The sequence below is a fragment of the Cyanobium sp. Copco_Reservoir_LC18 genome (assembly GCF_009834675.1).
GTDB lineage: Bacteria > Cyanobacteriota > Cyanobacteriia > PCC-6307 > Cyanobiaceae > Cyanobium > Cyanobium minutissimum.
The window spans coordinates 54,611-163,857 of sequence record NZ_ASAC01000022.1 but is presented as its reverse complement, the minus strand read 5'-3'; the positions used below and the strand labels follow the sequence as shown (position 1 = coordinate 163,857).

113 protein-coding genes, 1 tRNA gene and 1 riboswitch (2 of these 115 running past the window's edge) are annotated in these 109,247 nt (G+C 69.7%); of the genes, 51 read left to right on the top strand and 63 right to left on the bottom strand.

All coding sequences use genetic code 11. The features are described 5' to 3' along the window. From L107_RS12050 to L107_RS12025, 6 genes are all read right to left on the bottom strand, one after another. Positions 1 to 909: the 5' portion of an ABC transporter substrate-binding protein gene (locus tag L107_RS12050; RefSeq protein WP_159819128.1), read on the bottom strand. It extends 102 nt beyond the left edge of the window; the window shows 909 of its 1,011 coding nt (coding positions 1-909); its start codon is at positions 907 to 909; its stop codon lies off the left edge, out of view. 149 nt (positions 910 to 1,058) lie between these two features. Continuing rightward, positions 1,059 to 2,423 carry a type III glutamate--ammonia ligase gene (gene glnT, locus L107_RS12045; protein ID WP_159819126.1) on the bottom strand — a complete coding sequence of 455 codons (1,365 nt, stop codon included), beginning with the start codon at positions 2,421 to 2,423 and terminating at the stop codon, positions 1,059 to 1,061. Beyond that, entirely contained in the window at positions 2,423 to 3,124 is a 702-nt protein-coding gene (hypB, locus tag L107_RS12040) for a hydrogenase nickel incorporation protein HypB (RefSeq protein WP_159819124.1), read from the bottom strand. Before hypB ends, glnT begins: the two co-directional genes overlap by 1 nt. Positions 3,125 to 3,130: 6 nt before the next feature. Then, on the bottom strand, positions 3,131 to 3,541 hold the full coding sequence (locus tag L107_RS12035; protein ID WP_159819122.1) for a hydrogenase maturation nickel metallochaperone HypA: 411 nt from the start codon (positions 3,539 to 3,541) through the stop codon (positions 3,131 to 3,133). A 4-nt stretch (positions 3,542 to 3,545) separates the two neighbouring features. Next, the gene (gene speB / locus L107_RS12030; RefSeq protein WP_159819120.1) at positions 3,546 to 4,760 is read right to left on the bottom strand and encodes an agmatinase; all 1,215 of its coding nucleotides are present in this window, start codon (positions 4,758 to 4,760) and stop codon (positions 3,546 to 3,548) included. A gap of 31 nt (positions 4,761 to 4,791) precedes the next feature. Next, positions 4,792 to 4,951: riboswitch (guanidine-I (ykkC/yxkD leader) on the bottom strand. A gap of 68 nt (positions 4,952 to 5,019) precedes the next feature. Next, entirely contained in the window at positions 5,020 to 5,298 is a 279-nt protein-coding gene (locus L107_RS12025) for a DUF3136 domain-containing protein (RefSeq protein ID WP_106222890.1), read from the bottom strand. Positions 5,299 to 5,525: 227 nt separating this feature from the next. On the opposite strand from L107_RS12025, the gene L107_RS12020 reads away from it, so the two are divergent. From L107_RS12020 to ppk2, 3 genes are all read left to right on the top strand, one after another. Then, positions 5,526 to 5,663: a hypothetical protein gene (locus L107_RS12020; RefSeq protein ID WP_201295893.1), complete on the top strand. Its 138-nt coding sequence runs from the start codon at positions 5,526 to 5,528 to the stop codon at positions 5,661 to 5,663. 36 nt (positions 5,664 to 5,699) lie between these two features. Next, positions 5,700 to 5,903: a hypothetical protein gene (locus L107_RS12015; protein ID WP_159819116.1), complete on the top strand. Its 204-nt coding sequence runs from the start codon at positions 5,700 to 5,702 to the stop codon at positions 5,901 to 5,903. Between the two features lie 105 nt (positions 5,904 to 6,008). Continuing rightward, complete coding sequence (ppk2, locus tag L107_RS12010) at positions 6,009 to 6,986, top strand: polyphosphate kinase 2 (protein ID WP_159819114.1); 978 nt, start codon at positions 6,009 to 6,011, stop codon at positions 6,984 to 6,986. Here the strand turns inward: ppk2 and L107_RS12005 are convergent. The 3 genes from L107_RS12005 to L107_RS11995 are packed head-to-tail and all read right to left on the bottom strand — an operon-like array spanning position 6,977 to position 10,938. After that, the gene (locus L107_RS12005) at positions 6,977 to 9,361 is read right to left on the bottom strand and encodes a type II CAAX prenyl endopeptidase Rce1 family protein (RefSeq protein ID WP_159819112.1); all 2,385 of its coding nucleotides are present in this window, start codon (positions 9,359 to 9,361) and stop codon (positions 6,977 to 6,979) included. The genes ppk2 and L107_RS12005 overlap by 10 nt on opposite strands. A gap of 5 nt (positions 9,362 to 9,366) precedes the next feature. Then, positions 9,367 to 9,948 (bottom strand): rhomboid family intramembrane serine protease, encoded by a 582-nt coding sequence (locus L107_RS12000; protein ID WP_159819110.1) that lies wholly within the window; start codon positions 9,946 to 9,948, stop codon positions 9,367 to 9,369. 36 nt (positions 9,949 to 9,984) lie between these two features. Next, a complete protein-coding gene (locus L107_RS11995) occupies positions 9,985 to 10,938 on the bottom strand; it encodes an AEC family transporter (RefSeq protein WP_236550660.1) in 954 nt (317 codons plus the stop codon). 77 nt (positions 10,939 to 11,015) lie between these two features. Here L107_RS11995 and L107_RS11990 point away from each other — a divergent pair, with 77 nt between their 5' ends. Beyond that, complete coding sequence (locus L107_RS11990) at positions 11,016 to 11,822, top strand: prohibitin family protein (protein WP_201295888.1); 807 nt, start codon at positions 11,016 to 11,018, stop codon at positions 11,820 to 11,822. 12 nt (positions 11,823 to 11,834) lie between these two features. After that, complete coding sequence (locus tag L107_RS11985) at positions 11,835 to 12,791, top strand: isopenicillin N synthase family oxygenase (RefSeq protein WP_159819108.1); 957 nt, start codon at positions 11,835 to 11,837, stop codon at positions 12,789 to 12,791. Here L107_RS11985 and L107_RS11980 read toward each other — a convergent pair. Then, positions 12,772 to 13,071, bottom strand: a complete 300-nt coding sequence (locus L107_RS11980; protein WP_159819106.1) for a hypothetical protein — start codon at positions 13,069 to 13,071, stop codon at positions 12,772 to 12,774. The genes L107_RS11985 and L107_RS11980 overlap by 20 nt on opposite strands. A 98-nt stretch (positions 13,072 to 13,169) precedes the next feature. Between L107_RS11980 and L107_RS11975 the strand changes: the two genes are divergently transcribed. The 7 genes from L107_RS11975 (at position 13,170) to L107_RS11945 (ending at position 21,143) form a co-directional block, all read left to right on the top strand. Beyond that, positions 13,170 to 13,421 carry a chlorophyll a/b-binding protein gene (locus tag L107_RS11975; RefSeq protein ID WP_236550659.1) on the top strand — a complete coding sequence of 84 codons (252 nt, stop codon included), beginning with the start codon at positions 13,170 to 13,172 and terminating at the stop codon, positions 13,419 to 13,421. A 125-nt stretch (positions 13,422 to 13,546) separates the two neighbouring features. After that, complete coding sequence (locus tag L107_RS11970) at positions 13,547 to 15,706, top strand: HAD family hydrolase (RefSeq protein WP_236550658.1); 2,160 nt, start codon at positions 13,547 to 13,549, stop codon at positions 15,704 to 15,706. Positions 15,707 to 15,731: 25 nt separating this feature from the next. Then, entirely contained in the window at positions 15,732 to 16,568 is an 837-nt protein-coding gene (locus L107_RS11965) for an HAD-IIB family hydrolase (RefSeq protein ID WP_159819103.1), read from the top strand. A gap of 4 nt (positions 16,569 to 16,572) precedes the next feature. After that, positions 16,573 to 17,478, top strand: a complete 906-nt coding sequence (locus tag L107_RS11960) for a PfkB family carbohydrate kinase (RefSeq protein WP_236550657.1) — start codon at positions 16,573 to 16,575, stop codon at positions 17,476 to 17,478. Positions 17,479 to 17,482: 4 nt separating this feature from the next. After that, positions 17,483 to 19,435 carry an alpha-amylase family glycosyl hydrolase gene (locus tag L107_RS11955; RefSeq protein WP_159819099.1) on the top strand — a complete coding sequence of 651 codons (1,953 nt, stop codon included), beginning with the start codon at positions 17,483 to 17,485 and terminating at the stop codon, positions 19,433 to 19,435. Between the two features lie 38 nt (positions 19,436 to 19,473). After that, positions 19,474 to 20,466 (top strand): lytic transglycosylase domain-containing protein, encoded by a 993-nt coding sequence (locus L107_RS11950; protein WP_159819097.1) that lies wholly within the window; start codon positions 19,474 to 19,476, stop codon positions 20,464 to 20,466. 50 nt (positions 20,467 to 20,516) lie between these two features. Beyond that, on the top strand, positions 20,517 to 21,143 hold the full coding sequence (locus L107_RS11945; RefSeq protein ID WP_236550656.1) for an isoprenylcysteine carboxylmethyltransferase family protein: 627 nt from the start codon (positions 20,517 to 20,519) through the stop codon (positions 21,141 to 21,143). A gap of 53 nt (positions 21,144 to 21,196) precedes the next feature. Here the strand turns inward: L107_RS11945 and L107_RS11940 are convergent, their stop codons facing one another. Next, positions 21,197 to 21,601: a molecular chaperone DnaJ gene (locus L107_RS11940; protein ID WP_159819093.1), complete on the bottom strand. Its 405-nt coding sequence runs from the start codon at positions 21,599 to 21,601 to the stop codon at positions 21,197 to 21,199. Between the two features lie 48 nt (positions 21,602 to 21,649). Next, on the bottom strand, positions 21,650 to 21,865 hold the full coding sequence (locus L107_RS11935) for a hypothetical protein (protein ID WP_159819091.1): 216 nt from the start codon (positions 21,863 to 21,865) through the stop codon (positions 21,650 to 21,652). A 73-nt stretch (positions 21,866 to 21,938) separates the two neighbouring features. Here L107_RS11935 and L107_RS11930 point away from each other — a divergent pair, with 73 nt between their 5' ends. From L107_RS11930 to L107_RS11920, 3 genes are all read left to right on the top strand, one after another. Continuing rightward, positions 21,939 to 22,403, top strand: a complete 465-nt coding sequence (locus L107_RS11930; RefSeq protein ID WP_159819089.1) for an RDD family protein — start codon at positions 21,939 to 21,941, stop codon at positions 22,401 to 22,403. An 18-nt stretch (positions 22,404 to 22,421) separates the two neighbouring features. Next, positions 22,422 to 23,129 (top strand): hypothetical protein, encoded by a 708-nt coding sequence (locus L107_RS11925; protein ID WP_159819087.1) that lies wholly within the window; start codon positions 22,422 to 22,424, stop codon positions 23,127 to 23,129. Positions 23,130 to 23,229: 100 nt separating this feature from the next. After that, positions 23,230 to 23,913, top strand: a complete 684-nt coding sequence (locus L107_RS11920) for a M23 family metallopeptidase (protein ID WP_159819085.1) — start codon at positions 23,230 to 23,232, stop codon at positions 23,911 to 23,913. A gap of 23 nt (positions 23,914 to 23,936) precedes the next feature. On the opposite strand, the gene L107_RS11915 is transcribed toward L107_RS11920, so the two are convergent. After that, positions 23,937 to 24,377: a DCC1-like thiol-disulfide oxidoreductase family protein gene (locus L107_RS11915; protein WP_159819083.1), complete on the bottom strand. Its 441-nt coding sequence runs from the start codon at positions 24,375 to 24,377 to the stop codon at positions 23,937 to 23,939. Positions 24,378 to 24,593: 216 nt separating this feature from the next. Between L107_RS11915 and L107_RS11910 the strand changes: the two genes are divergently transcribed. From L107_RS11910 to L107_RS11900, 3 genes are all read left to right on the top strand, one after another. Continuing rightward, on the top strand, positions 24,594 to 24,896 hold the full coding sequence (locus L107_RS11910; protein WP_159819081.1) for a hypothetical protein: 303 nt from the start codon (positions 24,594 to 24,596) through the stop codon (positions 24,894 to 24,896). Between the two features lie 117 nt (positions 24,897 to 25,013). Further along, complete coding sequence (locus L107_RS11905; protein ID WP_159819079.1) at positions 25,014 to 25,331, top strand: DUF1830 domain-containing protein; 318 nt, start codon at positions 25,014 to 25,016, stop codon at positions 25,329 to 25,331. Next, on the top strand, positions 25,256 to 26,293 hold the full coding sequence (locus L107_RS11900; protein WP_236550655.1) for a histone deacetylase: 1,038 nt from the start codon (positions 25,256 to 25,258) through the stop codon (positions 26,291 to 26,293). Before L107_RS11905 ends, L107_RS11900 begins: the two co-directional genes overlap by 76 nt. On the opposite strand, the gene L107_RS11895 is transcribed toward L107_RS11900, so the two are convergent. Further along, positions 26,218 to 26,721: a hypothetical protein gene (locus tag L107_RS11895; RefSeq protein ID WP_159819077.1), complete on the bottom strand. Its 504-nt coding sequence runs from the start codon at positions 26,719 to 26,721 to the stop codon at positions 26,218 to 26,220. The genes L107_RS11900 and L107_RS11895 overlap by 76 nt on opposite strands. A gap of 144 nt (positions 26,722 to 26,865) precedes the next feature. Between L107_RS11895 and L107_RS11890 the strand changes: the two genes are divergently transcribed. Further along, entirely contained in the window at positions 26,866 to 27,447 is a 582-nt protein-coding gene (locus L107_RS11890) for a ferritin (RefSeq protein ID WP_159819075.1), read from the top strand. Between the two features lie 32 nt (positions 27,448 to 27,479). Here the strand turns inward: L107_RS11890 and L107_RS11885 are convergent, their stop codons facing one another. Together L107_RS11885 and L107_RS11880 are read right to left on the bottom strand one after the other, a co-directional pair. After that, on the bottom strand, positions 27,480 to 27,752 hold the full coding sequence (locus tag L107_RS11885) for a hypothetical protein (RefSeq protein ID WP_159819073.1): 273 nt from the start codon (positions 27,750 to 27,752) through the stop codon (positions 27,480 to 27,482). A 6-nt stretch (positions 27,753 to 27,758) separates the two neighbouring features. Further along, a complete protein-coding gene (locus L107_RS11880) occupies positions 27,759 to 28,352 on the bottom strand; it encodes a Crp/Fnr family transcriptional regulator (RefSeq protein ID WP_159819071.1) in 594 nt (197 codons plus the stop codon). 174 nt (positions 28,353 to 28,526) lie between these two features. On the opposite strand from L107_RS11880, the gene L107_RS11875 reads away from it, so the two are divergent. Beyond that, complete coding sequence (locus L107_RS11875; protein WP_159819069.1) at positions 28,527 to 29,045, top strand: hypothetical protein; 519 nt, start codon at positions 28,527 to 28,529, stop codon at positions 29,043 to 29,045. 110 nt (positions 29,046 to 29,155) lie between these two features. On the opposite strand, the gene L107_RS11870 is transcribed toward L107_RS11875, so the two are convergent. The 9 genes from L107_RS11870 to L107_RS11830 form a co-directional block, all read right to left on the bottom strand. Further along, a complete protein-coding gene (locus L107_RS11870) occupies positions 29,156 to 29,761 on the bottom strand; it encodes an alpha/beta hydrolase (protein ID WP_159819067.1) in 606 nt (201 codons plus the stop codon). Positions 29,762 to 29,825: 64 nt separating this feature from the next. Continuing rightward, a complete protein-coding gene (locus L107_RS11865) occupies positions 29,826 to 31,361 on the bottom strand; it encodes a dienelactone hydrolase (protein ID WP_236550654.1) in 1,536 nt (511 codons plus the stop codon). A 70-nt stretch (positions 31,362 to 31,431) separates the two neighbouring features. Next, positions 31,432 to 32,238 (bottom strand): nitrate ABC transporter ATP-binding protein, encoded by an 807-nt coding sequence (locus L107_RS11860; protein WP_159819065.1) that lies wholly within the window; start codon positions 32,236 to 32,238, stop codon positions 31,432 to 31,434. A 31-nt stretch (positions 32,239 to 32,269) separates the two neighbouring features. Continuing rightward, positions 32,270 to 34,267, bottom strand: a complete 1,998-nt coding sequence (locus tag L107_RS11855; RefSeq protein ID WP_159819063.1) for a nitrate ABC transporter ATP-binding protein — start codon at positions 34,265 to 34,267, stop codon at positions 32,270 to 32,272. Positions 34,268 to 34,273: 6 nt separating this feature from the next. Further along, positions 34,274 to 34,420 (bottom strand): hypothetical protein, encoded by a 147-nt coding sequence (locus L107_RS11850; RefSeq protein WP_159819061.1) that lies wholly within the window; start codon positions 34,418 to 34,420, stop codon positions 34,274 to 34,276. Between the two features lie 16 nt (positions 34,421 to 34,436). Next, the gene (gene ntrB / locus L107_RS11845) at positions 34,437 to 35,213 is read right to left on the bottom strand and encodes a nitrate ABC transporter permease (RefSeq protein WP_201295887.1); all 777 of its coding nucleotides are present in this window, start codon (positions 35,211 to 35,213) and stop codon (positions 34,437 to 34,439) included. 190 nt (positions 35,214 to 35,403) lie between these two features. Next, positions 35,404 to 36,744 (bottom strand): CmpA/NrtA family ABC transporter substrate-binding protein, encoded by a 1,341-nt coding sequence (locus tag L107_RS11840; RefSeq protein ID WP_159819057.1) that lies wholly within the window; start codon positions 36,742 to 36,744, stop codon positions 35,404 to 35,406. Between the two features lie 463 nt (positions 36,745 to 37,207). Further along, positions 37,208 to 37,858 (bottom strand): phosphate-starvation-inducible PsiE family protein, encoded by a 651-nt coding sequence (locus L107_RS11835; RefSeq protein WP_159819055.1) that lies wholly within the window; start codon positions 37,856 to 37,858, stop codon positions 37,208 to 37,210. Next, entirely contained in the window at positions 37,824 to 38,732 is a 909-nt protein-coding gene (locus tag L107_RS11830) for a Crp/Fnr family transcriptional regulator (RefSeq protein ID WP_159819053.1), read from the bottom strand. The genes L107_RS11835 and L107_RS11830 overlap by 35 nt, the downstream gene beginning before the upstream one ends. Here L107_RS11830 and L107_RS11825 point away from each other — a divergent pair. The 3 genes from L107_RS11825 (at position 38,703) to L107_RS11815 (ending at position 43,423) form a co-directional block, all read left to right on the top strand. Further along, complete coding sequence (locus L107_RS11825; RefSeq protein WP_159819051.1) at positions 38,703 to 39,596, top strand: DUF6671 family protein; 894 nt, start codon at positions 38,703 to 38,705, stop codon at positions 39,594 to 39,596. The genes L107_RS11830 and L107_RS11825 overlap by 30 nt on opposite strands. Before the next feature lie 121 nt (positions 39,597 to 39,717). Further along, a complete protein-coding gene (locus tag L107_RS11820) occupies positions 39,718 to 41,535 on the top strand; it encodes a diflavin flavoprotein (RefSeq protein ID WP_159819049.1) in 1,818 nt (605 codons plus the stop codon). A gap of 13 nt (positions 41,536 to 41,548) precedes the next feature. Beyond that, entirely contained in the window at positions 41,549 to 43,423 is a 1,875-nt protein-coding gene (locus L107_RS11815; RefSeq protein WP_159819047.1) for a diflavin flavoprotein, read from the top strand. 204 nt (positions 43,424 to 43,627) lie between these two features. On the opposite strand, the gene L107_RS11810 is transcribed toward L107_RS11815, so the two are convergent. Beyond that, positions 43,628 to 44,053, bottom strand: coding sequence for a thiol-disulfide oxidoreductase DCC family protein (locus tag L107_RS11810; RefSeq protein WP_159819045.1), 426 nt, complete (start codon positions 44,051 to 44,053; stop codon positions 43,628 to 43,630). 123 nt (positions 44,054 to 44,176) lie between these two features. Between L107_RS11810 and L107_RS11805 the strand changes: the two genes are divergently transcribed. Beyond that, entirely contained in the window at positions 44,177 to 45,010 is an 834-nt protein-coding gene (locus tag L107_RS11805) for a lysophospholipid acyltransferase family protein (RefSeq protein ID WP_159819043.1), read from the top strand. Here L107_RS11805 and L107_RS11800 read toward each other — a convergent pair. Continuing rightward, positions 45,001 to 45,618, bottom strand: coding sequence for a hypothetical protein (locus L107_RS11800; protein ID WP_159819041.1), 618 nt, complete (start codon positions 45,616 to 45,618; stop codon positions 45,001 to 45,003). The two genes, L107_RS11805 and L107_RS11800, sit on opposite strands and share 10 nt — an antisense overlap. Positions 45,619 to 45,778: 160 nt before the next feature. Here L107_RS11800 and L107_RS11795 point away from each other — a divergent pair, with 160 nt between their 5' ends. Beyond that, entirely contained in the window at positions 45,779 to 46,372 is a 594-nt protein-coding gene (locus L107_RS11795) for a MarC family protein (RefSeq protein WP_159819039.1), read from the top strand. Positions 46,373 to 46,395: 23 nt separating this feature from the next. Here L107_RS11795 and L107_RS11790 read toward each other — a convergent pair whose 3' ends face one another. Beyond that, positions 46,396 to 46,911, bottom strand: a complete 516-nt coding sequence (locus L107_RS11790) for a hypothetical protein (RefSeq protein WP_159819037.1) — start codon at positions 46,909 to 46,911, stop codon at positions 46,396 to 46,398. A gap of 276 nt (positions 46,912 to 47,187) precedes the next feature. Here L107_RS11790 and L107_RS11785 point away from each other — a divergent pair, with 276 nt between their 5' ends. The 5 genes from L107_RS11785 to L107_RS11765 all read left to right on the top strand — a co-directional run bounded on the left by L107_RS11785 (position 47,188) and on the right by L107_RS11765 (position 50,156). Continuing rightward, on the top strand, positions 47,188 to 47,379 hold the full coding sequence (locus L107_RS11785; protein ID WP_159819035.1) for a hypothetical protein: 192 nt from the start codon (positions 47,188 to 47,190) through the stop codon (positions 47,377 to 47,379). A gap of 256 nt (positions 47,380 to 47,635) precedes the next feature. Beyond that, entirely contained in the window at positions 47,636 to 48,244 is a 609-nt protein-coding gene (locus L107_RS11780) for a triacylglycerol lipase (protein ID WP_159819033.1), read from the top strand. A 49-nt stretch (positions 48,245 to 48,293) separates the two neighbouring features. Next, on the top strand, positions 48,294 to 48,836 hold the full coding sequence (locus tag L107_RS11775; protein ID WP_159819031.1) for an isoprenylcysteine carboxylmethyltransferase family protein: 543 nt from the start codon (positions 48,294 to 48,296) through the stop codon (positions 48,834 to 48,836). Positions 48,837 to 48,895: 59 nt separating this feature from the next. Then, on the top strand, positions 48,896 to 49,645 hold the full coding sequence (locus L107_RS11770) for a superoxide dismutase (RefSeq protein WP_304523560.1): 750 nt from the start codon (positions 48,896 to 48,898) through the stop codon (positions 49,643 to 49,645). A gap of 121 nt (positions 49,646 to 49,766) precedes the next feature. Continuing rightward, positions 49,767 to 50,156, top strand: coding sequence for a cupin domain-containing protein (locus tag L107_RS11765; RefSeq protein ID WP_236550653.1), 390 nt, complete (start codon positions 49,767 to 49,769; stop codon positions 50,154 to 50,156). A 22-nt stretch (positions 50,157 to 50,178) separates the two neighbouring features. Here the strand turns inward: L107_RS11765 and L107_RS11760 are convergent, their stop codons facing one another. The 6 genes from L107_RS11760 to L107_RS11740 form a co-directional block, all read right to left on the bottom strand. After that, positions 50,179 to 50,394, bottom strand: coding sequence for a Nif11-like leader peptide family natural product precursor (locus L107_RS11760; RefSeq protein WP_159819366.1), 216 nt, complete (start codon positions 50,392 to 50,394; stop codon positions 50,179 to 50,181). Next, on the bottom strand, positions 50,391 to 53,192 hold the full coding sequence (locus tag L107_RS11755; RefSeq protein ID WP_159819027.1) for a cation-transporting P-type ATPase: 2,802 nt from the start codon (positions 53,190 to 53,192) through the stop codon (positions 50,391 to 50,393). Before L107_RS11755 ends, L107_RS11760 begins: the two co-directional genes overlap by 4 nt. A 27-nt stretch (positions 53,193 to 53,219) precedes the next feature. Further along, complete coding sequence (locus L107_RS11750; RefSeq protein ID WP_159819025.1) at positions 53,220 to 53,867, bottom strand: thermonuclease family protein; 648 nt, start codon at positions 53,865 to 53,867, stop codon at positions 53,220 to 53,222. 29 nt (positions 53,868 to 53,896) lie between these two features. Further along, complete coding sequence (locus tag L107_RS16675) at positions 53,897 to 54,658, bottom strand: hypothetical protein (RefSeq protein ID WP_236550652.1); 762 nt, start codon at positions 54,656 to 54,658, stop codon at positions 53,897 to 53,899. Then, positions 54,625 to 55,275 (bottom strand): nicotinamide phosphoribosyltransferase domain-containing protein, encoded by a 651-nt coding sequence (locus L107_RS16670; protein WP_236550651.1) that lies wholly within the window; start codon positions 55,273 to 55,275, stop codon positions 54,625 to 54,627. The genes L107_RS16675 and L107_RS16670 overlap by 34 nt, the downstream gene beginning before the upstream one ends. A gap of 88 nt (positions 55,276 to 55,363) precedes the next feature. Beyond that, positions 55,364 to 56,380, bottom strand: coding sequence for a bifunctional nicotinamide-nucleotide adenylyltransferase/Nudix hydroxylase (locus L107_RS11740; protein WP_201295877.1), 1,017 nt, complete (start codon positions 56,378 to 56,380; stop codon positions 55,364 to 55,366). A gap of 250 nt (positions 56,381 to 56,630) precedes the next feature. Here L107_RS11740 and L107_RS11735 point away from each other — a divergent pair, with 250 nt between their 5' ends. From L107_RS11735 to L107_RS11720, 4 genes are all read left to right on the top strand, one after another. Next, a complete protein-coding gene (locus L107_RS11735) occupies positions 56,631 to 57,479 on the top strand; it encodes a hypothetical protein (RefSeq protein WP_159819021.1) in 849 nt (282 codons plus the stop codon). A gap of 124 nt (positions 57,480 to 57,603) precedes the next feature. Further along, entirely contained in the window at positions 57,604 to 58,287 is a 684-nt protein-coding gene (locus L107_RS11730; RefSeq protein WP_159819019.1) for a phosphoribosyltransferase family protein, read from the top strand. Positions 58,288 to 58,294: 7 nt separating this feature from the next. Further along, a complete protein-coding gene (locus L107_RS11725; RefSeq protein ID WP_159819017.1) occupies positions 58,295 to 59,434 on the top strand; it encodes a phosphotransferase enzyme family protein in 1,140 nt (379 codons plus the stop codon). Beyond that, positions 59,434 to 59,982, top strand: coding sequence for a DOMON-like domain-containing protein (locus tag L107_RS11720; protein ID WP_159819015.1), 549 nt, complete (start codon positions 59,434 to 59,436; stop codon positions 59,980 to 59,982). The genes L107_RS11725 and L107_RS11720 overlap by 1 nt, the downstream gene beginning before the upstream one ends. Positions 59,983 to 59,998: 16 nt before the next feature. On the opposite strand, the gene lipA is transcribed toward L107_RS11720, so the two are convergent. Together lipA and recR are read right to left on the bottom strand one after the other, a co-directional pair. After that, on the bottom strand, positions 59,999 to 60,922 hold the full coding sequence (gene lipA / locus L107_RS11715) for a lipoyl synthase (protein ID WP_159819013.1): 924 nt from the start codon (positions 60,920 to 60,922) through the stop codon (positions 59,999 to 60,001). Positions 60,923 to 60,938: 16 nt separating this feature from the next. Further along, positions 60,939 to 61,508: a recombination mediator RecR gene (gene recR, locus L107_RS11710; RefSeq protein WP_236550680.1), complete on the bottom strand. Its 570-nt coding sequence runs from the start codon at positions 61,506 to 61,508 to the stop codon at positions 60,939 to 60,941. Between the two features lie 139 nt (positions 61,509 to 61,647). On the opposite strand from recR, the gene psbP reads away from it, so the two are divergent. From psbP to L107_RS11680, 6 genes are all read left to right on the top strand, one after another. Next, positions 61,648 to 62,259: a photosystem II reaction center PsbP gene (gene psbP / locus L107_RS11705; RefSeq protein ID WP_255451614.1), complete on the top strand. Its 612-nt coding sequence runs from the start codon at positions 61,648 to 61,650 to the stop codon at positions 62,257 to 62,259. 2 nt (positions 62,260 to 62,261) lie between these two features. Further along, entirely contained in the window at positions 62,262 to 63,326 is a 1,065-nt protein-coding gene (locus L107_RS11700; protein WP_159819011.1) for an FAD-binding oxidoreductase, read from the top strand. Positions 63,327 to 63,406: 80 nt separating this feature from the next. Further along, complete coding sequence (locus L107_RS11695; RefSeq protein WP_159819009.1) at positions 63,407 to 64,699, top strand: NHLP bacteriocin system secretion protein; 1,293 nt, start codon at positions 63,407 to 63,409, stop codon at positions 64,697 to 64,699. Positions 64,700 to 64,711: 12 nt separating this feature from the next. Next, the gene (locus L107_RS11690) at positions 64,712 to 64,903 is read left to right on the top strand and encodes a hypothetical protein (protein WP_015108561.1); all 192 of its coding nucleotides are present in this window, start codon (positions 64,712 to 64,714) and stop codon (positions 64,901 to 64,903) included. Between the two features lie 82 nt (positions 64,904 to 64,985). Continuing rightward, positions 64,986 to 66,005: an ABC transporter substrate-binding protein gene (locus L107_RS11685; protein WP_159819007.1), complete on the top strand. Its 1,020-nt coding sequence runs from the start codon at positions 64,986 to 64,988 to the stop codon at positions 66,003 to 66,005. A 66-nt stretch (positions 66,006 to 66,071) separates the two neighbouring features. Next, positions 66,072 to 68,612: an ATP-binding protein gene (locus tag L107_RS11680; protein ID WP_159819005.1), complete on the top strand. Its 2,541-nt coding sequence runs from the start codon at positions 66,072 to 66,074 to the stop codon at positions 68,610 to 68,612. A 50-nt stretch (positions 68,613 to 68,662) separates the two neighbouring features. Here L107_RS11680 and L107_RS11675 read toward each other — a convergent pair whose 3' ends face one another. The 6 genes from L107_RS11675 to L107_RS11650 all read right to left on the bottom strand — a co-directional run bounded on the left by L107_RS11675 (position 68,663) and on the right by L107_RS11650 (position 76,600). Then, positions 68,663 to 69,715, bottom strand: coding sequence for a diguanylate cyclase (locus tag L107_RS11675; protein ID WP_159819003.1), 1,053 nt, complete (start codon positions 69,713 to 69,715; stop codon positions 68,663 to 68,665). A gap of 202 nt (positions 69,716 to 69,917) precedes the next feature. Continuing rightward, a complete protein-coding gene (locus L107_RS11670) occupies positions 69,918 to 71,324 on the bottom strand; it encodes a chloride channel protein (protein ID WP_236550649.1) in 1,407 nt (468 codons plus the stop codon). Continuing rightward, the gene (locus tag L107_RS11665) at positions 71,321 to 73,108 is read right to left on the bottom strand and encodes a TolC family protein (protein WP_159819001.1); all 1,788 of its coding nucleotides are present in this window, start codon (positions 73,106 to 73,108) and stop codon (positions 71,321 to 71,323) included. The genes L107_RS11670 and L107_RS11665 overlap by 4 nt, the downstream gene beginning before the upstream one ends. A gap of 15 nt (positions 73,109 to 73,123) precedes the next feature. Further along, a complete protein-coding gene (locus L107_RS11660) occupies positions 73,124 to 74,512 on the bottom strand; it encodes a carbohydrate porin (RefSeq protein WP_159819000.1) in 1,389 nt (462 codons plus the stop codon). Between the two features lie 4 nt (positions 74,513 to 74,516). Beyond that, positions 74,517 to 75,599, bottom strand: coding sequence for an FUSC family protein (locus L107_RS11655; RefSeq protein ID WP_159818998.1), 1,083 nt, complete (start codon positions 75,597 to 75,599; stop codon positions 74,517 to 74,519). After that, on the bottom strand, positions 75,593 to 76,600 hold the full coding sequence (locus L107_RS11650; protein WP_159818996.1) for an aromatic acid exporter family protein: 1,008 nt from the start codon (positions 76,598 to 76,600) through the stop codon (positions 75,593 to 75,595). The genes L107_RS11655 and L107_RS11650 overlap by 7 nt, the downstream gene beginning before the upstream one ends. 104 nt (positions 76,601 to 76,704) lie before the next feature. Here L107_RS11650 and L107_RS11645 point away from each other — a divergent pair, with 104 nt between their 5' ends. Continuing rightward, on the top strand, positions 76,705 to 77,205 hold the full coding sequence (locus tag L107_RS11645; RefSeq protein WP_159818994.1) for an MgtC/SapB family protein: 501 nt from the start codon (positions 76,705 to 76,707) through the stop codon (positions 77,203 to 77,205). On the opposite strand, the gene L107_RS11640 is transcribed toward L107_RS11645, so the two are convergent. From L107_RS11640 to L107_RS11630, 3 genes are all read right to left on the bottom strand, one after another. Continuing rightward, entirely contained in the window at positions 77,174 to 78,061 is an 888-nt protein-coding gene (locus L107_RS11640) for an LCP family protein (protein WP_236550648.1), read from the bottom strand. The genes L107_RS11645 and L107_RS11640 overlap by 32 nt on opposite strands. A 103-nt stretch (positions 78,062 to 78,164) precedes the next feature. Then, positions 78,165 to 79,922 carry an ABC transporter ATP-binding protein gene (locus L107_RS11635; protein WP_201295875.1) on the bottom strand — a complete coding sequence of 586 codons (1,758 nt, stop codon included), beginning with the start codon at positions 79,920 to 79,922 and terminating at the stop codon, positions 78,165 to 78,167. A 68-nt stretch (positions 79,923 to 79,990) separates the two neighbouring features. Continuing rightward, positions 79,991 to 80,398, bottom strand: a complete 408-nt coding sequence (locus L107_RS11630) for an RNA-binding protein (protein ID WP_159818990.1) — start codon at positions 80,396 to 80,398, stop codon at positions 79,991 to 79,993. Positions 80,399 to 80,683: 285 nt separating this feature from the next. Here L107_RS11630 and L107_RS11625 point away from each other — a divergent pair, with 285 nt between their 5' ends. Then, the gene (locus L107_RS11625; RefSeq protein WP_159818988.1) at positions 80,684 to 80,887 is read left to right on the top strand and encodes a hypothetical protein; all 204 of its coding nucleotides are present in this window, start codon (positions 80,684 to 80,686) and stop codon (positions 80,885 to 80,887) included. A gap of 27 nt (positions 80,888 to 80,914) precedes the next feature. Here L107_RS11625 and L107_RS11620 read toward each other — a convergent pair whose 3' ends face one another. The 7 genes from L107_RS11620 to L107_RS11590 all read right to left on the bottom strand — a co-directional run bounded on the left by L107_RS11620 (position 80,915) and on the right by L107_RS11590 (position 93,438). Next, entirely contained in the window at positions 80,915 to 81,244 is a 330-nt protein-coding gene (locus tag L107_RS11620; RefSeq protein WP_159818986.1) for a hypothetical protein, read from the bottom strand. Between the two features lie 34 nt (positions 81,245 to 81,278). Further along, a complete protein-coding gene (locus L107_RS11615; protein WP_159818984.1) occupies positions 81,279 to 83,159 on the bottom strand; it encodes a DEAD/DEAH box helicase in 1,881 nt (626 codons plus the stop codon). A gap of 92 nt (positions 83,160 to 83,251) precedes the next feature. Next, positions 83,252 to 83,614 (bottom strand): phosphomannose isomerase type II C-terminal cupin domain, encoded by a 363-nt coding sequence (locus tag L107_RS11610; protein WP_159819356.1) that lies wholly within the window; start codon positions 83,612 to 83,614, stop codon positions 83,252 to 83,254. 372 nt (positions 83,615 to 83,986) lie between these two features. Next, complete coding sequence (locus L107_RS11605; RefSeq protein WP_159818982.1) at positions 83,987 to 85,675, bottom strand: ATP-dependent RecD-like DNA helicase; 1,689 nt, start codon at positions 85,673 to 85,675, stop codon at positions 83,987 to 83,989. Next, positions 85,672 to 89,478: a UvrD-helicase domain-containing protein gene (locus L107_RS11600; protein ID WP_159818980.1), complete on the bottom strand. Its 3,807-nt coding sequence runs from the start codon at positions 89,476 to 89,478 to the stop codon at positions 85,672 to 85,674. The genes L107_RS11605 and L107_RS11600 overlap by 4 nt, the downstream gene beginning before the upstream one ends. Further along, positions 89,475 to 92,759, bottom strand: a complete 3,285-nt coding sequence (locus L107_RS11595) for an exodeoxyribonuclease V subunit gamma (RefSeq protein ID WP_159818978.1) — start codon at positions 92,757 to 92,759, stop codon at positions 89,475 to 89,477. Before L107_RS11595 ends, L107_RS11600 begins: the two co-directional genes overlap by 4 nt. A gap of 10 nt (positions 92,760 to 92,769) precedes the next feature. Beyond that, positions 92,770 to 93,438, bottom strand: coding sequence for a metallophosphoesterase (locus L107_RS11590; RefSeq protein WP_159818976.1), 669 nt, complete (start codon positions 93,436 to 93,438; stop codon positions 92,770 to 92,772). Positions 93,439 to 93,559: 121 nt separating this feature from the next. Between L107_RS11590 and L107_RS11585 the strand changes: the two genes are divergently transcribed. Beyond that, complete coding sequence (locus L107_RS11585; RefSeq protein ID WP_159818974.1) at positions 93,560 to 93,913, top strand: hypothetical protein; 354 nt, start codon at positions 93,560 to 93,562, stop codon at positions 93,911 to 93,913. A 45-nt stretch (positions 93,914 to 93,958) separates the two neighbouring features. Here the strand turns inward: L107_RS11585 and L107_RS11580 are convergent, their stop codons facing one another. Next, positions 93,959 to 94,279 carry an MgPME-cyclase complex family protein gene (locus L107_RS11580; protein ID WP_159818972.1) on the bottom strand — a complete coding sequence of 107 codons (321 nt, stop codon included), beginning with the start codon at positions 94,277 to 94,279 and terminating at the stop codon, positions 93,959 to 93,961. Positions 94,280 to 94,292: 13 nt separating this feature from the next. Further along, the gene (locus tag L107_RS11575) at positions 94,293 to 95,042 is read right to left on the bottom strand and encodes a pyridoxine 5'-phosphate synthase (protein WP_159818970.1); all 750 of its coding nucleotides are present in this window, start codon (positions 95,040 to 95,042) and stop codon (positions 94,293 to 94,295) included. A gap of 142 nt (positions 95,043 to 95,184) precedes the next feature. Here L107_RS11575 and L107_RS11570 point away from each other — a divergent pair, with 142 nt between their 5' ends. The 4 genes from L107_RS11570 to grxD are packed head-to-tail and all read left to right on the top strand — an operon-like array spanning position 95,185 to position 97,146. Continuing rightward, positions 95,185 to 95,913 carry a 1-acyl-sn-glycerol-3-phosphate acyltransferase gene (locus tag L107_RS11570; RefSeq protein ID WP_219904444.1) on the top strand — a complete coding sequence of 243 codons (729 nt, stop codon included), beginning with the start codon at positions 95,185 to 95,187 and terminating at the stop codon, positions 95,911 to 95,913. A gap of 29 nt (positions 95,914 to 95,942) precedes the next feature. Next, positions 95,943 to 96,518 carry a hypothetical protein gene (locus L107_RS11565; protein WP_159818968.1) on the top strand — a complete coding sequence of 192 codons (576 nt, stop codon included), beginning with the start codon at positions 95,943 to 95,945 and terminating at the stop codon, positions 96,516 to 96,518. 47 nt (positions 96,519 to 96,565) lie between these two features. Further along, a complete protein-coding gene (locus L107_RS11560; RefSeq protein ID WP_015108536.1) occupies positions 96,566 to 96,799 on the top strand; it encodes a BolA family protein in 234 nt (77 codons plus the stop codon). 23 nt (positions 96,800 to 96,822) lie between these two features. After that, positions 96,823 to 97,146 carry a Grx4 family monothiol glutaredoxin gene (gene grxD, locus L107_RS11555; RefSeq protein ID WP_106222641.1) on the top strand — a complete coding sequence of 108 codons (324 nt, stop codon included), beginning with the start codon at positions 96,823 to 96,825 and terminating at the stop codon, positions 97,144 to 97,146. Here the strand turns inward: grxD and L107_RS11550 are convergent. Beyond that, positions 97,143 to 97,406: a DUF6761 family protein gene (locus L107_RS11550; protein WP_015108534.1), complete on the bottom strand. Its 264-nt coding sequence runs from the start codon at positions 97,404 to 97,406 to the stop codon at positions 97,143 to 97,145. The genes grxD and L107_RS11550 overlap by 4 nt on opposite strands. A 203-nt stretch (positions 97,407 to 97,609) precedes the next feature. Here L107_RS11550 and L107_RS11545 point away from each other — a divergent pair, with 203 nt between their 5' ends. Continuing rightward, complete coding sequence (locus L107_RS11545; protein ID WP_159818966.1) at positions 97,610 to 98,401, top strand: response regulator transcription factor; 792 nt, start codon at positions 97,610 to 97,612, stop codon at positions 98,399 to 98,401. A gap of 30 nt (positions 98,402 to 98,431) precedes the next feature. Here the strand turns inward: L107_RS11545 and L107_RS11540 are convergent, their stop codons facing one another. The 7 genes from L107_RS11540 to L107_RS11510 all read right to left on the bottom strand — a co-directional run bounded on the left by L107_RS11540 (position 98,432) and on the right by L107_RS11510 (position 103,983). Further along, positions 98,432 to 98,980 carry a hypothetical protein gene (locus L107_RS11540; RefSeq protein WP_159818964.1) on the bottom strand — a complete coding sequence of 183 codons (549 nt, stop codon included), beginning with the start codon at positions 98,978 to 98,980 and terminating at the stop codon, positions 98,432 to 98,434. After that, entirely contained in the window at positions 98,977 to 99,258 is a 282-nt protein-coding gene (locus L107_RS11535) for a hypothetical protein (RefSeq protein ID WP_159818962.1), read from the bottom strand. Before L107_RS11535 ends, L107_RS11540 begins: the two co-directional genes overlap by 4 nt. A gap of 90 nt (positions 99,259 to 99,348) precedes the next feature. Beyond that, positions 99,349 to 100,290 (bottom strand): carbon-nitrogen hydrolase family protein, encoded by a 942-nt coding sequence (locus L107_RS11530; RefSeq protein ID WP_236550647.1) that lies wholly within the window; start codon positions 100,288 to 100,290, stop codon positions 99,349 to 99,351. Between the two features lie 8 nt (positions 100,291 to 100,298). Further along, positions 100,299 to 101,876, bottom strand: coding sequence for a carotenoid isomerase (gene crtH / locus L107_RS11525; RefSeq protein ID WP_159818960.1), 1,578 nt, complete (start codon positions 101,874 to 101,876; stop codon positions 100,299 to 100,301). A 41-nt stretch (positions 101,877 to 101,917) separates the two neighbouring features. After that, positions 101,918 to 103,315 carry an FADH(2)-oxidizing methylenetetrahydrofolate--tRNA-(uracil(54)-C(5))-methyltransferase TrmFO gene (gene trmFO, locus L107_RS11520; protein ID WP_159818958.1) on the bottom strand — a complete coding sequence of 466 codons (1,398 nt, stop codon included), beginning with the start codon at positions 103,313 to 103,315 and terminating at the stop codon, positions 101,918 to 101,920. After that, positions 103,315 to 103,437: a photosystem II protein Y gene (locus tag L107_RS11515; protein ID WP_015108528.1), complete on the bottom strand. Its 123-nt coding sequence runs from the start codon at positions 103,435 to 103,437 to the stop codon at positions 103,315 to 103,317. The genes trmFO and L107_RS11515 overlap by 1 nt, the downstream gene beginning before the upstream one ends. Before the next feature lie 30 nt (positions 103,438 to 103,467). After that, entirely contained in the window at positions 103,468 to 103,983 is a 516-nt protein-coding gene (locus L107_RS11510; protein WP_159818956.1) for a gamma carbonic anhydrase family protein, read from the bottom strand. A gap of 51 nt (positions 103,984 to 104,034) precedes the next feature. Between L107_RS11510 and L107_RS11505 the strand changes: the two genes are divergently transcribed. From L107_RS11505 to L107_RS11495, 3 genes are all read left to right on the top strand, one after another. After that, positions 104,035 to 104,106: transfer RNA gene (locus L107_RS11505), tRNA-Lys, on the top strand. A 268-nt stretch (positions 104,107 to 104,374) separates the two neighbouring features. After that, positions 104,375 to 105,469, top strand: coding sequence for an efflux RND transporter periplasmic adaptor subunit (locus L107_RS11500; protein ID WP_159818954.1), 1,095 nt, complete (start codon positions 104,375 to 104,377; stop codon positions 105,467 to 105,469). After that, a complete protein-coding gene (locus tag L107_RS11495; protein ID WP_159818952.1) occupies positions 105,466 to 106,056 on the top strand; it encodes a GUN4 domain-containing protein in 591 nt (196 codons plus the stop codon). Before L107_RS11500 ends, L107_RS11495 begins: the two co-directional genes overlap by 4 nt. A 225-nt stretch (positions 106,057 to 106,281) precedes the next feature. On the opposite strand, the gene L107_RS11490 is transcribed toward L107_RS11495, so the two are convergent. Continuing rightward, on the bottom strand, positions 106,282 to 109,247 hold the 3' portion of the coding sequence (locus L107_RS11490) for an efflux RND transporter permease subunit (RefSeq protein ID WP_159818950.1). It continues 304 nt past the right edge of the window; the window shows 2,966 of its 3,270 coding nt (coding positions 305-3,270); its start codon lies off the right edge, out of view; the stop codon is at positions 106,282 to 106,284.

Sequence of the window (109,247 nt, the reverse complement as noted above, 5' to 3'; positions counted from 1 at the left end):
GGCATAGGGCAGCGACAGCATCGTGGTGCCCGGCTTGAAGTTGGTCCGGTTCTCTTCCAGGGTCATGATGGTGGTGCCGGCGTTGTACTCCTTGAACTCGGCCTCGCTGACACCGGAGCGCTCCACCAGGATCGGCAGGGTGCCGGCGGGGTCGTCCTTGATCGTGGCGAGCGTGGCGAACCAGGCGTTGACGATCTTCTGGACCTTCTCGGGATTCTTGGCGACGAATTCCGTGCGGCAGACCAGCAGATCGCTGATCGCCCCGGGGTGATCCTTGGAGGTGGCCAGGGCCCGGCTGCCCGGCCGCTTCAGGGCCTGGGTGGTGAACGGCGCATACACGCCCGCCGCATCCACCTTGCCCGCCGCGAAGGCGGCGGCGGCGGCGCCGGTTTCGAGGGGAACGAAGGTGATGTCCTTGGCGGAGAGACCCGCCTCCTTGAGCACCTTCAGCAGCAGGAAGTGGTCGACGGTGCCTTCCTCGGCGGCGACCTTCTTGCCCTTCAGATCAGGGATCGACTTGATCTCGGCCGCGGCGATGATCTGGTCATTGCCCGTGGAGAAATCGTTCTGGAGCACCACCTGGAGATCGGCTCCCCCCGCCACCGAACTGATCGTGTCGTTGAGGGTCTGGCTGTTGCAGTCGAGCTGGCCGGCGTTGAGGGCGTTGATCGAATCCAGATAGCCGTCGAACCACTGCATCGAGGCCGCCACCCCCTGCTTGTCGAACAGCCCCTTGACCTCGGTGACCTTCCAGGGGAACCAGCCCGGCCAGGCGCTGTAGCCGATCTTGACGGGCGTCTCCTGGCTGGCCGGCTGCTGGCAACCGGCCAGCAATCCTCCCCCGAGGGCGGCCATCAGGGCGAGGGCGATGGCCCGGCGTTGACGACGGAAAAGGGTGGCTTTCAACATCAGGAAATCGGGGGAGGGGCGGTGGCTGCTCGGAGAGGAAGTCGCGCGTTTCCGGCGAGTTTCCGAGTCGATGGTGAACTGGATCGTGGGCTGGGTTCGGGACCTGGTTGCGTGGGTGGATGGGTGAAGGGAGCTACCCGTGAAGAGGCTCAGAAGAACTCCAGGTATCGATGCTGTTCCCATTCGGAAACAGCCGAGTGGTAGGACTCCCACTCTTCACGTTTGTAGGAGACAAACGCCTGGAACATGGCATCACCGAATACGCTTTCGGCAAGTGGATCGGCCGCGAAGGCCTCCACCGCCTCACCGAGCGTTCGGGGCAGCATGTTCAGGCCCCGTTCGGCCCGTTCCGTGGCGCTGAGTGTGTAGGCATTCACCAGGTTGGGGGCGCCGGGATCCAGTTCTTCCCGGATCCCTTCCAACCCGGCCGCCAGCATCAGGGCGGCGCCGAGATAGGGGTTGCAGGAGATGTCGGCAGCCCGGCATTCCACCCGGCCACCGGGTGAGGGAATCCGCAACATGTTGGTGCGGTTGTTGTTGCCGTAGCAGACGAACACCGGTGCCCAGGTGAACCCCGACATGCTTCCCTGGGCCACCAGGCGCTTGTAGCTGTTGACCGTCGGGGCGATCACCGCGCAGATGGCGGGGGCGTGGCGCAGCACACCGGCGATGAAGTGTTCCGCCAGCCGGGTGACCTTGCCGGGGGTCGCCTCGGGCGTGGCGAACAGGTTCGCCCCGGTCTGAACGTCCGCCAGGGACATGTTGTAGTGGGCGCCGCTGCCGGTGCGGTCGCCGAAGGGCTTGGGCATGAAGGTGGCCAGCAGACCGTGCCGATGGGCGATCTCCTTGGCCATCAGCTTGAAGAAGGTGAGCCGGTCGGCCATGGTGAGCACGTCGGCGTAGTCGAAATCAGTCTCGAACTGGCCGGGGCCGTCCTCGTGGTCGAAGGAGTAGACCCCCCAGCCCAGGCCGTTCATCGCCTGCACCAGCTCGTCCAGCCAGGGCAGGTTGTCGAGCAGGCCGCGCACGTCGTAGGCGGGCTTGTCGAGGGTGTCGCGGTCGCTGAAGGGGACCCAGCCCCCCGCCGCCCCCTTCTTCAGGACGAAGAACTCGGTCTCGATGCCGAGGTTGAAGCGGAAGCCCATGGCGGCGGCTTCCTGGCGCACCCGGCCGAGGATGTGGCGGCTGCAGGCCTCGAAGGGACGGCCGTGCAGATGCAGATCACTGGCGAACCAGGCCACCTCCGGCTGCCAGGGGAGCACGGTGACGCTGCTGGGATCGGGGACCGCGGCCACCTCGTCATCGCTCACCTCCTGGGGGACGCCGTCGAGGGCCGCCCCGGTGAACAGTTCGGAGCCGGCCATCATCTGGCCGAGGTGCTCGAGGGGCACGGCCTTGGCCTTGCTCACCCCGTGCAGATCCACGAAGCTCGCCAGGGCATAGCGGACCCCCTTGGAACGCAGGTCGGCCTGCAGGGCCGTGGTGGGGTCGGAGGCGGGATGCTGGTGACTCATCAGGCGTGCATCAGGGCGGGGGAGGTCTGGACGGCCTGGCGCTGGGCGTCGAGCCAGTCGTGCCAGGCCTCGAAGCCCTCTCCGGTGGTCGCGGAGAGGCGGAACACGGCGGTGCGGGGGTTCACCTGGCGGATGTGGGCCTCGATCCGCTCCACATCCACCGGCAGGTGGGGCAGCAGGTCCACCTTGGTGATCAGCACGCAGTCGGCTTCCCGGAACATGACCGGGTACTTGAGCGGCTTGTCGTCCCCCTCGGTGACGCTCAGGAGCGCCACCTTGCGGTGCTCACCGATGGCGAACTCAGCCGGGCAGACCAGGTTGCCCACGTTCTCCACCCAGAGGATGTCGAGGGTGGCGGGGTCGAGCCGCTGGCGCAGCAGCTTCAGGCCGCCGCTGACCATGGCGGCATCCAGGTGGCAGGCGCGACCGGTGGTGATCGGCACCACCGGAATCCCCACGGCCTCCAGCCGCTCGGCATCGAGCAGGGTGGTCATGTCGCCTTCGAGCACGGCCATGGCCCAACGGCCGGCGAGGGCGGCCAGGCTGCGCTCCAGCAGGGAGGTCTTGCCGGCGCCGGGGCTGCTCATCACGTTGAGGCAGAGCAGGTTCCAGGCGTCGAAGTGCTCGCGGTTGTGGTCGGCCCGGTGCTGGTTGGCCGCCAGCAGATTGAGACCGAGGCTGTCTTCGAGGGGCATGTGCATGGCGGATCAGCGGGCGGCGGTGGTGGGCGAAGCGGTGGGCGGTGCGGAGGTGGGCGGGGCGGTTTCGAAGCCGTAGGCGACGGAGCGGATCCGCAGCTCGCGGCCGCTGACGATCTCCTCCATCGGGTGCTGGCAGCAGGGGGAGCGGAAGCCCTCGGCGGGATCGGGGCTGTAGGTGGCCTGGCAGCGGATGCAGCGCCCCACCAGGGGCACCGACTCGATCACCAGCTCGGCGCCGTCGAGCCAGCTCCCCTTGACGGCATCGGCCCAGGTGACCACCAGCTGGTCGGGTTCGACGCAGGTGAAGGTGCCCACCTCGAGGTGGACCCGATCCACCGCCGGCACCCGGGGGGCGTGCTGCTGCTTCCACGCGTTCATGGAGAGCAGCAGGCAGCGGGTCATGTCGACTTCGTGCACGCCCCTACCTCCAGGCGCGGTCGACCTGCATGTTGCAGTCCCTGGAGAGCCAGGCGGGGGCTGACTTGCGGGGCAGCTGGCCGCTCACCACCAGGTGGGCCATGGTGTCGCAGATGACCCGGGTGGCCATCAGGGAGGTCATGTCGCTGACGTCGTAGGGGGGGGAGACCTCCACCACCTCCAGGCCGCAGACCGGCACGTTGCGCACGATCAGCTCCAGCAGCTTGAGGGCCTCGCGCGGCAGCAGGCCGCCGGGCTCGGGCCAGCCGGTGCCCGGCACGAAGCCGGCATCGATGCAGTCGATGTCGAAGGAGATGTAGACGCAGTCGGTGCCGTCGGTGGCGCGCTCGATGGCGTACTTGGCCGCCGCCTCCAGGCCCATGTCGCAGATGTCGGTGACGGTGAGCACGTTGGTGCCCCGCTCGCGGCAGACCTTCACCCCCTCCCGGGGCACCTGCCAGCCGCCGATGCCCAGCTGCACCAGGTTCTCGGCCGGGGCGTTGGCCATGTTGGTGGCATGGAACCACGGGGTGGTGTGCATGCGCTCGTCCAGGTCGCTCTCCTGGGTGTCGACGTGGCGATCGAAGTGGATGATGCCCACCTTCTTGTCGCCGAGGTGGCGGCAGACGCCCCGGACGGTGGGGAAGCCGATCGAGTGGTCGCCGCCCAGGATGATCGGGAAGGCGCCACTGGCGAACACGTGGGCGATGCCCTTGGAGATCTGATCGAAGCTCTTCTCGTTGTTGGCGGGGATGGTGAAGATGTCACCCACGTCGCAGAGGGTGATCTGCTCCCGCAGATCCACCCCCATCTCGTAGTTGTAGGGGGTGTAGAGGGCCGAGATGCGCCGGATGCCCTGGGGGCCGAAGCGGGTGCCGGGCCGGTAGGTGGTGCCGCTGTCGTGGGGAACGCCCACCACCGCCACGTCGAATTCGCCGACGCGGTTCACGTCCTCGATGTAGGGCGCCTTCATGAAGGTGTTGATGCCCGCGAAATGGGGCAGTTCACCGCGGGAGAAGGTGGAGATGCGCCGGTCGACGATGCTCTCGGCGGCCTCCAGCCCGTAGCGGTGTCCCTGGTCGACTTCCTGTTGCCAGCCGGTGAGGGGCAGGGAGGCTTCCTTCTCCAGGGCCCGGGCCCCTTCACTGCCGGACGGGTGGGGGCCCCGGTCGAAGGCGCCGGCCGCATCGGACGGGCGGCCGCTGGACGGATCGTTCATTCGGACCTCTGGGCACGGTGGGGGTGGGGCGGTCTCCCGGGCTTTTGTCCCTCCGTGCCACGCACCGGTGAGAACAGGGTTCTCGGATCCGGTGGGTGCGCTTCTCTCGGACCAGGCATCTCCCCGGTTGCCGGCAGTGCCAGGAATGGCAATGCCAGCAATGGGAGACCGGAACCCTAGAAGCAATTTCCGCCTAACGATCCTGAAGGCCCCCGGGCGGGAGGGTTGTGACGGTTGCTACGGGATTCGGGCGCTGGCCTCAGGTGGGGCAGGGGAGACCGGCCGCCTTGCGGTTGGTCTCGCGGCGCAGCAGCAGGAAGAGATAGTCCGGATCCTTGTACTGGCTCGGCAGGCACTGGTGCAGCTGCTCGAGCCGGTGCCAGCAGACCGTGCGCTGGATCTTCTTGAGGGTCCGACCTTCCCGGACCAGCAGGCGCAGGGCCTTGCAATACATCGAATAATTGGCCTCCAGTTCACCGATGGTGACTTTCGGGATCGTGACCTTCGGCAGGGACGCTGGAAGCGATCGGGCGGTCATCGGCCATCCTTCGGGGCAGGCCCCGCAGAGATCCGTCCACTGTCGTCCATCGGTGGCCGGGGCGCGCCCCCCATCCGGGGACATTCCCGCGCCGGTCGCCGATCGGCCAGAGGCGAGCGCCATGGGGGTTCCCTGACCAGCCCGGCGCCGGGGGGTGGCTCCCCTTCCGATTCAGTTAAGGTTTGGTCAGCAGAGGAATGCCCGGCATGTACAAGGACCATCCCGTCATGAACGCGCTGCTGGAGCAGCTCCGCTCCCTCAACGACCAGTACAGCCACCTCCCCAACGAGCTCAACCGGTACCGCGTCGTGCGCCAGGAGCAGCTGATCGCCCAGTGGGCCCCCGGTGTCAGCGTCGCCGGCTGAGCCCTCATCCCCTGTTGATGCCTCCCGCGTGAGGTGATGAACAAGAACCACCCCGTCTACCACTCCCTCATGGCCAGGCTTGAGAGCCTGAGGGAACAGTACCGGCAGCATCCCAGCGAGCGGAACCGTTACCGCCTGGTGCGGCAGGAGCAGCTGATCGCCCAGTGGGTGGCCGCCTCCGACCTGCCGACCCCTCTCTTCGCTCCCACGGGCGGCGCGCCGGCACCGGCGCCAACATGAAGAAAATCCCTCGCTTTGCCGCCGGGTGTCCCTTGCTGCTCTCGGGCTCCCTTCGACCCGCTATTCCGTAGACAGCACACCACTGTCAGCAGGAAGAGCAAAGGTATGGGCAAGAAGGACAAAGGTGGTCTCAAGATCAAGACCCTGAAGATCAAGTCGCCGAAGAAGAAGGACGCCGCAGGCAAACACCGCTCGGACAGCGCCCATGGCAACGGTCTCGCCTCCTCCGGTGTGAGTGAGTCGGATCTCTACAGGCCCTCGCCGATTCTCGACGACCTCTCCCACCATTCCGAGGGACGCCCCCCCAAGCTGGATCGCAAGTTCTACGAAAAGGAACTGGCCCGGCTCCAGGTGGAGCTGGTGAAGATGCAGTACTGGGTCAAGCATGTGGGTTACCGCATGATCCTGCTGTTCGAGGGTCGGGATGCGGCCGGCAAGGGCGGCACCATCAAGCGCATCACCGAGCCGCTCAACCCGCGGGGCTGCAACGTGGTGGCCCTCGGCACCCCCTCCGACCAGCAGAAGACCCAGTGGTACTTCCAGCGCTATGTGGAGAACTTCCCCTCCGCCGGTGAAATCGTCCTGTTCGACCGCAGCTGGTACAACCGCGCCGGCGTCGAGAAGGTGATGGGCTTCTGCACGCCCGAGCAGGTGGAGGAGTTCATGCTCTCCTGTCCGGAGTTCGAGCGCATGCTGGTGCGCAGCGGCATCACCCTGATCAAGTACTGGTTCTCCGTCAGCGACGACGAGCAGGAGGCCCGGTTCCGCTCCCGCCTGGAGGATCCGGCCCGCCGCTGGAAGCTGAGCCCGATGGATCTGGAATCCCGGGATCGCTGGGTGGAGTTCTCCCGGGCCAAGGACGAGATGTTCGCCCATACCAACATCCCGGAGGCCCCCTGGTTCACCGTCGAGGCCAATGACAAGCGCCGGGCCAGGCTCAACTGCATCCGCCATCTGCTCAGCAAGGTCCCCTATGAGGACATGACACCCAAGGCGATCGAACTGCCCCCCCGCAAGAGCGGGTCCGATTACCAGCGTCCGCCGATGAACGAGCAGTTCTTCGTGCCCAACGCCTACCCCTGAATCCCCGCGTCCAGCCAGCGGCGGCCCCCGAGCGGCTCCAGCCAGATCAGCACCACCAGCCAGTGGATCAGCACCGGCGCCCAGATGGACCCGGTGACCTGGTAAGCGACCACGCACGCGACCCCCAGCAGGCCGGCCATGAGCAGGAAGCGGCCGTCGTCGAACAGCCTCCGGCCCTGGCGGTACCAGAGCCGGCCCGCCAGCGGATGCCAGGCGACGAAGAGCCCCACGCTCAACGCCCCCCAGGCGACGGTGTCCGCCCTGCCCAGTCCCTCCAGGGGGTGGGGCAGCAGGGCGCCCCGGAACAGGGTCTCCTCCACCAGCGCCGGGGACAGCAGCAGGGCCGGGGCCCGGCGCAGCAGCAGCCACGGCCGCACCGCTGAAGCCGTCGCTGGCAGGAAGCCGCAGCGGCGCCCCAGGGGCAGGGCGATGGCGGCGTAGGCCCCCAGCAGCAGGGCCGTCAGGGCCAGGCCGGCTGGGCTCAGGGGCGTGAAGAACGCATCCATCAGCCGGGGCAGGGCCAGCCCCACCACGGGCAGCTGGCCGAGCAGCTGGGTCGGCGCCAGGGGAGCCAGGCGCCGGTCGGCGCCGGGGAGCTGGTTGGTGCGCAGGACATGGAGCGGGTCCCCGTGGCGCAGGAACACCCGGGCCATCTCGTCGTGGGCGCGACGGGGCAGCATGGAGCGCCAGCTGAGCAGCCCATCCCAGAGGCTGGGGCTGGCCCGGAAGCGGTCCGGTGCATCGCCCGGGCGGTCCATCAGCGCGGCGTTGTGGCGCCAGTCGGCGCGGACCATGCCGAACGGGGTGAGCAGGGCATCGAGGGAGCGGGCCAGGGAGGCAAGCCGGGGCAGCTCGGTGCCGTCGAGGGCACGGCGGCGGCGGCGCAGCTGGTCGATGGCGATCCACAGGGCCTGGCTGGAATCCTGCACGCAGGAGATGGCCGGGGACACCAGCGAGACACCGCCGCCGTCGCCGCTGCGGTAGCGGGCCATCAGCACCTCCGCCTGGAGGGCCAGTTCCTCCAGCAGCAGGGGGTCGGTGCGCACCAGCACGTCCGAGATCGGTCGCGTTCCGAGCCAGCCCCGCTGCAGGTTGCCGGTGTAGGCGCTCCAGTCCTGGCTGCCCGAGACGATGCCGTTGGGATTGTTGGCGTAGATCTGGTGGTAGCGCACGTCGAAGCGGGGCTCCCCGGTGAAGGGATCGAGCACGACCCGGGCGGCGCCGAAGGCGAAGTGGCCCGTCACGGTGAAGCCGCTGATCGGCTCGCCATCGGGCCCGCCGATGCCGCCGAAGTTGTGGATCACCAGGGAGCGGTCACCGGGTTGCCAGGGGGCCTGCTCCCCATCGGGAACCAGGCCCACCCGGCTGAAGCGGCCGCGCCGGGTCTCGCTGTCACTCCAGTTGACCCGGCTGATGGCGTTGAGGCCGGCCGCGGTGCCCCGCAGAACCCGGTCGCTCTCCAGACGGGTGAGGAGGCGCGGTTCCAGGGCCTGGGCGGTGAAGGTCCCTTGCCTGTCCGGGGCGCCGTAGAGGTACCAGCCGTCGCGTCCCACGGGGGACTCCAGCAGTCCCTGGGGGTCGAAGAAGCGCCGGCCATGGCGATCGGGGGGCTGGCGGGGCAGTCGCACCGTCTCGATCGCGCTGCCGAAGTCCCTGCGGCCCCGGTCATAGTGCTGCACCCGGAAGCGCTCCGGGTCGGCGGGGTCGCGGGAGAGCAGCCGGACCAGAGCCACCCAGCGCCCCGTGCTCTGCAGGGGCGGACGACCGATCCGGAGCACGGTGTCCCCGTCCTGCCGCTCGACGCTTACCTCCTCCAGCGCCACGGTGATGTCGTCGTGGGGATGGGCCCCCGCCAGGGTCTGCAGCGGCCCCACGTCGTTGCGGCCGTCGAGGCGGGTGGGCACCACATTGCCCTGCCGCGCCGCCAGAGCGGCCTGGTCGCCAAGCCGCACCGGCGTGCTCACCTTGCCCACCAGGGCCCGCAGCATCGGCTCGTCGCGCCAGCCCAGCCGCAGGCGCTGGCCGACGAGGCCGTCGTGGCCCGCCGGGGCCTGCTCCAGCTCCAGCCATACCCAGTCACCGTCGCCGGTGGCCATCTCGGCCGCTGCCGGAAGGATCAGGCGACCGAACCAGTCGCCGTGGGGGCGGTAAAAGGCCGGATCCGGCCGCCGCGCCAGTGGATAGTGCTCCGGGCGGTTGAAGGGGGCGCGCCAGGCCAGGTCGTAGCTGGTGGGCGGTGGGGGGGACGTGGCCCCCAGGGCACCCCGGGCCAGGGGCAGAACCAGCAGCACCATCGCCAAGGCGGCCGCCAGAAGCGCCAGCCGGCGGCGGCGGTCGGGGCGGGGCCGCCCGGGCTCGACAGGGGGCGGCGCCATGGGTGCTAACCGCCGCTTTCCCGGTGGATCGCCAGGGCCGCGAGCACGCCGCCGACGAAACCGGAGGCATGGCCGATCCAGCTCACCCCCGGGGGGCTCAGGAACGGCAGCAGGCTGGGCAGCGCCCCCCCATAGGCGACCAGCGCGGTGAGCGACAGCAGGATCGAGAGGGGGCGGCGCTCCAGCCAGCCGATCAGCAGCAGGTAGCCCAGCAGTCCGTAGATGACCCCGGAGAGGCCATGGCTGGCCTGGTGCCAGAACAGCCACACCGGGATGGCGGTGGCGTAGACCCCCAGCCATACCGCCAGGTAGTCGCCCCGGCTCTTGGCCAGCACCAGCCAGGACAGGGGCAGGAACCAGAGGCTGTTGCTGATCAGGTGGCCGAAGCCTCCGTGGCTGAAGGGGGCGGTGAGCACCCCGAGGAAGGGGCCCCCCGGCACCATCGGCAGGTTCCAGCGGCCCCCGAAGAAGACCTGGTCGATGATCTCCTGGGCCCAGGGCACCGCCAGGATCAGGACCGGCAGCACGGCCATGCCCTTGAGACGGGACAGGCTGCGGTCGAGCCGCTGGGCAAGGGAACCGGCCATGGCCGCAGGCGGACGGGCAGTGCGTGTCGGCCTGTCCTAGCTCCCCAGCGGACCGCTCAGCAGCCACCACCACAGCGGAACCGAGACCAGGGCCAGGGCGGTGCTCCAGAGCACCAGCGTCGCCACCGCCTCGACCGCCTGCCGCCCCCCGGCTTCGGGGGCCGGCCGCTGCCCGGCGCCGGCCGCTTCCGTGAGCAGCAGCACCGAGAGGGCCGTGGGGGCCGCCGCCTGCAGCACCACCGCGTCCCGCAGGGCGGAGGGCAGCCCCAGCAGGCCGGTCAGCAGCAGCATGGCCGCCGGCAGCACCAGGAGCTTGCCCACCAGGGGCGCCACCAGGAGGCCTCCCCCGACCAGGCCGGCCGGGCGGCGCCGCAGCATCAGGCCCAGCCGCATCCCCACCAGGGCCAGGGCCACCAGCACCACCAGCCGGGCCGGCCACCACAGCCACGCGGCCAGCGCTGCCCTCCAGGGGGTCTGCTGCAGCAGCACGGCCAGCGCCAGCCCCCGCATGGCCGGGCTGGTGGCCAGCCCCAGCAGCTGGCGGCGGACGCCGCCGGCCCGCCGGTCCACCAGCAGCGGACCGAGGCTCCAGGTGATCAGGGTGGCCATCAGATCGAAGGCGATCGTGAAGCCGATGGCCTCGGCCGGCAGCAGGGCCAGGGCCACGGGCAGCCCCCAGTAGCCCGTGTTGCCCACGATGCAGCCCAGCTGCAGGCTGCCCTCGGGGATGCGCCGGCCCAGGGCCGGCAGGCGCATCAGCAGCAGGCCCAGGCCCGAGGCGACCGCCGCCATCAGGGCCGCCGTCAGCAGTTCGGCCCGGAAGCCCGCCCGCAGCAGCAGGGCCACCAGGCTGATGGGGATGCCCCAGTGGATCAACGGCGGGGCGAGCCGTCCGGGCAGCCCGGGGAACCGCATCCCCAGCAGCAGGCCGACACCCAGGGGCGGGACCAGTTCGAGCAGGAACCGCAGCACCAGCCCTCCCCAGGCCATCGGGCGCCCCCACCATGGCGGCCCCCGGTCTGCGGCGCTGCCTAGGGTCGTCGCTTCCCCAGGTGCCCAGGTCTCCGATGCAATCCCCCATGCGCTCCGGGGCCGACAACGGCTTCGGCGGCCTCTGGCAACTGCTCTTCGCCGCCGCGCTCGCCGGCCTGGTGCTGCTCACCCAGACGGTGTTCATCGTGCCGGCGGGCAGCGTGGCGGTGGTCACCACCCTCGGCAAGGTCACCGGCGCGCCGCGGCAGCCCGGGGCCAACCTCAAGATCCCCCTGGCCCAGAACACCTCCCTCTTCGATGTGCGCACCCAGGTGCGGCCGGAGCAGTTCTCCACCCTCACCAAGGACCTGCAGGTGATCCAGGCCACGGCCACGGTGAAGTACGCCATGAAGCCGGCCGAGGCGGGCCGCATCTACGAAACCATCGCCACCGACGACCAGCAGATCTACCCGCGGGTGATTCAGCCGTCCCTGTTGAAGGCCCTCAAGTCGGTGTTCTCCCAGTACGAACTGGTGACCATCGCCACCGAGTGGAACTCCATCTCCGAACTGGTGCAGGAGAAGGTGGCCGAGGAGCTGCGCAAGTTCGACTACGTGACCGTGCAGGGTCTGGATCTGACGGGTCTGCAGATCGCCGAGGAGTACCGCGCCGCCATCGAGCAGAAGCAGATCGCCGAGCAGCAGCTGCTGCGGGCCCAGACGGAGGTGCTGATCGCCGAGCAGGAGGCCAAGCGCTACCAGACCCTCAACTCCAGCCTCGACGACCAGGTGCTCTACAAGCTGTTCCTCGACAAGTGGGACGGCCAGACCTCGGTGGTGCCGGCTCTGCCGGGGGCGGCCGGGGGCGGCGGCAGCCCGGTGATCGTCAATGGCCGCCGCTGAGAAGGACGCCCGATGGACGAGGGGATTCTCGATGTGGATCTGCTGGCCTTCGAGCGGGGCGACGGGAGGGCTCGGGACGCCGTGGTCGATGGGGTGAGGCGCAGCCTGGCCAGCGGCTTCGTCTACACCAGCAGCGATTTGCCCGTCGACCTGCTGGACACCGCCTACGGGCTCCTGCAGCGCTTCTTCGCCCTGGAGGCCGACACCAAGCGGCGCTTCCGGGCCCCCGGCGCCAGCGGCCAGACCGGTTACACGGAGGTGCTGGTGGAGACGGCCGCGGGCAGCGACCGGCCGGACTGGAAGGAGATGCTGAACTGGTCGGAGCCGCTGCCGCCCGGGCATCCCCTGCGGCTCCGGTTCCCGTCCTTCTACCCGGAGCAGGTCCTGCCGGAGACAGCCGTTCCCGGCATCACCGCCGTGCTGGGGGAGTTCCACCGGGCGATCGCCGATCTCCAGCGCCGCTTTCTGCGGGTGATCGCCGTGGGCATGGGCTGCGCCGAGGGCTTCTTCGAGGAGATGGTGCGTGAGGCCCCCACCCTCACCCGGGCCCTGCGCTATCCCCCCATGGCCCAGGCTCCGGCGCAGGGCCATGTGTGGGCGGCGGCCCATGGGGACATCAATCTGATCACCGCCCTGCCCAGGGCCACCGGGCCGGGGCTGCAGGTGCGCGTGGCCGGGCAATGGCTGGAGGCGGCCCCGCCGGAGGGGCGGGTGATCATCAACACGGGGCTGATGCTGGAGCGTCTGTCCAACGGCCGCATCCCCACCGGCTGGCATCGGGTGGTGGCGCCGCCGGGGGCCACCGGTGAGCGCCACAGCGTCGTGCAGTTCTGCCATGCCCGGCCCTGGACGGTCCTGGCGCCGGTGCCCTCCTGCTGCGGCCCGGATCAGCCGCAGCGTTACAGCGCCATCTCCGCTGCAGATGCCCTCGAGGAGGTGCTGTACCGCATCAACCTGCTCGAGAACTGATCATCCGCTGGCGAGGATGGCGCTCGTTGAGAAGGCCGCCGTCGCCCATGAGTTCGACGATCCAGGGTGCCGGGATTCTCTCGATGTCGCCGGTGTCGATGTTGAGCACCCGGGCGAAATCCGCCGGTGTGGGGCCGCTGAGCTCGCAGATCCGGCCGATGAACCATGGTCTGCCGGCCATGGCGACGACGGCCAGGTGACCGGCTCGAGCCTCCCGGAAACGCTGGGGGTTGGCCTGCCGCAGTGGGGCCACCGCAGGATCGATCTGGCCGGGTGCCATGGCGGGCCTCTGGTACAACTGTACTGTACCCGGATCCTGCGGGTGCGCCACCGGTCCGGCGGTGGCCCATAGGCTGGATGCATCCGAGGGGGTCATCCGTGGACGAAGGCAGCAGGCAGCAACCCAGTCCGGACGCGGTCGGATCGCCGTTTCTGTACGAGCCCCTGGAGCGGTTCGGAGAGGGCCTCACCACCTCCCGCCCCTGGAATCGCTCCGCCCTGGCCGGGGTCGAGCGACTCAACGGGCGGGTGGCGATGATCGGATTCCTGGCGGCCCTGATCGGCGAGGCGTTCACCGGCAGGGGGATTGTCGGTCAGCTGGCCCTGATGCTGCGCTGGCTGCTGGGCTGAGTCCGTACGTCAGGCCCATGGCCCGATCGGCGGCACGGGAGCGGGTCCCGGCGGGCAGCCGACAACGAGGGGTCGATGCGGCGAGCACGGGACGGATCGGGTGATTTTTTGAAGTGCCTCCAGGGTTGTCTGACGCCGAAACAATGCCGATGGATAGCCGCGACCATTCTCTTTACATCCTGATGATCAGCATCCATGGCCTGATCCGCGGGGAGAATCTGGAATTGGGTCGTGATGCCGATACCGGAGGACAGACGAAGTATGTGGTGGAGCTCACCAGGGCCCTGGCCCAGCAACCGGGCGTTGCCCAGGTGGATCTGGTCACCCGCTGCATCCGGGATCCCGAGGTGTCTGCGGACTATGCCAGGCCCGTTGAGCCTCTTGAGAGGAAGGCTCGCATCATTCGCATCGCTGCCGGACCGGATCTCTACCTCCCAAAGGAAGAGCTCTGGGGCCATCTCGATGCTTTCACAGATGAGCTGCACTCCTGGCTCCATCGCCAGCCGCGTCGACCCGATGTGCTGCACAGCCATTATGCCGATGCCGGCTATGTCGGTGTCCGCCTCTCCCACCTCACCGGCCTCCCCCTTGTCCATACGGGCCACTCCCTGGGTCGGGACAAGCTGCGGAGGCTCCTGGCCCTGGGATTGCCGGTGGAAGAGATTCAGCAGCGCTACCGGATGGCGGAAAGGATCAGTGCCGAAGAGGATGTGCTGAACAGTGCCAACCTTGTGATCACGAGTACGCATAATGAGATTGAAGACCAATATGAGCTCTACGATTGCTACACCCCGGAGAAGATGTCGGTCATTCCACCGGGGACCGACCTGAATCAGTTCCATCCTCCCGACCCCGAGGATGGCCCCGTCCCCTTTGCCAGCACCCTTGGCAAGTATCTCCGGGAACCCGAAAAGCCCATGATCCTGGCCCTCTCAAGGCCAGATAAACGCAAGAACATCGTTTCCCTTCTGGAAGCCTATGGGACCTCGGAACGCCTCAAGGAGCTTGCGAATCTTGTCATCATTGCCGGCAATCGTAATGACATCCGTGAACTCCAGGAAGGTGCCCAGAACGTCCTCACGGAATTGCTCCTGGTCATCGACTGCCATGAGCTCAATGGGCTGGTGGCCCTGCCCAAGCACCATTCCCCAAGCGATGTGGCCGACATCTATCGGTTAGCGGCCGCTTCGAAGGGTGTGTTCGTCAACCCCGCCCTCACCGAACCCTTCGGGCTCACGCTTCTGGAGGCAGCAGCCAGCGGGCTGCCTCTGGTGGCCACGGAGGTGGGCGGGCCGGTCGACATCATCGGGAACTGCAGAAACGGTCTGCTGATTGATCCCCTTGACGAGACCTCCATCACCAGGGCGCTGCTGCAGATTCTTGAGGATGGGGAATTGTGGTCCACATTCTGCCGCAATGGCTTGGCGAATGTCGCCAGATTTTATTCGTGGGAAGCCCACGCCAGGAACTATCTCGAACGGTTGGGAGGTCTGGTCCTCCAGGCTCGCGAAAAGACCCGGCCGGCCCCTCTGTCGAAGGCCCCGGCAGTGCAGACCCGCACCCGCGCGATCTTCACGGCCATCGACAACACCCTGCTGGGCGATCCTGGGGCTCTCGCTCAGTTTGTGAAGCTGATCCGGCAGCACCATCGCAGGGTTCTGTTCGGCATTGCGACCGGACGACGGCTGAACTCGGTGCTCAAGCTCCTGAAGGTGCATGGGATCCCGATGCCCGATGTCCTGATCACCAGCCTCGGCACGGAGATCTACACCCCACCCCAATTGACCACGGACATCGCCTGGACCCACCACATCGACCATCTCTGGACCCCCCAGGTCCTGCATCGCCTCATGGAATCGCTGCCTGGCCTGACCCTGCAGGAGAAGGAGCACCAGAGCCGTTTCAAGCTCTCCTATTACTACGATGAACACCAGGCGCCTCCCCTCGAGGAGATTCTCACGCTCCTGCGTCAGCATGAGCTGTCCGCCCACACCAGTCTTTCCTTCGGGCAGTTCCTCGACTTCGTCCCCGCCCGCGCTTCCAAGGGACAGGCCCTCCGGTACGTGGCCAACCGCTGGAACATTCCTCTCGGGAAGGTGCTGGTGAACGGAGGCTCCCGGGGTGATGAGGACATGCTCCGGGGCAACACGCTGGGGGTGGTCGTGGACAGCCCCCATCGCGATGAGCTCGACCAGCTCAACGATACCGAGCGGGTGTACTTCTCCGAGGGATCGCATGCAGCCGGCATCCTCGAAGCGATCGATCACTATGGTTTTTTCCGTTGATGTCGCAGCTCGTCGCCACCCGTTGATGCCCCCTCTCCTGATCTGCACCGACCTGGACCGGACCCTTCTGCCCAACGGCGAGGCCACCGAATCGGTGGGTGCCCGGCCGGCCTTCGCCCAGCTGGTCTCCCGGCCGCAGACGCGACTGGCCTACGTCAGTGGCCGCCATCTGGCCCTAGTGGAGGAGGCGATCTACGACTACGGACTGCCTGAGCCCGACTGGATCGTCGCCGATGTGGGCAGTTCCATCTACGCCAGGCGGAACCATGGCTGGTCCCCTCTGGAAGCGTGGTCCAGGCACATCTCGGAGGACTGGCAAGGTGATCGCTGGTCCGATCTGGCGCTGGTGCTCTCCGAGGTGTCCGGTTTGACGCTGCAGCCGGAAAGCCGACAGAACTCCCACAAGCTCAGTTTCTTCGTTCCACGGGAGGCCGATCTTCCGGCCCTGAACCGGGAGATCCTTGCCCGCCTGCAGGAACGCGATGTCGCCGTCTGTCTTGTTCACAGTGTTGATGAAGCCGCTGCCATCGGCCTGCTGGATATCCTTCCCCGGCGGGCGGGCAAACTTCAGGCGATCGAGTTTCTGATGCGCGAGCAGGGACTGTCATGCCAGCAGACGATCTTTGCCGGCGACAGTGGCAATGACCTGTCCGTACTCACCAGTTCCGTGCCAGCCGTGCTGGTCGCCAATGCCCACCCCGATGTGAAGGCGCAGGCCCTGGCGGAATCCACGCGCCTGGGCACCGAGGATCGTCTGTATCTGGCCAGGGGTGGCTTCCTGGGGATGAACGGCAACTACAGTTCGGGCATCCTGGAAGGAATCGGCCACTTTCATGCCGATGCCGTGCGGGAGCTGGAGTGACCGGATGCAGGCACCCTGTGCGATCACCGTCTTCGGCGAAGTCCTGTTGGATTGTTTCCCCGATGGCACCGAGGTCCTCGGCGGGGCCCCCTTCAACGTGGCCTGGCACCTCAGGGGGTTCGGCCAGTCTCCCCGCCTCGTCAGCCGGGTCGGCAGGGACGCCAGGGGTGAGCGCATTCTCTCCGCCATGGGGCACTGGGGCCTGGACGGCTCCGCTCTGCAGACCGATCCGATCCACGGCACCGGTCGGGTGAGCGTCAGCCTGGTGGATGGCGAGCCCACCTATGAGATCGTGTCGGGCTGTGCCTACGATTTCATCGAATCGCCCGGGCCTGGCCAGGTTCCAGCCACGGGGATCCTGTATCACGGCACCCTGGCCCTTCGCCATGCGGCGTCGGCGGCGGCGCTGGCCAGCCTGACGTCGCGCCATCAGGGCCCGATCGTCCTGGATGTGAACCTGCGCCCACCCTGGTGGTCGCTGGAGACGGTTCTGCCCCTCGTGGATGGGGCCCACCACGTGAAGCTGAATGCCGCAGAGCTGGCCCTGCTGAGCCCGGACGCCCCTCCCGGGGACGATCGGGACGACCTGGCCGCCTCCATGCACCGTTTTGCCGGGCGTCACCGGCTGGAGACGCTGGTGGTCACCCGCGGCGCCCTCGGTGCCCTGCTCTGGTGTGACGGCGAGATCCTTGCCGTGGCCCCTGCCGCCGCCGGCCCGGTGGTCGACACGGTGGGGGCGGGGGATGGGTTCGCCGCCGTGCTTCTGCTGGGGCTCAGCCAGCAGTGGCCATGGGCCGAGAGCCTCGGCCGTGCCGGGGACTTCGCGGCGGCCCTGGTGTCACGGCGCGGTGCCACCATCGATGACCCATCGCTCTACGCCCGGTTTCTGAGTGCCTGGGGGGTCGGCTGAGCCGATGTACGAGCAGATCTCCCACTCCCTGTTGAACGCGATTCTGGACGACCTGCGACCGGAGATCCGGCGCCAGGACCTGCGCCATTTCTACACCAGGCTCGGTGCCAACTTCTACGCCATTCATTCGTTGTTCGTCACCCTCTATGGTCATCGTGACGACTTCAAGCTGCAGCTTCTGTGTCTGGTCGAAACCATGGCGAGAGGCTATATCGACCGCTCGCCTGATCTTGAATCCCTCGATATTGAGAGGGAGGATGACCACAACTGGTTCCTCTCCCAGAAGTGGGTCGGGATGGCCGTCTACTCCAATGGCTTCGCGGAGAACCTGCCGGATCTGGCCAGCAAGATCAGCTACTTCCAGGAGCTGGGCATCAACATGGTGCACATCCTGCCGATTCTGATGTGCCCATCCGGCAAGAGCGATGGGGGCTATGCGATCAGCGATTTTCGCAAAATTGATGACAGGGTCGGCACGCTTGATGATCTGCGCAGGATCGCCGACGAGTTCAGGAAGCGCGACATCCTGTTGGTTCTGGATATCGTCCTGAATCACACATCGGATGAGCACGAGTGGGCCAGGCGTGCGATGGCTGGGGAGAGGCATTACCAGGATTACTACCACGTATTCGACGACAGGGACATCCCGGATGTCTTTGAGCAAACGATGCCGGAAGTCTTCCCTGAGAGCGATCCTGGCAATTTCACCTGGAATGGGGAGATGGGAAAGTGGGTGATGACGGTCTTCCACGAGTACCAGTGGGACCTCAACTACGCCAACCCTGCGGTGTTCATCGAGATGCTCGATGTGCTGCTGTTCTGGGCCAACCAGGGCGTCGATGTTCTGCGGCTTGATGCCGTTGCCTTCCTCTGGAAGAAGCTGGGTACCACCTGCCAGAACGAGCGCAAGGCCCACCTCATCCTGCAGCTCATGAAGGACTGCTGTCAGGTGACCGCACCGGGGGTCCTGTTCATCGCTGAGGCCATCGTCGCCCCCACCGAAATCACCAAATACTTCGGCGAAGATGCCATCGTTGCCAAGGAATGTGAGATTGCCTACAACGCCACCCTGATGGCGCTGCTGTGGGACGCGGTGGCCACCCGCAACACCCGGCTCCTCTGCCAGGGCCTCAAGAGCCTGCCCAACAAGCTGGAGCGGGCCACCTGGCTCAATTATGTCCGCTGCCATGACGATATCGGCTTCGGTTTCGATGACCGTGACATCGAGCAGGTCGGCTACGACCCCCGCGCCCACCGGCGCTTCCTGATCGACTACTTCAAGGGGGATTTCGATGCGATCCCCCGCGGACTCACCTTCATGCCCAACGACACCACGGGCGATGCCCGCATCTGCGGGTCCCTGGCCTCCCTGGTCGGTCTGGAGTCGGCCCTTGAGTCGAAGGATCAGGCCCTGATCGCCACGGCCATCAGCCGCATCCTGCTGATGCACGGGGTCATTCTGTCGTTCGGTGGCATCCCGCTCATCTACAACGGCGATGCCCTGGGCGTCTTGAATGACTACAGCTTCTACGATGACCCCAGCAAGTGCAATGACACCCGGTGGGTGCATCGCCCGAAGATCGACTGGGCCAGGGCGGAGCTCAGGCGGAAACAGGGAACCGTGGAACACACCATCTTCTCGGCGATCAAGAAGATGATCACGATTCGCAAGGAGATTTCAGCCTTCGCCGATTTCAACAATCGTCAGATCCTGCCCCTGGAGAATGACCACCTGCTGGCGTTCGTGCGGACCAACCCCCTGCGGCCATCCGAGCTGGTCCTGGTGGTGGCCAACTTCAACGACCAGCCCCGGTTCTTCGATCTCGACAGCCTGGTGCCGTCGGTCTTCAGCAGTCACGATGGACTGGTGGATCTTCACTCGGGCCGTCGGCCGTCCCAGTCCGGCAGCCGCATCGTGCTGCAGGCTTACCAGTTCTGCTGGCTGACCAAGACCTGAGCGCCCGATTCCCCCCCCGCCCGACGCTTCCCCTGCCCATGCGCGTCGTCACCCCCGTGCTGCTGGCCCTGCTGCTGGCCTCGGCGGCACTGGCGGTCACCGTGTCGGTGCCGCAAGCGCCCACCGGCCACCCCACCGCCAGCCCCGCTGCCGCCTCTCCCCCGGATGCGACGTCAGCGTCGCCACCAGCCCCGCCGACGGAGCCGGCGCCGCCCCAGCCGGCCCCGCGGGCCTACCCCCGGCTGCCGGCCGACCCCGCCGCCATCGCCTCCCAGCTGGCCGCCGCGGAGGCCGCCCTGCGGTCCGCCGACACCCCGACCGGGCTCCTGGGCGAGCTGGGGCATCGCCAGCAGGTCACCTATCGCCGGCTCGCCGCCGATCCGGCCCTGGCCGCCCGGGTGCGGAGCTTCCTGCCCGTCCGCTGGCAGGGGGTGATGGACCGCCATGTGGCCGCCCGTCGGGAGTTTCTGGCCATGCACCGGGGGGGGCGGCGTCCGGCCGTCGTGCCCGCCTGGCGGATCATCCCTCCGGAGCCTGCCGCCGACCTGCTGCGGTACTACCGGGAGGCCTCCGCCGCCACCGGCATTCCCTGGGAAGTCCTGGCCGCCATCAACCTGGTTGAAACGGGCATGGGCCGCATCGACGGCGTCTCCGTCGCCGACGCCCGGGGCCCGATGCAGTTCCTCCCCACCACCTGGGCCGAGCCCGGCATCGGCAAGGGAGACATCCGCGATCCCGAGGACGCGATCCATGCGGCGGCCCGCTACCTGGTGCGGCGCGGAGGCCTGCGGGACATTCGCCGGGGGCTGTGGGGCTACAACAACAGCCGGCATTACGTCCGGGCCGTGCTGCTCTACGCCGAGCTACTGCGCATGGATCCGGCGGCCTTCACGGGCCTGTACCACTGGGAGATCCATTACGCGTCCTCAGCCGGCGACCTCTGGCTGCCGGTGGGCTACAGCCAGAGCCGCCCCCTGGCGGTCGCCACCTACCTGGAGCGCTTCCCCGCGTCGGCCCCTCCGGGACGCTGAGACGCCTGCCAGCATGGAACCCCGTCGGGCTCCGGATGGCCCAGCTGCCGATGACCCAGCTGCAAGCGATCAACATCGCCAAGGTGACCACCATCGTGGCCCTGCTGGTGCCTGCGCTGGTGCTGGGGCTGGAGTCGGAACGGGTCGCGATCTACCTCGCCCTCCACATCAGCTACTGCCTCTGGTGGCTGCTGGAGGAGGTGCTGTTCCCCTGGCGCACCACCCAGCTCTTCACCGAGGTGGTGGGCCCGCCACAGGCCGTCGCGGTCGTGCTCTACGTCGGGGTGTTCTACGCCCTCCCCGGCTGGCTGGCCATGGCCAACCCGGTGCCCATCGGCCCGGTGACCATCGCCCTCGGGCTCAGCCTCTACATCTTCGGATCGCTGCTGAACACGGCGGCCGATGTCCAGAAGGGCACCGCCAAGGTGCTGGGGGCCACCCTGGTGGCGGACGGGGCCTGGCGCCGCGTCCGCCATGTCAACTACCTCGGCGACCTGCTCCGCTACAGCAGCTTCGCGGTGATCGCCGGCTCGCCGTGGGCCTGGCTGCTTCCCGTCTCCGTGCTGGCGCTCTACCTGCCCCGCATGGTCAGCAAGGAAGCGTCCATGGCGGAGCGCTATCCCGGTTTCGAGGCCTATCGCCGGAGCAGCTGGTGGCTGCTGCCGGGGCTCATCTAGCGCGGCCGATCAGGCAAGGCCGATCAAGGGCAGCAGGACACGGAGCACTGGCCTCAGCCCAGGCCCCGGCCCAGCAGGACGTCCCTGGCGGCGTTGACGGCCTGCATGGTGGCGTGGCGCCCGCCGCGGTCCGGGTGATGCTCGGCGGCGGCTTTCTTCCATGCCAGGTTCACATCGGATTCCCGCAGCCGGCCCGCCAGGGCCAGGCCGAGACGGGCCCTGGCCTCGATGGCTTCCAGGCTGGGGCTGCGGCCCAGGGGACCGTGGTCGGCGGCGGAGAGACCCGTGCCTTTCTTGCGGCGGCCCCTGGTGCCCGAGGCCTTGCCCTGGCCGCGGGAGGGCGATCCGGAGAAGCCCTTGCCGCGGGGCGCCTCGGAGCTGTCCGCGGGGGCACTCCGGGGCTGATCCGGCCGCAGGGAGACCAGGGTCAGACGGGGGTCGAGCAGGGTGCGAGCCATGGGTTCAGGTGCCAGCCCGACCGTTGTGTTGCGTGAGGTGGTGGGGACTCAGGCCGCGACGTCGAGGACGGGGGCCGGATCGATGCTCAGGTCGGTGAGCAGGTCGCTGACCAGCTGGTCAGCGGCGGGCTCGTCCGCCATCGCGGCCATCTCCGGAGCCACCATCGCTGCGGGGGCCTGGTTGTGGCCGCCGGCCATCGCCGGTGCCAGAAAGGCCATGGCCAGACCCACCATCAGGGCGAACAGAAAGGAAAGGGCTCGCATGGACGATGGAGAGAATCTGCACAGTCCTAACACCGCTCCGCCCCTGACGCTGCCGGGAGGAGAAGATGGCCCCATGGAGCGCAGCGCATCCCCCCCCGCCCCGGCCATCGCCTACGCGGGATTCCGGGTCCGCACGGCGGCCTCGCTGATCGATTCGGTGCTGATGCTGATCATCACGGCCCCCCTGCCACTCCTTCTCTATGCCGTGCCTGACGAGACGGCGGTGCTGGTCGTCAGCACGGTGGTGTCGGCCCTCGTGGTGATCCTGTTCTGGCGCTGGAAGCAGGGCACGCCCGGCAAGCTGATGCTGCGGCTGAGAATCGTCGATGCCGCAACCGGCGGCGAACCCGGCCTGCGCCAGTGGTGCCTGCGCTACATCGGCTATCTCCTTTCCACGCTGCCCCTGCTGCTGGGTTTCTTCTGGGCGGCCTGGGATCCCCGCCGCCAGGGCTGGCACGACAAGCTGGCCGGCACGGTGGTGATCCATGTGCCCCGTCGCGCGACCGGGGCCGGGAACGCTGGGGCTGGACCCCCCTGACCCCTGTTCCCTGCGGCCATGACAGCTCCCTCCCGCGATCCCCTGGATGAGGCCATCGCCGCCCGCCGGGCCCAGGACCCCCTCGTGGGGGCCCGCCTCGGTGCCGAGGAGATCAGCCGCCGGCTTCTCAAGGCCATGGCGTCCGAGCGGGGTGTGCACGTCGAATCGCTCCTGGCGGTGTGCGGTGCCCTGGCGGGCCAGGCCTGCCAGGCCGGCGTGCGGGCCCGCTCCCGGGCGGCGGGCCGGGCGGAGCTCTCGGGGCTGCATGTGGTCGGCACCGCGGACGGGGGCTCCTGCCTGGTGGGGGAAGGGCTGGTCCAGGCCCTCTTCCATGAGCCCTACTCCACCTGGGGGCTGGCCGCCGGCGCCGCCCAGCAGGCGGGCTGCACGGCCCTGCCGGACCCGGCGCTGCTGTGGCGCCATGGCCTCGAGCACCTCGGCCAGGGGGACTTCGGCGTGCCCCAGGTGCCCGAAGCCCATCAGCCGTCGCCGGACTCCCTGCAGTCGCTGCCGAGCCTCTGGCCCGCCCTGCTGCCGCTGGCCCGGCGGTTCTGCCCCGAGCCGGTGGAGTGGCCGATCCTGTTCGGCCTGGTGGCCCAGAAGGCGATCACGATGGGGCGGGAGGTGATCGATCCCTGCCTGGCCCTGCGCATCGTGATGGACACCGCCATCGCCAGCGCCATGGCGGTCCTGCCCCAAAGCGAGGAACCGGCCACCGGGTCCTGACCGTCCCGGGAGCCACGGGCATTTGCGTCCCGCCATCCCCGTCTTGGCAGCGGCGGCCGGGGGCGTTACCAAGGCCTGCACGGTCCCTTGCAGCAGGCGGATGGAGTCCCGCTTCCGACGGTTTCTGACGGTGCTGGTCCTGCCCTGGCTGCTGCCCCTGACCCTGGGGCCCCGTCCCCTTCTGGCGATGGGGGAGCCGCCGCCCCGGCCGACGGAGATACCCCTGGAGGTGCCGGTGGGAGACCTGGGCCAGAACGACCGTCTGCCGGAACCGTTGCGGTCCCGCTACCGGCCGGCCCCGGTGGGGGTGTTTCCCGTGCATCAGGCCGGGGCCCTGGGCTATCCCCTCCCCCTCCAGCCCAGCGAGCAGGCCCCGTTCGGCTGGCGGCTGGCCGATGCGCGCAACGCCTGGCGCCTGCACACCGGCCTGGATCTGATCGCTCCGGAGGGAACGCCGGTGTTCGCCGTGCTGCCCGGCACGGTGCGGCTGGTGGATGACGTGGGTGGCTACGGCCTGCTGGTGGTCATCGACCACGGCCTGGGCTGGCAGAGCCTGTACGCCCATCTGCTGGATGTATCGGTTCTTCCCGGGGAGAACCTGGTGGCGGGGCAGGCCATCGGCCGGGTCGGCAGCAGCGGCTCGGCCACCACGGCCCATCTGCACTTCGAGTGGCGCCAGCTGCGCCAGGGGCGACTGGTGGCGGTGGACCCCTCCCCGCTGCTGCAGCCGATCGGCACGGGTCCTTCGGTGGCGGGCCGGGCGCCCTTGCCGCCGCTGCCCTGAGCCGGGTGCCGCGGGGATCGCCGTCAGGGGCGGTCCGGATCCAGCGGCAGGCCCTTCAGGGCCAGGGCCAGGCGCCGCGCAGCCAGCAGCAGGGGGTACAGCCGGCGGCTCCGGGAGGGCGCATCGAACAGCGGAACCAGCAGCTGCAGCAGGGGATCACTGGGCCGCATCAGGGTGCACAGCTGCCGCACCGCCTCCGCCCCGTGCCAGGCCCGCTCGCCCTGGAGCAGGACGGCCCCCTGCGCCAGCGGCAGGCCCCGCGCCAGGAGGGCGCTGCGCAGGGCCGCGTCGGCCCGCCCGTCGACGATCTGCAGGTGGGGAATCCCGCCGCGCAGTTCGCTGCTCAGGGCGAAATGACGACAGAAGGGGCAACCTCCGTCGTAGACGAGCTGGAGGGGCTGCGGGGGGGTGACCCCCGGGGGCTGCGGGGCCGGATCGGGGTTTGGGGAAGGGGGGGCGCCCATCGCTGCAGGGGGGATCAAGGGCGGGGGGCCGCGACTTCCGGAGCGTGATCACAGGATCCAATTCTGCCGCCGGCGGCCGCAGATCGCGACAGGGCCTCGCATCGGCGCAGATGGATCGATTTCACCAAGTCCTGACAGGTGACTGGATTCTGTGATTCTGGGCACCGTTCGATTTCTGAGAACGGTTAGATCCTCTGCCAATGGATGACTGGAAAGATGCTCACACCCACCACCCGTCTGAGGCTCCAGGAGATCATCGGCAGGATTGCCGATTCCCGCCCTGTCAGTCTCCATGAGCGCATCTATGTTCAGAAGTTCGCTGATCGGGATGCCAGTGTCTGGAGCTGGCTGCGGCGGGCCCAGCGCACCCAGCAACGGGGGGAGCCCGAATCGGAACTCGATCGCCTCACGGGCTCGCTGGACCTGGGCGACCCCTGTGACAGCGGCGGATTCGACCCCGGTAGGGACGATCTGGGTGACTGGTTCAGCGGAGCTCCGAATTGGCTCAGGCGCAGTTGAGTCATCCTTAAGCGGTAGAAACACTCATGCCGGATTGTTCGTCGCATCGGCAACGGACATGGCCGGGGGAGCGTGTGTTGATGCCATGGTCAGGTCTCAGTCTGGTCGGAGGGCACCATGGACGTCTTACTTTGTAGCTACCGCAACTGTTCGGAACGCATGCGGATCATCCGCTGCTGTGGTCCCGAGGATTTCTTCCTTGAGCGGGTTGTCTTCCCCTTTGAGGTGCTCACCTTCCATTGCCCGCCCGCCACGGACGTGGAGATCTGGGCACGGGATTCGATGGGCGTCGTCCTCACCGAACAGCTTCCCGCCGATGCCCTGGCGATGCAGCAAAGTGAGGTGTCGCCCCGTCCGGAATGGCTGCCCCAGGTTCCCAACCGAGCGGTGGGGGTGAGAGGCAACGCCAGCTCGGTCTGCCTGCTGCCCCACTGACGTCGGTCCCGACCACCGGCATCGTCTGCAGCGCCAGCTACCGCGACCACCTCACCGGACCCTGGCACCCGGAGTGCCCCGCCCGGGTCGATGCCGTGATCCAGGGCCTGGAGCGGGCCGGTCTGCTGGCCCGCTGCCGGATTCTCCCGCCCCGTCCCGCCACGGATGCGGAACTGCTGCGCTGTCACACGCCGGGGTATCTGCGGCAGGTCCGGGAGGATATCCAGGCCGGCCGAGAGCAGCTGTCCACCGGAGACACCACCATCAGTCCCCACTCGGAGCGAACGGCGCGGCTGGCGGCGGGGGGAGTGCTGGCGGCGGTGGAGGCCGTCATGGATCACCGGGTGCAGCGGGCCTATGCGGTGGTCAGGCCCCCGGGGCACCACGCCAGTGCGGCCCGGGGCATGGGCTTCTGCCTCTACAACAACGTGGCCGTCGCCGCCCGCCACCTGCAGGCGGTCCATGGTCTCGAAAGGATCCTGGTCGTCGACTGGGATGTGCACCATGGCAACGGCACCCAGGACATCTTCTGGAGCGACCCCTCGGTGCTGGTCTTCGGCAGCCACCAGGCGCCGCTCTACCCGGGGACGGGCTCCCGCCGGGAGCGGGGCGAGGGGCCCGGGTCCGGCTACACCCGCAACTGTCCCCTGCCGGCGGGGACGTCCGGCCCCGAGCTGGTGGCCGCCTGGCGGGAGGAGCTGCTGCCGCTGGCCGAGACCTTCGCCCCGGACTTCGTGCTGATCTCGGCGGGTTTCGATTCCAGGGCCGGCGATCCCCTCGGGGATTTACGCCTCCAGGACAGGGATTTCGCGGCCCTGACCCGGTTGATGCTCAGCATCGCGACGGACCATGCCCAGGGCCGTCTGGTGTCCGCCCTGGAGGGCGGCTACGACCTCGAGGGCCTGGCATCCGCCAGCGCCGCCCACGTGGCCTGCCTGCTGGGGGACATCGGGCCGCATTGAGCTCGCCACCAGAACCAGGCCTCGCGGTTGATCAGCAGGCCGATCAGCACCATCGCCAGCATCAGCACGATCTGGTCAGCCCGGGCGTCCGGCACCAGGATGTCGGCGGCCAGGTGGGGCAGGTTGGTGAGGGTGTAGGCGAGGCTCAGCCAGAAATGGCCGGCCCGCCAGTGGCGCCAGCGGCGCGGCTGGCCCGGATCACTGGCGGCGTAGGCGTTCAGCACGACCGCGCCCAGGGGCACCAGGAAGTAGCCCAGCATGGCGCCGAACAGCAGCGGCAGCCGGGCGGCCGCCACATGGCCGTGGATCTCCGGGGAGATCCCGTGGAACAGGGGCATCAGGCCCAGCTCCACATGGAACAGCATCGCCAGCAGCCAGGCGATCCAGAGGCTGCGCAGCCGCAGGGCGTGGTCGACGGCGCCGGCCATGGGAACGGTCCTGAGCCCCCTGAGTCTGGCCGTTTCCTCCCACGCCGCGTGCGGACTGGAGCGGTTCGTGATGGCTCGCTTCGTTGCCGGGCTCCGTAAATTGGGCGGACGGTGAATGGGTCCTTTCCCCCCAGGCCGCTCGTGATGACCTCTTCGACCTCCTCCCTGCCCAAGACCGCGGTGGCCACCGGCCCCGCCGGGAGAGCCATGGCCCAGCCCATGGAGGCCGGGCTGCTCGAGGGTCTGCAGGACCACCTGGGCCTGGAGCGCAAGGCCAGCGCCGCCTACTGGGCCATGGCCCTCTGGTTCGCCGAGCGGGAGCTGCGCGGATTCGCCGCCCACCTGATGGCCGAGTCCCGGGGCGAGCAGCAGCATGCAAGCCTGCTGGCCGACTACCTGATCGCCCGCGGCCAGACGGTGGATCTCGGTGAACTGCCCGCCCCCTGCCAGCAGTGGAGCGACGCGGAGTCGGCGCTGGCGGATGCCTTCCGCCTGGAGGCCGATGTCACCACCTCTCTGCAGCTCCTCTATTCCATGGCGGAACGCGCCGGCGACGTGCGCACCACCGTCTTCCTCGACCCGATGATCCAGGGCCAGATCGCCGCTGAGAACGGTGCGGCCCACCTCCTCGGCCGGGTGCGCTTCGGGCGCCAGGAGGCCGCCGCCATGCTGCTGATCGATGGGGAACTGGCGGCGGCCCAGGCGGCGGCGGCTCCCCCGGTCTGACCCCCGGTCAACGGCACCCCTTCCCGGGTGGGTCAGGCGGCCAGGGGCCGGCTGGTGAGCTCCAGCAGGAAGGCGGCCCCGAGGGGATCGCGCAGGGGCAGGCGCATCAGCGCCCGGGCCTGGCGCTGGAGTTCCAGGCGGCGCTGCTCCAAACGACGGATTTCACGGCCAAGCCGCAGGCGGAGGTGGTCGTCGCGGCAGGTGGCCCCCTGCTCCTTCAGCCGCCGCCAGTGCTGGCGCACCGCGGCCATGTCGCGGCAGAGACTGCCGATGAGGCTGTCGCCGTAGCGGATCAGGACGGTCATGCCGGTTCAGGCCGCCAGGGGAGCGCCGTCCACCAGGGCCGGTGCCAGGCGCAGGCCGGTCTCGCCGCTGGGGGCCTCGAGCAGGTCGGCGGCCCGGATGCGGGAGATCAGCCGGGTGGTGGTGACGCGGGTGGTGCCGATCAGCTCGCCGATGCGCTCATGGGTGAGGCGGAAGGGGAGATCGCACCAGGGGCCGCAGCGGCGCCCCAGCCGGCGCACCAGCAGGGAGAGCAGGGCATGGAGGCGCTGCTCGGCGCTGCCGAGGTGGCGGATGCGCAGGAGCTGCAGGGTCCACTCGTTGACCGGATCGAAGCCATGGCCTTCGAGGGGCTCGGCGTCGCTGCGGAAGCAGAGGGGGGTGAGGGCCTCGACGCAGACGCCCTCGCTGCAGAGACGGTCGGTGCGCAGCTGGTCGCCGGACTGGAGGAAGGCCAGGGTCATGCCCTCGGTCTCCTCACAGGGGCAGTAGACGCGGGCGATGCCGTCGAGAACCTCGAGGCAGGAACCGCCGGGACGGGGGGTGGGGTCAAGCAGGACCGTCTGGCCGGCGGGCATGCGCACGGCACTGGCGGGATCGTCGGGAAGGAAGCGGTAACGCATCGGGCGAAGGGAGAGGCCTTACTGCGAACGGCTCTCAACCTAGAGGACCCACCGTCACTTTTGCAAGCGATTCTCAATAGCAGCTGGTGATTGCGAAGCGGGGCGGGCCCCCTATCGCCCGGCCCGATCGCCCAGCGGTCCCTAGCGTCGGGAGCTGCTTCCAGAGGCGCTGCCGTGATCCCCGATGCCCCGTGGCTGCTCGACCGTGAACGGCGCTGCCGCCGCGACGGCAGTGGCCTGACCACCGCGGATCTGCTCGGCTGCTGGCGGCTCGAGCGGATCTGGAACAAGGGGAGCCGCCAGCCCGCCTCGGCGGCCGCCGTCCTGCTGCGGGGGCTGGCGGCCCGGTTGCGGCTGTCCGCGGCTGGGGCGGGTTCGGAGGATGGGGAGCTGCGGCTGGCCAACAGCGTGCGGATCGGTGCCCTGGAGCTGCGCTTCGAGGGTGCGGCACGTCTGGAGGGCCGCCGCCCGCTGCTGGTGTTCAGCTTCGAGCGCCTGCTGCTGCTGCTGGGCGGGCGGGTGCTGATCGAGCGGGCCCTGCCCCGGCCCGATCCGCTGCGCCGACCCTTCTTCGCCCTGATCGCCGCCGAACGGCCGCTCTGGCTGGCCGCCCGCGGCCGTGGCGGTGGCCTCGCCCTGTGGCTGCTCGAGGAGGCGGACGGAGGCCAGGGGGCTCAGCTGACGGCACCGTGATGCCATGGTCGGCGTCCGGGCTGGGCCGGCAACTGCCCTGCTGGACGGGCTTGAGGGTCCCCGGCTGCTCGCCCCGGTGCCGCTCCGGCCATGGGACCCGGAGCGTGGCGTCAGGGGGTGGCCTGCGAACCGGGCTCCTGCATCCGCTCCAGGTTGGAGCCGAGGTCGGATTCGAGAAACTCCTTCACCACGTGGCCCATGCCGCTCAACCCCGCCAGGGCCGACTGCAGGGCCGGCAGGTTGATGGCCACCTCCTCGTTGGGGTAGGCCCGCAGGAATCCCACCGCCGAGAGGGTTCCCGAGCCGGCCTCGATCCCCAGGATCGTGGCCGAACGCAGGGCCACCATGCCCACCGGCGGCGCCTTGAGGGGATAGAGGATCCCGGACAGCCGCTCCAGGGCACTCTCGCCGAAGCGGGTGCTCAACAGCCTGCTGGTCTGCACCAGCGGCAGCGGCACCCGGTGGTTGAGCAGCTTGCCGACCTCGGCGGGGTCCTTGCCGCCCAGCCGCAGGGCATCCCCGAGCAGGCCCACGGCCTCCCCGGTCCGGGCCAGCCGTTCCAGGTCGGCGACGGGGATCGAGCGGCGAAACGCCCCACTGACGAAGACCACCTGCTCGGCCGCCCTGGCCGCCGGCCCGGCCAGGATCAGCAGGGTGGCCAGCCCGGCGCCGCCCCAGACGCGGGCTGTGGACGGGAGGGAGGACAGGGGGAGCATTGATCGGGAGGCCGGATCCAGGGGCGCCGGATCAAGTGTGGATCAGACATCGGGCGCGGGCGCCTCAGGGGTTCCAACTCGCCAGCCGGTCGGTCACGTCGATCAGGGAAAGGCTCCCATCCCCCCAGCCACCGCTGGGCAGCAGGGCCGGGGCACCCGGCCCGGGGGCGACGGCGGGACCGGCGGCGAAGGCCCCGTTCACCCAGGCCAGCAGCAGGCCCCGCAGGGGGCCGCCGCCCCGGTCGTAGGGGGAGCCCATGTTGAAGTGATCACCGCCCCCCGCAAGAACCAGCCGGTGGCCGGCCTTCCCCAGGCGGGCGACCCGGGCCATCGGAGCGATGGCTTCGGGACCGGGGGGCACCACCCAGTCGCGGCTGCCGCTCACCACCAGCACCCGGCCCCGGAAGGCCGGGGCGGCTCCGGTGTCGAACAGCAGGGACATCGGCGGACTCACCGCCACGACGGCCTTCACCCGCGGGTCGGTGAGGGCCGCCTGGTCGGTCCCCCCCAGGAAGCTGCACTGCAGCACCCAGCTCAGGTTGCGCTGGGGGTCCTGAAGATCGCTGCAGCGTGCCTCCAGTTCCTGGGAGGTGGGGCTGGCGCCCGCCAGTTGCAGGGCCGTGGTGGCCCCCCAGGACTGGCCCAGCACCACCACCGAACCGGTGTCCAGTCCGCTCGGCAGCCCCAGGGTCCCGGCGGCCACCGCATCGAGCAGGGCGGAGATGTCGAGGGGGCGCAGGCGCAGCTCCGCCGGACCGGGGGGTGGCACCTTGCCGGAGAGCATGGCCTGCTGCTGGGTGCGGTCACTGCCGGGGTGGCGGGGCAGCAGCACGGTGTAGCCGTGGCTGGCCAGATGCCGCCCCCAGCCCTCGAAGCTCTCGGGCCCATCCCAGAGGCCATGGGAGATGGCCACCAGCCGGCCGGAGGCCTGCTGCGTCGGGCGGATGACCACCACCTCCAGGGGCTGGGGTCGGTAGGCCACCGGCAGGGTCAGGGTGTCGCGCCGCACCGGCAGGGGACCCGGATCCCGCAGGGAGGGGGCCGGAGTCTCTGGCGGCTCCCCCTCCAGCAGACGGTTGGCCGACAGCAGCTGGGCGTTCATCCGCTGCAGCAGGAACAGGCCCTTGCCCACATCCACGCTGGCGGTCCGGCCCGGCACGGCCTGCAGCACCCCCAGCATGGTCAGGTGGCCTCGGCCGGCGGCCCGGTCCAGCACCTTCAGCACCGTGTCGCTGGAGATGTCGGCCGGCAGACCGTCGACCCCCCCGAGGGAGGAGAGCAGCAGCAGGGCCTGCTGGGCCAGGGGTGAGGGCACCACCTGGCGGGCCACATCCAGGGCCTGCAGGGGCAGGGGGGCGTTGAAAAGATCCACCAGGGAGCGGCCGATGCCGCCCCGGGTGGCCTGGTCGAGTTCGGCCAGGTCGCTGTTGCCGGCGAGCAGGGCCCTGGGATCGCTCAGTTCCGCCAGCCGGATCGAGAACGTGGTCTCCACCAGCGGCAGCTTCAGCTCGATCGTCTCCAGGGCCCGGGCCGGCGACGCCCCTGCCATCGTCGCGGCCAGCGCCAGGCCCAGGCCGGCCAGGAACGGAGACGTCCGCATCAAGAGAGCCACCCCGCCGTCGGGGCCGCATCCTCGCAGAAACGAACGGCCCCGGCCCGACCCGTGGGCCTCATTCCACGTCGTCGTGGGCGAAGCGGTTGTAGAGGAAGTCGAGGGCGGTGTTGCGCAGCTCGTAGTACTTCGGATCTTCCATGATGTCCTCCCGGTTGCGGGGCCGGGGGAAGTCGATCGGCATCACCTCGCCGATCGAGGCGGCCGGACCGTTGGTCATCATCACCAGCCGATCGGCCAGGAACAGGGCCTCGTCGATGTCGTGGGTGATCATCAGCACGGTGCATTTCTGGGTGTTCCAGATCTGCAGCAGCTCCTCCTGCAGCTCCTCCTTGGTGATCGCATCGAGGGCCCCGAAGGGTTCATCGAGGATCAGCACCTCGGGGCGGATGGCCAGGGCCCGGGCGATGGCCACCCGCTGCTTCATGCCACCGGAGAGCTGGGTGATGCGTTTCTCGGCCGCCTTGTCCAGACCCACCATCGCCAGGTGCTCCATGGCGATGTCGCGCTTCTCGCGACTGGCGAGCGTCGGCTTGACCGAATCGATGGCCAGGTAGACGTTCTCGTAGGCCGTCATCCAGGGCAGCAGGGCGTAGCCCTGGAAGACCACCATGCGATCGGGGCCTGGCTTCTGGATCGGCACCCCGTTGAGCAGCACCCGGCCGGAGCTGGGCTGGGCGAATCCCGAGACCATGTTCAGCAGGGTGGACTTGCCGCAGCCGGAATGGCCGATGACGCAGAGGAATTCCCCCTGCTGCACCTCGAGGTTGATGTTGTCCAGCACCGGGTAGGGGCCGGTGGGTGTGGGATAGACCTTGCCCAGCGCGTCGAAGCGCAGCAGAGGTTGGGTGGCGGTGATCGTCATGGGAGGGGTGGGGACAGACAGGTCGGGGGGGTCAGGCGCTGAGCAGCCGGGGCTGGCCGATGGGGATTTCGGCGATGCTGAAATCGCGGTGCAGGGAGACCTCGTTGAGGTAACCGATCGGGTCTTCGGGGTTGAAGGGGCGCCCATCGAACAGCTCGATTCCCTGGCGCTGATAGCTCACGTCCTCCAGCCCCAGCTCCCGGGCGGCCGTGCTGAACACGCCGACGGCGCAGATCCGCTCCAGGATCTCCACATAGTTGCGCGGGAAGGGGATCTCGGCCCAGCGGGCCAGCTGGGTGAGGATCCAGAGGTGCTCGGTGCGACTGGGACGGTTGAGCCCAGCACCGAAGAACAGGTGGTGGGGCTCGCCGTGGGGCGCGAAGGGATCGCTTTCGCCAGGCTGGCCGCTGAAACGGATCAGATCCGCCTTCATGCCGAGATAGCGCCGGTCGCTGAGCAGTTCGCTCATCTCCGGCCAGTGGGCGGGATCGGCGCAATAGCGGCAGGCCTCCAGCAGCGCCTTGGTGAGGGCGATGTGGGTGTTGGGATAGGCCAGGGCCCAGTCCTCGCGGGCGCCGAGCACCTTGCCGGGGTGCCCCGACCAGATCTCCAGATCCCCCACGATCGGGACGCCGTGACCGCTGCTGGCGGCCCGGAAGTTCCAGGGTTCGCCGATGCAGTAGCCGTCGATGGAGCCGTCCTTGAGGTCGGCCAGCATCTGGGCCGGCGGCAGGGTCTGCAGATGGACGTCCTTGTCCGGGTCGATGCCGTTGGCGGCCAGCCAGTAGCGCAGCAGCAGGTTGTGCATCGAGGCGGGGTGGACGATGCCGATGCGGTGGGGTTCCCGCTCGTGGCTGCCCAGCCAAGCCCGGTAGTCCTCCACGGTGTTCACCCCCTGCTCCGCCAATCGCTTGGCCAGGGTCACCTCGTTGCCGTTGCGGCTGATGGTGAGGGCCGAGACGATCGGCAGCGGATCAGCGCCATGGCCGCCGGCCGTCATCCAGGTGGGCATGCCGGACGGCATCATCGCGGCGTCGAGGGTGTTGTCCACGAGGCCGTCGACCACACCGCGCCAGCTGGTTTCCCGCACCAGGTGCACGTCATCGAGTCCGTGCTTGGTGAAGAAGCCCTTGGCCTCGGCCACCGCCAGGGGGGCGCAGGCGGCCAGGGGAATGAAGCCCAGATCCAGGTTGACCTTCTCGAGCCCATGGCGGGCCAGCACCTTGTGGGGCCGGGCCTGCCATTGCTTCACGCGCTTCTGGCGGTTGAGGAAATAGATGATCTCCGAGCGCAGGCTGTAATAGCTGGGGTGGTGCACCACCGTGAGCCGCTGCCGGGGCCGGGGGATGTCCACCTCGAGAATGCCGCCGATCTTCGAGCCGGGGCCGTTGGTGAGCATCACGATCCGGTCGGAGAGCAGCACCGCCTCATCCACGTCGTGGGTGACCATCACCGCGGTGAGCTCGTGCTCGTTGCAGATCTGCATCAGCTTCTCCTGCAGATTGCCCCGCGTCAGGGCATCGAGGGCGCCGAAGGGTTCATCCAGAAGCAGCAGCTTGGGCTTGATGGCGAGGGCCCGGGCGATGGACACACGCTGGCGCATGCCACCGGAGAGCTGGCCGGGCAGCTTGCCGGAGGCCGGGGTGAGTCCGACCATCTCCAGGTGTTCCTCGATCACGGCATCCCGCTCGGCGCGTCCCATGTCGGGCATGACCTCATCGACCGCGAGGGCGATGTTCTGGCGCACGGTGAGCCAGGGCAGCAGAGAATAGTTCTGGAACACGACCATCTTGTCGGGTCCGGGACGCTTCACCGTTTCCCCCTCGAGCAGAACGGTGCCGCCGGTGGGCAGATCCAGACCGGCGATCATGTTGAGCAGGGTGGACTTGCCGCAGCCGGAGTGGCCGATCAGGGAGATGAATTCGCCTTTGCGAATTTCCAGATCGATGCCCTTGAGGGCCAAGTAGTTGCCCCCACCGGAGAGGGGAAAGTTCTTTTCGATGTTCTGGACATCAACGAGAGCTGTCATGTCGGATCACGGTTGGGTGAGATAGAAGTAGCTGAAGGCCAGGACCATGACCGTCATCAGCAGGACGCGAGCCAGCAGGAATCGAATCACGTTCCGCTTGTCGTTCATCCAGGCTTCGAGGGTCCCGTAGGCTTTGGTGGCGGGAAGAAACATCATGGATTCAGCTCGTTCACTGACCGGAAGCGATGCGGGACTGGAGCCAGACCATGAGGCGGTCAAGGATCAGACCGATGGCACCGATCCAGATGACGCCCAGCACGATCTCACCCACATAGTTCTGCTGATAGGCATCCCAGATGAAGAAACCGATGCCCACGGTTCCAGGCATGACGATCTCCGCCGCAATGATCGCCAGCCAGGCCAGACCGATGGAGATGCGCAAGCCCGTGAAGATGTAGGGAAGGGCGGACGGGATCAGAACCTTGGAGAAGAAACGCCCCTTGGACATCTGCAGCACCAGGGCCACGTTGCGGTAGTCCTGCGGGATCTGGCGCACCCCTTCAGCCGTGTTGATCAGAATCGGCCAGACGGCGGTGATGAAGATCACGAAGATGGCGGCCGGCTGGTTCTTCTGGAAGACCACCAACGCGATCGGCACCCAGGCCAGGGGAGCCACCATGCGCAGGAACTGGAACAGGGGATCGAAGGCACGGTTGATCGAGGGCTTGAGCCCCACCGTGATACCCACGCCGATGCCCACCAGGGCAGCGATCGTGTAGCCCTGGGCCACCCGCCCCAGGCTGGCGACCGTCTGCCAGAAGAGCCCCTTGTCGAGGCCCCCATTGTCGAAGAAGGGATAGAAGATCAGGTTGCGGGTGCGCTCTTCGGTGAACAGGCTGGAGGGCGAGGGCAGCCGGGTGAGCCCGAAGGCGGAGGTGAGCTGCCAGATCAGCAGGAAGCCGCCGATGCCCAGCACGGGCGGCAACCAGTTGCCTCGGTTGCTCATCAACCACCTGGGGTGGTTGACGGTGTTCTTGCTGCGGGTGGACGGACGTCCGTCGGTGGAGCCGGTAACCATGACAATGTTCTCCTGGAAGGGAATGGAAGATGGGAACGATGGATTCGGTGCATGGACCAGGAATGGTGTGCGTCGGCCCAACTCACCACGCACACCATCTAGGGGTTAGTCCTGAAGATCAGCGCTTGATCTTCACGCTGTCGAGGTAGGCCTTGGGATTCTCAGGGTCATAGACGACACCGTCGAAGAAGGTCTCCTTGCCGCGGCTGGACGTGGTGGGAATCTCGCTGGCTGGGAGGCCCAGTTCCTGGGCTGCCTGACGCCAGAGGTCTTCCCGTGTGACCTTGTCATTGATCGCCTTGGCCTGCTCGATGGTGTCGACAGTGCCGGGATAGAACTTCCAACGCATCGACTCCAGCAGGAACCACAGCGTCAGGCTCTTGTAGGGATAGGAAATGACACCCCGATCACTGCTCCAGTACAGCGGTCCTTTCTTGGGATCAGTTTCCGGTGTTGGCGTGGTGCCAGGCTTGTAGCCACCCTTGAGGGCGAGTTCAAGAACGGGCTGGGGGATGTTGTACCACTTTCGTGAGGAGAGGATCTTGGCGGCCTCGGCTTTGTTCTCGGGCTTGTCCAGCCACTGCTGGGCCTCGATCACTCCCTTGATCAGGGCGATGGTGGCTTTGGGATGCTTGTCCACCCAGTCGGCGCGGACCGCCAGGAACTCTTCGGGGTGTACCGGCCAGATGGAGGCGGTGGTGGTGGCCAGGTAGCCGATCTTGTCCTCGACCACGCGGGTGGGCCATGGGTCGCCTGTGCTGAACAGCTCCATGGTGCCGTTGCGCAGACCCTGAACCGTCTCGGTGGCGGGCACGGTCAGCAGTTCGACTTCCTTGTCGGGGTCGATACCACCGGCGGCAAGCCAGTAGCGGATCCAGATGTCCTGATTCGCCTTCGGGAAGGTGTAGGCGGCCCGGAATTTGCGCCCCTCCTTTTGGGAGAAGCTCTTGAAGAACGGGGCCGCGGGCTTGAGGTCGGTGCTGAGGTTGGCGTCCTTCACACTGTTGGAGGCGGCGATACCGTTCCCCTGGCTCATCAGCATCGCCAGGATATACATCGGCACTTTCTTGCCATCGGTGATGGCGCCCTCGGTGATCATCTGGGGCATCGGCAGTTGCCACTGGCCGCCCTCGATGCCGCCGCCTGCGGTGCCGAGTACAACATTGTCTCGTGCGGCAGGCCAGCTGGCCTGCTTGGTCAGATTCACTTCAAGGCCGTGCTTGGCGAAAAAGCCCTTCTCGACGCCGATGACCAGGGGGGCTGCCTCAAGGATGGGAATGAAGCCAAGGCTGATGGTCTTGACCTCCAAGTCGGTGTTGGTGGACGTTGGAGCCGGGGTCGTGGTGCTCCCACCTCCACTATCTGTATTGCTGGGAGGATTTCCGAGGCAACCGGTGAGCACGATAGTGGACGTCATGGCGGCCCCGACGAGGGCGAGGAAACGGCGGCGGCGAATCATGGTGTGAAGGGTCGGCAAAGGATGGGAAGGTGCTGTTTGGCAGAAAAGAAGGGGCTGTTGAATCAACAGTCCCACGAGCTAAGGCAGATGGTTGAAGTTGTGCTGATGCCGTGGCAGCAGCTGTGAAGCAAGTGACTTCAGAACGGGGCGAAAGATGGTGTTTGGTGGGTCCCATTTCTGGGGTCCGGAAAGATTACAGGCTGCCTGGCATCTTCGTGGGTTCAGTTCAAGTAGTCTTGTGGATAGCCGGTATTAATCGAACTTATCGATTGCCGATCTTCCCTTGGTGCCAGCGTCTGACACCGATGAAGTCCAGGATGCGTGTATTTGCGAACACATCATGTTCGGTGGAGCATCCTGAGTTCAAGGCAGAAGAAAGGGGGCAGACGCCCCCGAAGTGAATCAATGACATTGGCTGTTTCCCAAGCACTTAGTCCCTGATCCCACGAGCTGGGTGGAGGCCTCAGCCGTCGCCCATGGCAGTGCTTCCCAGCGAGACCGTTTCTCTGGGGGAGACTGTCCCGTCCACTTCGTTGCGGAGATCCCCTCCGGCAAGGGACTGTTCAAGGCGTGGGATTCCGTTCCCGCTATGGCCCGCAGCGATCTGCTCCTGGGCCTGGCGCATCCGCGCGGAGACCTGGGCTTCCGGATCGACGCCCGCGAAGGTTGGTGGTAACCAGACCCGGACCACCATCAGCAGGGCCATGGTGGCCAGAAACAGGCAGACGGCCAGAATCTGCTGCCAGTCGGTCTCGAGGACGCCGTTGACAATGACTTCACGCAGCACCGAGACGATGGCGATCTCAACGGCGACACCGATCGAAACCCGCTGTTCCTGCAGATAGATGATCAGCAGCCGGAACAGTTCGACCAGAATCAGGATGAACAGGAAATCGGCGGTGATTTCGTGAAAGGCTGACGACGTGATCAGGGTGGAAAACGTGCGCTTCAGCTGCAGCACCATGACGCCGAACAGACCGAGGCAGAGGGAGATCGCAATCAGATCCTGGATGGCCTCGAGGGCCAGAACGATCTGGGTGCGTCGCAGTTGCTGATGCCAGGGGATGGTGTCCTGCGGCTCAAAAACCGGCTTTCTGGTGGGCTGGTGGTTCATCGCGAAGGGTTCTCGGGAAGGGCAGGGGCGATGGGGAGAGAGGCGCGGAAATGCCGGGAAGGGCACTCAGGCAGGCGGCGCGGGGCAGCAGCAGATCGGTCTCGCTGAGCTTGACGACCTGACCCATGGTCCGAAACCGGGTCAGGGCCTTGGTGACGGTGACCCTGGTCATGCCGGCGATGTCGGCCAGATGACGATGGGTCAGGTTCATGTCCTCCAGCGAGAGGGTCGTGCCGCGGCTGCAGACCCGCCCGAAACGGCCACCGATCCAGTGCAGCAGGTGCAGCAGCCGTGTATCGGCCGGTCGGACCCGATGGATCCGCAGTAGTTGGGTGGTCTGAGTGAACAGATCACGCATGAAGTCCAGATTTTCGGCTTCACTGGGATCCCAGGCGACAACTTCCACCCGGGTGAGGGAGATCAGCTCGTAGGGGGTCATCCCGCAACCGGTAGGAGTGATCACTTCGCCCGGTCCCCAGATGCCGAGGGTGATGGATTCGCCCTCCTCGTTCCAGGTGTTGGCTCGGATGTAGCCATCGTCGATGCGCCAGCCCAGATCCGCAGGCACGTGATCATCGGCCCGGAGCTTCAGGTGCAGGGGTTGGGCGTTCATGGTGAGGTACATGGCGCTGCAGAAGGGGTGGCGGTGGCGGGTGAGGAAGAATGGGTAAGCGGTGATCGATGGCAGTGCCGCCGGGCGCCTCCTGAACGAGGTCCTGTCGGAGTCCGGGAACATTACTGACCATTTCTGCAGGATGGGTGATAACGGAACGCAGGATTGCCAATCCTGGCGATAAGCCCCGGTGATCGGATTGTCCGCCCATCTTCTCTGCCGTTCTTGGCCGTGACCGGTCCCCTTCCCCCTGCCGCCCACCTCCCCTACGCCGGCCGTCGGGTCAGCCTGGCCACCTGCCACGGCAAGGAACGTGTCCTGGCCAGGCCGTTCCACCGCGCCCTTGGCCTCACCGTTGTCGTTGCCCGTGGGTTCGACACCGACCGGCTGGGCACCTTCAGTGGCGAGCGGCCCCGCCCCGCCGATGCCCCGGAAACCTGTCGGCGCAAGGCGGAAGCCGGCATGGCGCACACCGGTCTGGATCTGGGGCTGGCCAGCGAGGGCAGCGTCGGGCCCCATCCCGCCCTCCCCTGGCTGGCCGTGAACACCGAGTGGCTCACCTTCGTCGACCGCCGGACGGGGCTGGTGATCACCGAGGCCCTGATGGCGCCGCGCACCAATTTCGATCAGCGGGTGGTGGCACCCTCCGAGGGCATCGACGCCTGGCTGGCTCAGGTGGGCTTTCCCTCCCATGGCCTGATCGCCCGCCCCATGGGATTCGATTCCACCGCCGCGGCCGCCAGTGGCCTGCTCTTCAAGGGGATCGGTGATCCCGCGGCCCTGGCCACGGCCCTGCATCGCTGCGCCGCCGCTTCCCGTGAGGGCCTGGTGCTCCTGGAGACCGACATGCGGGCGCACCGGAACCCGACGCGGCTGCGGGTGATCCGGACCCTGGCCTTCCGCCTGGTGCGGCGCATCGCCAGCCGCTGCCCCGCCTGCGGCTCCCCCGGCTGGGGCCTGGTCGAATCGCTGCCGGGGCTCCCCTGCGCCTGGTGCGGCGGCCCCACCGCAAGAACCCGCGTCGAGATTCTGGGATGTGCCGTCTGCGACCACCGCCAGGAGCGGCCGCGACCGGATCGCCGACCCACCGCCGACCCCGGTGACTGCCCCCGTTGCAATCCCTGATGCCAATCCCTCGGATGGTTATGGCCGCGATCAACAACACCTATCGGTGCCGTGACCCAGCCATCCAGCGTGCTCCCTAGGGTCAATTTCCACACCTTGGCTTGGGAGATTCATTCCAATGATGACAACGGCCACACCTGGATCTCTGGCGGTTGAGAGTCTGCTTCACCAGGCGGAAAAGCAGCGTTTCTCATCCCTTCCCCCATCCACGCAAGCCCCTGCCGGACGGCTGACGCTGCAGTGCGAGCCGGTTGCCGCCGATACCACGGCGCTGCGGTCCCTCGACTGGGATCGCAGTCGCTTCGACATCGAGTTCGGCCTGCGCAACGGCACCACCTACAACGCCTTCCTGGTGGCTGGGGAGCGACGGGTGCTGGTGGATACCAGCCATGCGAAGTTCCGTGGGATCTGGCTCGAATGCCTGGCGTCCTGCAGCGACCCTGCTCCCATCGACCATCTGGTCGTTTCCCACACCGAGCCCGACCATTCCGGCCTGATTGGCGACGTGCTCGATCGCCATCCCGATATCGAGATCATCGGCTCCAAGGTGGCGATTCAGTTCCTCGAGCACCAGCTGCATCGACCCTTTCGGCGCCGGGTGGTGAAGACCGGCGAGAGGCTGAACCTGGGCAGGAATCCGGACTCGGGCGTCGAGCACGAACTGGAATTCATCAGTGCCCCGAATCTCCACTGGCCGGACACGATCTTCAGCTTCGACCATGGCACCGGCACCCTGTTCACCTGCGATGCCTTCGGTCTGCACCATTGCTCGGACGACCTCTTTGATGTCGACCCCGGCGCGATCGCTCCGGACTTCCGCTTCTACTACGACTGCCTGATGGGCCCGAATGCCCGCAGTGTCCTGCAGGCGCTGAAGCGGCTGGAGGCCCTGCCGGCGATCCGCACCATCGCCACGGGCCATGGCCCGCTGCTGCGCCATCACATCCCCCACTGGCTGGGGGACTACCGCGACTGGAGCCAGGCGCGCAGCGGCAGCGAGGCCTACGCCGCCGTCTGTTACCTCAGCCAGTACGGCTTCTGCGACCGGATCAGCCAGGCCATCGCCCGGGGCATCGGCAAATCCGGCGCTGCGGTCCAGTTGGTGGATCTCCGCTCCACCGATGCCCATGAGCTGGCGGCCCTGGTGGGCGAAGCGGCGGCGGTGGTGGTGCCCACCTGGCCCGCGGCGCCGGACGGAGATCTGCAGGGGTCCATCGGCACCCTGCTGGCGGCCCTGCGGCCGTCGCAGTGGGTGGGCTGCTACGACGCGCTGGGCCGGGAGGATGAACCGCTGTATGCGTTGGCCACCCGCCTGCGTTCCCTGGGTCAGCCGGAAGGTTTCGCCCCCCTCCGGCTCTCACGGGTGCCGGCGGCCGCCGACGTGCAGCGCTGCGAGGAGGCGGGCACCGACCTGGGCCTGCTGCTCACCCGGGAGCGCACCATCGCGGCCATGAAGGCCCTCGACGGTGACCTCGACCGGGCCCTCGGCCGCCTCAGCGGCGGTCTCTATGTGGTCACCGCCGCCCAGCAGGAACGCAGTGGCGCCATGGTGGCCAGCTGGGTGAGCCAGGCCAGTTACGAGCCACCCATGCTCACGGTCGCCGTCGCCCGGGAGCGGGCCATCGAGGCCCTGATGCAGGTGGGAGACCGGTTCGTCCTCAACGTGCTGCGTCAGGACAACCACCAGCCCTTGCTCCGGCATTTCCTGCGCCGCTTCGCCCCTGGCGCTGACCGCTTCGAGGGGGTGACCGTGCTGGAGGACGTGGCCGCCGGCGGCCCGGTGCTCGGGGATGCGCTGGCCTACCTGGGCTGCCGGGTGACCCAGCGGCTTGAGACCGCCGATCACTGGATCGTCGTTGCGGCGGTGGAGGAGGGCAGCGTGTCCGACACCGAGGCCGCCACGGCTGTCCACCACCGCAAATTCGGCAACCACTACTGAACCGGACTCCGCCATGACCGCCACGCCCAGCCCCCCTGCGGCCCCCTCGCCGTGTCTCCCGCCTCAGGCGGCGCCCCCCATCGATGGACGCCGCCTGGTCAGCCTGCCCCTGGAGCCTGGACTCACCTGTCTGCGGGGGCTCAGCCCCCGTCGCCTGCGCTTCGAGGTCGAGTACGGCCGCGAGCGGGGCACCTGCGCCAACAGCTACCTCTTCGACGCCGGCACCACCGCCTCCGGTGAGCCGGTGCCCGCCCTCCTGGTGCATCCCCCCGGCGCCACCTTCACCACGCCCTTCCTCGACTGCCTGGGCCGGCTGCTGGACCCGGCCGCTCCGCTGGACGTCGTGGTGGGGGTCGTCAATCCCAATCGCGTGCTGCTGCTGCGTCGGCTGGCCCGGCGCTGGCCCGGGCTGCGGCTGATCGCTTCCAACGCCGGTGCCTTGGTGGTGCAGGACCTCTGGGATCGGCAGGCTCCGGCCTCCGGCGACGCTGACGACGATGCACCAGGTCTCCCCCTGCCGCCGATCGAGGTGATCAGGGGCGAGCACACCAGGGAGATGGGCCATGGACTGCGGCTCCGCCTGATTCCCGCCCCCACGCCCCGTTGGCCGGGCGGGTTGATCGCCTTCGAGGAGACCAGCGGGCTGCTGATGAGCAGCAAGTTCTTCTCCGCCCACGTCTGTGTGGAGAGCTTCGCTGAACCCACCCGCCATGACACCGAGGCGGACCGCCGTTTCTTCCACGACTGCCTGATGGCGCCGATGGCCCGCCAGGTGGAGATGGTGCTCGATCGCATCGAGACCCTGCCGATCCGCACGATCGCCCCGGCCCACGGGCCGGCCGTGGACCAGAGCTGGCGCAGCCTGGTGGCCGACTACCGCCGCTGGGGCCGTCGCCAGGAGCAGGCCACCGCCTCGGTGGCCCTCCTGTATGCCAGCGCCTACGGCAACACCGCCGCCATCGCCGATGCCCTGGCCCGCGGCCTCACCGGCAGTGGTGTGCGGGTGGAGAGCCTCAACTGCGAGTTCGCCGGGCCCGATCAGGTGCTCCAGGCGATCCGCTCCTGCGATGGCCTGCTGATCGGTTCGCCGACGCTGGGGGGGCATGCCCCCACCCCGATCGTCTCGGCCCTGGGCACGGTGCTGGCCGAGGGGGACCGGACGAGACCGGTGGGGGTGTTCGGCAGCTTCGGCTGGAGCGGCGAGGCGATCGACCTGCTGGCCGGCAAGCTGCGCGACGGCGGGTTCCACCTGGCCTTCGATCCCATCCGGGTGAGGTTCAGCCCGGATGCGGCGATGTTCGCCCGGCTGGAGGAGCAGGGAGCGGCCATGGCCCGCCTGGTGCTGGGGCGATCGGGGAGGATCCGTCGCTCCGCCAGTGGCGGCGGCGTGAAGGAGAGCCGCAGCCTGCCGGCCCAGCGCGCCCTCGGGCGGGTGGTGGGTTCCCTGTGCGTGCTCACCGTCCGCCGCGGCTCCGGGTCTGGGGCGCTCGAAGGGGCCCAGCTGGTGAGCTGGGTGAGCCAGGCCGGCTTCCATCCACCCGCCATCAGCCTGTCGGTGGGCCAGGACCTGCCGCTGGCCGAGACGCTCCCGGTGGGGGAGACCTTCGCCCTGAACATGCTGCAGGCCGGCAGCGAGAACCGCCTCGCCAAGCCGTTCCTGCGGCCCATCCCTCCGGCGCCGGCCGCCATGGCCGATCTGGCACCGAAGGCCGGCCCCCAGGGTCAGCCCCTGCTGGCGGACGCCCTGGCCTGGCTGGAGGCGCGTGTCAGCCAGCGGGTGGCCTGCGGTGACCACTGGCTGCTGGTGGCCGAGGTGCTCTCCGGCGGGGTGCTCGATGCCGACGGCACCACCGCCGTTCCCCAGCGTCGCAGTGGTGTTCCTCTCTGAGGTCCGGTCGCTGCAGCTACCGGTGCACGTATGCGGTTTTCTGCTCGTGAAGGAGGGAACTTTTAGGCTTCAAGTTCTCCTGGAATCCCGTTCCGGTGGGCCTCGCCAGAGGTTCCACCGGAATTTTTCTGGCCCTGCATTGCTTGATTCTTCGGTAGGTCATGGGGCCCCAAACGGAGGAGCGCGGTGCCGCTGTCGCGGTGCTCAACCGCCGACCGCCTGGGTGGTCGGGATGGAGCTGACCGGGCACCGATTCCGGCAGAGCACCTCCAATGGCGGCCGGCCGGTGATGGCCAGGCGCCAGCGGGCCCACAGCCCGTAGAGGGCATCCACCAGGGGGCGCAGCAGGGGCCAGCGGGTGGGGGCGTAGAGCCAGCCCAGATTCACCAGGCCATAGGCCTGGCGGAACACCTCCACATCCCGGATCACGCCGCCGTCGGCGCGCAGGGCGTGCATACGGCCCATGGCCTCGGCGTAGGTGATGCCACCGTGGCGGGCCGGGTCATAGGCGGGGTCGTCCACGTCGACGAAGGCCAGCCGGCCCACCCCCCGGTCGCGGCGGCGCAGGGCGTTCACCTCCCGCAGGCACAGGGGGCAGCCGCCATCGAACAGCAGGGTGAGCTCGGCCATGGGGGTGGTGGGCGACGACGGGGGCGCCTGGGGCACCGGACGCCGGATGAGCCTAGAAAGGGCTGCCGCTGCACCGGTGGCAGCCATCCGGTGGCCAGACTCCAGCCCCCTTCCCTCTCCCCCATGCCCGTCCGCCGCCAGGCCGCGCTGCACCGCTGGCAACGCCGGGACCCGGCCCTGATCCGCCGGGTGATGCCGTTCTGGGGCTGGCTGTATCAGCACTACTTCCGGGTCGTCTCCGATGGGTGGGAGCACATCCCCGACGCCGATCCCCTGCTGTTCGTGGGCACCCACAACGGCGGGCTGGCGGCGCCCGACATGCACATGGTCATGTACGACTGGTTCCGCCGCTTCGGCCTGGAGCGCCCCGTGCTGGGGCTGGCGCACCCGAAGGTCTGGCTGGGCTATCCGCCCCTGGCCGATCTGGCCGCCCGCACGGGCGCCATTCCATACCATCCGCGCCTGGCCCTGGCGGCCCTGGAGGAGGGGAACAGTCTGCTGGTGTATCCCGGCGGCGGGCAGGACACCTTCCGCCCCCATCGGGACCGGGGCCGCATCCACTTCGCCGGCCGCACCGGCTTCCTGCGCCTGGCGATCTGGCACGACCTGCCGATCGTCCCGGTGATCTCCTGGGGGGCCCACGACACCCTGGTGGTGCTGGAGGACTTCTACCCCCAGTTCCGGGCGCTGCACGAGCGGGGGATGCCCTGGCTGTTCGGCATCGATCCCGAGGTGATGCCCCTCTACCTGGGCCTCCCCTGGGGCCTGGCCCTGGGGCCGCTGCTCAACCTGCCCCTGCCGGTGCGGATCCACACGCGGGTGTGTCCGCCGATCCGCCTGGAGCGCAGCGGCCATGCCGCCAGCCGCGACCGGGCCTATGTGCAGGCCTGCTACCGCCGGGTGACGGCCACGATGCAGGACGCCCTCGACCGGCTGGCGGCCGAGGCTCAGCGGTAACGGGAAGGAGCCACGTAGGACTGGGAGGGAATCGACTGGGGTCCGCTGCCGTTGCCGAGCCGCTGCGGCAGGGGATCGACCCGGCGCTGCAGTTCCGCCAGGGAGCGCGTTTCCCCCATCGCCAGACCGGTCAGCACCGCCAGTTCCTGCTTCATCTGGTTGGCGGGCCTGGGATTCACGAAGCGGAAGTTGAGGGTGGTCTTGTCGCCGGCGCTGTCGTAGCCCACCACCGTGAAGTAGAGATCCGCCGTCCTGCCGGCCTTGGATCCGGCGAAGGCACCGCCCACCATGCCCCCCACCAGGCCGATCGGGCCGAGCAGGAGGCCACCGGCGATGGCTCCGGCGGTGCCGCCACCCACCGCCCCCACGGTGCCGTTGGTGGTGTCGTAGGTCTCCGCTCCGCCCGCGATCCAGCGGGCGACTCTGCCGATGGGGATGAAGCTCTTCCTGTCACCGATGCCGTTGGCGTCGAGGTTGATGGTGCAGGGGTTGTTGCCGCAGAGGGCCTGGTAGGTGGCGGCTGAGGCCGGGGCGGGAAGCAGCAGGCCCAGCAGGACCGGCGTGATCAGGGCCGCCCGGATCCGGAGCCGGGCCGATGCGGAGACCATGGGTCGAGGGCGAAGGGAGCCCAGTCAATCGCCGGAGGCCAGGGGTGCAATGGGGAGGGTCCCCCGGGGTGATGACCGGATGTGACTGGTGCCCCTGGCGTGGGGCCGGGCCCGGGGCTCCGATGATGGTCGTCGCTCTGCCGGTGTCCCCGGGGCCCCCATGTCCCTGATCAACACGGCCGTCGGTCTGCTGGCGATCAGCTCACCGATCGGTCTGCTGCCGGTGGTGGTGGAGGCCGGTGGGGGCAACCCCGTGCGGATCCGCCGGATCAGCCGCCTGGCGGTGCTCACCTTTCTCTGTGCCCTGATCGCCGCCTGCTGGTGGGGGCAGGGCCTGCTCGACCTGTTCGGCATCACCCTCGAGGCCTTCCGGGTGGCCGGGGGGCTGATCCTGCTGCCGATCGGCCTGCGCCTGATCGATGGGCGGGAGGTGAGCCACGGTTCCCTGGATGGCACCGAGGACAGTGCCGGTGTGGTGCCGATCGGCCTGCCGCTGCTGGCGGGCCCCGGCGCCATCTCCCTGGTGGTGGCCGATGCCCCCGCCGCCTGGCAGGGCAGGCTGGCCCTCAGCGCGGTGATCGGCCTGCTGGCCATCCTGATCTACCTGTTGCTGATCGCTTCGATGCCCCTGCGTCAGGCCCTGGGGGAACTGCAGGAGAAGGTGATCAGCCGCCTGATGGGGCTGCTGCTGAGCGCCATTGCCGTCCAGATGCTCGTCAGTGGCCTCAGGGGCTGCTTTCCGGTGCTGGCGTGAGGGGCCCGGTGTGCCGGGAACCCTCAGAGACAACCAAGCCGCGGTGGGGTGGGCGGCCCCTCGAACGGGTCGATGGCCAGCTCCCGATCCAGCACCGTCAGGATGTCCTGGATCACGGCAGGGCGGGTGGCCACCCAGAGGAAACCCTCCAGGGGTGCGGCCGCGACCGGATCCCACAGGCAGAACTGGGGGTGCTGCCGGTACATGCGGGTGGCCAGGGGCACGAGGAACCGGGTCTTGGGGAACCGGTCCTCCCCGTGATCGAAGGTGAGGACGATGGCGAATTCCAGTTCGCCCCTGGCGGTGTAGCGATCGATCCGGGTCTCCCCCTCCGATCCGGCAAACGGTGAGAGCCGGTACTCGACGTAGCGACGATGGAAGGGGTTCCTCTGCTCCTTCCAGGTCCTCGCCTCCACGCCCAGCTCCGTCGCCAGCTCGGTGAGCAGCAGGTAGGAATGGGTGCGGAGGGTCTCGTGGAGCTCGTCGGTCCGGTGGCTCTGCAGCCGCCAGCGCTCCGCCAGGGCCTCGTAGCGGCTCATCCTGGGCGGGTCCTGGGGGGTGGGTCCCGTGGGGCCAGTCACCGATGCTCTCCTGAGTTTTTCAGTTTATCGGCGCCCAGCCGGCGGGCCAGCGGACGGCTCCGCCGCGACGGGGAAGGGTCGATCCAGGGGCCGCTCACGCTCTGAAATGTCGGTCGGCGATAGCTTTCTCGGCCATTCAGCCCGATCGCGGCAGGCTTGCTGCAGGACCGCAGAGCCGAACATGGCCGTGAGCGATGACTTGGTGTATTCTTAAGGGGCAGTGAGACAAAGGCCATGGATCCTGTTAGCCCTATAGCCCAGCTGGCAGTGGCCGCCATCAGCGGCGCCGCCTTCCTGATTTCGATGGTGGTGATCCCCTTCCCCGAGTCGAAGGCCGATTCCTCGGCCGGTATCAGCGCCACCTCCCAGACGAGCGACGGCGTCTTCCGCACGCTTGATGCTTCCCCCACCTCCCTGACCAAGTAATCCTTCCCCCAGCGATCCTCCGGCACGCCTCTCCAGGCCAGCCCTTGAACAGCCCCAGGCCGCTCCGGTCGCCCGCTCCGCTCAATCACGCCTTCCACAGCGGATCCTCGCCAATCCCCGGTCCCTGATCCAGCGAGCCAACGTTCAGCCGCGAGACCCGAAGCCGGTCCCCTGAACGCCCCTCCCCGCAGGCGACCTCGTCCGACACCGGCGCCTGGGCGCGCCGCAGGATGGTCAGAACCCGCTCTCCGCTGCCATGGCTGACGGCCTTGAGACGCCTCCGCCGCTGGTCCTGGTCCATGGCCTGTTCGACACGCCCCGGGTCTTCGACCGGCTCGATCGGCAGCTGGCCGGCCGGCGCCAGCGCCTGCTGAAGCCGGCCCTGCCGCTCCCCCTGGATGCCGCCGCCATCGAGATCTCGGCCCAGCGTCTCGCCGCCGCCATTGAGGCGGCCTTCGGGACCGGGGAGCCACTCGACATCCTGGGCTTCTCCATGGGCGGCGTCATCGCCCGCACCTGGATCCAGCGGCTGGGCGGCCATGCCCGCACCCGCCGCTTCATCAGCCTCGGCAGCCCCCAGCAGGGGACCCTGACGGCCCAGCCCTGGCCCCGCCGGCTCCTGGCCGGCATCGCCGATCTCAAGGTGGGCAGCCCCTTGCTGCGGCAACTCAACGCCGACCTCACCCTGCTGCAGGGCATCGACTGCCGCAGCTACGCCACGGTCTTCGATCTGATGGTGGTGCCGGGCTGGCGGGCGGTGCTGCCGATCGGTCCGCAGCGGATGCTGCCGGTCTGGACCCACCAGCAACTGCTGCGCCACCCGGCGGCCCTCGATCCCCTGGTGGCGGATCTGCTGCGCCCCTGAGCCGTTTCCGGGCCCAGCATGGGGGTGGACGCCGATCCGCGAGGTCACGATGCCGAACGCCCTGGCCGCAAGGCTCACCGCCTGGGGGTTCTCCTGGGCGGGTCTGCGGGACAACCGCCGCGGCGAGTGGTGGCTGATCGCCCAGATGGCCCTGATCGTGGCCCATCTGCTGCCGGCCACCCCCTCCCCCACTTCCCTGGGTCTGGCCTGGCCGCTGCCGCTGCGCCTCGGGGGGCTGGCCCTGTTCAGCCTGGGGCTGGTGCTGGCCGGCCAGGGGGCCCTCAACCTGGGCGCCAGCCTCAGCCCCCTCCCCGAACCCATGGCGGACGCCCCCCTGGTGACCACTGGGGCCTACGGCCGCTGCCGCCACCCGCTCTACCAGTCCCTGATCCTCTGCTCCCTGGGGGTGACGGTGGCCCTGGGCAGCCTGCTGCATCTCGGGCTGCTGCTGGGGCTGGTGGTCGTGCTCGGCTTCAAGGCGCGCCGGGAGGAGGCCCGCCTGGTGCTGCTCCATCCGGATTACGCCGCCTACCGCCAGGCGACGGCCGCGATCCTTCCCGGGCTGCCCTGGCTGGACTGGCGTTCCGCCTGAGCGGCTGCCGCTGGCCGATGGAGCGGTTAGAACCGACGCCGATGCTGCCTGTCCGGCCCATGAACCTGCCACCGATGTTCCGGGTTCTGAGGGCCTGCGGCCTGGCCGCCCTGGTGGCGCTGGCGGTGGGCGTGGCCGGGCCGGGCCCGGCGCTGGCCAGCTTTGTGCTGCCGCCGCTGCCCTACCCGGCCGATGCCCTGGCTCCGGCGATCGCGCCCACCACCATGACAATCCACCACGACCGCCACCACGGCGCCTATGTGGCCAACCTCAACGCCCGGATCGTCGACCACCCCGAGCTGGAGGGGATGGCCCTGGAGGACCTGCAGGGCCGGATCTCCCGCTACCCGGCCGCCGTGCGCAACAACGGCGGTGGCCACTACAACCATTCCCTGTTCTGGCGGGTGATGGCCCCTCCGGGGCAGGGCGGTGCCCCTTCCGCGGAGCTGGCTGCGGCAATCACCTCGGCCTTCGGCTCGCCCGAAGCCCTGCAGCAGCGCTTCGCCCGGGCAGCGGCCGACCGCTTCGGTTCGGGTTGGGCCTGGCTGATCCGCCGACCCGATGGGTCCCTGGCGATCACCAGCACCGCCAACCAGGACAACCCGCTGATGGATCTGCCGGAGATCGAGCGGGGTGTGCCCCTGCTGGGTCTGGATGTGTGGGAGCACGCCTACTACCTCGACTACCAGAACCGCCGGCCGGACTACGTCGCCGCCTGGTGGCCGCTGGTGAACTGGAACGAGGTGAGCCGGCGCTTCGCCGCTGGCGGCGGGGTTGGCGGCACAACAACAACCGCGAGTGAATCCTGACAGCGGCAGTTGTCGGTAGCTGATACGACGACTTCCCGGGAAAACGGTCGCGAAAGTTAACGAAATTGCCGTGATCAGCATGGCCCCGTCCCGAACCGCCCTGTCCCGGACCGTTGAGCTTGTGCCTGTGCAGCGGACGCTCCACGGTGATGCCCTGTTCTCCGCGCCCCGCACCAGCGACGAGACCCTCATCGCCGAGATCGCCCGGGGCGACGCCTTCGAGCTCTTCTGCCACCGCTTCCAGACCGATCAGCTGCTGGTGCTGCGCGGGGCGATCGACCTGGTGGTGCTGCAGAACCGCCAGCTGCGCCGCATCTCCCTGCGGGAGGACGAGGCCACCTGGGTCTGTATTCCCCCCGGGGTGCCCCATGGCGCCATCAACCGGGGCCGGATCCCCGCCCTGCTGGTCAATGCCATGCTCCGCCACGGACCCAGCCACCCGCGGGATTACGAACCCCATCCGGTGCCGGCCCGGTTCCGCAGCCAGTGGCACCGGCTGTCAGTCGCCTGAGCGCCGGCGCCGACCGGCCCGGTCAGTTGTATTCCCCGGGGATGTCCTGCTTGGTCACCGTGACCCGACCGACCTTCTTGCCCGAAAGGCGCAGCAACTCATCGCCCGAGAAGTCGAAGCCCCTGCCGGCGGCGATCTGGGCGACGTCGTCGGCGGTGGCGGCGGCCAGCACCTCGGCGCGCAGGCCTTGGTCGTCCTGCATGCGGGCCAGGAAGGAGCGGGCCTGATCGAGGCTCATGCCGGCGGGGATGGCGTGGAGCTCCAGCATGGCGCAGGCCGCTGACGGCTCCACAGCTTCTCCAGTTCCAGGTAGGCGACGAACACCAGGCTGACGCCTCCGCAGGCCCCCAGCTCGCTGGCCGTCAGTGGGGTGACACCGAAGAAATGGGCCAGCGGCGCCCCGTAGAGGAGCATCAGCTGCAGGGCGGCGCTGGCCAGCACCGCCCCCAGCAGCCAGGGATTGGCCAGGGGGGGGGTGCGCCAGAGGGGACGGTCGCTGCCGGCGGAGAGGGCATGGCCCAGCTGGGCCAGGCAGAGGGTGGTGAAGGCCATCGTCTGCCAGGGCCGTCCCAGTCGGGCGGCCACCACCATCAGCGCCACCACCAGGGCACCGAACACCACTCCGATGCGCAGGATGGCGCTGCCCAGGCCCCGGGCGAAGATCGATTCGCCGGGTTCGATCGGCGGCTGGGCCATCAGATCCTCCGCCGGCGGTCCCAGGGCGAGGGCCAGCGCCGGCAGTCCGTCGGTCACCAGGTTGATCCAGAGGATCTGCAGGGGGCTGAGCGCCAGCCCCAGCAGGGGCGCCGAGCCGATGGTGATCAGTTCGCCCAGGTTGCAGCCGAGGATGAAGCGCACGAAGCGGCGGATGTTGGCGTACACCTGCCGGCCCTCCTCCACGGCGTTGACGATCGAGGCGAAGTTGTCGTCGAGCAGCACCATGTCGGCCGCCTCCCGGCTCACGTCCGAGCCGCTGATGCCCATGGCCACACCGACGTGGGCCTGGCGCAGGGCCGGGGCGTCGTTGACCCCGTCCCCGGTCATGGCCACCACCGCACCCGTGGCCTGGAGCGCCCGCACGATGCGGAGCTTCTGCTCCGGCACCACCCGGGCGAAGAGGCTGGTCCGTCGCACCAGCGCTTCGAGCGCCGCCGCGTCGAGGCCCTCCAGCTCCGGACCCTGAACGACCGGGCTGCCCGGGTCCGCCAGGCCAATGGCCTCGCCGATCGAGCGGGCCGTGAGGGGGTGATCGCCGGTGACCATCACCGGCCGGATGCCGGCCCCACGGCAGCGGGCCACGGCGGCGGGCACCTCCGGTCGGGGCGGATCGCGCTGGGCCATCAGGCCGAGCAGCACCAGGGTCTCCAGCCCGGCCTGCGGGCCCCCATGCCGGGGGGCGGCGGCGAAGGCCAGCAGCCGCAGCCCCGAGGCGGCCAGGCCCCGGGCCTGGGCCAGCCACCAGCCCCGCTGGGCCTCGCTGAGGGGCCGCACCCCGGCGCCATCCAGCCAGCGATCGCAGCGGGGCAGGATCGCCTCGGGAGCTCCCTTGGCGATCAGCAGCAGCATGGCCGCTGCGGCGCTCGTGCCAGCAGCCGGGTGGCCCATGGCCGGGGGACCCAGCGGTGCCCTCAGGCGGCCGTCGGGGTCGCTGAGCCATACCGCCATCAGCCGGCGTTCGGCGCAGAAGGGCATCTCGGCGGCTCGGCCGTGCTGCGCCCGCAGGCTGGCGGCCTCCAGGCCCGCCCGGGCGGCGATCTCCAGCAGCGCCACCTCGGTGGGATCGCCCATGCCCCCCCGTTGCCGGGGCTCGGCGTCGTTGCACAGCACCCCGGCCTGCAGCAGCAGGTCGAGGTGGCCGGGAATGAGCCCGGCCACGGCCCCCGGCGGTGGCGCAAGCTCGGTGGTCAGGAAGCCATGGCCGCTGTCGTCGGCCCCCCGGCCGCCCTGGTGCTCCTCGCCGGGGCGCAGGGCCAGGGTGCCGCAGCGGAGCTCCGTCACCACCTGCCGGTTCTGGGTCAGGGTGCCGGTCTTGTCGGTGCAGATCACGGTGATGGCGCCCAGCGCCTCCACCGCCGGCAGGTGGCGGATCAGGGCGGCGCGACGCACCATCCGCTGGGTGCCGATGGCGAGGCTCACCGTGATCACCGCCGGCAGCCCCTCCGGCACGATCGCCACGGCGGTGGACAGGGCCAGCTCCAATAGCTCCAGGGGGGCGCCGCCGAGCAGCCAGCCCCCCAGCACCACCGCCGCCACCAGACCCAGGGCCCAGGCCACCAGCCGGCGGGACAGGTCCGCCAGCCGTTGCTGGAGGGGCGTCGGCTCCGGACGGGCGGTGTGGATCAGCGTGGCGATGCCGCCGAGCACGGTGGCCATGCCCGTGGCGGTCACCACCGCCAGCCCCCGTCCCCGCCCCACGACGGTGCCGAGAAAGAGGCAGTTGCTGCGCTCCACCAGCGGCGTGTCCGCGGCGAGTGGTGGTTCGGGGCGCTTGCTGACCAGGTCGGCCTCGCCCGTGAGAGCCGACTCCTGCAGCCCCAGGTCGCTGCTCTCCAGCAGCCGGGCGTCCGCGGGCACCCGATCGCCGCTCTCGAGGCGGATCAGGTCCCCCGGCACCAGCTGGTCACCGGGGAGGCGCTGCCAGCGCCCGTCGCGGCGGACGCGCGCCAGGGGCTGGGCGAGGTCCAGCAGGCTGCGCAGGGCCAGCAGCGCCCGACTCTCCTGCAGGTAGCCGAGCAGGGCGGTGAGCCCCACGATCAGCAGGATCGCGATCGCATCCTTGGGGAGGGCGTGATCCCCCACGGCCAGAGCGGCCGACACTGCCGCCACCGCCAGGAGCAGGAGCAGCATCACGTTGCTGAACTGGTCCAGCAGGATCCGCCAGCGGCCCGGTCCCGGCGGCAGGACGAGCCGGTTGGGGCCAGTGGCAGCCAGGCGTTCGGCCGCGGCGGCCCCGCCCAGCCCCTCCGGGCCGACCCCAAGCCGGCGCAGACAATCCGGCCCGGAAAGGGCCTGCCAGTCCGTGGCCTCAGGGATCATGGCCAGCCATCCGGTGGCCCCTGAACCCTAGGAGCGCAGGCTTTCGCAGGCCTCCCCGTCGCCATCCGAATCCAGGTAGCCGTGGCCCTGGCGCAGCAGCTCCTGGGCCCTGGCATGGGAGCCGATCTGGCTGCAGACGTGGCGGCGCCCGTCGGGGGTGGTGCCATCGGGGATCCGGGCGGAGCGGCGGCCGCGCCGGAAGTCCCAGGGCCGGGTGATCCCACCCGGCACCCGCCAGACGCCGAGCCCCCGGCGGCGGGCCCGTTCCTCGGCCTCCAGGTAGGCCGCACCGTCGCAGCCGGCCAGATAGCGCCGGTAGGCGAAGGCCAGGCCGTCCTCCACCAGGGCCAGGTTGATATTGGTGTCACGGATCACCTCGGCCACCGTGCGCCCGAAGCGGTCGGTGTCGTGGGGTTGGATCGTCACCGGCCGCCCGACGGCCAGGCGCATCAGCAGGGCCTGGCGCGCCTGCTGGCCCCAGGGGCTCTGGGCCGTCTCGGGGGCATCGATGCAGGCCAGGCGGATGGTGATCCGCTGCTGGCCGCGGCGCACCCGCAGGGTGTCGCCATCACCGACCGAGAGCACGGTGGCCTGGAAGGCCGGCGCCGCTGCCGCGGGCCCGGCCGGCAGCAGGGCCAGGAGGAGCAGCAGCGACGGCAACCGGTGGCCGGGCATGGCGTCAGGGGGACGGGGAAGGCGGCACCTCAGCCTTGCATCGCCCGGGAGCGCACCTCCTCGAGGCTGCAGCGCCGCCGCAGCGTTCCGTTCTCGAAGACGGTCTGCAGGCAGCTGGCCGGATGGGGCTCCGGTCGCTCCAGCACCACCGTCCGGTAGCCCCGATCGTCGCGGATCAGGTCGAGCACGCCGGCCTTGCTGGTCTTGGCGGGATCGGTGATCGGGCACTTGTGCACCGGCCGGATCCGGCCGGCCCGCTCCACCCACGACACCTTGTAGGCGAAGCGTTGGCTGTCCCGTTTCACCTGCTGCAGCAGGCCACCCCCCATGCCGAAGGCGACGTTCTCGACGCTGAAGCCCGCCGCCAGGGTCGCCTCGATCACCAGGGGCAGGCTGGTGGCGGTGATGCCATCCCCCTGGATCACCCGCACGTGCTCCAGCACCCGGTAGCCCTTGCCGTTGAGCCGGCTGCCGAAACGGGCCTCAAGGCGCCGCAGCAGCTCGGGCACGATGGACACCGGATCGCCCGAGTCGGGCCGGATCACCAGGGTGGCGCCCGAGGCGATCACCTGCTCCCGCAGCTGCTCGCCCCAGAGATGGTCGACGGCGTTCCAGAGGTCGTAGGCATCGGAGACCACCGCCAGCACGGCACCGGGCCTGGCGAAGCGGTCGAGCATGGTGCGGTAGGCCTCCAGCTCGTGCTCCTGCCCCCAGGCCAGGATCGTCGAGTGCTCGGCGGCGGGAATCGAGAAGCCGGTCATCGGGCAGTCGTAATGGCGCCGGCCCGCCACCAGGGCGGCGACGGTGTCGGTGCCCGGAAGGCCACCAGGTGGGCCAGGCCGCCGATGGCGGCGCTCTCGTGGCTGGAGACGCCACGGGAGCCGAAGTCGTGCAGGCGGAAGGGGAGTTCGGCGGCCGGGTCGTCGGCGGAGCGCTCCAGGGCTGAGCGCAGGAGCTCCCGGAAGTGCCAGCTGCGGGTGGCCACGGTGGTGGGATACCAGAGGCGCAGCAGCAGGGTCTCCACCCAGGTGACCAGCCAGGCCAGGGCCGGATCGGTGGACTCCACCGTCATCAGCACGTTGCCGGTGGGTACCCGGCTGCCCTCGGGGACGGCCCGGATGCGCAGGGGCAGCCGGCCGCCGTGGACGCTGAGCAGGCGCTGCCAGCCTTCACGGTGGAACGGCAGGCCGTGGGCGCTCCAGAGGTCGGCGGCCTCCTCCGCATCGCCCCGGGTGACCGGCCGCTCCAGGGTGTCCTGCAGCAGCATCTGCAGTCCGAAGAACAGGGTGTCGGGGTTCTCGCCGCCGCGGCTTTCCAGGTAGGCCCCCATGGCGGTCAGATCGGGGGGGTACTGGAGCCAGTGGCTGCCCTTGTAGCTGTCGGTGTCCAGCAGAAGATTGAAGTCCATGGGTGCGCTCCGCACGGTGTGGATGGCTGGCCCCGGCCCGGTCTCCCCGGGCCGCAGGCGTTGATGGGAGGGCCGTCGGCGACGGCGCTCAGAGGCGGGAGATGAAGTGCTGGATGATCTGGACGTGGTCCTCGAAGAAGCTGTCTTCGTGGGCGTAGATGTCGGCCAGGGGCATCCAGAAGGCCTTCTCGGCGTCATCGCCGCCGCGGACGGCGGGCAGGGCCCCGCCCTTGAGCTGGATCAGGAAGGCGTGGGTGATCACCCGGCCCCGCTGGGAGCGTCCCGGCGCATCGAAGACGTGGCGATCCGCGATCGAGCCCTCCAGCACAGGCCTGGGCACCTTCAGGCCCGTCTCCTCGCGCAGCTCCCGCAGCATTCCCTCGAGCACCGGCTCCTGCTGGTTGAGGTAGCCCCCCGGCAGGGCGATCAGCCCCTGGCCGGGCCGCACCCGGCGGCGCACCACCAGCACATGGCCCGACTGGACAACCACCGCGTCGGTGGTGACGAAGGTGGGCGGATAGGGCGCCACCGACCACAGCCGGCGGTAGCCGTCGATGTAGTCCGCCTCCTGGCGCAGCCAGCGGTAGCGGCCCGTGGCCCGGTAGTCCGTGAGGAAGGCCCGCACCGCCTCCGGAACGTGGGCGGCCCACTCCGTTGCCTCGGCATCGGAGAAGTAGGCCTGGCGGATGGCCGTGGCGTGGACATCACTCTTCAGCGGCACATCCTGGAAGTCCCACTGGGGAAACAGATCGAGGTAGTCACTGCTGCGATCCTTCCGGTGACCGATGAGCAGCACCCGCTCGTCCTCGGCCGTGACGGCGAGCACTTTCTGCTGCACCTCCGCCAGCCAGAGATTGTCGGAGTAGAGGTGATCACGGATCGGGATCACCTCCAGCCGCCGCTGCCATGCGGCCGGAAGGGCGGCCCGGATCATGGTCTCCCGTTCTTCGCTGCTCCAGGGGTTGCGGGTGTCCGGGGCGCAGCGGTGGCTGCCGAGCAGCAGGATCAACCGATCGGCCCTCTGCAGAGCCGCCTCGACCAACCCGAAATGCCCCTCATGGAAGGGCTGGAACCGTCCGATGAGGACGGCGACGTCGTGATGCATGGTGAACCTCAGAATCCCTGAGATGGCGCCCGCCTCACCGGCGGACCCCACTGATTTAGCATGCCGATGGAGATGGTCAACGCTGAGGCTCAACGCTGAGGGTGAACCATCAGGCGTCACGATCCGCGGAGGCGAGCGCAGGCCGGTGCCGATGGCCGCTGCCCGGTGGGTCATGTGACGTTGCCTGCAGCGGAGGGCCACCAGGGCTGGCCGCCCATAGCCTGAGGACGGCGGTGCGGTCCGAGGAAGCATGGGTCCCTCTCCTTCCGATGAGACCTCCTCTCTGATCAGGAATCTCAGCATCTTCACGGCATCGGTGGTGTCCCTCTCCGGGGCTTTCCAGGCCTGGAGCTCGATGCAGATCACCCATTCTCTCGAGGAGGCCAGGCGAACCCAGGCCTTCTCCAGACAGATCCTCGATCAGATGGACAATCTCACGGGCGAGAATGAAACCAAGGGCAAGGTTGCCCTGATCGGCCTCTACATCATTGCGGCCAATGATAAAGACAAGATGAACATTGCCAACATCGCCCTCCAGAGCGGAAAGAACAGTCTCCGGGATGCTGCGGCCTTCCTGCTGCGGCAGGAATGCAAGGAACTTCCGCAGCAGTCAACCTGCAAGAACGCCCTCGAGATGCTGGCGCGCACGGAAGATGTGATCGTGCAGCGCCAGATCCGCAAGGAAGACAAGCTGATCGGCGATTCCCCGGGGGCGCGCCTGCAGGAGGCGGTGGTGAATGTTCAGGTGCAACCTTCGCCCGTGGCCCAGGCCCTCGAGGAGATCACGACGGCCAAGATCGCCGCATCCGACCTGCAGGGATGGATCTACATCGGCAAGGCGGATCCCTCCGGCGCCCTGCTCGACGACCGCACCATCAACGTCGCCAGGAAACCCTCACCCAATGCCGATGTCACCACCATCACATCGGTGTATCTGCGCTCCCAGGGCACGATCCGCTCAGGTTCGTCCCTCGGCATCATCCCCAGGGGGCAGGTCCTGCGGATCCACGCACTCCGCTCCAGGCCGATGACGGCTGGCAATGAGGCCGTCTGGGCCAAGGTGAAGACCCAGAGGGGGTCTCTCCAGAGCGTCCCCTGAGGGAGCCGCGCCTTTGCTGCATCCGCCGCCGGCGGCGATGGATAGCACAAGGAAAGCAGGGGGGCGTGGGGACGGCCCGTGGCCCCGGTGCCCTCGCCTGATCCGTTCCGCCGTCCCTGCCGCCATGGTGCCCCGCGCTCCCCTCTGGACCAGCCGTCGCCAGGCGGGTCTCGCCCTGGCTGAGGCCTTCGTCGACTGTCGGGGCCATGGCGGCGACACCACCCTGGTGGCCCTGCCCAGGGGCGGGGTGGCGGTGGCGGCCGCGATGGCGTCGATTCTGGGGCTGCCCCTGGTGACCTGGTCGGTGCGCAAGGTCGCCGACCCCCGCTGGCCCGAGCTGGCGATCGGGGCCGTCGCCGCCGGCGGAGTGGTGGTCTGGCGCCACGGGGCTGGGGGCCGGCAGCGGGCCACCTCGGCGACGGCGCACGGCTGGCTGCGGGACCAGGAGCTGGAACGGCAACGGCGGCAGCGCCTGTTCGGGGACCCACCCGGCGACCAGCTGGGCGGCCGGCATCTGATCGTGGTGGACGACGGCATCGCCACCGGCATGACGGTGAAGGCGGCGCTGCTGTCCCTGCGCCGGGTGCGTCCGGCCTCCCTGGCCCTGGCGGTGCCGGTGGTGGATCGGGAGGTCGCCGGCGAACTGGGCCGACTGGTGGACCGCATGGTGGCCCTGGCCGTCGTCGGCGACCTGCAGGCCGTGGGGTTGTGGTATGAGCAGTTCGAGCAGCTCAGCGACCATCAGGTGCTCGCTCTCCTGGAGGGCGCCCGGCAGGCATGCGATCATCCGCACCTGCGCCACCGCTGAGCGGCCCATGACCCTGGGGCAAACCGATGGCGTCCTGGTGTCCATCGCCGAGGCGTTCGATCTCCCCGGCCGGGTCCGCGGCTTGGAGCCCCTCGGCAGTGGCAACGTCAATGAGAGCTTCGTCGTCGTCTGCGATGGCCCGCCCGTGCAGCGGTTCGTCCTGCAGCGGCTGAACCGCCGGGTGTTTCCCCGGCCCGATCTGGTGATGGCCAACATCCTCGCCCTCGGGGAGCACGTCGATGGGCGCCTGGCCCAGGGCGTCTCCCCCCTGGGGGAGCGGCGCTGGGAGGTCCCCCGGGTGGTGCGCTGCCGCGCCGACCAGCGGCCCTGGGTGGAGCGGGAGGACGGCTTCTGGCGCCTGATCACCTTCATCGAGTCCTCCCGGAGCTTCGATCTGGTGACCAGCGCCGACCAGGCCCGGGAAGTGGGCGTCGGTCTGGGGCTGTTCCACCACCTGATCAGTGATCTGGCTCCGGAGCGGCTGGCGGACACCCTGGAGGGCTTCCACGTCACCCCCCGGTATCTGGAGCAGTACGACGCCGTGCTGGCCAGCGCGCCGGCCGCAGCCGGGAGCGACGTCAGCCACTGCCGCGCCTTCGTGGAGGAGCGCCGGGACTTCGCGCCGGTGCTGGAGGACGCCAGGGCCAGCGGCCAGCTGCGGCTGCGCCCCATCCACGGGGACCCCAAGGTCAGCAACGTGATGCTGGAGACCGGCTCCGGCCGGGCCGTGGCCCTGGTGGACCTCGACACGGTGAAGCCCGGGCTGATCCACTACGACATCGGCGACTGCCTGCGCTCCTGCTGCAACCCCCTCGGCGAGGAGACGGCGGATCTGGCGGCCGTCCGCTTCGATGTGGATCTCTGCCGCTCTGTGCTGGGCGGCTACCTGTCCGCCGCCTCAGGCTTTCTCATCGAGGCCGACTACGACCACCTCTACACCGCGATCCGCCTGATCAGCTTCGAGCTCGGCCTGCGCTTCTTCACCGATCACCTGGCGGGAAACCTCTACTTCCGGACGGAGCGGCCCGGCCACAACCTGCAGCGGGCCCTCGTGCAGTTCCGGCTGACGGCCAGCATCGAGGCCCAGGAGCGGCCGATCCAAGCGGTGATCAACGAGCTCCGGGCACGCGGCGCCGGCGCCCCCTGATGACGGCTCCCCTCCGCCATGGCTTCGACCTCCGCCCCTTCGGTGGTGCGTGCCCCTCCCCGGGCCTGCGGCTGGAGGGGGAGGTCAGCCGGGAGGGTGCCCGGCTGAGGCTCCGCTATCGGCTGGGGGGCGCGATCGAGACGGTGCAGGTGCCACCACCGGTGGCCTCGCCCGAGCGACGGGACCATCTCTGGACGGCGACCTGCCTCGAGTGCTTCTGGGCCATCGCGGGAGAGCGGCCCTACTGGGAGCTGAACCTGTCCCCCGCCGGCCACTGGAACCTGTACCGACTGGAGGACTACCGGCAGGAGCTGCGGCCGGAGCCCGGCTACGACCGGCCCCTGCACCGGGTCAGCCAGGGGGCCGATGTCCTGTCGGTGGAGCTGGATCTGCCACTGCCGGCCGCGATTCCCCCCGATGCCCCGCTGCAGGTGGCGATCGCCGCCGTGATCGAGGATGGCCGCGGCCAGCTGAGCTACTGGGCCCTGGCCCATCCGGGGGCCGAGCCCGATTTCCACCGCCGGGACGCCTTCCTGCTGCGGCTCTGAGGGCGCCCCGGTTGGTTTAGCTGTCGGCGTCGGTGGCCTCGGCGTGGTAGCTGCTGCGCACCAGGGGGCCGCTGCGCACCTGGGCGAAACCCATGGCGCGGGCGATGGCGCCCAGCTCCTCGAACTCCTCCGGCCGCCAGTAGCGGGCCACGGGGATGTGGGCGAGGGAGGGGCGCAGGTACTGCCCCAGGGTGAGCCGCTGGCAGCCGACGGCCCGCAGGTGCTCCAGGGTGGCGACCACCTCGGCGGCGGTCTCACCGAGGCCCAGCATCAGGCCGGATTTGGTGGGAATCCCCGGCGCCAGCTCCCGGGCCATGGCCAGCAGGTCGAGGGAGCGGCGGTAGGTGGCGCCGCGCCGCACCTCCCCCTGCAGCCGCTCCACCGTTTCCAGGTTGTGGTTGAAGCACACCGGGGCCGCCGCCAGCACCGCGGCCAGCCGTTGCCGCTGGGCCCGGCGGCCCGCTTCGGGGTCGGGGTGTCCGCCCCAGAAATCGGGCGTCAGCACCTCGATCAGCACCTGGGGATCCCGGTGGCGGATCGCCGCGATGGTGGTGGTGAACAGCCCGGCACCATGGTCGGGCAGGTCGTCGCGGGCCACGGCGGTGAGCACCACGTAACGCAGACCGAGCACCTGCACCGCCTCCGCCACCCGCTCCGCCTCGGCCCCGTCCAGGGGCACCGGGGCCCGGCCCTTGTCCACCTGGCAGAAGGCGCAGCTGCGGGTGCAGATCGGCCCCCCCAGCAGGAAGGTGGCCGTCCCGGCGGCGTAGCACTCCCCCCGGTTGGGACAGCGGCCCTCCTCGCAGATGGTATGCAGCCGCTGCGCCTTGACCACCCCCTGCACCCGTTCGGTGGCCGAGGCCTCCCCCAGGGGACGCCGGATCCACTCCGGCAGCCGCTCGGCGGGGGGGATGGCGCTGTAGCGGCTGGTGGCGGTCATGGGGTCGCGGTGGGGTTCATTCCATGCGCCGGCGTCCTTCGAACGCCCGGGCCAGGGTGACTTCGTCGGCATACTCCAGCTCCCCCCCCACCGGCAGGCCGTAGGCGATGCGGGTGACGCTGGTGAACGGTTTGAGCAGGCGGGCCAGGTAGAGGCTGGTGGTGTCCCCCTCCACGCTGGGGGTGAGGGCCAGGATCACCTCGGTCGTCCCCTCCCGGTCGACCCGCTCCACCAGGGGCTGGATCTGCAGCAGTTCCGGACCCACCCCATCCATCGGCGAGATCAGTCCGCCCAGCACGTGGTACTGGCCGTGGAATTCGCGGCTGCGTTCCATCGCCAGCAGGTCGCGGGAGTCGGCCACCACACAGATCTGCCCGTTGTGGCGCTCCTCGTTGCGACAGATCTCGCAGAGCTCCTCGGCCGAGAGGTGGAAACACTGCCGGCACTGGCCCACCTGGCTGCGGGCCGCCAGCAGGGCATCGGCGAAGCTGCGGATCTGCTCCTCGGGCTGGCGCAGCAGGTGCAGGGCCAGGCGCTGGGCCGTGCGGGGCCCGATGCCGGGGAGTCGTTCGAACTGGTCGATCAGCCGGGCCAGGGGTCGGGTGAAACCGCTCAGCGAACCGGCTGCAGGTGGATAGGAATCTAGGCGGCCCGCTCACGCCGGGTGACGGCGCCGGGTGAGGATGGCCCCGGCTCCCGCCAGCTCCCCTGCCCCGCCCCGCGCCATGGGTTTCCCCGCCACCCACCAGCCCGTTGCCACCGTTGCCGCGGTCCCCGCGGCCACCGTCCCCTGGCGCGCCCGGGGCGGCTCCCTGCTGGCGGCCCTGCTGCTGACCCTGATGCTGGTGGGCTGCAGCGCCGCCGCTGCGGGCCTGAACTCCTTCCAGAGCCCGGATGGCCGCTATGCCTTCCTCTACCCCACCGGCTGGACCCGGGTGCAGGTCAGCAATGGTCCCCAGGTCGTCTTCCACGACCTGATCAACAGCGACGAGACCCTCAGCCTGGTGGTGTCCGAGGTCACCCCCGACCGGGATCTCAGCCAGCTCGGCAGTGCCGTCGAGGTGGGCGAGACCCTGCGGCGCAGCGTCATCTCCCCGGTGGGCAGCGGCCGCGACGCCGAGCTGGTGGAGGCCCACGAGCGGGAGCAGGGCGGCCGCACTTACTACGACCTGGAGTACACGGTCCATCTCGCCGACCGGGATCGCCACGAACTCGCCACGGTGGTGGTCGACCGCGGCCGGCTGTACACCTTCGCCGCCAGCACCAACGAGGCCCGCTGGAACAAGGTGAAGGACCTGTTCGCCGTCGTGATCGGCTCCTTCACCCTGCAGATCTGAGCGTGGTCGCCCCCGGCCGGCTGACCGTCATCGGCGGCGGGCTGGCCGGCAGCCTGCTGGCCCTTGAGCTGGCGGAGCGGGGCCTGGCGGTGACCCTGGTGGATGGGGGTGAGGCGACGGCCACGGCCCTCAGCTACGGCGGGGTGGCCTGGTGGGCCGGGGCTCCGGGGCCCCTGGGCCGGCTGCTGCGCCAGGCCCCCACCCGCTGGCGACGGCTGCAGGCGCGCCATGGGCCGCTGGGCTGGCGGGGCTGCGGCCTGCGCCTCCATGGCGGCGGCTGGACCACTCCGCTGCTGCGTCCCCCCTTCGCCCAGGTGGACAGCGCCGCGCTGATGGCGGCCCTGCCCGGGGTGCTGGCGGCGGCCGGGGTCGAGCATCGGCGGGGGAGGGTGTTGGCGCCGCCGCGGCCGGTGGCCCCCGGCTGGCACCTGGAGCTGGAGCCCGGCGGCAGCCTCGCGGCGGATCAGGTGGTGCTGGCGGCCGGGGCCGGTTGCCGCGCCCTGGCCCCCGCTCTGCCGCAGCGCCATCGCGCCAGCTGGGCCGGGGTGCTGGCCCTGCCGGCACGCCCTTGCCTGCCCTCCGCCTCGTCCAGCTCCTGGCAGCGCCATGCGGCTGCGCGTCGCATCGTGCAGCCGCGCCACTGGCAGCGGCCGTCCCTGGAGGCCCGGGCCCCGGAGCTGGCGGAGGAGCGCTGGATCGTCGATGCCGGCATCGCCCCCCAGGGGGAGGGACTGCTGCTGGGGCAGATCAGCCTGGTGCGGCCGGGCCTGGATCCCGGAGACCCGCCCGCGGTGGCCGTGATGGAACGCCGCCTGCGGGCCGCCCTGGCCGGGCTCGATCCGGTGCTGGCCGCCCTGCCGGGCCCCTACCGCCAGGTGCCGGTGGCGTTCTGCAGCGGCGGGCTTCCCCTGGTGGGGCCCCTGGGCGACGCGGCGGGTCTGTGGGTGTTCAGCGGCTTCGGCGGCGCCTTCGCCCAGGTGCCGGTGCTGGCTCCGGTGCTGGCCGATGTGATCGCCGGGCTGGCCGATCCGAAGGTTCTGGCGGGATTCGGCGTCCTGCCGGGCTGACAGGCGGCCTTCCATCCAGCATGCTGGCGGCGATGGCCACGTCCGCCCCCCCGACCGGTGCAGCCCCGCCTCGCCGGCCGGTGGCGACCCTGCGCCGCCGTTGGAGTGGCCTCAGCGACCGGGGCCAGGTGGGGGCCTGCCTGGTGGCGATGGGCGGGGCCCTCGGCCTCTGGGTGCTGTTCTGGCCCGTGCCCACGGAGGTGATGGGGCAGGGGGTGCTGATCTACCCCGACACCGCCGGTCTGCTGGATGCCCGCGCCGGCGGCCAGGTGCGACGGCTGCCGGTGGCGGTCGGGCAGGAGGTGCGCAAGGGGCAGGTGCTGATGGAGCTGTACCTGCCGGTGCTCGACCGCCAGCTGCAGCAGCAGCGCGGCAACCTGGCCCAGCTGGAGCGCGATAACCGCGACCTCGACCGGCGCGATGCCCTGCGGCTCTCCAGCGAGCGGCTCAGCGTCGACACCGCCCTGGCCAAGCTGGCCCAGGACCGGCGCCGTTATGAGGAGCTGGCGGCCACCTATGCGGAGAAGGTGCGCAACCTGCGCTGGCTGAGCAAGCGGGAGGTGGTGGCGCCCCTGGCCTCGGAAGTGGTGGCGGCGGAGCAGGGCCTGACCAGCACCAGCGTCAATCTCGATGCGGTCAGGATCCAGGAGAAGGAGCTGCTCACCCGCTATGAGCAGGTCCGGCTGGACATCCAGACCCAGGCCCTGCGACGCCGCTACCAGATCGACGACATGCGCCGTCAGATCCGGGTCACCGAGGCCCGCCTGGCCTTCGACGGCCAGGTGCTGGCCGACCGGGACGGCACCGTGCTGGACCTGCAGGTGATCCAGGGCCAGACGGTGGCCACCGGCCAGCGCCTCGGCACCCTGGGCCGGGCCGGCGCCGGCGGTGCCGGGGGGCCGCGGCTGCAGGCGGTGGCCTTCTTCGCCCCGGCCGATGCCCGCCGCCTGCCGGCCGGCCTGCCGGTGGAGGTGGTGCCCCTCTGGGACCAGCGGGGCCGGTTCGGGGGCATCGTCGGCAAGGTGGTCCAGGTGCTGGCGCTGCCGGCCACGGAGGAGGACATCTCCACCACCATCGGCAACCCCCAGCTGGCCCGGGACCTGCTCAAGCACGGACCGGTGATGCGGACGGAGATCGCCCTGGAGCGGGACCCCGGCAGCCGGGACGGCTACCGCTGGACCCTCTCCGGCGGCAGCGGGGTGTTTCCTGTGCGAGAGGGCCTGACGATCGCTGCCCATGCCTACGTGGAGTGGCGCACACCGATCACCTACGTGATTCCGGGCCTGCGTTCCCTGACGGGCGGTTACCGCAGCCTGCGCATCGATCGGCTCTGGGATCGGCCTTCCCTCCGCCAGGGTGGAACCCCGCCATGAGTGAGCAGCGCCATGGCTGACCGCCGGTGGTGGCAGATCCGCAATCCCCTGCTGCGCCAGGAGCTCCCCTGGCTGGTCAGTGAGGTGGTGCTCCTGGTGGTGCTGTGCAACGCCAACCCACCGGAATTGTGGTTCTGGCTGGTGGTGCTGCTGGTGATCCTGGGCTACAGGATCGAGCGCTGGTATTCGTCACGGCCCGAATGATCGCTACGTCGCAGGACTCCGTGCATCAACGTTTTGTTCCCTCGCTCAGTTGTCGTGTCCTGTGAGGCTGATAATTCCGCCCATGGATGCAGGCTCCAGGGTGTGGCAGAGAATAGCGAAGATTCCGTACCGTCCGCGATGGGTTCTGATCGGTCTGGCCGTCGTGGCCACGCTGGCGGTGCTGTTCAGTTGCTTCCGGCCAGCGTCGTTACCCCTGCGGATCGGCGCCAACCTCTGGACCGGTTATGAAACTCTCTACCTGGCCAGAGACCTGGGTGAGCTCAAGGACAAGCCCATCCGACTGATTGATTTTCCTTCCGGGACCGAGGAAGTCAGGGCCTACCGAAACGATGAAATCGATGGAGCAGGTCTGTCGATCGATCAGGTGATCACCCTGGCCGCCACCCAGGGGGACATCCGGATCATCGCCATCATGGACTTCTCCAACGGAGGGGACGTGATCCTTGCCAGACCTGGCCTGAGGACAATGGCGGAGCTGAAGGGCAAGCGCATCGGCGTGGAGGCCACCGCCCTGGGGGCCTTTTTCCTCGGCCGAGCCCTGGAGCTCAACGACATGACCCCCCAGGACGTCACGGTGGTGTCATTGGAACTGGGGGATCACGAAGCTGCCTACAGGGCTGGAAGGGTCGATGCGGTGGTGACCTTTGGTCCGCCGCGCATCAACCTGCTGAAGGCGGGCGCCATCCCGTTGTTTGACAGCCGCCGGATCCCGGGAGAGATCGTGGACACCCTGGCCGCCAGCAGCGACGCGATCGCCAACAACGCCGAGAATCTGCAGGCGCTCGTGGAGGCGAGATTCAAGGCCCTGGATTACTTCCAAAGCAATCCTGCCGAAGCCGCCCGGCGCATGGCCAGGCGCACCCGGGTGGAGCCGCAGGAGCTGTTGGAGGCTTTCGATCTGCTGGAGCAGCCGTCACTGGAAACGAATGTGGCGTTGCTGACTCAGCGGGACCCATCGCTGGTGGTCTCCATGACCAACCTGATCAGGGTCATGCATGACCATGGGCTGATCACGACAACGAGGGACCCCGCCAGTCTTCTGGATGCTCAGTTTGTCGAACGGGCGCTGGCGCGTCGTTAGGCGGTGGATCGCAGCATGACCAGATTCCCTCCACCCCTTCGCTTCACGATACCTGCCCTGATTGTCGTGAGTGGTTTTTCGATTGGTGCCATCCAGTTCGCTCTGGAAATTCAAGATGCCAATCGCAGATCCGAGCAAAGTGCCACCATCTATCTGAAGTCCTCGGTCTCCCAGGCGGCGCGAATGGTGGACTATCTCTACCGAACTGATCAGCAGAGCGATCAAGTCGTTGCCTTGATCAGCCAGCTGGGAACCAATGCGGGCTATCGGAGTGTGATTCTTTTCAACGACAGGAACATCGTCCTCCGTGCCAGTGACTACAGCCTCGAGGGCCAACCCATCGGGGTGACGGAGGCTGCGCCGTTGGCCTCCCTCTTTTCCCAGGCTCGTCGTTCGCTTCGGGGAACGGTCCGACTCTCGAAGGACCGCCTTCATCTTTCAGCCGTTTATCCCATCCTGCTCAAGCCCCTGCCTGACGAACTGAAGCCATCTCGCGTCGGTATCTTTTATGTTGACTACAGCCTTGCCGAGGCGAAGCGCACCGCGTTCCGTGAAGCACTCCGGCGGACGCTGGCATTCAATGCTCTTCTGGTGCTTCTTGGTATCTGCGTCTGGCTGTTCTTTCAGTATGCGCTGACCAGCCGGATCAGAAAACTGATCGCCGCCAGCCATGCATTGGGTGAGGGCGATCTGGCGGTAAGGAGTGGACTGGATGGCTCCGATGAGCTGGCTGGAATCTCCGTGGCGTTTGATCAGATGGCGGAGAAGATGGAGCAGAATGCTGTCAACCTGAAGCGACAGGTGCAACGTGAACTGATTCTCCGGGAGATCACGGAGCGGATTCTCACGTTTCTTGAGCTCAAGCGCATTTTTCAGGTGGCGGTCAATGAAATGCTTCCCTACCTTGCGGTGGACCGGGTGGCTATTTACCAGTTCGATCAGGCATGCCAGTGTCATCGTGGTACCTTCATTGCGGAGGCTGTTCAGCCAGATACGGAGTCGTTGCTAGCCGTTTCGATCGAAGATACCTGTTTCGACGATGCGCTGGTCTCTCGTTATCTCAAGGGCGGACATCAAGCCATTGACGATGTGGCGACAGCCGACCTGGAGCCCTGTTATCGCGAGCTTCTTGTTGGCCTCAAGATTCAGGCCAACCTGGTGGTTCCTCTGATCTGCGGTTCCCGTCTATGGGGGCTGCTCTGCATGCATCACTCCAAACAGCCTCGTCGCTGGAGCGAGGAGGATCTTCAGGTTGTCAATCATGTCGCAAGCCAACTCAGTATCGCCATCCAGCAGGCTGACCTGTTCGCCAAACTGGAGGATGAGCTCCAGGAGAAGAAGCTGGCTGAGGAACGTCTGATCACCGTGAATGAGGAATTGGCTTCGATCAATGACCAGCTGGCTCGCTCCACGCGCCTGAAGGATGAGTTTTTGGCCAACATGAGCCATGAACTGCGAACCCCACTGAATGGCATTCTCGGGATGGCGGAATCCCTGCAGGAGAACATCTATGGCGAGATGTCCCCGATCCAGCGCAAGGCTTTGGAGGAGATTGATCGCAGTGGACACCATCTGCTGGAGTTGATCAACGATATCCTTGACATCACCAAGATCGAAGCCGGCAAGCTTGAAGTCCATCTCCATCCCGTCTCGATCCCGGCTCTCTGCCACGCCTGCATCGCGACCATCGAGCGAATGGCGGAGGCCAGGTCGATCCGCCTGTCCTCACAGATCAACCCAGCCCTGCCCGTTGTCCTGCTGGACGGGCGGTTGCTGCGTCAGGTTCTCATCAACCTGCTCAGCAATGCCGTCAAGTTCACTCCCGCTGGAGGATCGGTTCGTCTTGAGGTTGGGCTGAGCTCCCCCCCGGAGGTGGCGGCTGGTCAGGCCACCCTCAGGCTCTGTGTGATCGATTCAGGCATCGGCATCGATCGGGAGGATCAGGAGAAGATCTTCGAGCCCTTCGTGCAGATCGACAGTGGCTTGAACCGCCAGTTCACGGGCTCCGGCCTTGGCCTCTCGATCGTGAAACGCATCCTCCTGGCCCATGGCGGGGACATCAGCCTGCAATCCGCCCAAGGACAGGGAACCCGCTTCAGCGTCCAGCTTCCCGTCACGCTCCACCCTGGGGCGTCCACGGAGGATGCAGCGCCGGCTACGGCGCCGCTGGCCTCGGCCGGCCCCGATGACGGCGTTCCAGCGGAGCGCTCATTGATCCTGCTGGCGGAGGACAGCCGGGTCAACCGACTGATCTACGCACGCTATCTCCATGCCAAGGGATACCGGGTGCATGAGGTGGTCAATGGCCAGGAGGCGATCGACTTCCTGCACGACCGTGTTCCCAGCCTGTTGATTCTGGACATGTCGATGCCGGTGGTGGACGGTTTCTCCGTGCTGCGCACGATCCGCTCCAGCGACAGACCAGAGCTGGCGGCGATGCCCATCATCGTGCTGACGGCGTTGGCGATGAAAGGCGACCGGGAGAAGTGCCTGGCTGCCGGAGCCAACGAGTACCTGGCCAAGCCGGTGAAACTCCAGGAGCTTGACCAGACCATGCGCCGGATCCTGGAGACCGCTGGCGAGAGGGGATCGCCCCAGGCCCCTTGATTTCGCCTCCATCCATCGCCAAGCACTCCGACCCCGCGCCGGCAGGGAGTTCAGCCGCTGCGCTTCCGCAACACGCTGCTGGTGCCTGCCCGGGCGTGGTCGGCCTCGGATGCTGCGGGCCCAGGGGTCAGGCCATCTTCCTGGTGGAGGGATCGCAGCTGCTTGATCTCCTTCATCAAGGCCTCCCCATCGGCCAGCAGCTCGACAATCGTTTCATGCCGTTCCGGTTGATAGGCGGTGATGCCATAGGAGAACGAGATGGCATACCCCTTGTTCGTGAGCCTGTTGTCCTGGTCGAGGGCTTTCTCGATCCGATGGACCACGGTCTCGGACTGCTCCCGGGTGGCGTTGATCAGCAGGACCACGAACGCATCCCCACCGAGCCGGGCTACCACATCGGAGTCTCGGCAGACCTCTGTGATCCGATCCGCCAGGGTGATCAGGACCTCATCGCCAGCCTGGCGCCCGTGGAGGTGGTTGATGCGCTGGAAATCGTTCAGATCGAGATAGACGAGCGAAACCGGTATCGCCTGGCGCGTGCAGAGCTGAAGGCTCTGCTGGGCAAGGGCAAGAAATCCGCGTCTGTTCTCCAGGCCGGTGAGCTTGTCCCTGGTGGCCAGCAGGGTGGAGGCCACCTCCTGCTCCACAACACTGGCCAGATCCTTCAGGATCTCGATCTGCTCCCCATCAAGGGTTCGGGGCGACTGATCGACGATGCAGAGGGTGCCGATCTTTCGGTGGTCAACCGTCAAGGGACAAGCTGCATAAAAGCGAACATGGGGCTCTCCCAGAACCAGAGGATTGTCATGGAAGCGCTCATCCTCCAAGGCGTCGGGAACGATGAACACCTCAGAGCCGAGAATGGCATGACCACAGAACGAAACGCTTCTGGAGGCTTCCGAGCCATGGGGACCGGAGGAGGATTTCGACCACTGCCGATGTTCATCGACAAGGCTGACCATCGCGATCGGAACCCTGAAGATCCTCTGGGCCAACCTGGTGAGCCGATCGAAACGGGAGTCCTGTCCTGTGTCGAGGAGCCCCAGGGATCGAAGCTTGGCCAGGCGAAGCGGTTCGTCGTCAGGGGTCTCAGGCGGTTTCAATGGATCCCTCTTCGATACATGGCCGGCCGACGGGGAAACACATCTGGTTGTGAGAGCTGTTGGCGGGTCAGTGGCGGAACAGTTCGTAGACCTGCAACCCCGATGTCAACTTTAGCGTTTTCCTGCTTGTCCGTCCCAGGTCTCTTTCCCGGCCGTCACTTCCGGGGCGGTGCCTGTGGCGAAAGGGGCAGGGGTGGCCTTTTCATGCTGCTTTCATCTCTTCTGTCTCCTTGGCTCCGTGAATCTCAAGCCAGCGTTCCAGTTGCACCTCGTTCCACGTGTCTGCCCACACCCAGCGGCCGATCGGTGCCGCCAGAGCGGCCACCAACAGCAACCAGGGCAGCAGCGCCATGGTTCCCGCGATCTGCATCACGAACAGCGCGCAGAACAGGGGCGTGCGGCAGGCCCCGCTGAACAGGGCCGTCGCCCCGGTCCACACCAGCAGCTGCCGTTCCAGGGGCGGCAGGTCGGCGATCAGGGGACCGGCCAACAGCGCCCCCAGTGACATGGCGTCGTGCATCACACCGCCGGGGGCGCCGATGGCGATGCTCAGCACCGAGGCCAGCAGCCGCCAGGGAAGGATCGCAAGCCCCGGGCGATCCTCGCCGTAGGCCATGCGCAGGATCAGCAGCTGGCCGTCGTTGAGGCTCCAGCCACCGCTGGCGACGGCCGCCAGGCTGATCACCAGGGCGGCGAGCAGGGCCCAGATCACGGGCCTGGCCAGGGCCGATCCCCCTGCTCCGGCCGGCCTGGCGAGCCAGCGGCCCCAGCACCCCGCCATCCAGGCGGTGGCGGCGGCGAACACGCCCCCCAGCCAGCCGGCGGCCAGGGTCAGCAGTAGGGCAGGACCCAGCAGGTGGACGCCGCCCCCCACCAGCAGGGATGCCCCGGCCTGGTGGGCGGGGGCCGCGTCGGGGGTGCTGCCCCAGAGGCCGGTGGCCACCCCCAGCATCACGCCCACCCCCGTGATCAGCAGCGTGCCGTTGATGAGGGCCGCCGAGCGCCGCCGGCAGAGCTCCTCGATGGCATAGGTGACCCCCAGCAGGACGGAGTTGAAGGCGATGCCCAGGCCCGCCCCGGCGCCGGTCGCCAGCAGCACCGGCAGGGGCAGACGCCTGAGGGGGGCCACCCACTGCCGCAGGGCCAGCAGCAGGCTCGCCCCCAGGGAGGCGGAGGGGGACTCCAGCCCCACCGTCAGGCCGGCGCCATGGGTGAGCAGCAGCAGCGGCAGCCGGGCCAGCTGGCGCCGGAGATCCAGGGAGGCGAGCGCCGCCGTCCGTGAAGGACCCTGGCGCACCCGTTCCAGCTGCAGGGCCAGCACCCCGGTCAGTCCGCCGCCCCGGCCGCCCTTCAGGGGGCCGTTCGCCAGCAGGGTCAGCAGCGCCGTGCCGGCGAACACCAGCAGCAGGCTGCCGCCCGGGATGCCCCCTGCCCCGCCCAGGGGCCAGGCCTGCTGCAGGCGGAAGCCGAGGGCCGAGAGCCACTGGTAGGGCTGCAGCAGCAGCAGCAGCGGCAGCGCCGCCAGCAGCAGGGCGACCACCTGCCCCGGGCGCAGACTGCCGTCTCGCCGGGCATCGGCGGCATCGATCGCTTCGGGGGGCATCGTCATGGGCTCCATTGCAGGCGCGCCGGAACCGCGGCCTCCGGGTCCGTGGGCATGGGCAGCAGTTCGCGCAGCAGCTGGGCGTAGGTGACGTTGACGTTCACGGTGGCCTCCAGGCGCTGGACCAGGCTGGCGATCAGCCTCTCCTGGGTGTTGGAGAGATCCAGCTCGCTGCTCAGCCCCGCCTGGTAGCGCAGGCGGGCGTCCCGGAAGGCCTCCAGGCTCGCCGTCACACCCCGCCTGGCGGCCACCAGCCGCGCCAGGCTGGCCTCGTGCCCCAGGAAGGCCTGCTCGATCCGCAGCCGGATGTCGTTGCGCTGGGCGGCGTACTGCTGGGCCACCGCCGCACCCCGGCGTTCCAGCGCCCGGGCCTGGCCGCGGGTGGTGCCGGCATCGAAGAGCAGCCAGCTCACCGCCAGGCCCACCGACCAGTCGCTGCCGTAGGTGTTGAGGGAGGTGGGCACCGTGGCGCCGCAGCAGCCGCCGTCGGCCACGCGCACGTTCCAGTTGTTGGCGTTGCTGGCCCCGGCACCGGCGCTGGCGAAGAGGGACAGCTTCGGCAGCAGCTCGGCGGCGACCGCGTCCTTCTGGCGCAGCAGCGCCTCCCGGGTGGCCAGGAGGGCTTCCAGTTCCGGGTTGTCCCGGAAGGAGGCCAGCAGGCTCGCCTCCAGGTCGAGGGGCCAGCGGGGCTGCAGGCGGATCGGGTCGCTGGCGGTGGGGGTCAGCTGGGGTGGCAGGTTGAGCAGGGCCGCCAGCCGGCGGCGGGCGACGGCCCGATCCGCCAGGGCCGCGATCAGCTGCTCCTGGCCATCCGCTTCGATCGCCTGCCGCCGCAGCACGTCGAGCCGGGGCACCAGCCCGGCCTGCTTGAGGTCCAGGCTGTCCTGCAGGATCAGCAGGTCGTTGCGCACGACGGCCTCGCGGATGCGCACCAGCTGGTCGGCCCGCTGCAGCTGGTAATAGCTCTCGCTCAGGGACAACTGCAGCCGCCGCAGGGCATCGGCGTAGTCGAGACGGCTGCCGCGCAGCCGCGCCAGGGCGGCCCGCACCTTCGGGGTGCGGGCGAAATCCAGGAGCGCGTAGCGCAGCTCCAGGCCGCCGGCGACCCCGTTGGTGTTGGTGTTCAGGGACCCCCTGCCGCCGGGGGGGATGAAGAAGGGGTTGGCGGGGGGGAACAGGGTCCCGGTGCCGGTCGGGGAGAAGAAGCTGGTGCTCGCCTGGTCGGTGCCGCCGCTGGCATAGGCGGAGATCCGCGGCCAGTAGGTGCCCATCTGGCTCTGCAGCTCGGCCAGGGCCGCCGCCACCGCGTCGCGGCGCGCCTGCAGGCCCGGACTGTGGGCGAAGCCGATCGCCAGCGACTGCTCCAGGCTCAGGGCCTGAAGCTGGCCGGGGCGGAGGTCGCCGGCCTGCGGCAGCGCCAGGGGCGGCAGGGGAACGGGTCCCTGGGGTGGCCCGGGAATCGCACTGGATTCCGCAGGCCCCAGCAGCGCCTCCGGCAGCGCCGGCCCGGCGGACCCGTCACCGTGGTGGGGGGCCGCCTCGGCGGGCAGCAGCTCCTCAAGGGCACGGATCTGGCGATCCAGCTCGTTCCAGCGGCGCTCGAGACGTCGCACGTCGCCGGCGCTGGCCGCCGGCAGGGGTTGGCCCGCGACAGGCCCCGATCCAAGGCCGAGACTCAGCACGACCCCAGGCACCATCCCGGCGAGGATCCTGCTGGCCAGGGGCCGCCCCGTTCCGCTGCCCCCCATGGCCTCCCGTTCCCCCCATCCGGCGCCCAGTTTGCTCGACATCGGCCTCCCCGGCTCCTAGAAGCTGAAACCCAGCTGCAGGCCCGCCGCGAACAGGCCCGGCACGCGGCCGGCCCCACCGGGATTGAGGATCCACTGGAGGCTGGGCTGGATGTTGAACGACTGGTTGAAACGGATCTGATACCCCAGCTCCACCACCCCTTCGTGGCTCAGACCGGGCTGGCTGATCGGACTGAAGCCGGTGCGGGCCACGCCGAGGATCAGCAGATCGAGGGGACGGCCCGGCAGCACCCCCTGGCTCACCAGACCGCCGCCGATGTAGCTGGGCGTGGGGTTCGCGGCGGTGTCGAAGCCCGCGGCGGTGGCGGCCCAGAGCCGGTGGTCGAGGCCCCACGGCAGGGTCACGGGCACGGTGGCGCTGCCGTACAGGCCCCGGTTCGGTCCGGTGCCGGCATAGGCCGCCAGCTGCAGCAGCCCGCCGGGCAGCTGCCGCTCCACCATCACGGGCCGGCCGCAGGTCCGGCCCCGGGCCCGGAGGCCGCCAGCGTGGCGGCAGGCGGCGATCGGCTCCCCCAGCCGGCGGTTGAGCCAGGGGGCCGCATAGCTCCACTGCAGCTGGTGGGTCCAGCCCCGGCCGGGGGGAAGGCCGCTGGCGGTCCCCAGCAGCTTGGCGACCTCGTCGGTGGCGGCCAGGTTGAAGCTGGCCAGCCGCAGGGTGGTGGCCGGGGTCGGCCGCAGCACCAGCCGGGCGCCCGGCGCCGCCACCGGAAAGACGGGGAAGTTCGGGATCGTGAACAGCACCGGCGCCCCGTTGAGGGCGTCGTGGATGTAAAAGCCTTCGACCGGGGCGCTGAACAGGTCGGGCGCCATGCCCACCAGCCCCGCCTCCAGGCTCCAGCGGCCGTCGGCGGAGCGGCGCTCCAGGCTGGCGCGGGTGAGCCAGAACCCCACCGGGTTGGCCACCTCCTGCAACGGGATCGCCGCCCCCAGCCGCTGGGCGTAGCTGGGATCGCCGTTGTAGCCGGCGACGGCCAGATGCATCGCCCATCGCTGCCATTCCCGTCCCGCCCTCTCGCCGGTGGGAGCCCGCAGGGTGAGGGCCAGGGTGGTCTGCTGGATCCAGCTCGCCTCCTGCACCAGACCGCCGACGGGATTGAGCATCGGTTCGGCCAGGGTCTCCAGGTCCAGATCCACCCAGGCCGGCAGGCCCAGGGTCTGCTGGAGGGTTCCCCAACCCGGCTCCAGCTGGACCAGGGCCGGCTCCGGTGGGGGCGCCACCGGTGGGGGCGCCACCGGTGGCACCGGCGGTGGCGCTGGTTCAGCCACGGGCCCGGCGGGGAGCGGTTCGGCGTTGCCGGATCCGGTGGCGGCCAGCATCGCCAGCGCCAGCGCCAGCGCCGGGGGGTGGCCGGAGACCTGCGGTGGGGACGGGGGTGCTCCAGCCATGGCCTCAGCCGGAGGCCTCCCCCAGGACCCGCCAGCTGTGCTCCGCCTGCTCGATGCTGCGCAGGGCCTGGCCGCAGAGCATCAGCCGGCTGGCATTGCGCTGCAGCAGGGTCAGGTCGAAGCGATTCAGGTCCGGATCGTGAAGCGAGCGCTCCAGGTTCCCCCAGCGGGCCGGAGGGGTCATGGCGGTGGCCGGCGGCGCCGGTCGGTGACGGTGCGGCACCTCCAGGCAGTGGCGCCATTGCTCCAGCCGCCCGGCCACGGACCGCAGCAGATCGGCCTGGGCGCTGTGGAGTCCCTCCAGGGGGCCCCGATCCGCCGGGGTGTGCTCGAGGAGCCGCAGCCCGTCGACCACGCCGACCAGCTGGGAGCCGGCGCCGTTGAGGAGCTGGAAGAGCCGGAACGTGGCGTGGCTGGTGGGGTTGTTGCCGAGCTCATCGGCCACCGCCGGCATGGCCTGGCGCAGGGCCACCAGCTGGCGCCGCAGCCCCTGGGCCGTTTCCAGCTCGCGCCGCCGGGCGGCGACCAGAGCCCCCGGCGGCGCGGGCGCGGCCGGCGCCTCAAGGCGGTCGGCCTGGGCGACGAGGGCCCCGCCGAGATCGGCCAGGAACTGGCGCAGCCGCTGCCGGTTTCCCTCCACCGCCAGGTCGGGCCAGAACAGCCGCAGACAGAGCAGGGCCACCAGGATGCCGGCCGCGGTCCAGAACAGTCGCACCGGGACCCAGATGCCCAGTTCACCGTCGTGGACCAGCCAGCCCATCACGATGATGTTGCTGCCCACCTTGTACCCCACCTCCAGCCCCAGCGCCGCCCCCACCAGCCGCATCGCAACCAGGGACAGGCTCAGGCCCAGGGGCAGGGGCAGGTGGCTGAGGCCGGTGAAGGAGACCACCAGCACCACCCCCCCCACCACCGACCCCAGCAGCCGCTGACGCCCCAGGCCGATGGAGCCCCCGTAGGTGCCGGTGCAGACGACCAGCACGGCCATCGGCGCGTAGAAGCCGTAACCCAACGGAGCCAGGGCGCCCAGGCCGTTCATCAGCCCCGCGGTCAGGGCCAGCCGCAGCTCGGAGCGGCGGATCAGCATCGGGTGACCAGGCTGAGGGTGCGCAGACTGGCCAGCAGCGGCTGCTGCTCCTCGGCCAGGGCCAGCAGCGGCAGCAGCGGCAGCGAACGGTGCCGGGCCAGGCTCTGCCAGGGCCCGGGGTCCGGGGCCAGCAGCGGCAGGGTGTCCCCCCGGAGCAGGGCCGCCATGCGTGCCATGCCGGCCTGCAGGGGATCGCCGGTCAGCCCGTCCCCGTCCCTGTCCTCGGGCTCCCCGTCGGCGGCCTCCGCGTCCGGGCGCAGCCGGTCGGGGAGGCCCCCCAGCAGCCGCTCCCACTGCACCCAGTGGTGCTGGACCGTGGCCCACAGCTGCAGCCGCTGCGACCAGTGCTGCCGCTGCAGCCGCTGGCCATGGGGTCCCCGCCGCTCCTGGGCCAGCAGCTGCTCCATCGCCACCAGGTCGTGGCTGAGCCGGGCCGGGGGCAGGGGCTGGGGCCGCTCGCCACGACCCTCGAGCCAGCTGCGCAACTGCTCCAGCTGGGCGGCATAGCCCTGGCGCAGCCCCGCCTCCAGCCGCAGCATCCGGTCGAGTCCCCGCCGGGGCCAGAACAGCAGCCCCACCACGATGGCGATCACGCAGCCGACGGCCGTGTCCAGGGTGCGGTTGAAGACGTAATCCCAGTTCAGGGCCACATGGCTGGGGATCATCAGGAACATCAGGCTCACCAGCGTCGCGGTCCCGGCGGCCGACTGCCAGCCCAGCCAGCGCAGCAGTGGCAGCATCAGCAGCAGCGACACCAGCACCCCCGGCCACCCGGAGAGCAGGGTGTGGACCAGGAAGGTGACCAGCCCTCCGGTGATGGTGCCGAAGACCCGCACCCGGGCGGCCTGGAGGCTGAGGTCGTCACCGTCCTCCATGACCGTGACCACGGCCAGCATCGGGTACCAGACGTAGGCGATCCGCTCGAACCAGAGCGACAGGGCGGCGGTGAGGAAGGCGGCCACCCCGAGCCTCAGGCTGTTGCGAAGCAGGGCGGAGCGCACGGACCTTGGGGCGCAGGGCTGGCAGGAGCCTATGGAGGCCCATGGTCCACGGCCATTCGGCGATGCGCCATGGTTGATCGTCCCTTGCCGTGCGGTGGGCAGCCATGGTCCTTTCGCTGAGCCCGGATCTGGAGGCCCTGCTGCGGCTGGGGATGGCGGTGCTCTGCGGTCTGGCGGTGGGCCTCAACCGGGCGCACCACGGCAGCCGTGCCCACCCGAACCGCCTGCGGGTTCATGTGCTGGTGGGCATGAGCGCCTGCCTGATGGTCCTGGCGGCCGGCCCCGATGCCCAGGCCCGCAGCCGCGTGATTCAGGGGGTGGCGGCCGGCATCGGCTTCCTGGGCGCCGGGGAGATCCTGGTGCCTCCGGTGCGTCCCAAGCACGGCATCCCGGAGGTGCGCGGCCTGAGCAGTGCCGCCTCGATCTGGTTCACGGCGGCCCTGGGCGTCACCGTGGCCGTCTCCAGCCCGGTGCCGGTCCTGATGGCCCTCGGCCTGGCGCTGATCACCCTCTCCGACCGGGACGGGCACCCGCCCGACGGCGGCGAGGCGACCGCCCCACCGGCCGGGGAGGTCAGAAAAGGAAACGGTGGCGGCCGTTCGTAGCGTTGGCCTGGCCCTCGTTGTCGGCCTCCAGTGGGTCCTCCGGAGTTGGCCAGACCGCGTCCCAGTAGCTGATGCCGTCCTTGTAGAACGGGCGGCCGTCCAGCCTCTGGGTGTCGAGCTGGGTGCTGCCCATGGCCGTGATCAATCCCCCCAGCTCCATGGGTCCGAGGTCGGTCTTGATGTCCTTGCGGGCGGCCATCATCAGGGCCGGCAGCCGCACCAGGTACTCGGGGCGGGTGAGTTTGCGGAACAGGGACTTCAGGGCCAGCTGCTGGCGATCCATGCGCCCGAGGTCACCGGTCTCGTCGTGGCGGAAGCGCAGGAAACCCTCCAGATCCTTGCCGCGCAGGGTCTGCATCCCGGGCTGCAGATCGATCGACAGCCCCTGGCTGCGGTCGACGTAGACCATGCGCTTGGGCACGTTCACCTCGATGCCCCCGAGGACATCCGCCATCTGGCGGATCGAGGAGAGGTTGACGACCAGGTGGTGCTGGATGGGGCGGCCGAGGCGCTGGGAGATCTCCCGCTTCACCGCCCCGATACCGCCGAGGTTGTAGAGGGCATTGATCTTGACCGGCCCGAAACTCTCGGCCTCGATGTACGTGTCGCGGGGGATCTGGGTGATGCTCGTCTGCTTGCCATTGATGCGCAGGGTGGCGATCACATCGGTGTTGCCACCGCCCACGTCGGTGCCCAGAATCAGGATGTCCTGACGGTCCATGCCGCCGCTCCAGGCGGCGAAGGGATTGGTCAGGGCCGGATTTCCTCCGGCGGTCGCCCGGGCCGAGATCAGCTGGGCCAGGGGCCCGGCCAGCAGCAGGCCCGCCCCCAGGCCGCAGACCACCGCCAGCAGCACGGGGGTGCGACGGCGGGATGGCCTGGGCTGGGCCCTCTGGGTTGGCTGGGCCCCTCTGCTGGGCTGGGACATCTTCATTCAATCCAAGCTAAACCCAGCGGGCTCAGCGAAGGGCCTCCTCGGGCCTCAGGCCCGTCTGCACCCGCCAGAGCGCCGCGTAGGCCCCGTTTCCGGCCAGCAGTTCGTCGTGGCCGCCGCTCTCGACGAAGCGCCCCTGATCCATGACCACGATCCGGTCGGCGTGGCGCACCGTGCTGAGCCGGTGGGCGATCACCAGGGTGGTGCGGGAGGCCGTGATGCGATCGAGGGAGCGCTGGATGGCCGCTTCCGTTTCGTTGTCGACGGCGGCGGTGGCCTCGTCCAGCACCAGCACCGGCGGATCCTTGAGGATGGCCCGGGCCAGGGCGATGCGCTGGCGCTGGCCTCCGGACAGGCGCAGGCCGCGCTCCCCCACCAGGGTGTCGTACCCCTGGGGCAGCGCTTCGATGAACCCCGCCGCCTCGGCCAGGCCGGCCGCCCGTTCGATGGCCGCGCGGGTGGCGGCGAAGCTGCCGTAGGCGATGTTCTCGGCCACGGTGCCGTGGAAGAGGAACACTTCCTGGCTCACCAGGCCGATGGCCCGGCGCAGGTCCTGCAGGGACAGCGTCTCGATCGCCACCCCATCCAGCAGGATCCGCCCCGCCTGAATCGGGTACAGCCGCAGCAGCAGCTTGACGATCGTGCTCTTGCCGGAGCCCGTGGCCCCCACGATTCCGATCGTGGCGCCGGCGGGAATCTCCAGGTCGAAGGACGCGAGAAGCCGCTCCCGTCCGGCGTAGGCGAAGTCGACCCGCTCGAAGCGGATCTGGCCGCGGACGTCGGCGATGGGGAGCGGCCGGCTGCCGCTGGGGATGGCGACGGGGGTGTCCAGCAGGTCCATCACCCGGTGGGTGGAGGCCATGGCGCGCTGGTAGTCGTCGAGGGTGCGCCCCAGGGTGGTGAGGGGCCACAGCAACCGCTGGGTGATGAAGACCAGGAACGAGTAGGTGCCGATGGCGATGGCGCCGCTCCAGGCCTGCAGTCCACCGATCACGAGGATGGCGATGAAGGCAAAGAGGATCGCGAACCGGATCAGGGGTATGAAGGCGGCCGAGAGGCGGATGGCCCGGCCGTTGCTGGCCCGGTAGGCCTGGCTCTGGGCGATCAGCCGCTGCTTCTCCCAGTCCTCCGCCGCGTAGCTCTTGATGGTGAGCATGCCGCCGAGGTTGTTGCTCAGCAGGCTGGCCAGGTCGCCGGCCCGCTCGCGCACCTCCCGGTAGCGGGGGGCCAGGCGCCGCTGGAAGCGGAGGGAACCCCAGAGGATCACCGGAATCGGCAGGAAGGAGACCCCGGCCACCGTGGGGGAGAGGACCACCATGGCTCCGCCCACCGCCAGCACGGTGGTGATCAGCTGCAGGATCTCGTTGGCGCCCTGGTCGAGGAAGCGCTCCAGCTGGTTGATGTCGTCGTTGAGGACCGTGAGCAGACGCCCGCTGCTGCCGGCCTCGAAGAAACCCATCTCCAGGTGCTGGAGGTGGTCGTAGGCCTCGATGCGCAGCTCATGCTGCACCGTCTGGGCCAGACGTCGCCAAAGGAGGGCGTAGAGGTACTCGAACAGGGACTCGGCGCTCCAGATCAGGAACGAGAGCACCGCCAGCACCCCCAGCTGGCCCGGCACCGTGGTGAAGCCGAGGCCGGCCAGCCAGGAGGTGCGCTGCTGGACCACCACGTCGACCGCTAGGCCGATGAGGACGGGGGGGGCCAGGTCGAAGAGCTTGTTGAGGATCGAGCAGGCGGCCGCGAGGGCTGCCAGCCGGCGGTGGGGCCGCAGGCTGCGCAGCAAGCGGCGAAGCCCAGCCGCAGAGGGGACTGGCCCCGGGGGGCCATCAACGGCCCTGACCGCCGCCGGACTCACCAGCGATTGCCGCCGCCGCCGCCGCCGCCGCCGCCGCCGTAACCACCGCCGCCGCCGCCGCCGTAGCCGCCGCCACCGGAGCGACCACCGCCGCCACCGGGGCGACCGCCGCCGCCATAGCCGCCACCGCCGGCGCGGCCACCGCCGCCGCCGCCGCCACCCTCACGGGGTGTGGCCTTGTTGACACGGATCATGCGACCCATCCATTCGACGTCCTGGAGGTCGTCGATGGCCTTCTGCTCGGACGCGTCGTCGGCGAGCTCGATGAAGGCGAAGCCGCGCTTGCGGCCGGTCTCACGGTCGAGGGGCAGGCTGCACTGACGAACCTCGCCGTACTGGCCGAAGAGATCGAGAAGGTCCTCGCGTTCGGCCTGGAACGAGAGGTTGCCGACGTAGATGGTCATTCAAAGAAAAAGCTGGAACGGATTCCTCCGGTGTCGGGAATCCCAGGGAAAGCAGGCGGTCGTCATGGAGCACAGACCGGATCCAGGAATGGATCCGGCGCTGTTGGGCCTGAGCCGTCGATGCGTGCCGAAGGGAGCCAGAACGGCGTGGAATTCTCCGAAGCCTACAACCGTGCCCCGGAGCTCCATGGCGAATCTTGAAGCAGATGCGAAGGAAAACGAAAAAATCACCCCACCCCCGCCAGCGACGCTCCATTGTCAGCAAACCCTGATCCAGTTGATCCCATGAAAGCCGCCCCTGTCCCCTGGAGCCTCTCCTGGCGAGAGAACGGAGAGCTCGGTTCCCAGGATCTGTTCGACCTGTTGCAGGTCCTGGTGGCGAGCGAAAGTCACGAGGTGCAGATGGGCCTGATCGCCGCCGTCGAGCAGCTCTCCGTGAGCGAGCTCCAGGTGACGGCTTGCGAGGAGGTCACCCGCCTGTGCGCCTGAGGCCTCGCCTGGACACCTGAGCCAGCTTCAGATCGGGTAGCGCTTCGAAGTGGCGTCCCGGCAGCTGCTGCGGGCCGAGGCGATGCTGCTGCCGCTGGAGATGCGATCCGCCACACAGTTGCAGGCGTAGCTGGCCATCCCGTCCGGGGCTTTCTTCCCGGACTGGGCTAGCTCCGTCTCGAAGGCGGAGAGGCAGATGGAACGCACCACCTCGAGGATGGGGCCGGAGGCTGCCTCAGCCCGGGGCTCCAGCGACCCGAAGGCCGCCAGAGCGACCAGGCCGAGGATCAGACCGGCCTGGCCCGGCAGGAGCCGGGGGCGGAAGGAACGCAGGCGTGGCCGCTGCTGGGAAGGCATGGGGAACAGGGGTGAGGAGCGCCGTGGAGGGAATTCAGGAACCCAGCCGGGAGATCTGAAGTTCCTTGTTCATCACCCGCAGGCGACGCAGGTCGGCGAAGACGTCGTCGGGCATGCCCTTGGGCAGGTCGACGGTGCTGTGGGCGTCGAAGATGCGGATCTTGCCGATGGAACGCCCGGCCAGGCCGGATTCGTTGGCGATGGCCCCGACAATGTTGCCCGGCTTGACCCGATCCCGCCAGCCCACTTCGATGCGGAACCGTTCCATGTTGTCCTCGGGACCGTCTTCGCCCCGTTCCTGATGGCGGTCGCTGAAGGGGCGGCGTTCCCCCCCCCGGTCGCGCTCGCCCCGGTCACGGTCGCGCTCCCTGGTGGGGGCGCCGGCACGGCCCTGGCCCCAGCGCTCCTCGCCCTTCAGCAGCAGGGGCTTGCCCCCCAGTCCGAGCTCCAGGGCGGCCAGGGCCAGCTGTTCGGGGGTGCAGGCCTGCTCCTGGGCCACCCGCTGCAGGATCTCGCCCAGCAGCGCCCGCTCCTCGGGATTGCAGGCGGGCTGCTGCAGGGCGGTGGTGAGCTTCTGCCGCAGGCGGTCGAGGCGGTGCTGGTTGATGCTGGCGTTGCCCGGCACCTCCATCGGTTCGATGGGCTGGTTCACCGCCCGCTCCAGGCCCCCCAGGAAGCGCCGCTCCCGGGGGGTGAGGAACAGGATCGCCTCACCGCTGCGACCGGCGCGGCCTGTGCGGCCGATGCGGTGCACGTAGGCCTCCCCGTCGAAGGGGATGTCGTAGTTGATGACCAGACCGATGCGGTCGACGTCGAGGCCCCGGGCGGCCACGTCCGTGGCCACCAGCACATTGACCCGGCCGTCACGCAGCCGCTCGATCGTGCGTTCCCGCTGGGTCTGGGGGACGTCGCCGTTGAGAACCGCCACGTCGTAGCCGTGCTGCTCGAGTGACTCGGCCACGGTGAGGGTGATGGCCTTGGTGCGGGCGAAGATGATCACCCCTTCACTGCCCTCGGCCTCCAGCACCCGCTCGAGGGCCTCGAGCTTCTGGGGGCCGTTGACCACCAGGTGCCGCTGGCGGATGCGGCGGCCGTCGGCGGCCTTCTGGCGGATGGTGACTTCCGCCGGATTCTTCAGATGGTTCTGGGAGATCCGCCGGATCTCCGGAGGCATGGTGGCGGAGAACAGCACCACCTGCCGCTCGGCGGGGAGCTGCTCGAGCACCCACTTGACATCGTCGATGAAGCCCATGCGCAGCATCTCATCGGCCTCGTCCAGCACCAGGCTGCGCAGGCCGGAGAGGTCGAGGGTGCCCTGGCGCATGTGGTCCATCACCCGGCCAGGGGTGCCCACGACGATCTGCACGCCCCGGCGCAGCTGCTGGATCTGGTCGCGGAAGTCGGCGCCGCCATAGACGGGCAGCACCTTCACGCCCTTCATGCAGGCCGCATAGCTGTTGAAGGCCTCCGCCACCTGCATCGCCAGTTCGCGGGTGGGGGTGAGCACGAGCACCTGGGGGGTGCGCTGGCCGGGATCGAGGCGCTCCAGCAGGGGCAGGCCGAAGGCGGCCGTCTTGCCGGTGCCGGTCTGGGCCTGGCCCACGAGGTCGCGGCCGAGCATCAGCTCGGGAATGGCGGCCTTCTGGATCGGTGAGGGCTCCTCGAAGCCGATGGCCGCCAGGCCATCCAGCAGCTCCTGGCGCAGGCCGAAGGCGGCGAAGGCGCTGACGGGGGCTGATGTGGCGGAGGAGGCCGTCTCGGCGGCGGTTGTCTGGGGAGCGTCGTCGTCGGCCTGCCCAGTGATGGGCGCCGAAAGGTCGGGGGCCGAAGACGCCACGGCGTCGCAGGGCTGCACGACGGCCGCCTGGGAATCGACAACACCGGTCAGGGTGCTGCCGTCAATGATCTGGGTCACGGGATGCGGGAGCCTGGTGAATCCTTTTCAACGCAGGCCGGCAGCGGACCGTTGGAGATGGGTGCGATGCACCCGGGCTGCCTTGCCCTTGCTCAAAGGTTGAAATGAGACTTTACCACCCTGCCGTAATCGTCGTCGAATCGCTCGATGTCCTCCTCCCGCAGCACCGCTCCCAGCTGCACCTCGATGATCTCCAGGTCGGTGGCTCCGGCCGCCGCCCGGTGCAGGGCGCCACAGGGGACGAACAGGGTGGCGCCGGGCACGGCGGTGATGGCGCCGCCTTCGGTTTCCATCACCCCCTCGCCGGTCACCACCACCCAGTGCTCGCTGCGTTGGTGGTGGCGCTGCAGGCTGATGCGTTGATCCGCCCGGATTCGCAGACGCTTGACGAGGTAGCCGGGGCCTGTGGCGAGGGTCTCGAACCATCCCCAGGGCCGCTGGACCCGCTCAGCCATCGCGTCGCTCTCCAGGAATCGCAAGGGCGCGCGTGGGGTGGGAAAAAGACTGACCGGAACCACCTGGGGCCAGGGAATCCATGGGGTTGTCCCTTTGGACCTCGGGGCACCTGAAGGGAATGCTCCGGCTGGGCCGGTTCACGCCTTCGTGACGATGCAGGAGGGCATTCCTCAAGGGGGGACTCGAGGAATCAAGGGGCTCCCGGAAAGGGAGAGATCCCAGCGGTGGAGACTATTGGAGCAGGGGCTCCGGTGAGTTCGGCCCGGGGATACCGCGCCGATGGAGGAAGTATGGAGCGGGGCCCAGAGCTCCCCCCGGGCGGTTCACTTTTCGTAGACACATTGCCGGCTGTGGCGGTGAATGAAGAAGCCTTACGGACCCTCCCCGCCCGTGGGCCCCTCCTCCCGCTCGCTGATCAGCAGGGCCGCCTGCCGCGCCCGGGTCAGGGCGGTGTAGAGCAGCCGCCCGTCGCGGGCGCTGCCGCTGGGCAGCAACACGATCACCTCCTCGGCTTCGCTGCCCTGGGCCTTGTGGACCGTCAGGGCCAGGGCCGGTTCGGCGGCGCCGGCCAGCTGGCCGGGATGGATCCAGAGCGGCTCCCCCTCACCGTCCCCGAACAGCAGGCGGGCCGAGGGCCCGGGACCGCCCACGAGCACGCCCACATCGCCGTTGGCCAGGTCCAGTTCCGGCAGGTTGCGGCGGCAGAGGACGGGGGTGCCCGGGGGGAGATCCTGCAGGTCGTCGCCCCGCCGAGCCCCCAGCAGGGTGCGGTGGATCGCCTCCAGACCCCAGCGTCCCTGGCGCTGGGGGGCCATCACCAGCAGGCGGTCCCGCTCGGCCAGCAGTGCCTGGCATCCCCGGGGGGAGCCCGGCCGGCAGCGGCCGGCCAGCCGGGCCAGCTCGGCCTGGTGGCGGCGCAGCCGCTCCAGCAGCTCCGCCGGCAGGGTCCGGGGGGAGCAGGGGAGCCACCGGAGGTTGTCGGTGTCATCCAGGGCCTGGAGCAGCGGCCGGATGGGGGCGACCGGATCCGGCTCCTGCGGGCCGGGGGCGGCCCCCAGCCCCTGGCGCAGGGCGGCGGCCACGGCGGCGATGGCCCCGGCGTTGCGGTAGGTGGTGGTCAGGGTGATGGCGGCGCCCCCCAGCCGGCGGCGGTGTTCGGGCCGCTGCAGGTCCTGCAGCACGGCCCCGGGGGCGATCGGCGGCAGCTGGGCCGGGTCGCCCACCAGCACCAGCCGACAGGTGCCGGGCAGGGCGTCCAGCAGGGCGCCCATCAGGCCCAGATCCACCATCGACACCTCATCGACCACCAGCAGGTCGAGGTCGAGGGGCCGGCCCCGGTGGCGGCCGAAACGGTCGCCGCGGCTCTCCAGCAGCCGGTGCAGGGTGGTGCAGGGAAGGGTGCCCCCCGTGGCGGTCCGCAGCCGGCCCGCCGCCTTGCCGGTGGGCGCCGCCAGATGGACGCGGGCGTCGGGCTGGCTGGCCCGGTGGGCCGCGATCATCGCCGCCACCGTGCTGGTCTTGCCGGTGCCGGGTCCACCCTCCAGCAGCACCAGTCCGTGGCGGAGCACCGCCGCCACCGCTTGCCGCTGACGGCCATCGAGGCTCCGGGGGGCGCCGGGCTCCCCAGCCCCGGGCTCTGCAGCGATGGGACCCGCAGCAGCGGGATCCCCAGCACCGGGAGTCTCGCCGCCGCCGCCCGGCTCCAGGGCGCCGACCCGATCGACCAGGGCCTCGAGCACCGCCTGGCGTTGCCGCTGCCAGCGGCGCCACTGCAGTCGGTCGTTCTCCACGGCCAGGGGCCCGTCCGGATCGCCGCCGAGCGGGCTGGCGGCCAGGGCCCGGCGGTGCCCCTCCGGCCAGGCGGCCTCGCTCACCTCCGCCGGTCTCGGGCCCCTCAGATCCAGTTCCAGCTCCCCCCGGGCCAGGGCCGCGGTGAGGGCGGCGATCAGCTCGCCGACCAGGGGATCGGGGGGGGTGCCGTGCAGGCGCGGCAGGGCTTCCGCCAGGCCGAGGGCGAGGGCTCCCACCCAGGGCTGGCCGGCCGGAAGGGGCTCCCTCATGACGGCTCCTCCCTGGGGCCTTCGGTGCCACGGCCGCCCAGGGCCGCATCGAGGGCCAGGACCCGCCCCAGGGGCGGGCGCTCCACGAACATCCCCGGCACGGCTCCGCCCTGGGCCTGTGCCCCCGTTTCCCCGGGCGTGCCGCGCAGGAAGACGTAGGAGTACCCACCCAGATGGCGTCCGGGGGCATAGCCGGGCAGCCGCCAGGCCAGGTAGCGGTGCAGGGCCACCAGGTAGAGGTGGGCCTGCAGGGGGTAGTGGCTCTGGGCCATCAGGGCGCCCATCGCCTCCCGGCCGTAGTGACGGGGGCCGCAGGCCAGGGGCCTGCCCTCACCGTCCCGCCGGCCCAGCCAGTTGCTCTTCCAGTCGGCCACCCACCAGCGCTGCTCCCCGTTGGCCTCGGCCGCGGTGAAGACCAGGTCGATCGAGCCGGTGAGGAAGCCCCGGCTGGCCACCGGCAGGCTCGCCACGCTGGCGGCGTAGGCGGCACCGAAGGCGCCGCCGGGGTGCTCCGCGAAGGCCGCCGCCAGCTCCGCCGCCCTGGCGAAGCCGAGGGTGAGATCGAAGCTGAGCTCGTTGAGCCGGCGCTCCGGCCCCAGATCGGCCACCCGCAGGGACCCCAGCCCACCGCCGAAGGGGGTGAGCCGCATCTGCTCCAGTCCCCGCAGCAGGGGCTCGAGGGCTTCCCCCTCCAGCCCGGCCCGGCGCAGCTCCCTTTCCACCAGCTCCCGGCTGGCCGGGGTGTCGGTGGGAACCCGGTAGTCAAGATGCTCCAGCATCCGGTGCAGACAGTCGCCGGCCCCCGCCCCGCGGGCGAAGCCGGCCAGGGGACCCTGCTCCGGCCACGGGGCCGCGTCGCCGCCCTCCGGGGCCTCGCCGTCGGGGCTGGGATCGCTGGTGTCGCGGCCCTGCTCCAGGGCCGCCTCCGAGACGCCGGCGCCGTGGGCGGCGCGGGTCCAGGCGGTGTAGCTGCTGCGGCCCCAGCTGGTGTCCAGGGTGCGCAGGGGCACCGGCCCGCAGCGCAGGGCCTCGACCGCCGCCGGTGCCGGCGCCAGCGTCCGCGGGGCGCCTGGCTCCGCGGCGACCTGGCGCAGCTCGATCCCGAGGGCCCGACCCTCGATCGCCGCCCGCAGCCGCCCGTGCCAGTCTCCGTCACTGCGCCCGGCGATGGGGGCCTCGTCCTCGGGATCGGGCAGGGGCTCGTCCGGGAAGAGCCAGGGGAACAGGGGGTTGGCCTGCTGGCCCTTCGCCGGCCCCCAGGCGAGCAGCAGCAGGTGCTGGGCCCGGGTGACGGCCACATAGGCCAGCCGCTCCCGTTCGGCCCGCTCCGCGTCCCGGTGCTGGCGGAGCGCCTGCCATCCCCGTCCCCAGGTGGGACGGAGATGGAGGTCGAGGTGGGCGCCGCCGCCAGGGGCCGGATGCCAGCGGAGACCCACCCGGTGGCCGCCGGCGCCGGTGGTGCCGGCCGCCTGCCATAGATAGGGACAGATCACCACCGGGAACTCCAGCCCCTTGCTCCGATGCACCGTGATCACCGTCACCGCCTCGTCGGCCCTGTCGCTGTGGGCCTGGTGGGATTCGGGGATGGTTCCGCCGGCGCGGGTCTGGTCGAGACGCAGGCGCCGCAGCCAGTCGGCGGCGGCCACCAGGTCCAGCTGTTCCACGTGCAGGCGCTCCTGGAGCAGTTCGGCCACCTGCTGCAGGTCGGCCAGCAGCCGGCCGCTGACGCTCAGCCGGGCCAGCCCTTCCCCGTCCACCAGCTGCGAGAGCACCCCCAGCGGACCCCGATGGGGCAGCTCCCGGGCCAGGGCCTGGAGCCGGCCAGCCAGCTCGCTCCACGCCGCCGGAGCGGCCTCGGCGATCTGCCGCGCCGACCAGCCGACCAGGGGGGAGGCGGCCAGCAGGCGCAGCCGGCCGGGGTCGGCCGGATCGGCCAGGGCATCGAGCAGCCGCTGCAGGGCGGTGGCGGCCGGGCTGGCGAACACATCGGCCTTGCTCACCAGCCGGCTGGCGATGTGCCGGCGCTCAAGGGCGCTGCGCAGGTCCTCCGCCTGGCGATGGCTGTGGACCAGCAGGGCGATGTCGCGGGCGCGCAGGGGCAGGGACGGCCGCCCGTCGCCCCCCGCCAGGACGGGGGCCTCCTCCAGCAGCTCCAGGACGGCGTCAGCCACGAGAGCGGGCAGCCGGGCCTCCAGGGCACTCCGGCTGGGCAGGGCATCGCCCGCCGCCCGCTCGCCCCCCAGCCAGAGCAGGCGCACCGGCGCCATGCCGTCGGGACCGCTTCGCCGCGAGCGGGCCAGCACCGGCGGCACCGGCAGGCCGGAGCGGGGCAGGCCCGCCGGTGCCATCAGGCCATTGAGGCTGCCGATCAGCGCCGGACTCGATCGCCGGTTCTCCTGCAGCGCCAGCACCCGCGCCGCGCTGCGACGGGCCAGCCGGTAGGTGTCCAGGTCGCCGCCGCGGAAGCGGTAGATGGCCTGCTTCGGATCCCCCACCATCACCAGCAGGTGGGCCTCGCCGGGGAAGGCCAGCCGCAGGATCCGCCACTGGACCGGGTCCGTGTCCTGAAACTCATCGATCAGGGCGGCCCGGTAGCGCTCACCCACGGCCCGCAGCAGGGGGGTGGGGGCCGTGGCCTCCGGGCCGGGGTCGAGTCCCTCCAGCAGCTGGGCGAAGCCGAGGCTGCCGCTGCGGGACCGCCTCCGGGCCAGCTCCGCCCGCCCCCAGTGGCAGCCATGCAGCAGCACCATCTCCGCCGGACCCTCGCGCACGGAGGCCACCGCCTCCAGAAGCCCATGGCCGGGCAGCCGGATCTCCCGCTCCGCCCCTTCCGCCTTGCGGGCCGCCTTGCAGAAGGGATCGGGGTGGAAGTACGACCCCAGTTCCTTCTGGGCCCTCAGGGCGGCGTAGCTGCCGCCTTCGGGCTGCTGGGCCAGCCAGGCGTCGACCAGCTCGCTGCGATCGCTTCTGGGCCTGACGGCATAGGGCGTGGTGGCGCTGGCTCCAGCGGCCCGCCACTGGGCGGCGGCGGCGCGGAAGGCCTGCTCCAGGTCCCGACCCCCGGCCGACCAGGCCCGTCGGAACCGCGCCCAGGGGGCCTCCCAGAGGACCTCCAGCTGCTCGGCCAGCGGGCGCTCCAGACCCAGACCCGCCGGCAGGGGATCGAGGGCCAGGCCGGGGTCGCCATCGAGCAGCAGCAGCAGCCGCTCCAGGTCCCCCAGGTCGATGGCCTCCGCCAGCCCCTCCACCAGGTGCAGGGGCAGGGCCAGCACCTGCTGCTGCCAGTAGTCGTGGGCGACCTGGCGCACCAGGTCGGCGGCGTCGGCCTCCAGCGTCAGTTCGGGGGGGCGGGCGGCCTCCATGGCGTGGCGCCGCAGGGTGCGCTGGCAGAAGCCGTGGATGGTGGTGATGTCGGCGGCGTCGAGTTCCTCGAGGGCCAGCAGCAGCAGCCCCTGCACCGTGGCGCGGGCGGCGGGCTCGGCCGGCTGGCACGCCAGCCATTCCACCAGCACCGGATCGGGTGCCGCCCAGCCCGCGGGGGCCTGGAGGCCGGTGAGGGCCTCCTGGAGCCGGCGGCCGATGCGATCGCGCAGCTCCGCCGCTGCGGCGTTGGTGTACGTCACCACCAGCAGTTCGCGCAGGCCCATGCGCTTCTCCACCAGGAGCCGCAGCACCAGATGGGCCAGGGCGAAGGTCTTGCCGGTGCCGGCGCTGGCCTCCAGCAGCACGATGCCGTCATCGAGGGCGACGCCGTTGGCGTCGAAGCCCTCGGGCCCGCAGGGGCCGTCGCCGGAGACGGTCATCGCTCCACCTCCGCCGCCAGCAGGGGGGAGAAGAGGTCACTGGCCAGGGCCAGGAGCTCCGGCGTCAGCAGATCGTCCGCCGCCAGGCCGGCGCCGAAACAGGCCTCCATCTCGGCCCGATCCCGCTCACCGGCGTGGAAGCCGGAGCCTTCCCAGGTGCCGGAGGCCCGGGCCCGTCCCTGGCCGGGTTTCTTGCGCTCGCCCTCCACGTGGCTCCAGCCCGTTTCCGGCGGCACCGGCCAACCCCGGGAGCGCCACTGCCGCTGCAGGTCCGCCAGGCGGTTCAGCTCCTCCCGTGCCGCCTCGGGGGCCGGCGCCGTGAGCTCCAGCACCGGCAGGTAACCCTCGCCGTCCCGGGCGATCAGCACCCCCCGGCCCGGGGGGGGACCGGCGGCGCTGGCGAGCAGCAGCTGCAGCCAGAGCTCCAGCCGGTGGCTGACCCGGGCCTGGGCCGTGTGCACCAGCACGACGGCCTCGCCCCGCCAGGGGATCGCCGCCTGCCAGGCACCCCAGTGGTGGCTGCGGCGCCGGGGGGGGCCGATGGCCTCCAGGGCGGACACCAGGCCCGTCCAGCGGCGCTGCAGGAGCTCCGCCTCCATGGCGCCCGCCGCCCCGGGCGGCAGCAGGCCCTGGCCCCGGTGCCGGTCGAGCCAGTCGGCGGCCGACCGGGGGGCCTCCCCGCCGGGCTCCGCATCGCAGCGTTCCAGCGTCCCCCGCAGCAGGGAGGAGCGCTCCCTCTCCCCGAGGGCGAGGGCCTCGAGGTCGTCGACCCGCTTCTCCCACTCCCCGGGCCGCAGGCCCAGGGACCGCAGCCAGTGCTTCTGGGGGGCCACCAGCCAGTCCCGCAGGTCGGTGTAGGCGTCGCTCCCGCCGGCGGAAGGAATCTCCTGGGGGGTCGCCCCGGCCAGGAGCGCCGCGGGCGGCACCGGCCGATCGCCGGCCAGGCGGCGCACCGCCTCCAGCAGCCGCCGGTCACAGCTGGGCGCCTCCCGCCCGCCTGCGGGCAGGAAGTTGCGCCGGTCGAGGGGGTTGGCGGCGTGCTCCACCACCAGCCGCCCCAGGGCTTCCGGATCCAGCTGGCCGGCCAGCCACTGCAGCCACTGGCGCACCGGCCCGGACGGGGGCAGGTCGGCGCCGGTCCGGTCGTCGCGGCAGCTCCAGCTGAGCAGCAGGTGGTCCCGGGCGGAGAGCAGGGCCTCCATCAGCACGTAGCGGTCCTGGTCGGCGGGGTGGGGATCGCCGAGCTGCCGCTGCCCCTCCATCAGATGGAAGGCGGGGCGGTCGCCCTGCCGGGGAAACGGCCCCGCGTCCAGCCCCATGAGCACGATCACCCGGTAGGGGATCGCCCGCATCGGTTCCAGGGCACTGATCGTCAGGGCGCCGCTGCGGTGGCCGAAGCGGCCGCTCTCGGCCCCGAGCAGCTCCTGCAGCGCGGCGGCCACCACCGGGGCCTCCAGCGACAGGGCGCAGGCCCCGGCGGCCGTCTGCCAGGCGTCGATGGCCCCCATCAGTTCGGTCCGCTCACCGGCGATGTCGCCCGCGTCCCCGAAGAGGTCATCGGTCAGCCGCCGCAGCCGCTCCGCCCAGACGCTCGCCGTGCCGCCCCGGCGCAGCTCCCCCAGCCAGTGGCGCAGCCGCCCCAGCAGGTGCAGCCAGCGGCCGGTCAGCTCCAGGGGCACCCCCGCCTCCCAGGGGGCGGTCTCCCCGGGCGCCAGGCCCGCCTCGGCGGGCAGCACCAGGCCCAGCAACAGCCGATCGATCGTCCAGGCCAGGCTGTGGCAGGGCGGGTCCTTCTCCTCGCCGTCCAGGCCCCAGCGGAAGCCCGCCTCCTGCAGGGCCTCCACCAGGCGGGCCGCCTCGCCCGGCTCGAGGCCGAACCGCTCCAGCAGGGGTCGGCAGCCCAGCAGGGTCTCCAGGCCGGTGGCGGTCAGCCGGGTGCCGGCCAGCTCCAGCAGCAGCAGCACCGTGCTGCCCAGCCCCGCCCCGTCCTGCTGGCTGCGGTCGGTGAGGCGCCAGGGGAGTTCCACCTCCGTGGCATGGGCATCGCCGAACACCGAGGCCACCAGGGGGGCGAAGCCGTCGATGTCGGGTGTCATCACCAGGATGTCCCGCGGTTCGAGGCTGGGGTCGGCCGCCAGGAGCTGCAGGAGCCGGTCGCGCACGATCTGCACCTGGCGCAGCCGGCCGGGACAGGCGTGGAACTCCAGGGAGTGGTCCTCCGGATCCAGGGCCAGCGCCGGCATCCGCTCGGCATCGGCCAGTTGGTCCTGCAGCTGGGCCAGCAGGGGGGGGCGGGAGGTGCCGGCGGCGGGCGAGAAGAAGAGGTCGCGCTCCTGCTCCTCCCCCAGCTGGGCCTCGCCGGTGCCCTCCAGCAGCTGCTGGAACTCTCCCCCCAGGCGGCCGAAGCGGGCCTCCAGGCCCGGGGCCTGCAGCAGCCAGGCGGCGTCGAGGGGCTGGCTCAGGGCCAGGGCGTCGCTGAGCTCCCGGCGGCGCTCGCCGCAGCGCCGCCAGAGATCGCGGCAGGGCGTCAGCAGGTAGAGGTCCACCGGCCGGTGCCGGCTGAGGGCCTGCAGGAGCTGCACCTGGATCGGCGCCATGCTGCTCAGGCCGAAGAGGCGCAGGGTGCCGCCGCTAGCCGCTGCCGGGGGAGGGCTGCCGCGCCGCAGCCGGTCGATCAGCCCCTGCACCCGGCGCCCGAACGGTTCGGCGCCCAGCTCCGCCCGCAGGGCGCGATACAGCAGGGGTTGCCAGCACTGGCTGTCGGGCAGGGGCCGGCCGCGGCCATCGATCGCCTGCCCGTTCTCCCAGGCCCGCAGCAGCTCGGGCCGGTAGAGGGCGTAATCGTCGAAGGCATCGGCGATGGCCCGCCCCAGCTGCCAGAGGCCCAGTTCCAGCCGCGGTCCCGCCCCCCTGTCCGCGAGCCAGAGGCGCAGCGGCTCCCCCTCCGGCGCGGTGGCGACCGCCGGCAGCAAGTCGAGCAGGGGCCAGACGAGCCGGTCGGCACGCCAGGGATCGGCGACCCCCGCCTCAGGGACCTCGCCGACCGGGGCCAGCAGCTGGTCGACCAGCTGGCGCAGGTGGCTGCCGGGGAAGGGAAAGCGCAGGTTGGCGGCGATGCCGCCGAGGTGCTCGGCCAGCTGCTCGCCGAGCCAGCGGCTGGTGGGCCAGGTGTTGACCACCACCTGGACCTGCTCGAACGGGTCCGGAGGGGTGAGGCGGAGCTGGGTGGCCAGCAGGCGGGCGAGCAACTCGGCCCGGTTGCTGCGAAAGACCGTCAGCAAAGGGGTGGGCTCAGAGGGCCCGGCTCATCGCCGGGCCGAAGGTGGGGGCCGCCACCGGGTTGCTCACCTGCCGCGTCTGCCCTGTTTCCGGGCAGTAGGCGGTGAGATCGCCGCCGTAGCAGGCGCCGGTGTCGAGCAGGACGATCGAGCCGACGCGCCGCAGGCCGGGGCCGGGGGTGTGGCCGACGATCACCTCGCCGAAGCGGTCGTCGTAGGCCTGCCAGAAGGCCAGCCTCACGTTGAGGTCGGGCTGCCAGGTGCGGGGATCGAAGCCGGCATGGGTGGCCACCCAGCCCTGACCCCAGTAGGCGAGGGGCAGCTGGTCGAGGCGGTCGCGCCAGAGGCGGCAGCGGGCCTCCCCCAGCTGGCGGTAGGTGTCGTTGCCGTTCAGGTCGGGCCGGCCGGGGGCCAGGCCCGTGTCGAGCTGACGCACCAGATCCCGCTCGTGGTTGCCCTTGAGCCACACCGCCCGCTGGCGACGCACCAGGTCCCAGACGAGGTCCATGGCCTCCTCGATGCGGGAGCCGCGGTTGATCACGTCGCCGCAGAACACGAGGCGATCGCCCGCCGGCAACTGGACGAGAAGGCGTTGCAGAGCTTCCGCACATCCATGCACATCACCGATGACCCAGTGGCGGGGTGGCTGGTGATGGGGTGGACGCCGGTCCGGGAACGTCATCAAGAGGGAAGCTTCGCCCCAAGTCTTGCCTCTGGAGTGGGCTTCTGTCACCCCCGCCGGCGCCGGCGGGGGTCCAGCGCTGATACGGTGCGCCCTCGGTGCACCCTGGAGGCAACGGGCGATGGACCTGAAGGATCTGCCGGTCACGCAGCGCGTCAACGCCTTGGTGAAGGCCCTCGACGGGGCGAAGCGCACCAACGAGGCCCTGGCCCGCTGCAGTGACGGTGAGCAGATGCTGGATGTGCTGCTCGATGCCTCGTCGCGGCTGGGGCTGGGTCTGACCCGCTGGGAACTGCAGAACACCCCACCGATCCGGGACTGGATCTGGTGGAAGAACAAGGAAGCCCCCCTCACCATCGGTGACAGCAAGCCGCGCTACCAGCAGGACGGCGGCCAGGGCAGACCGCGCCCCGCCGGATCGGGCCAGGACGAGGGTGCCGACGCGCCCCGGCGGCGGTTCCTGGGCCTGTTCTGAGCGGGGCCCGACCGGCAGGCGCCCCGTCCAGCCCCTCTCTCCGGGTCAGTTGAGGGTGGCCAGGGGGTCGGGGATCGTGGCGCTGGGGGCCTCGAAGCTGCCCACGGCCACGAACTCCAGGCGCAGCTTCATGAAGGTGATGAACTTCTCGTCGGTGGACACCACCGCCGCCGCCGGCCGGGGAACGGCGGCCACGCTGGCGGCCAGCTCGGGGGCCTCCAGGAAGGCGGGACGCTCCAGGAGCCAGAAGTCGATGGCCTTGTCCTTTTCGGCGTAGTTGCGCCGGCGCTCGCGCAGCACCTCCTCCAGGGGTTCCTCCTCGAGCAGGAAGGCGCGGCTGGCGGCGACGAAGTGGTAGCGGGTCATGGCGGGAGGGGCCTCAGGGCTGGCGGTCGCCGAACAGCGGGTCGCGGCGGGGATTCTGCACCAGCGCCCGCATCTGGCGCACCGCCTCCTGGAGGCCCACCACCAGGGCGCGGGCCACGATCGTGTGGCCGATGTTCAGTTCCTCCATCCCCTCGATCGCGGCGATCGGCTCGACGTTGTGATAAGTGAGGCCATGGCCGGCGTTGACCCGCAGGCCGAGGCCCCGGGCGATGGCGGTGGCTTCGGTGATCCGGGCCAGCTGGAACGGCTGCTCCCCCCAGGCGGCTTCGGCATAGGCGCCGGTGTGCAGTTCCACCCAGCGGGCGCCGCAGTGGCGGCAGGCCTCCAGCTGGGCGTCGTCGGGGTCGACGAACAGGCTGACGCCGATGCCCGCCTCCATCAGGCGCCCCGTCAGGGGCGCGAGGCTGTCCACCTGGCCGGCCACGTCCAGGCCCCCTTCCGTGGTCACCTCCTCGCGGCGTTCCGGCACCAGGGTCACCATGTCGGGCCGGACCCGCAGGGCGATCGCCTCCATCTCCGCGGTGGCCGCCATCTCCAGGTTCAGCCGGGTGCGGACGGTGGCCCGCAGCAGCTCCACGTCCCGGTCCTGGATGTGGCGCCGATCCTCCCGCAGGTGCACGGTGATGCCGTCCGCGCCGCCCAGCTCGGCCAGCAGGGCGCAGCGCACCGGGTCGGGCTCCACGGTGCGGCGGGCCTGCCGCACGTTGGCGATGTGGTCGATGTTGACCCCGAGGCTGGCCATGGGCGGCGGGTGGCTGAAGCGATCCTGATCGCACCGTATCGGTCGCCGGGGGTGCGGCCGCAGGCCCAACTGCCCGCCGCGGGCCGGCAAGGGGGGATCCAGCCCCTAGCTTCGACATCGACGTTCTGCCGGATCGAGAGTGTTGGCGGCGCAGACGCCCTCCGGACCAGGCCTCTCTCCGCTGGTCAGCCAGCGGGAGCGCTCCCTCTGCAACGGCATCAGCCCCTGGCTGTCCCCCGTGGCGATGGTGGTCACCATCGACCTGGCGCTGCGGGGCTATTTCGGCGAGCTGACGGTGCTCGATCGCGAGCACCTGCCCCGCGACGGTGCGGTGCTGCTGGCCCCCACCCATCGGGCCCGCTGGGACGCCCTCATGCTGCCCTGGGCCGCGGGCCGACGGGTCACGGGCCGGGACTGCCGCTTCATGGTCACGGCCGATGAGATGAAGGGGCTGCAGGGATGGTTCCTGCACCGCCTCGGCTGCTTCCCGGTGAACCAGGGGCGTCCCACCCTGGCCAGCCTGCGGTTCTCGGTGGAGCTGCTGGCCTGCGGGCAGCAGCTGGTGGTGTTCCCCGAGGGCCGCATCCGGCGCGAGGACGGTCCGATCCGTCTGCACCAGGGGCTGGCCCGCCTGGCCCTCCTGGCCGCCAGCCAGGGCGTGGACGTGCCGGTGGTCCCGGTGGGTCTCGCCTACGGCCACGCCGATCCCCGCCCCGGTGACCAGGCCGCCGTCTGTTTCGGCCGCCCCCTGCGGGCGGCGGGCCAGGGACGCCAGGCGGCCCTGGACTTCAGCGCCGAGCTCGCCGCCGCCATGGAGTCGGCCGAGCAAGCGGCCCGCCTCGTGGTGGGTCGCCCGATCGGCTCCCCGTAAAGTTCGGCCGTTACCCGTCAGGCGTCGACGTGATCAGGCCTTCCGCCGTTTCTGCCCTCCGATCCGCCCGGCCATCGGGCCTCGCCGGGGTCTGCGGCAGCTGCCTGGCCCTGCTGGCCCTGGCCCAGCCATTGCTGCCGCCGCCCGCCCGGGCCCAGGCCGCCCCCCAGACGGTCCAGCCCGCCGGCACCGATCTCAACCTCTCCGCGGTCAAGACCCTCCTGTCGAGGGGCGATGCGGCGGTGGCCAGCGGCAACCTGGCCGAGGGCCGCCGCCTCTACGACCTGGCCCGCGATGCCAGCCGCCGCCTGCTCGGCTTCTACCGCGACCTGAGCGGCTCCTTCCGGGGTCTCGACGCCCGCATCCCCCGGGAGATGGATGACAAGGGCCGGGAGGCCCTGACGCTGCTGGCCGAGTCCAACCTGCGGCTGGCGGCCCTGTTCCGCCGCCAGAACCAGCCCGAGGTGGCCATCCCCCTGCTGGTGGAGGTGGTGAAGATCATGACCCCCACCAACGAGGCTGGCCGCAAGGCCTACCAGCAGCTGGTGGAGCTGGGCTTCGTGATCACCCCGTACAACGCCCCGGGATCGGCCGCCGGTGGCTGATCGTCCTTAGATTCCAGCCTTCCGTCATCTCCCCGACCCCCGCCGCCATGGTCCAACCGGAGCAGGTCAAGGACGCGATCCTGCGCGCGCTCCCCGATGCCGCCGTTGAGGTGGAGGATCTCACCGGGGGCGGCGACCACCTGCAGGTGAAGGTGGTGTCCGGTGCCTTCGCCGGCCTCAACCGGGTGCGCCAGCACCAGCTCGTCTACGGCGCCCTGCGCAGCGAGCTGGCCAGCGAGGCGATCCATGCCCTGGCCCTGCAGACTTCCCTTCCTTCCTGACGTTCCCCTTCGCGATTCCGACCATGGATGCCAGCACCCGTCAACGCATCGACGCCCTGATCAGCGCCAGCCCGGTGATGGTCTTCATGAAGGGCAACAAATTGATGCCTCAGTGCGGATTCTCTAACAACGTCGTCCAGATCCTGCAGTCGCTGGGTGTGCCTTTCGAGACCTTCGACGTCCTTTCCGACATGGAGATCCGCCAGGGGATCAAGGAGTTCTCCGACTGGCCCACCATTCCCCAGGTGTATGTGAAAGGGGAGTTCCTCGGCGGCTCCGACATCCTCATTGAGATGTACAACAGCGGCGAGCTGCGCGAGAAGCTGGAAGTGGCGCTGGCCTCCTAGCGGCTCCGCTCCATCAGCAGGCGGGGCTGGCCGTCGGGCCCCAGAAAGCTGGAGGGGTCCTGGATCCAGCGGTCGATCAGTTCCTCCAGCCGGCGCTGGGAGTGGTGATCCAGCACGGCCGTGCGACGCAGGGCATGGAGGTAGCCGTCCGCGTAAAGCCGCAGTTCGGAGGGTCCGTGGTGACGGTCGGACAGGGCCTGGCAGGCATCACACAGGGACTGGAAGTGGCGGATCGCGTCGGGGTGTTGGAGTGCTGTCATGGCTGGGGTCGGGCCCCTGGGGTCATGGTGGCGGCGAGAGCCGGCGGATGGCACCATCCTGCCGTGCCGGGACCGTCATCCGGGGGCGGACAGTTGACAAGGCATCGCCCGTCACCGGCGTCCCCGCACATTTCCAGTTAGCGTTGCCTCACTCAATCGGCTGTCGGCACTTCCGCTTCTGATTTCATCGTGATGCCGAGGAGATGCCCGTGGCCCAGGACAAGCTGACTGACCCAGGAGGAACACCTCGCCGCGTCCTCGTGGTCGACCCCCACGCGACCCTCCGCACGGTTCTTGCCCAGCGTCTGCGTCAGGACGGCCACCTGGCCGCCGCCGTCGCCACGGCCCGGGAAGCCCTGGAGATCTGCCAGGAGCAGTCTCCCGATCTGCTGGTCAGCGCGGAGCTGCTCGAGGAGACCTCGGCCCTGCGCCTCGCCGCCCAGCTGCACTGTCAGGTGATGGTGCTCACCGCCCGCTCCGGCTCGGAGCCCGTGGTGGCCCTGCTCGATGCGGGCGCCGACGACGTGCTGCGCAAGCCCTTCGGCCTCGAGGAGCTGGCGGCCCGTTGCCGCACCCTGCTGCGCCGCAGCGGCAGCGGCCTCCAGGAACGGGTCTGTGTGGGCCCCCTGGAAGTGCCCCTGCTGCTGCGTCAGGTCACCCTGCGGGACCAGCCGGTGGAGCTCAGCCCGCGGGAGTTCGCCCTGCTCTGCGCCCTGCTGATGCCGCCGGGGGTGGTCCGCAGCCGCCAGGAACTCCTGCGCATGGCCTGGCCCCCCTTCAGTGGCGGCCCCCGCTCGGTCGACACCCAGGTGCTGACCCTGCGCCGCAAGCTCGAACAGGCTGGACTGGGGGAAGGCGGCGCCATCGAAACGATGCGGCAGCAGGGCTACCGCTTCAGCCTCGACACCTTGCCGGAGCTGAGCGAAGAGGCCGCCGGTGCCGCTGGCTCCGGCCTGCTGGTGTCCTCCCCGAGCAGCGCCTCACGCCTCAACTAGGCCCCGCCCCGGCAGGACGGCAGGACCAGTTCAGGCCGGCCGCAGCATCAGGGCCGCAGCTTCCCCCGCCAGCAGCAGGCCGCAGAGCAGGGCCAGCAGACGGTAGGTCCAGGGAGGGCTGATCCGACCGATGCCCTCGGTGGCGATGCCGGTGGCGGCACTGAAGCGCTCCAGAAAGTCCTCGAAACGGGCCACCCGCTGGGGCAGCAGCCAGGCGGTGCCGCTGCGTTCCCCCTGGGAGCTGGCCGTGCGCACGTAGTACACCCGTCCGCCCTGGCTGGTGGTGACCGGGGTGAGGGCGGTGATGCGATCCCAGGGCAGCTGCCAGCCGCGGCGCAGCAGCCAGGAGCACCAGGGGGGATGGCCCACCCGCAGCTGGCGCTCGTCCAGCTCGACCCGCTCACTGGTGATGGCGACCACCAGCAGCAGGCCGGCGCTGGCGGCCAGCAGCAGGGGCAGGCGCAGGGATGGGGGCGCCAGCACCGGCAGGGGCAGGACGAGGGCCAGGTAGAGGGTGAGCAGGGTGAAGCGGATCAGCGGCGCCATCGGGTAGCGCTGGGCCGTCGGGGTGGGGCTCATCGGTCGTCGGGGGAACCGGGCAGGGGCTCGATCACCTGGGAGGGCTGGTAGCGGCCCCCGAACACCTCCGCCTCCCGCCCTTTCCAGAACTCACCCAGCCGCATCAGGTCGGCGTGGGCTTCCCCGAGCCGTTCGACGTACTCGTTGGGCTCCATGGTGTCCTTGGCCTCCTTGAGCTTGCTGAGCCGGAGCAGATGCCACACCCAGGGCTTGCCCATCTCTCCGCGGGCCTCCAGGTAGCGCGCCAGGTCGGAGGAGCTGGGAATCGGAGCCGCCATGGACGCGCAATAAATGTTTACAGAGCTTACGGCCGCCCCTGCTCCGGCGTGGCCGGCCGCCCGGGTCGCGGCTGGTGGCTGGGCCGTCGGTCAGTAGAGATCGGGCCGGAGATCCTCGTGATAGCGGGTGGCGGCGGGGTGGGTGGGCCCGTACTCGCCGGGCCGGCAGTCGGCGATCAGCAGTGTCGCCTCGGGCCGGGAGGCCGCCAGCACGTCACCATGGGGGCCGCAGATGACGCTGTTGCCCAGGTAGGCCGCCATCACCCGGCCGTTCACCGTTTCCTCGCCGCAGCGGTTGGCGTAGGCCACGAAGCAGCCGTTCTGGAAGGCGTGGGCGGGGATCAGGGTGCGGGAGACATCCGGGTAGGGCCGGTCGGTGCGCTCGCCGGTGCTGAGCTCGGCCCAGACATCGGCGGCCGTGGGGATCAGCACCAGCCGGGCCCCCTCCAGCGCCAGGCGCCGGGTGAGCTCGGGGAATTCGGCCTCGTAGCAGTTGAGCAGGCCCACCCCCATCCCGTTCACCGGCTGCACCGTGAAGGCCGCCCCCTCCTCGGGGTGGCGGTAGCCGGCACTCCAGCAGCGCTTCTCGTCCGGTCCCCAGAGGTGGGTCTTGCGGTAACTGCGCAGCAGGCTGCCGTCCCGGTCAAACAGGGCGATGGCGTCGTAGAAGCGCTCCTCACCGGCCACGGCGGCCCGTTCGGCGTAGGGACAGGCCACCGCCAGGCCATGGCGGCGCGCCGCTGCGGCCACCCGCCGCAGGCTGGGGCCGTCCACCGGCTCGGCCAGCTGCCGCACGATCGACGGGGTGACGATGTAGCCGGTGAGGTAGAGCTCCGGGAAGGCCAGCAGCTGCACCCCGTGGCCCGCCGCCAGCTCGCAGACCCGCTCCAGCCGCTCCAGGTTCTCCTCAAGGGCCTCTGGGGTGCCGGCGCTGCCGCTGCCCTGCCAGATCCCCAGCCGCAGGCCCTCGCCGGCGGCCGGCGCTTGCGACCTGACGACGCAGTGCAGGCGATGGTCGGGAACCATGGGCATGGGGTGCTTCACGCCGGCAGGTTCCAGGGATTGAGGCCCAGGTCGGCGCCGATGCGATGGGCGCAGGCGAAGCCGCTGAAGGCCACCGCATTCAGGCCCTGGCCGGGGAAGCAGGAATCCCCCACGCAGTACAGATCGGGGATGGCGGTGCGGTTGAAGGGCATCGGCAGCAGGCCGGGCAGCCGCAGGGCCGGCACCGGCCCGTAGCTGCCGCCGTGGCGGCCCAGGAAGCGGCGGTGGCTGCGGGGGGTGCCGATCTCCCGGTGGGTGATCGCCCCTTCCAGGCCCGGCAGGATCGCCTCCAGGCGGCGGATCAGGCGGCTGGCGGCGGCCTCCTTGGCGGCCCGGTAGGCCCCCGGCGCCAGCCCCTGCCAGACCTCCATCGACGATGGGGTGAAGGTGTGCACGATGTGGTGGCCGGCCGGGGCCAGGGAGGGATCCAGCAGGGTGGGGATCGAGACGAAGATCACCCCCTGCTCGGCCTCCATGTCCTCCCAGCGCTCCAGCAGCAGGTGGTGGACATGGCTGCCGGGGGGAATCGCTTCGGCCCGCACCCCCAGGTGCAGGGAGAGGAACGAGGAGGAGGGCCGGTAGCGCCGCCGCCAGGTCCGCTCGGCCGCCGGGGTGTGGGCCTCGTCCACCAGGGAGCCGAAGGTGTCCCAGCGGGTGGCGTTGCTCACCACCCGGCGGGCGCGGATCTCCTCGCCGCCGGCCAGCTTCACCCCCACGGCCCGGGCCTGGGATCCCGCGCCCTCCAGCAGCACCTTCACCACCCGCGCGCGGTAGTGAATCGTGCCGCCGTGGCGGCGCAGGCCCGCCACCAGCTTCTCGGCGATCACCCCGACGCCGCCTTTCGGGTAGTTGATGCCGCCGGCGTGGCGATCGGAGAACACCATGCCGGCGTTGATCATCGGGGTGCGATCGGCGGGCATCACCGACCAGCAGAAGCACTCCATGTCGATGAACTTGAGCAGGGCCGGATCGCTGATGTGGGCACGGGCCACCGCGCCCACGTTCACCGGCAGCCAGCGGGCCAGCCCCAGGCAGGCCAGGGGCGCGCGGAAGAACACCTTGGCCAGGTAGGCGGGGTCCTCCAGCGACAGCAGCGGCATCGCATCGAGGCAGCGGAACACCTGCCAGCAGGTGTCGTAGAAGGCGCGGATCCCCTTGGCCTCATGGGGAAACAGGGCGGTGAGATCGGCGATGAAGCGCTCGTAGTCGCGGTCGACCGCCACCGACAGGCCGCCGGGCAGGTGGTAGGCCAGCTGGGCGGGGTCGGGGATCGTCTCGCAGTGCTCGCCCACATCGGCCAGGGCGCGGGTGAGCAGGTTGGTGTGGCCCTGGGTGCCGAAGCCGAAGATCATCGAGGCGCCGACGTCGAAGGTGTAGCCCTCGCGCCGGAAGCTGCCGCCGCTGCCGCCGGGGATCAGGTAGCGCTCCAGCACCAGCACCTGCGCCCCCTTGGCCGCCAGCTGGCTGGCGGTGACGAGCCCGCCGATCCCCGAGCCGATCACCACCACGTCCCAGGGGCGGCCATCGGCCGCGGTGAGGGGGGCGGCGGCGGAGGAAGGGGCGGTGACGGTCACCGGAACCAGGCGAACGGGAGCGGCCCGACCCTAGGAAGCGATCAGCCCCGGACGCCCACCGGTACGGCGGCGGTGGCCCCGCTCCGGCGCTGCGCGTCCCAGGCGGCCAGGTCCGCCAGGGCCCGGTCGCGGTAGGCGCCGTAGCGGCGGCGCTTGTCGCGGATGCGCTCGGGCAGCTCCGGCATCAGGCCGAAGCTGGGGGGCATGGGCTGGAAGCCCCCCTTACGGGCGCCGTGGCTGCGCTCCGCCTCGCTGATGAAGGCCAGCAGGGCGCCGGCCATGGTGGTGGGCGGCAGGCTCAGGGGCGGCAGGCCCCGCACCAGGCGGACGGCATTGGTGCCGGCCAGCCAGCCGCCCGCCACCGCGGCCGCATAGCCCTCGGTGCCGGTGATCTGGCCGGCGGCCAGGAGGGTGGGGCGCTGGCGGAACTGCAGGGTGGGCTGCAGCAGCTCGGGGGACTCCAGGAAGGTGTTGCGGTGCATCACCCCGAAGCGCACGAAGCTGGCGTTCTCCAGGCCGGGGATCATGCGCAGCACCCGCTGCTGCTCGCCCCACTTGAGGTTGGTCTGGAACCCCACCAGGTTCCACATCTGGCCGTCCCGGTCCTCCTGGCGCAGCTGGACCACCGCATGGGCCCGCTTGGCGCGGCGCACGTCGCGGTCGTGCAGGTCGCCCCAGCGGGGATCCCAGAGGCCGATCGGCTTGAGGGGGCCATAGCGCATGGTGTCCTCGCCGCGGCGGGCCAGCTCCTCGATCGGCAGGCAGCCCTCGAAGAACGTGGCGCTCTCCTGCTCGAAATCCTTCAGCTCCGCCTTCTCGGCCTCCAGCAGGGCCGTGCGGAAGGCGAGGTACTGCTCCCGGTCCATGGGGCAGTTGATGTAATCGGCGTCGCCCTTGTCGTAGCGGCTGGCCCGGAAGGCCACCGACAGGTCGATGCCTTCACCCTCCACGATCGGGCTGGCGGCATCGAAGAAATGGCAGGACTCCCGCCCGGTGAAGCGCAGCAGGTCGTCGGCCAGGGCGGCGCCGGTGAGGGGTCCGGTGGCCAGCACGGCGATGTCACCGGGGTCGGGCAGCGCCAGCTGCTCGCGGCGCTCCACCGTCACCTGGGGATGGGCCTCGACGGCGGCGGTGAGGGCGGCGCTGTAGCGGCCCCGGTCGACGGCCAGGGCCCCACCGGCGGGCACCGCATGGACATCGGCGGTGCGGATCACCAGCGATCCCAGGCGCCTCAGCTCCTCCTGCAGCAGGCCGGCGGCCCGATCCGGGGAGAGGGAGCCGAAGCTGTTGCTGCAGACCAGCTCGGCGAAATCGCCGCTGTGGTGGGCCGGGGAGGGGCGCACCGGCCGCATCTCCACCAGCCGCACCGGAATCCCGGCCTCGGCGATCTGCCAGGCGGCTTCGGTGCCGGCCAGACCGGCACCGATGACGACGACCATCAGGCGCGGGCGCGCTTGAGCATCAGTTGGAGCTGACCCACGGCGGCGCGGCCGATGTTGAAGGCGGCCCAACCCACGGCCAGGAGGATCGGAGCAGCGACGAGCAGCAGCCGGAGGTCCATGGCGGGGGAGGGAAAAACGATGGCGGGATCCTAACGGAGTCCAGCGTGAACCTCCGCCAGCTGGCGATAGCGGCGGGCGTGCTGGCGCTGGGCCTCGATCGCGGCGGCATCCAGCTGGCGTTTCACCGCCGCCGGCGCCCCCATCACCAGGGCGCCGGCGGGCACATCACGGGTGACCACCGAGCCCGCCGCCACTAGGGCCCCGGCCCCCACCGTGACGCCGTTGAGCACGATGGCGCCGATGCCGATCAGGCAGCCGTCCTCCAGCGTGGCGCCATGGATGACGGCCCGGTGGCCGATGGTCACATCGCTGCCGATGGTCACGGGCTGGCCCGGATCCCCGTGCAGCACGGCGCCGTCCTGCACGTTGCTGCCTTCCCCCACCCGGATGGCGCAGACATCTCCCCGGGCCACGACGGTGGGCCAGAGGCTGGCCCCCGCCGCCAGCACCACATCGCCGATCACCACCGCCGACGGGGCCACCCAGGCGGCGGCGTCGATGCGGGGGGCGCCCCAGCGACTGGGCCAGGCGTCGGGGCTGGTCATGGCTGGCGGGCTTGGAGAGGGTCGCCGTCGGGTGATAGCTTCCCCAGCGACGGGTCGCTAGCTCAGCGGTAGAGCATTCGGCTTTTAACCGACTGGTCCTGAGTTCGAATCTCAGGCGACCCATCCCTTTCCCTGAACAGTTCGCTCAGCGCCTTCCTGGGCCTGTCGGTGCCGGTTCAGCAACGGGTCTTCGGCAGCCGTGAGCGCTTTCCCCTCCTCGTGGCGTCCCCCCGATTTCGGGAACCCCTGATCGATGGACTCCCATCGGGGTGGACCTCCCTTGGTGGCCGTTGATCACGGATTCACAGCGCATCGGGGGTACCCCCCGACAATGAAGACGGCCCCTTTCCGCTCCAGGGCTGACGCGCTGTTCAGACGGGAAGATCCGGGGATGATTCGGCTGCACCTGACACGGAGTCCCGCCACCCTTCTGGCTTTGGTGCTGAGCTGTGCCGGCTGTGCGCAGAAAGAGTCGCCACTGGCGATCAAGCCGTTGGCTGTGGAAGCCAGCCCGGTGGAAAGCGTGGCCTTTCCGGAGCAGATCAACACGATCAGTAGCCTGGAGGCTCCCGATGAGGTGAACCTGGCGGCCCAGGCAGGGGGCCGGATTGAACGCCTGCAGATGCGCCAAGGCGATGCGGTGCGCGAGGGTCAGCTCCTTGTGGTGCTGGATCAGACGCAGCTTCGGGAGGAGCTGCGGGCGCTGGTGAGTCAGCGCAATGAGAGCAAGCTCAATGTCGAGCGCTTTGAGTTCCTGGTGAGACAGGGTGCGGCCGCGCCCATCCAGCGCGACGCGCTGCGTCAGAACTTCATTGCCGCTGATGCGGCCGTCCGCGCCAAGCAGAGTGATCTCGCCTTCAAGGATCTGCGGGCACCGATTTCTGGTGTGGTGAGCGATGTGAAGGTGAATCCGGGCGATGTCATCAGTGCCGGCACACCCTTCACCACCATCCAGCGCACTGGACGGTTGCTGGCCCGGGTGAATGTGCCGGCCCAGTACGGCCAGCGGGTGCGGCTCGGGCAGACGGTCCTGGTCAGCGACCCCACTGGTGGCGCCAGCGTCGAAGGCCGGCTGGTCTCCATTGACCCCCGTGCCAGCGGCGCCACCCAGTCGTTCCTGGCCAAGGCGGAGATTGACAACCGGGACGGGCGTTTCCGCAACGGCGAGCGGGTGCGCACGCGTCTGGTGATCGACCGACGCCCCGCGTTGTCTGTTCCGGCTGTGGCGGTGACGCGAACGAGCGGCCAGACCTTCGTCTTTGTGGTGGGCACCCGGCAGGAGCTGGAAGCCCGGCCGGGCAACAGTCCGCTGCAGCAACTGCGGGCGTTGCCAGCCACCACCCGGTACGCCATGAAAACGCCGGTGTCACTGCGGTCGCTTCAGAACAATCGCTATCCGGTGCGCCAGGGTCTTCAATCCGGCCAGCTGGTCATCGTGAGCAACCTGTTCAGCCTTCGCCACGGCTCCCCCGTCAGCGTCCGATGAGCAGCCTGGACGAGCGCGTCGCCGCCCTTGAACACCAACAGGCAGAGCTCATCATCCAGCTCCAGACCTTGCAGAACACACTGTTGCTGGTGGGTGATGTGCAGCGGTACTCCCGCTTGCGCGACCTCCTTGCCGCAGGTGATCTCGATGCCGCTGACAGGGAGACCGGGAACCTGTTGTTCGATGGGCTGGCGGATCAGCACGGAGATGTCAGTCCGGAGGCGCTGGAGCGCTGCCCGGCGGCGATGCTGCAGATCATCGATGGCCTCTGGAGCACCAGCAGCCAGGGACGTCAGGGCTTCTCGATGCAGCAGCAGTTGTATCGAGAGCTGGGTGGCAGCCGCGAAAGCCTGATCAGCCAGGACGTTGCGCTGTTCGCGCGCTTCACCCAGGCCGTGGCTTGGCCCACGCTGGCGGGGGTGGGCTTTGTCCTGCCGGACGAGCTCACGGTGCCGGTGTCTGGGGCCATGGACGACGATGACCTGCCACCACCAGGCCATCTGCCGCTGCGCTGCTGGGGCAGCGACTACGGCCTCAAGGGCGCCAACCTCTTGATGGCACGGATGATCGAGGTTTTTGCTGCCTGAAACGGCGGCGTTGCGCTTGGGCAATGGTGGCCAGGCCAACGGCTGCGAGGGCTCCCAGGCCGGCGCCCACCCTGGGATAGGCCCGGTAGAGACGCTGATACGGCTGGCTTCGGAACCGTTCCATGCCGCTGGGCCCCTGGCTGAGCGGTTCGATCGAGCGCCCCAATCCGGCCCCAACCATGGCACCGACCAGGGCGGCGAAAAGACGCTGGCGATTGGCCCGATTCATCGCAGAAGTGGCTGGACAGCGTCCGTGCCGGGCTCAGACGTTGGAGCATCACCAGCTGCTGTGTCAGTGCCGCCACCGCCGCCATCACCCAGCAACTGCTGCTCCAACCCTTTGATGATGACGTAGAGCACAGGGGCCACCCCCAGGCTGAGCACGGTGGCCACCAGGTAGCCGCCGAAGCTCACGGTGCCGATCGACCAGCGGCTCATGGCACCTGCACCGGAAGCCGTCATCAGGGGGATGTAGCCCACCAGACCGGAGGCGGCGGTCATCACAATCGGCTGGAACCGGACCTTGGCGGCATTGATGGCGGCTTGGTGGAGACCCATTCCCAGGATGCGGAACTCATTGGCCTGCTCCACGATCAAGATGGCGTTCTTGCTGGCCATGCCGATCAGCATCAACAATCCAACCTGAGCAAAGATGTCATTGCTGATCACCGGCCAGAAGCTGCCGGCCTGGAGCAGGTTGGCTCGCGCCCAGATCGCCACCATGGCCCCGAGGGTGGCCAGCGGCACGGTCAGCAGGATGATGATCGGGTCGATATAGCTGCTGTACTGGGCTGACATCACCAGGAACACCAGGACAAACGCCAGGGCAAAGATCGCCACCGTGGATCCGCCAGCACTCTTTTCCTCCAGCGATAAACCAGCCCACTCGTAGCCAAAACCCGGATCAAGGGTGGCGGCGGCCAGCTCCTCCATCGCGGAGAGGGCCTGCCCGGAGCTGTAGCCCGGCGCGGGCACACCTTGAATCTTGATCGATTCGTAGACGTTGAAGGAGGTGATCGTGGGCGGTGCAATGAAGGGCTCTGTGTTCACCAGGCTCTCCATCTGCACCAGGTTTCCATCGCGGGAACGTACGAAGAAGGAGGCGATGTCGCTGGGCTGCCGGCGCTCGTCGGCCTCCGCCTGGACATAGACGCGGTACTGGTCGCTGCCGAGGATGAAGTCATTCACATACGTCCCGCCAAGATAGGCCTGCAGCGTGCCAAAAGCCTCCTGTATGTCCACATTCAGGGTTTTGGTCAGATCGCGATCGAGGCTGATCGCCATCTGCTCGGTCGCCGGTGTGAATGAGGTGGTGACCCGTCCCAGCTCAGGTCGATCCACAGTCGAAGAAATCAGGGCTTGCGCGTTGTCGATCAGCACATCCATCGGCTGTTTGGCGCGGTTCTGCAGATGGAACTCAAACCCCCCGGTGGCCCCAACGCCATCGACCGGGGGAATGTTGGCGGCAAAGGCCAGAGAGCCGCTCACCTCGGCGCGCAGGCGGGCGTTGATGGCCTGCAGAAGGCTGAACACCGATTGGTTCGCATCAGGGCGCTGATCCCATGGCTTGAGGCGAATGAAGAACAGGTACTTGTTGTAGGCGTTCCCCTCCAGCCCATACCCGGCGGCGCCCAGGAAACTCTCGATCTCCGGCACCTCCTTGAGGATCTTCGTGACCTGGGCCACCTGCCGCTGGGTGTAGGGCAGGGACGCGGTGGGTGGTGATTCCCCCTGAATGATCATCAAGCCTTGATCTTCCTCAGGGATGAAGCCGGTGGGCACCAACATCAACATTCCGTAGGTGGCTGCCAGGCCTGCCACAAACAGGGCGAACACCAGATAGCGCATTGCCACCAGCCGCTGAATGGTGCGGCCGTACCAGGCCATCAGCGCTCCAAAGCCACGATTGAAGAAGCGGAACAGCCAGCCGAAGGCCCAGTTCAGCCCGCGTTGAACCCGATCGGGTTTGGCGCCCTCCGGCTGGAGGAAGAGGGCACTGAGGGTGGGGGAGAAGGTGAGGGCGTTGAATGTTGAAAACACGATGGCTGCCGCCAGGGTGATGGCGAACTGGCGGTAGACAATTCCGGTTGTGCCAGGGAAGAAGCAGACCGGGATGAACACAGCCAGTTGCACCAGAGCAGCGGTGATCGTGGGGGAGGCCAGTTCATTCATGGCATCAAGGGCGGCCTGCAGGGGCTTCATCCCCTGGCTGAGCTTGGCCTTGATCGCCTGCACGACCACCACGGCATCATCGGTCACCGTGCCGATGGCCAGGATGATGCCAAACATGGTGAGTTGATTGATACTGAAACCTAGACCCAGCACCACCGCCATGGCCCCCACCATCGCGACCGGCATCGCCAGCGCGGGCACGATCGTGGAGCGCCAGTCCTGCAGAAACAGCAGGATGGTGAGCACCGCCATCACGATGGCATCGCGAAGGTTGCCCGTCACGTCTGTCAGCGAGGTGGTGACGAACAGGGTGGAATCGTAGGGAATCTCATAACGCACCCCGGGCGGGAACGTCTGGGAGAGCTCCTTCATCCGCGCCTTGACCCGGTTGCCGGTATCGAGGGCATTGGCACCCGGCAACTGATACACAAACAGTGAGGCCGCAGGCCGGCCGCTCTGGCTCGTGTCGACGTCGTAATTTTCAGCGCCAAGCTCTACCCGGCCCACATCGCTCACTTTCACGAGCGTGCCGTCATCGCCCACCTTGAGCACCAGGTTTTCGGCATCGGCCACATTGCGGAAGCGGCTCCTGGCCATCAGCGGTATGGCCACCTCCTGGCCTTTCGAGCTGGGTTCCTGGCCCAGGCGTCCGGCGCCGGCTTGGATGTTCTGATCCAGCAGGGCGCGTTGGACATCCATGGGGGTGAGGCCTGCGCCGGCCATCCGTGCTGGGTCAAGCCAGAGGCGCAGGGCATACCGCCTCTCCCCGATGATCTTGACGTCGCCGACCCCGGGGATGCGTCGCACTTCATCGATCAGGTTCTGGTCAACGTAATTGCTGAGAAAGAGTTGGTTGTAGAGCGGCCGCCCGTTACTGCCAGTGTCGGCGAAGAAGCCATAGGCCACCAGGATGCTGGGTGAGGCCGCCTTGACGGTCACGCCGGTCTGCTTCACGACTTCTGGCAGGCTGGGTTCGGCCTGGGCCACCCGGTTCTGCACGTTGACCTGGGCTGCATTCC

Excerpts from the sequence above, each read along its gene's own strand:
- L107_RS11685 (WP_159819007.1), top strand. The coding sequence starts at position 64,986 with ATGGATGCAGGCTCCAGGGTGTGGCAGAGAATAGCGAAGATTCCGTAC.
- L107_RS11990 (WP_201295888.1), top strand. The coding sequence starts at position 11,016 with ATGCAATCCCCCATGCGCTCCGGGGCCGACAACGGCTTCGGCGGCCTC.
- L107_RS11890 (WP_159819075.1), top strand. The coding sequence starts at position 26,866 with ATGACCTCTTCGACCTCCTCCCTGCCCAAGACCGCGGTGGCCACCGGC.
- L107_RS11810 (WP_159819045.1), bottom strand. The coding sequence starts at position 44,053 with ATGGCCGAGCTCACCCTGCTGTTCGATGGCGGCTGCCCCCTGTGCCTG.
- L107_RS11865 (WP_236550654.1), bottom strand. The coding sequence starts at position 31,361 with ATGCGGACGTCTCCGTTCCTGGCCGGCCTGGGCCTGGCGCTGGCCGCG.
- L107_RS11750 (WP_159819025.1), bottom strand. The coding sequence starts at position 53,867 with ATGCCCGGCCACCGGTTGCCGTCGCTGCTGCTCCTCCTGGCCCTGCTG.
- L107_RS11800 (WP_159819041.1), bottom strand. The coding sequence starts at position 45,618 with ATGGTCTCCGCATCGGCCCGGCTCCGGATCCGGGCGGCCCTGATCACG.
- L107_RS11535 (WP_159818962.1), bottom strand. The coding sequence starts at position 99,258 with ATGGCGGCTCCGATTCCCAGCTCCTCCGACCTGGCGCGCTACCTGGAG.
- L107_RS11895 (WP_159819077.1), bottom strand. The coding sequence starts at position 26,721 with ATGGCCGGCGCCGTCGACCACGCCCTGCGGCTGCGCAGCCTCTGGATC.
- grxD (WP_106222641.1), top strand. The coding sequence starts at position 96,823 with ATGGATGCCAGCACCCGTCAACGCATCGACGCCCTGATCAGCGCCAGC.
- L107_RS11930 (WP_159819089.1), top strand. The coding sequence starts at position 21,939 with ATGGAGCGCAGCGCATCCCCCCCCGCCCCGGCCATCGCCTACGCGGGA.
- L107_RS11670 (WP_236550649.1), bottom strand. The coding sequence starts at position 71,324 with ATGACGATGCCCCCCGAAGCGATCGATGCCGCCGATGCCCGGCGAGAC.
- L107_RS11770 (WP_304523560.1), top strand. The coding sequence starts at position 48,896 with ATGAACCTGCCACCGATGTTCCGGGTTCTGAGGGCCTGCGGCCTGGCC.
- L107_RS11870 (WP_159819067.1), bottom strand. The coding sequence starts at position 29,761 with ATGCTCCCCCTGTCCTCCCTCCCGTCCACAGCCCGCGTCTGGGGCGGC.
- L107_RS11980 (WP_159819106.1), bottom strand. The coding sequence starts at position 13,071 with ATGGCACCCGGCCAGATCGATCCTGCGGTGGCCCCACTGCGGCAGGCC.
- L107_RS11885 (WP_159819073.1), bottom strand. The coding sequence starts at position 27,752 with ATGACCGTCCTGATCCGCTACGGCGACAGCCTCATCGGCAGTCTCTGC.
- L107_RS11510 (WP_159818956.1), bottom strand. The coding sequence starts at position 103,983 with ATGACCAGCCCCGACGCCTGGCCCAGTCGCTGGGGCGCCCCCCGCATC.
- L107_RS11790 (WP_159819037.1), bottom strand. The coding sequence starts at position 46,911 with ATGAGCCGCTACGAGGCCCTGGCGGAGCGCTGGCGGCTGCAGAGCCAC.
- L107_RS11580 (WP_159818972.1), bottom strand. The coding sequence starts at position 94,279 with ATGACCCGCTACCACTTCGTCGCCGCCAGCCGCGCCTTCCTGCTCGAG.
- L107_RS11550 (WP_015108534.1), bottom strand. The coding sequence starts at position 97,406 with ATGACAGCACTCCAACACCCCGACGCGATCCGCCACTTCCAGTCCCTG.
- L107_RS11905 (WP_159819079.1), top strand. The coding sequence starts at position 25,014 with ATGGACGTCTTACTTTGTAGCTACCGCAACTGTTCGGAACGCATGCGG.
- L107_RS11965 (WP_159819103.1), top strand. The coding sequence starts at position 15,732 with ATGCCCCCTCTCCTGATCTGCACCGACCTGGACCGGACCCTTCTGCCC.
- L107_RS11730 (WP_159819019.1), top strand. The coding sequence starts at position 57,604 with ATGGTGCCCCGCGCTCCCCTCTGGACCAGCCGTCGCCAGGCGGGTCTC.
- L107_RS11720 (WP_159819015.1), top strand. The coding sequence starts at position 59,434 with ATGACGGCTCCCCTCCGCCATGGCTTCGACCTCCGCCCCTTCGGTGGT.
- psbP (WP_255451614.1), top strand. The coding sequence starts at position 61,648 with ATGGGTTTCCCCGCCACCCACCAGCCCGTTGCCACCGTTGCCGCGGTC.
- L107_RS11785 (WP_159819035.1), top strand. The coding sequence starts at position 47,188 with ATGGATCCTGTTAGCCCTATAGCCCAGCTGGCAGTGGCCGCCATCAGC.
- L107_RS11655 (WP_159818998.1), bottom strand. The coding sequence starts at position 75,599 with ATGCTGATCCGCCGCTCCGAGCTGCGGCTGGCCCTGACCGCGGGGCTG.
- L107_RS11625 (WP_159818988.1), top strand. The coding sequence starts at position 80,684 with ATGAAAGCCGCCCCTGTCCCCTGGAGCCTCTCCTGGCGAGAGAACGGA.
- lipA (WP_159819013.1), bottom strand. The coding sequence starts at position 60,922 with ATGACCGCCACCAGCCGCTACAGCGCCATCCCCCCCGCCGAGCGGCTG.
- L107_RS11835 (WP_159819055.1), bottom strand. The coding sequence starts at position 37,858 with ATGAACCACCAGCCCACCAGAAAGCCGGTTTTTGAGCCGCAGGACACC.
- L107_RS11600 (WP_159818980.1), bottom strand. The coding sequence starts at position 89,478 with ATGACCGTCTCCGGCGACGGCCCCTGCGGGCCCGAGGGCTTCGACGCC.
- L107_RS11815 (WP_159819047.1), top strand. The coding sequence starts at position 41,549 with ATGACCGCCACGCCCAGCCCCCCTGCGGCCCCCTCGCCGTGTCTCCCG.
- L107_RS11860 (WP_159819065.1), bottom strand. The coding sequence starts at position 32,238 with ATGACGATCACCGCCACCCAACCTCTGCTGCGCTTCGACGCGCTGGGC.
- L107_RS11755 (WP_159819027.1), bottom strand. The coding sequence starts at position 53,192 with ATGATCCCTGAGGCCACGGACTGGCAGGCCCTTTCCGGGCCGGATTGT.
- L107_RS11495 (WP_159818952.1), top strand. The coding sequence starts at position 105,466 with ATGAGCAGCCTGGACGAGCGCGTCGCCGCCCTTGAACACCAACAGGCA.
- ppk2 (WP_159819114.1), top strand. The coding sequence starts at position 6,009 with ATGGGCAAGAAGGACAAAGGTGGTCTCAAGATCAAGACCCTGAAGATC.
- L107_RS11725 (WP_159819017.1), top strand. The coding sequence starts at position 58,295 with ATGACCCTGGGGCAAACCGATGGCGTCCTGGTGTCCATCGCCGAGGCG.
- L107_RS11545 (WP_159818966.1), top strand. The coding sequence starts at position 97,610 with ATGCCCGTGGCCCAGGACAAGCTGACTGACCCAGGAGGAACACCTCGC.
- L107_RS12015 (WP_159819116.1), top strand. The coding sequence starts at position 5,700 with ATGAACAAGAACCACCCCGTCTACCACTCCCTCATGGCCAGGCTTGAG.
- L107_RS11960 (WP_236550657.1), top strand. The coding sequence starts at position 16,573 with ATGCAGGCACCCTGTGCGATCACCGTCTTCGGCGAAGTCCTGTTGGAT.
- L107_RS11850 (WP_159819061.1), bottom strand. The coding sequence starts at position 34,420 with ATGTTTCTTCCCGCCACCAAAGCCTACGGGACCCTCGAAGCCTGGATG.
- L107_RS11925 (WP_159819087.1), top strand. The coding sequence starts at position 22,422 with ATGACAGCTCCCTCCCGCGATCCCCTGGATGAGGCCATCGCCGCCCGC.
- glnT (WP_159819126.1), bottom strand. The coding sequence starts at position 2,423 with ATGAGTCACCAGCATCCCGCCTCCGACCCCACCACGGCCCTGCAGGCC.
- L107_RS11920 (WP_159819085.1), top strand. The coding sequence starts at position 23,230 with ATGGAGTCCCGCTTCCGACGGTTTCTGACGGTGCTGGTCCTGCCCTGG.
- speB (WP_159819120.1), bottom strand. The coding sequence starts at position 4,760 with ATGAACGATCCGTCCAGCGGCCGCCCGTCCGATGCGGCCGGCGCCTTC.
- L107_RS11665 (WP_159819001.1), bottom strand. The coding sequence starts at position 73,108 with ATGTCGAGCAAACTGGGCGCCGGATGGGGGGAACGGGAGGCCATGGGG.
- hypB (WP_159819124.1), bottom strand. The coding sequence starts at position 3,124 with ATGCACATGCCCCTCGAAGACAGCCTCGGTCTCAATCTGCTGGCGGCC.
- L107_RS11995 (WP_236550660.1), bottom strand. The coding sequence starts at position 10,938 with ATGGCCTGGGGAGGGCTGGTGCTGCGGTTCCTGCTCGAACTGGTCCCG.
- L107_RS11585 (WP_159818974.1), top strand. The coding sequence starts at position 93,560 with ATGGACCTGAAGGATCTGCCGGTCACGCAGCGCGTCAACGCCTTGGTG.
- L107_RS11985 (WP_159819108.1), top strand. The coding sequence starts at position 11,835 with ATGGACGAGGGGATTCTCGATGTGGATCTGCTGGCCTTCGAGCGGGGC.
- L107_RS11560 (WP_015108536.1), top strand. The coding sequence starts at position 96,566 with ATGGTCCAACCGGAGCAGGTCAAGGACGCGATCCTGCGCGCGCTCCCC.
- L107_RS11630 (WP_159818990.1), bottom strand. The coding sequence starts at position 80,398 with ATGACCATCTACGTCGGCAACCTCTCGTTCCAGGCCGAACGCGAGGAC.
- L107_RS11515 (WP_015108528.1), bottom strand. The coding sequence starts at position 103,437 with ATGGACCTCCGGCTGCTGCTCGTCGCTGCTCCGATCCTCCTGGCCGTG.
- L107_RS11945 (WP_236550656.1), top strand. The coding sequence starts at position 20,517 with ATGACCCAGCTGCAAGCGATCAACATCGCCAAGGTGACCACCATCGTG.
- L107_RS11915 (WP_159819083.1), bottom strand. The coding sequence starts at position 24,377 with ATGGGCGCCCCCCCTTCCCCAAACCCCGATCCGGCCCCGCAGCCCCCG.
- L107_RS12020 (WP_201295893.1), top strand. The coding sequence starts at position 5,526 with ATGAACGCGCTGCTGGAGCAGCTCCGCTCCCTCAACGACCAGTACAGC.
- ntrB (WP_201295887.1), bottom strand. The coding sequence starts at position 35,213 with ATGAGCAACCGAGGCAACTGGTTGCCGCCCGTGCTGGGCATCGGCGGC.
- L107_RS11900 (WP_236550655.1), top strand. The coding sequence starts at position 25,256 with ATGGCTGCCCCAGGTTCCCAACCGAGCGGTGGGGGTGAGAGGCAACGC.
- L107_RS11760 (WP_159819366.1), bottom strand. The coding sequence starts at position 50,394 with ATGAGCCTCGATCAGGCCCGCTCCTTCCTGGCCCGCATGCAGGACGAC.
- L107_RS11540 (WP_159818964.1), bottom strand. The coding sequence starts at position 98,980 with ATGAGCCCCACCCCGACGGCCCAGCGCTACCCGATGGCGCCGCTGATC.
- L107_RS11690 (WP_015108561.1), top strand. The coding sequence starts at position 64,712 with ATGGCTGACCGCCGGTGGTGGCAGATCCGCAATCCCCTGCTGCGCCAG.
- L107_RS11910 (WP_159819081.1), top strand. The coding sequence starts at position 24,594 with ATGCTCACACCCACCACCCGTCTGAGGCTCCAGGAGATCATCGGCAGG.
- L107_RS12000 (WP_159819110.1), bottom strand. The coding sequence starts at position 9,948 with ATGGCCGGTTCCCTTGCCCAGCGGCTCGACCGCAGCCTGTCCCGTCTC.
- L107_RS11605 (WP_159818982.1), bottom strand. The coding sequence starts at position 85,675 with ATGAGGGAGCCCCTTCCGGCCGGCCAGCCCTGGGTGGGAGCCCTCGCC.
- L107_RS16670 (WP_236550651.1), bottom strand. The coding sequence starts at position 55,275 with ATGGACTTCAATCTTCTGCTGGACACCGACAGCTACAAGGGCAGCCAC.
- L107_RS11530 (WP_236550647.1), bottom strand. The coding sequence starts at position 100,290 with ATGCCCATGGTTCCCGACCATCGCCTGCACTGCGTCGTCAGGTCGCAA.
- L107_RS11740 (WP_201295877.1), bottom strand. The coding sequence starts at position 56,380 with ATGCATCACGACGTCGCCGTCCTCATCGGACGGTTCCAGCCCTTCCAT.
- L107_RS11840 (WP_159819057.1), bottom strand. The coding sequence starts at position 36,744 with ATGATTCGCCGCCGCCGTTTCCTCGCCCTCGTCGGGGCCGCCATGACG.
- L107_RS11805 (WP_159819043.1), top strand. The coding sequence starts at position 44,177 with ATGCCCGTCCGCCGCCAGGCCGCGCTGCACCGCTGGCAACGCCGGGAC.
- L107_RS11645 (WP_159818994.1), top strand. The coding sequence starts at position 76,705 with ATGGTCCTTTCGCTGAGCCCGGATCTGGAGGCCCTGCTGCGGCTGGGG.
- L107_RS11950 (WP_159819097.1), top strand. The coding sequence starts at position 19,474 with ATGCGCGTCGTCACCCCCGTGCTGCTGGCCCTGCTGCTGGCCTCGGCG.
- L107_RS11780 (WP_159819033.1), top strand. The coding sequence starts at position 47,636 with ATGGCTGACGGCCTTGAGACGCCTCCGCCGCTGGTCCTGGTCCATGGC.
- L107_RS11855 (WP_159819063.1), bottom strand. The coding sequence starts at position 34,267 with ATGACAGCTCTCGTTGATGTCCAGAACATCGAAAAGAACTTTCCCCTC.
- L107_RS11880 (WP_159819071.1), bottom strand. The coding sequence starts at position 28,352 with ATGCGTTACCGCTTCCTTCCCGACGATCCCGCCAGTGCCGTGCGCATG.
- L107_RS11575 (WP_159818970.1), bottom strand. The coding sequence starts at position 95,042 with ATGGCCAGCCTCGGGGTCAACATCGACCACATCGCCAACGTGCGGCAG.
- L107_RS11620 (WP_159818986.1), bottom strand. The coding sequence starts at position 81,244 with ATGCCTTCCCAGCAGCGGCCACGCCTGCGTTCCTTCCGCCCCCGGCTC.
- L107_RS12005 (WP_159819112.1), bottom strand. The coding sequence starts at position 9,361 with ATGGCGCCGCCCCCTGTCGAGCCCGGGCGGCCCCGCCCCGACCGCCGC.
- L107_RS11735 (WP_159819021.1), top strand. The coding sequence starts at position 56,631 with ATGGGTCCCTCTCCTTCCGATGAGACCTCCTCTCTGATCAGGAATCTC.
- L107_RS11955 (WP_159819099.1), top strand. The coding sequence starts at position 17,483 with ATGTACGAGCAGATCTCCCACTCCCTGTTGAACGCGATTCTGGACGAC.
- L107_RS11610 (WP_159819356.1), bottom strand. The coding sequence starts at position 83,614 with ATGGCTGAGCGGGTCCAGCGGCCCTGGGGATGGTTCGAGACCCTCGCC.
- L107_RS11500 (WP_159818954.1), top strand. The coding sequence starts at position 104,375 with ATGATTCGGCTGCACCTGACACGGAGTCCCGCCACCCTTCTGGCTTTG.
- L107_RS11795 (WP_159819039.1), top strand. The coding sequence starts at position 45,779 with ATGTCCCTGATCAACACGGCCGTCGGTCTGCTGGCGATCAGCTCACCG.
- L107_RS11590 (WP_159818976.1), bottom strand. The coding sequence starts at position 93,438 with ATGACGTTCCCGGACCGGCGTCCACCCCATCACCAGCCACCCCGCCAC.
- L107_RS11775 (WP_159819031.1), top strand. The coding sequence starts at position 48,294 with ATGCCGAACGCCCTGGCCGCAAGGCTCACCGCCTGGGGGTTCTCCTGG.
- L107_RS12025 (WP_106222890.1), bottom strand. The coding sequence starts at position 5,298 with ATGACCGCCCGATCGCTTCCAGCGTCCCTGCCGAAGGTCACGATCCCG.
- L107_RS11940 (WP_159819093.1), bottom strand. The coding sequence starts at position 21,601 with ATGGCTCGCACCCTGCTCGACCCCCGTCTGACCCTGGTCTCCCTGCGG.
- trmFO (WP_159818958.1), bottom strand. The coding sequence starts at position 103,315 with ATGGTCGTCGTCATCGGTGCCGGTCTGGCCGGCACCGAAGCCGCCTGG.
- L107_RS11660 (WP_159819000.1), bottom strand. The coding sequence starts at position 74,512 with ATGGCTGGAGCACCCCCGTCCCCACCGCAGGTCTCCGGCCACCCCCCG.
- L107_RS11935 (WP_159819091.1), bottom strand. The coding sequence starts at position 21,865 with ATGCGAGCCCTTTCCTTTCTGTTCGCCCTGATGGTGGGTCTGGCCATG.
- L107_RS11820 (WP_159819049.1), top strand. The coding sequence starts at position 39,718 with ATGACAACGGCCACACCTGGATCTCTGGCGGTTGAGAGTCTGCTTCAC.